The organism is Mesorhizobium sp. IMUNJ 23033 (assembly GCF_044778005.1).
Lineage (GTDB): Bacteria > Pseudomonadota > Alphaproteobacteria > Rhizobiales > Rhizobiaceae > Mesorhizobium > Mesorhizobium amorphae_A.
The window spans coordinates 218,766-330,862 of the sequence record NZ_JBJACT010000001.1; the positions used below are offsets into that span (position 1 = coordinate 218,766).

The following is a 112,097-nucleotide window of genomic DNA, read 5'->3' on the forward strand; positions in this document are numbered from 1 at the left end:
GGCCGGCTCGCGCGAGCGTCATGCCGAGACCATGCTGCAGGGCGCCGCCTTCCTGAAAGCGGCATCGGCCTGGCCGTCTCAGGTGCTGGATCGTCTGCCAGAAGACTGCGCCTATTGCGTCGCCGTCGGCGCCGTTGCCGGCGGCAATGGCATCGCCTTGCAGGATGCACTCTCTGCCTTTCTGCAGGCTTTCTTCTCCAACCTCGTCCAGGCAGCGATCAGGCTTGGCGTCGTCGGACAGAGCGACGCCACCGCGCTGCTCGCCGGCTTCGAACCACTGGCGCTGGCGACGGCTGCCCGCGCCGCCGGCTCGACGCCAGACGATCTCGGCGGCTGCGCCTTCGTCTCCGACGTCATGGCGATGAAGCACGAAACCCAATATTCGCGGCTGTTTCGTTCATGATCCTCATCGCCTTTACGCTGTCGCTCGTCCTGCTCGTGATCACCGCTCTGCATGTCTATTGGGGGATCGGCGGTGTCTGGCCGGGCAGGGACGCTTCGTCCTGCGCCCATGCTGTCGTCGGCTTTCGCGGCGTCAGTGAGATGCCCTCGCCCTTTGCCAGCTTTGCCGTTGCCGCCTGCCTTGGCCTGGCGACATTGTGGCCGATGGCGCTCGAAGGCGTCTTTGCCTCGCCCTTTCCCAAGCAAGGTCTTGCCGCCACATCGATGCTGATTGCGCTGGTCTTCCTCGGTCGCGGCATTGCCGGCTTCACGCCCTGGTGGCGGCGGCTCACGCCCGAGCAGCCTTTCGCGCGGCTCGATGTCCGGTATTATTCGCCGCTGTGCCTGCTGATCGGGCTCGGCTTCGCCGTCCTTGCCATCACGGAGTTCTCGACATGACCCAAGCCAATGGTCCCCTTCGCATCGGCATCGGCGGTCCTGTCGGTTCCGGCAAGACGACGCTCACCGAAAAGCTCTGTAAAGCGCTGCGCGACGACTTCTCCATCGCCGTCGTCACCAACGACATCTACACCAGGGAAGACGCCATGATGCTGGCCAGGCTGCAGGCGCTGCCCGAAGACCGCATCGTCGGCGTCGAGACAGGCGGCTGCCCGCACACCGCCATTCGCGAGGATGCCTCGATCAATCTGCAGGCGATCGCCGAGCTGAACAAAAAATTCCCGGATCTCGACGTCATCTTCATCGAATCCGGCGGCGACAATCTCGCCGCCACCTTCTCGCCCGATCTCGCCGACCTGACGCTCTATGTCATCTCCGTCTGCCAGGGCGAGGAAATTCCGCGCAAGGGTGGGCCGGCGATCACCCGCTCCGATTTCCTCGTCATCAACAAGAGCGATCTCGCGCCCTATGTGAACGTCAACCTCGATGTCATGGAGAGCGATGCCACCCGCATGCGCGGTAAACGCCCCTTCGGCTTCACCGACCTGTCGCGCGGCAAGGGGCTGCAGGAGGTGATCGATTTCATCGTCGAGCATGGCGGGCTCGGCGTCGGCGCCGCCAAAAGCACGGCCGCGTAAGGCGGGAGCCTCATCCGACCGAAGGCTGCACCAAACGAAACCGGTTGCACGCTTGTCAGGCGCGCGGCATCCTCGCCTCTTTTATGGAGTATTCTCGATGAGCATTGCCCGCCTGCAGAAAGAGCCGCTGACCAATCTACCCTTCTATGAGGAGCGCGTCGATCTCGCTTGCGCCTTCCGCTGGACGGCGCGGCTCAACATGCACGAGGCGGTGGCCAATCATTTCTCGCTGGCCGTCAACGAGGACGGCACCAAATTCCTGATGAATCCCAACCAGGTGCATTTCTCTCGGATCAAGGCTAGCGATCTTCTGCTGATCGACGCCAACGATCCCGAGACGCTCTCCGGCCCCAACGCGCCCGACCCGACGGCCTGGGGTCTGCACGGCGCCATCCACCGCAATGTGCCGCATGCGCGCTGCGTCATGCATGTGCATTCGGTCCACGCCACCGTGCTGGCATCGCTCGCCGACTCGACGCTGCCGCCGGTCGACCAGAACTCGGCCATGTTCTTCAACCGCCATGTCGTCGACGCCAACTATGGCGGACTGGCCTTCGAAGAGGAGGGCGAGCGCTGCTCGCAGCTTCTGACCGATCCGAAGGTCAAGGTCATGGTGATGGGCAATCACGGCGTGCTGGTCATCGGCGACAATGTTGCCGATGCCTTCAACCGCATGTTCTATTTCGAGCGCGCCGCCGAGACCTACATCAAGGCGCTGTGGACCGGCCGTCCGCTGCGTATGTTGTCCGATGCCATTGCCGAGAAGACGGCAAGCGAGATGGACGACTATCCCGGCCAAGCCGAACGGCATCTCAGCGAATTGAAGGCGATCCTCGACGAGCAGGAGCCGGTCTACCGGAACTGAGGGCTATTTTTAAAGCCCGAATTCCCGGCGCAGATCTTCGGCGCTGTTGATGACGACAGCACCAGGCGGCCCTTCCATCGGCGCTTCCGGCCAGAACATCGTGCGCATTCCCGCCGCCAGCCCGGCCATGGCGCCGGTGCGGCTGTCGTCGACCGCCGCCGCGTCAGCCGGCTCGACGCCGGCCAGGAAGGCGGCGCGCAGGAAGGGTTCTGGATGCGGCTTGCCTTCGTGCACATCGTTGCGGCTGATCGTCTTCATGCCTGGATAGACCAGGCCGACCGCGCGCAGATTGGCATCGACGATCAGCCGGTCGGAATTGGAGACCACCGCCTGCTGCACGCCGCGTTCGCGCAATTCGTTGAAGATCTCGATCGCGCCGGGGCGCGGCTTCAGCGTTTCGGCCATTGGCAGATAGTGATCGTATTTGCGCACGATCCAGTCGTCGAACGGCAGGTCGAGGCCGAACTCGCCGCACAGCATCTCGTAGACCGGCCATGCGGCGACGCCCAGCACCCGCTCATGCAGATTGGTCGGCGGCGCGATGCCGACGCTGCGCAGCGCCGCCACCAGGGCTGCCTCGTGCAGCGGCTCGCTGTCGACCAGCGTGCCGTCCATATCCCAGAAAACCGCTTTCGGCGTCATGCAAGGCTCCTTTTGTGACCCCCATAAAGCGTTTGTGTCCGGAGATAAACCGTCGAACCCGCGATCCCCGATATTCATGAGGCTGCAGCGTCTTCGCGGAGGTCCGGCTCACAGTGCCCGGTGCCCGGTCAGGGCATCAAACGGCGTAAGCAATTGCCCTTTGGATAGACAATTGCGCATGGCGCCATTCCTTGTAAGCTAAAGCACCCGCTTGCATACTGAGCGGGGCTTGGGAGGCAGGACGTGAATTCGCGGCAGGACGGTGGCAGCAACCGGTTGGACGACGCGGCGCGCGCCGGCTGGCTTTACTATGTCGCCGGCAACACGCAGGACCAGATCGCCGCCACGCTAGGCATCTCCAGGCAGACTGCACAACGGCTGGTGTCGCTGGCGGTGTCCGAAGGGCTGATCAAGGTGCGCGTCGACCACCCGATCGCCAATTGCCTCGACCTGGCGGCGCGGCTGAAATCGCGCTTCGCGCTCGATCTGGTCGAGGTCGTGCCGAGCGACCCGACCTCCTCTTCCACCATCGTCGGCGTTGCCGAGGCGGCCGCGGCCGAGATCGAAAGGCGGCTGAGATCGCCGGCGCCGATCGTCATGGCAATCGGCACAGGGCGTACGCTGAAGGCCGCGATCGAGCAGTTGCCGCCGATGGAGTGCCCGCAGCACAAGGTGGTGTCGCTGACCGGCAACATCTCGCCCGACGGTTCGGCCGCCTTCTACAACGTCATCTTCACCATGGCCGACAGGGTCAAGGCGCGCTCGTTCCCGATGCCGCTGCCGGTCATCGCCTCTTCGCCGGAGGAGCGCGAGATGCTGCTCGCCCAGCCGATGATCCAGCCGACCCTCGCGCTCGCGGCAGAGGCCGACGTCACCTTCGTCGGCATCGGCGATCTCGGTCCGAAGGCGCCGCTCTACGAGGACGGGTTCATTTCGGAGAGTGAGCTGAAGGCGCTGCAGAAAGCCGGTGGCATTGCCGAGATCGTCGGCTGGGTGTTCGACCGCGAAGGCCGCATGATCGAGGGCATCACCAACGACCGCGTGTCGTCGGCCGCGCTGCCGTCGCGTGAAAGGTCGCTGGTGATTGCGCTGGCCATGGGCGAGCGCAAGCTGCCGGGCATCCTGGCGGCGGTGAACCGGCGGCTGATCAACGGCCTGATCACCGACGAGCGAACCGCAACCGCGCTGCTGGCCGCCAGTTGACCTTCCATAAGACAGGCAAGCCTATTTATACGGTCCGTGAGGGTCGTTGCCGTCGAGGAGACCCATGTCGCGCTGCAGATGCGGCGACAGCTCCCTTATGTCGATGTAGGCCCGCCGCTTTGCCGTGTGCCGCGCAAATCCACGCGCCAGCCACGAAAACCAGCTGTAGCCTGGCGTGAAAGACAGCTTTTCCTGTACCGTGGTCATGATCGTCAGCCTCCGCTATGTCTAGACGAGAGTGATCGTCGACCCCAGATATCGGCCCGATTGGCCCTTGCTTCCAATCAAACGTCGATCATGGCCCATAAGGAGGGCTTATGCCGAATCTCGAGCCACGACAGATTTCCCAACTCCCGCCGCTGCAGGCGATCCGGGTGTTCGAGGCGGTGGCGCGGCATCTTTCCTTCACCAAGGCCGCGGAAGAGCTCGGCATGACGCAGGCAGCGGCGAGCTATCAGATCAAGCTGCTGGAAGAGCGCGTCGGCGGGCCTTTGTTCCTGCGCCGGCCAAAACAGATCGTCCTGACCGAAGCTGGCCAGCGCATGGCGCCTGCCGTCAGCGAGGCGTTCGCCCTGCTGAGCGGAGCCTATTCCGCCGCGCGCACCGGGGCCGATGGCCTGCTCTGTGTCTCGACGCTGCTGACCTTCGCCTCGAACTGGCTGGCGCAGCATCTCGGCTCGTTCCAGCTCGCGCATCCGTCGTTGGCCGTTCGCCTCGACACGTCGAACCGCCTCGTCGATTTCGCTCGCGAAGACATCGACATCGCCATCCGTTCGGGCGGCGGAAACTGGCCGGGTATGGAAGTGCACAAGCTTCTCGATGCCGACTTCACACCGATGCTGAGTCCGAAACTCGCAGCGAGCATCGGCGGCGTCAACGAGCCTGCCGATCTGTTGCGCCTGCCCATCCTCGATCCCAGCGATATCTGGTGGAGGGACTGGTTCGCGGCTGCCGGTGTGCAGTCCCACGATCTTGCCGCTCGTCCCGGCTCAAGCATGGGTGCGCAAGCCTACGAGGCCAATGCCGCCATCGCCGGGCAGGGCGTCGCCATCCTGACCAGAGCGCTGTTCAAGACCGAACTTGCCGATGGCCGCCTCATCCAGCCCTTTGACCTCGTCGGCGACGACGGCCATGCTTACTGGCTGGTCTATCCCGAGGCGCGCCGCAACGTGCCGAAGATCCGCGCCTTTCGCGACTGGGTTCTAGCCGAGATCGCTTGCCAGTAGGCAGCCAGTTTTCTCTGCGGCTCGTCGCCGGTATCCGCCGCTTCGCAGCCGCAACATCCATCATCCTACGTCCTCAAGCGCCCCGGCGCACGATGCCGCGCGGCATCGTCGTGCTGCAATGCAGCAACGAATCCGGCTTGACATAATTAACGCCAGGTGAGTAATTGCTCACAGCCAAGGCAAATGCTCATCTTGGTTTATGGGAGGAATTTGATGAAACTTCGCACGCTCACACTGGGCCTGTTGTCGGCCAGCGCTCTTGCGTTCGCCGCGCACGCCGAATCCATCACCATCGCCACCGTCAACAACGGCGATATGGTCCGCATGCAGAAGCTGACGGACGACTTCACCAGCAAGAATCCCGATATCCAGCTCAACTGGGTTACGCTCGAGGAAAACGTCCTGCGCGAGCGCGTCACCACCGACATCGCCACCAAGGGCGGCCAGTACGACGTCATGACCATCGGCACCTACGAGGTTCCGATCTGGGCCAAGCAGAGCTGGCTCCTGCCGCTCGACAAGCTCGGCGACGACTATGACACCAAGGACATCATCCCGGCCATCGCCGGCGGCCTTTCGGTCGACGGCAAGCTCTACGCCGCGCCTTTCTACGGCGAAAGCTCCTTCGTCATGTACCGCAAGGACCTGATGGAGAAGGCCGGGTTGACCATGCCCGACGCACCGACCTGGGACTTCATCAAGCAGGCCGCCGAGAAGATGACCGATCGCGCCAATGGCGTGAACGGCGTCTGCCTGCGCGGCAAGGCCGGCTGGGGCGAGAACATGGCTTTCCTGACCGCCATGTCGAACTCCTTCGGCGCCCGCTGGTTCGACGAAAACTGGAAGCCGCAATTCGACCAGCCGGAATGGAAGAACACGCTGCAGTTCTATGTCGACCTGATGAAGGCCGCTGGGCCGGAGGGCGCCTCGTCCAACGGCTTCAATGAAAACCTGGCGCTGTTCCAGCAGGGCAAGTGCGGCATGTGGATCGACGCCACCGTCGCTGCCTCCTTCGTCTCCGACCCGAAGGCATCCACCGTCGCCGACAAGGTCGGCTATGCGCTGGCGCCGGACAATGGCCTCGGCAAGCGCGGTAACTGGTTGTGGGCTTGGTCGCTGGCCATTCCTGCCGGCACGCAGAAGGCTGACGCGGCACAGAAGTTCGTGTCCTGGGCGACCAGCAAGGGCTATGCCGAGCTCGTCGCGTCGAAGGAAGGCTGGGCCAACGCTCCGCCCGGAACGCGCACCTCGCTCTATGCCAATCCCGAGTACCAGAAGGCGGCACCTTTCGCCAAGATGACACTGGACTCCATCAACGCCGCCGACCCGACGCATCCGACCGTCAAGCCGGTGCCCTATGTCGGCGTCCAGTTCGTCGCCATCCCTGAGTTCCAGGGCCTTGGCACCACCGTCGGCCAACTCTTCTCGGCGGCACTCGCCGGCCAGTCGAGCGTCGACGACGCCCTCAAACAGGCCCAGGACGCCGCCACCGCGGCGATGACCGAGGGCGGCTATATCCAGTAGGCTCCTCCCGGTGCCGAAGCCGGTCGCGCATCATGACCGGCAGGGGCCGCCCGAATCCCAGTTCGGGCGGCCACCTTCAAAACCCGGGAAATTCTGGCACAACTCTGAAATCTGGCTGACCTTTGGAGGGTGACCGTCATGGCTACTCAGCAGACCCGCTCGCTTGCCCGCTTCATGATGGCGCCATCCGTGGTGCTGCTGTTTGTCTGGATGATTGTCCCGCTGGTCATCACCATTTGGTTCTCCTTCCAGCAGTACAACCCGCTCAACCCGATCCGCGACGGGTTCGTCGGCTTCTCGAACTACGCGCTTTTCTATTCCAACCCGGCCTTCCTGCAGTCGATCCTCAACACGCTTGTCCTCGTCGGCAGCGTGCTGCTGATCACGGTGATTGGCGGCATCGCGCTGGCGCTGCTGATCGATCAGCCGATGTGGGGACAAGGCATCGTCCGTATCCTCGTCATCTCGCCCTTCTTCGTCATGCCGCCGGTGGCCGCACTGGTCTGGAAGAACATGATCATGCATCCGCAATACGGCGTCTTTGCCGACATTGCGCGTTTCTTCGGCATGCAGCCGATCGACTGGTTCGGGCAGCATCCGATGCTGGCGATCATCATCATCGTCGCCTGGCAGTGGTTGCCATTCGCGACGCTGATCCTGTTGACCGCTCTGCAGTCGCTTGACGGCGAGCAGAAGGAAGCCGCCGAGATGGATGGCGCCGGCTTCGTCAGCCGCTTCATCTATCTGACGCTGCCGCACATGTCGCGGGCGATCACCGTCGTCATCCTGATCCAGACCATCTTCCTGCTGTCGGTCTATGCCGAAATCCTGGTCACCACCAATGGCGGCCCGGGCTATGCCTCCACCAACCTGCCCTTCCTCGTCTACCAGAAGGCATTGCTGGAGTTCAAAATCGGCCAGGCATCCGCAGGCGGTGTGATCGCCGTCATTCTCGCCAACATCGTCGCCTTCTTCGCCATGCGCGCCGTCGGCAAGAACCTGGACAAGTAAGGGAGGCTAAGATGGCACGTGCAGTCACCACCCAGCACAAGACGATCGCGACCGCTGCCGCATGGATCGTCGCGCTGCTGATCTTCTTCCCGATCCTTTACACGATCATCACCTCGTTCAAGTCGGAGCAGGAGGCGATCCAGGGCTTCGCCCTGATCCCGTCCGGAACCATCGAGAGCTATTCCGAAGTCCAGGCGCAGAGCGGCTATTTCAAGTTCTTCTTGAATTCCGTGCTGCTGTCGGTCGGTTCGACAATCCTGGCCCTGCTCGTCGCCATACCGGCGGCGTGGTCGATGGCCTTCTCGCCGACCAAGCGGACCAAGGACATCCTGATGTGGATGCTCTCGACCAAGATGATGCCGGCGGTTGCCGTGCTGTTCCCGATCTACCTGATCTTCCGCGACTCGGGCCTGCTCGACAGCCGCGCCGGCCTGATGGTCATGCTGATGCTGATCAACCTGCCGATCGTGGTCTGGATGCTCTACACCTACTTCCGCGAGATCCCCGGCGAGATCCTCGAAGCAGCGCGCATGGACGGCGCCTCGCTGTGGAACGAGATCGTCTATGTGCTGACGCCGATGGCGGTGCCGGGCATCGCCTCGACCATGCTGCTCAACATCATCCTCGCCTGGAACGAGGCGTTCTGGACGATCCGGCTGACTACCACCGAAGCCGCACCCCTGACCGCCTTCATCAGCTCTTTCTCCAGCCCGCAAGGCCTGTTCTGGGCCAAGCTGTCGGCCGCCTCGACGCTGGCGATCGCGCCGATCCTGATCATGGGCTGGTTCAGCCAGAAGCAGCTGGTGCGCGGCCTGACCTTTGGCGCGGTTAAATAACAACGCCGCAGGCGGACGTCGGACACCAATCCCCGGGAGGAAACCATGGGAAACATCACGCTCAAGAACGTCTCCAAATCCTTTGGGTCGACGTCCATCATCCCCGGCCTCGACCTGGTCATCGAGAATGGCGAGTTCGTCGTCTTCGTCGGCCCGTCGGGCTGCGGCAAGTCCACGCTGCTGCGGCTGATCGCCGGGCTGGAGGACACCAGCGGCGGCACCATCAACATCGATGGCCGCGACGTCACCGGCGAAGCGCCGGCCAAGCGCAAGCTCGCCATGGTGTTCCAGTCCTACGCGCTCTACCCGCATATGACGGTGGCCAAGAACATCGCCTTCCCGCTGAAAATGGCGGGCGAGGACCAGGCGACCATCGACAAGAAGGTCAAGGACGCGGCGCGGGTGCTCAACCTCACCAACTATCTCGAGCGCCGCCCCGGCCAGCTCTCCGGCGGCCAGCGCCAGCGCGTCGCCATCGGCCGCGCCATCGTGCGCCAGCCGTCGGCCTTCCTGTTCGACGAGCCGCTGTCCAACCTCGACGCAGCGCTGCGCGGCACCATGCGCCTCGAGATCAGCGAACTGCACCACCAGCTCAAGACGACGATGATCTACGTCACCCATGACCAGGTCGAAGCCATGACCATGGCCGACAAGATCGTCGTCCTCAATGCCGGCAACATCGAGCAGGTCGGCTCGCCGATGGAGCTCTACAAGACGCCGAAGAACCTGTTTGTCGCCGGCTTCATCGGCTCGCCGAAGATGAACCTGATCGAGGGCGCGCCGACTGCCAAATATGGCGCCAAGACGATCGGCATCCGTCCCGAGCACATGGAGATTTCGACCACGGCCGGCGAGTGGAAAGCGACCGTCGGCGTTGCCGAGCATCTCGGCTCCGACACCTTCCTGCACGTCCAGGCCGATGGCGTCGGGCCGCTGACGGTGCGCGCCGATGGCGAGCTCGCCGTCCATCACGGCGACACCATCTACCTGACCCCGGACAAGGCCAAGCTGCATCGCTTCGGCCCCGACGGGAAGGCGCTGTAAGCATGCGCCTGGCCGGCAAATCGGCGCTGATCACCGGGTCGGCGCGCGGCATCGGCAAGGCCTTCGCCGAAGCCTATGCGCGCGAAGGCGCTATCGTGGCGATTGCCGACATCAACCTCGAAGCCGCCGAGAAGACGGCCTCGGAGATCGGCGGGAAAGCCTATGCGGTCAAGCTCGACGTCAGCGATCTCGCGTCGATCGAGGCGGCGGTGAAGACGGTCGAGACCAGGACAGGCGGTCTCGACATATTGGTCAACAATGCCGCTCTGTTCGACCTGGCGCCGATCGTCGAGATCACCAAGGCAAGTTACGAAAAGCTGTTTTCGGTCAATGTCGCCGGCACGCTGTTCATGCTGCAGGCAGCCGCCCGCTCGATGATCGCGCGCGGCAAAGGCGGCAAGATCATCAACATCGCAAGCCAGGCCGGCCGGCGCGGTGAGACGCTGGTCGCCGTCTACTGCGCCACCAAGGCCGCCGTCATCTCGCTCACCCAGTCGGCGGGGCTCGATTTGATCAAGCATCGCATCAACGTCAATGGCATCGCTCCCGGCGTCGTCGACAGCGATATGTGGGACGATGTCGATGCGCTGTTCGCCAAATACGAGAACCGGCCGAAGGGCGAGAAGAAGAGACTGGTCGGCGAGAGCGTGCCTTATGGCCGCATGGGCAGAGCGGAAGATTTGACCGGCATGGCCGTGTTCCTGGCCAGCGAGGACGCCGAATACATTGTCGCCCAGACCTACAATGTCGACGGCGGCCAGTGGATGAGTTGAGGGGCGAAGGCGCTCTTCTCCCCGTACCTCCGCGGGGAGAAGACGCCGGGATCGCGAAGGCCGGGTTGGGCCAAAGGGTAAAAGCAGATGACCGTGAAACTCTCGTCTTCCACTCTCGCCAAGCTTCCCCCGAAGGTCGCCGGCCCGAAATACGATCGCGCCGCCCTCAAGGCCGGCATCGTGCATTTCGGCGTCGGCAATTTCCATCGCTCGCACCAGGCCGTCTATCTCGACGACCTGTTCAATCAGGGCGTCGGCCATGACTGGGCGCTGGTCGGCGCCGGCGTCTTCGAGGGCGAGAAGGTCGGCCGCGGCAAGCTGCAGGAACAGGACTGGCTGACCACCGTGGTCGAGCAGGACTCAGGCCATATGAGTGCTCGCGTCACCGGCGTCATGATCGACTTCCTGACGCCAGGCGATGCGACGGCGATCATCGAGCAGCTTGCCGATCCGGCGATCAGGATCGTTTCGCTGACCATCACCGAAGGCGGTTATTTCATCGATCCGGCCTCCGGCGTGTTCAACCCGACCCACCCTGATATCGTTGCCGACGCGCAGCCAGGGGCGACGCCGAAGACCGTTTTTGGCCTGATCCTGGCCGGACTGATGCACCGCCGCAGCGACGGCGTCGTGCCGTTCACCGTCATGTCCTGCGACAACATCCCTCACAACGGCCATGTCACCTCCGACGGCGTCATCGGCCTCGCCCGCCTGATCGACGAGGACCTCGCCAATTGGGTGAGCGACAACGTCGCCTTTCCGAACGGCATGGTCGATCGCATCACGCCGGCCACCACCGACCGCGAGCGCGGCATTCTGGCCAGCGATTTCGGCCTCGAGGACAACTGGCCGGTGTTCTGCGAGCCTTTCAAGCAATGGGTGCTGGAGGATCATTTCACCGACGGCCGCCCGCCGCTGGAAAAGGTCGGCGTGCAGTTCGTCAAAGACGTGGCTCCCTACGAGCTGATGAAGATCCGCATCCTCAATGGCGGCCACGCGACGATCGCCTATCCGGCTGGGCTGATGGACATCCATTTCGTCCATGAAGCGATGCAGGAGCCGCTGGTGCGCGACTTCCTCGCCAAGCTGGAGCGCGACGAGATCATCCCGACCGTGCCGCCGGTTCCCGACACCGTGCTTGAAGACTATTACCAGCTCATCGAGCGCCGCTTCTCCAACCCGAAGATCGGCGACACCATTCGCCGGCTTTGTCTCGACGGTTCCAACCGCCAGCCGAAATTCATCATCCCGACGATTGCCGACCGGCTGAAGGCGGGAAAGAGCGTCGCCGGGCTGGCGCTGGAATCGGCGCTCTGGTGCCGCTACTGCTTCGGCACCACCGACAGCGGCGCCGTCATCGAACCCAACGATCCGAGCTGGGACCGGCTGCAGGCGGCGTCCAGGGCGGCAAAAGATGCGCCATCCGCCTGGCTTGCCATGGAGGACATCTATGGCGATGTCGGCCGCTCGCCGGTCTTCGCCGAAGCGTTCGCCCATGCGCTCAACATTTTGTGGGCGAACGGCGCGCGGCAGACGCTGACGCGCTATATCGCCGGCCAGCTCTGACGCCGACGGAAGCAGAGAATGACGCCCGAACTGGTCATCTTCGACTGTGACGGCGTCCTGGTCGACAGCGAGGCGCTCTCCGTCTCGGCCCTGCTCGGCATGATCGCGCTTGCCGGCGGCGTGGTCAGCGAAGACGACGCCTACGAGCATTTCCTCGGCAAAAGCATGAAGAGCGTCCGCGAGATCCTCGGCCGCGACTTCGGGCTCGACATCACCGACCAGCATCTGACCGCGATGCGCGTCGAATTGATGCGCAAATTCCGCGAGGAGTTGAAGCCGATCCCCGGCATCAAGGACGTGCTGCCGAAGCTCGGCGTGCCATCCTGCGTCGCCTCCTCGGGCACGCTCGAGCGCATCCGCTACGCGCTCGAGGTCACCGGATTGCTTGGCCATCTGGAGCCGCATCTGTTCAGCGCCACCATGGTGGCCAAAGGCAAGCCGTCGCCCGACCTTTTTCTCCACGCGGCCGCCAGCATGCGCGCCCATCCGCGCAAATGCCTGGTCATCGAGGACAGCCCGGCCGGCATCGCGGCCGCGCGCGCGGCGGGCATGCGCGTCTTTGCCTTCACCGGCGGCTCGCATGCCGGCAACCCGGCATTGAAAGCGCGGCTTGCGTCGAGTGAGCCGGACTTTATATTCGCTGACATGCTGCAATTGCCCGATCTGATTGCAGGCCTGGGAGCGAGAGAAAAAGCATCTTGACCAACAGTTTCGTTTGCGCGGTCGATGTCGGCACCGGGAGCGCCCGCGCGGGCATTCTCGACACCAAGGGCACCTTGCTTGGCCGCGCCGATCACCCGATCGCCATGCACCAGCCCAAGGCCGATCATGCCGAGCATGATTCGCAGGATATCTGGTCGGCGGTGTGCGTCGCCGTGCGCGCTGCCCGCGAGAAGGCCCGCGTGGCGGCAGACGACATTGTCGGCATCTCCTTCGATGCCACCTGCTCGCTGGTGGTGCGCGACAGGCAAGGCGGCCAGCTCAGCGTGTCGGTGACCGGGGAGCGGCGCTGGGACACCATCGTCTGGCTCGACCATCGCGCCATCGCCGAGGCCGACGAATGTACGGAAAGCGGCCATGCCGTGCTCGACTATATCGGCGGCGTCATGTCGCCGGAGATGGCGACGCCGAAGCTGATGTGGCTGAAGCGCAAATTGCCGGGAACATGGAATGAAGCCGGCTATCTATTCGACCTCACCGATTTCCTGACCTGGAAGGCGACCGGCTCGCTGGCGCGCTCGCAATGCACGCTGACCGCCAAATGGACCTATCTCGCGCATGAAGAGACCGGTTGGCGGCGAGACTTCTTCGAGACGGTCGGTCTTGGCGATCTTTTCGAGCACGGCAATCTGCCGGAGAAGGCAAGTCCGGTCGGGACCGATATCGGCCCGCTCAGTCCGGAAGCGGCGGCGGAGCTTGGTCTGACGGATAAATGCCGGGTCGGTGCCGGCGTCATCGATGCCTATGCCGGCGCGCTCGGTGTGCTTGGTGGTTTTGCCGGCGACGGCAGCAATATCAGCCGCCATCTGGCGCTGATCGCCGGCACCTCCTCCTGCGTCATGGCAATGTCGCCCGACCCGCAGCCTTTCGCCGGCGTCTGGGGGCCGTATTATGGCGCGGCACTGCCAAAACTCTGGCTGTCGGAAGGCGGCCAGTCGGCCACCGGCGCGCTGCTCGACCACATCATCCGCTGGCACGGCGCCGGCGGCGAGCCCGACGCCGCCATGCACGCCAGGATCGCCCGCCGTGTCGCCGAACTGCGCGCCGCCGAGGGCGAAGGTCTCGCGGCGAGGCTGCATGTGCTGCCGGATTTCCACGGCAACCGCTCGCCATTGGCCGATCCGCATGCGGTCGGCGTCGTCAGCGGGCTTACACTCGATGCCTCCTTCGACAGCCTGTGCAAGCTCTACTGGCGCACCGCCGTCGGCATCGCGCTCGGCGTGCGCCATGTGCTGGAGGCGCTGAACGAGAACGGCTATTTGATCGACACGCTGCATGTCACCGGCGGCCACACCAAGAACCCGCTTTTGATGGAGCTCTATGCCGATGCCACCGGCTGCGCGGTGGTCGAACCGCTGGCCGACGAGGCGGTGCTGCTCGGCACCGGCATGGTCGCGGCCACCGCCGCTGGGCTTTTCCCCGACCTCAACGCCGCCTGCGTCGCCATGCAGCAAGGCGGCAAAAAACGCGCCGCCAACCCGGCCGCCGGCACTCGCTTCGACCGCGACTACCGCATCTTTTTGGAGATGCACCGCCAGCGGCGGGCGCTGGATGAGATCCGCTAGAGCAATTCCAGGAAAAGTGTGAAACGGTTTTCCGTCCGGAATTGCGTCAAAACAAACAGATAGGGCGGTTCTGCGTTTCCGTGAAACGCTGAACCGCTCAAGCTCTGGCTCAATAGCTGCCCGCTCCTCCTCCCTTGCCTTCATGTCGCATTTCGTTCAATAGACGGCGCAAACGCCGCGAAACCGAGGGTTTTGCCGTTTGCAATGCGGCTTCCGGCTCCGATGCCGACGCGCCGCAATCGGAAAGAGCAGGACAATGTCTGCGATCGAAGCCGGCGCTCGCGCGCCGGAAAACCTTTGGCGTCAGGAAATCACGGCGACGCTGGCGCTCGCCTGGCCGATGGTGCTGACCAATCTCGGCCAGACGGCCATGACCGCCACCGACGTCATGATGATGGGCCGTCTCGGACCGGACACGCTGGCCAGCGGCGCGCTCGGCGCCAATCTCTATTTCATGCCGCTGATCTTCGGCCTCGGCCTGATGCTGGCGACCTCGCCGATGATGGCGACCGAACTCGGCCGCCGCCGCCATTCCGTGCGCGACCTGCGCCGCACCGTGCGCCAGGGCCTGTGGCTGGCGATCCTGATCTCAATTCCGATCTGGATCGCGCTCTGGCACGGCGAGGCAATCCTGTTGGCCATGGGCCAGGAGCCGAGACTCGCGCATCAGGCGGGCATTTATCTGCGCTGGCTGGAATGGGCGGTGCTGCCGTTTTACGGCTATATCGTGCTGCGCTCCTTCATCTCGGCGCTGGAACGGCCAGGCTGGGCGCTGATCATCGTCTTCGTCGCCGTCGCCTGCAACGCCTTCTTCAACTGGGTGTTCATGTTCGGCAATCTAGGGGTCACCTCGATGGGCATTGCCGGCTCCGGTCTCGCCACGACGCTCTCCAGCACGCTGATGTTTTGCGGCATGGCGGCGGTGGTGATGCTGGAGAAGAAGTTCCGCCGCTATCGTCTGTTCGGCCGCTTCTGGCGCGCCGACTGGCCGCGCTTCACTGGCCTGCTTCGGCTCGGCATGCCGATCGCCGGCCTCCTCGCCTTCGAGGTGACGATCTTCAACGCGGCAGCGCTTCTGATGGGCCTGATCGATGCGGATTCGCTGGCCGCTCATGCCATCGCCATCCAGATCGCCTCGATCTCGTTCATGGTGCCGCTCGGCCTCAACCAGGCGGTGACGGTGCGGGTCGGCCTTGCCCATGGTGCGGGCAATCCGGAAGGGGTTTCCCGCGCCGGCTGGACAGCCTTCGTCATCGGCGTCTCCTTCATGGCGCTGATGGGTCTGGTGATGATTCTCTGGCCGCATCTGTTGATCAGCGCCTTCATCGATCTCGCCAATCCGGCCAACGCCAGGGTGATCGCGCTTGCCGTGTCTTTTCTTGCGTTTGCGGCACTGTTCCAGATCTTCGACGGCGCGCAGGCGGTTGCCGCCGGCATGCTGCGCGGCCTGCACGACACCAAGGTGCCGATGATCTATGCCGCGATCGGCTATTGGGGCATCGGCCTGCCGCTCGGCGTGCTGCTCGCCTTCCATTTCGGTTTCAACGGCGTCGGCATCTGGATCGGCCTGTCGTCGGGCCTCGCCGTCGTGGCGGCAATGCTTCTGGCGCGCTGGCTACGGCGCGACCGGATCGCGCCGTCATTGGCATTCGTGCACTGAAACAGAAAGGCCGCCGGTTGCCCGACGGCCTTCTTCTTCGAGCGGATTGCTCAGTTACCGTCGGACGACATCGCGCCGAGCAGCCTGCGGATGTCGCCGAACCGCGCGATCGCGCCGAACACCAGCGCCGCCACCGCGACGAAGAACACCGACACCGAGGCCATGGTCGGCGTGTAGCCGTAGCGCAGCGCGTTGAAGATCTTGATCGGCAGCGTCTCGGTGGTGAAGCCGATCGTCATATAGGCAACGATATATTCGTTGAGCGACAGCACGAAGGCGAAGGCGTAGCCCGAGACGAGGTAGGGGAGAATCAGCGGCAACACCACGGTCTTCAAGACGGTGCGGTCGTCGGCGCCCATGGTGGCGGCGGCCTCGACCAGCGAGCGGTCGATCGAGGCAAAACCCAGCGACAGCGTCACCAGCGGCAGTGTCACGAAGAAGATGGCGTGGCTGATGATTGCGGTGAAGAACTGGCCGAACAGCCCGACCGTCGCCCAGAAGCTGAGGAAGCCGAGCGCCGTGATGACAGGCGGCAGGATGAAGGGCGCGAGCCCCAGCACCTGAAAAATGTTCGCCCATGGCGCGATGCGCCGCCACAGGAACCAGGCCAGCGGCAGTGCGATGGCCACCGCGATCGCCGCCGAGCAGACGGCGAGCGTCACCGAATGGATCAGCGCCAGCCGCCATTCCGGGTCGGTGAAGATCTGTGCGTACCACGCCAGCGAGAAGCCGACCGGCGGGAAAGCCAGGTCCTGCTTCTCGTTGACCGAGACGCCGGCAACGACGATGAGCGGCGCCGCCAGGAACAGGGCGACGAGGCCGAAATAGAAGCGGCGAAGCCAGGTCTCGGTCATAGCGCGTTCTCCTTGCGTCCAACGAGCAGCGTCATTCCAACCAGCGCCAGCGAGATCAGCACCAGGAACACCGCCATCGCCGCCCCGAAAGGCATGTTGGACTGATAGATCGCCTGGTCGGTGATCAGCACCGAAAGTGTCCAGTGTTGCGGCCGTCCGAGAATCTGCGGCAACAGATAGGAACCAAGCGCAAACACGAAGACCATGATCAGCGTTGCCACGATGGTGTTTCGGAGCGCCGGCGCCACGACGTTGAAGAAGGCCCGAACCGGCGAGGCGCCAAGCGTGCGCGCCGCCTCGAGCAGTGTCGGGTCGAGGCGCACGAGGGCGGGGTAGAGCACCAGGATCGTGTAGGGCAGCGCCTGGTAGACCATGCCGGTCAGCACCGCGCCGAAGCTCGGCAGCAGCGCCACCGGCTTGTCCATCAGCCCGATCGCCACGAACAGATTGGTGATGCCCGCGGTGCGCGAAAACAGTGTCGACCAGGCAAAGCCGATGATGACCTCCGACAGCGACAGCACCGACAACAGCCCGACCAGCCACAGCGTTTGCACGCGGCGCGGGCGCCGCGTCAAAAGATAGGTGAAGGGGAAGGCGATGGCGACGCAGCAGACGGCGACCAGCACCGCCAGCATCAGCGAAAAGCCGAGCACGCCGCCGAAGAACATCGACAGGAAGCGTGCGTAATTGTCGAACACGAAATCCGGCGTGTAGAAGCCGGAAGGGTTGCGCTTGAAGAAGCTCACCGCGATCATCGTCGAGAACGGCACGACGAAGAAGACGATCAGCATCAGCGCCGGAAAGAACAGCGGCGTGTAGTCGGCTACCGACTTTGGAGCTTCGCGTCTCATGAGCCGAGCACCACGCAGCTTGCGGGCGGCAGCGTGACGCCGACCTTGGCGCCGACCGGCACGTCATGCCGCTCGCGCGGCGTCGTCACGGCGATGATGCTGGTGCCGCCGACCTCGACGAAGGTCTCGATGGTGCCGCCGAGATCGCGCACGAAACTCACCTCGCCGGTGATTGCCGATCCGCCGGGAGCGCCGAGATGCACGTCCTCGGGACGGATCGACACCGAGGCCTTGCTTTGTCCCGCCGGCATGGCAAGGCCGGGAAAGGCGGTGCCGAGGATGGTGGTGCGCCCGGCGCTGTCGACTTCGGCCGGCAACAAATTGGTGATGCCGATGAAGTCGGCGACGAAAGCGTCGGCCGGTTTGCGGTAGATTTCGATCGGCGGCGCCGCCTGCAGGATCTTGCCGTGGCCCATGACGACGACAAGGTCGGCCATGGTCATTGCTTCGCGCTGGTCGTGGGTGACGACGATGGTGGTGATGCCGAGCCGCTGCTGCAGCTGGCGCAATTCCACCTGCATGGCCTCGCGCAATTTGGCGTCGAGCGCCGAGAGCGGCTCGTCGAGCAGGAACAGTTTCGGCGACAGCGCCAAGGCACGGGCGATCGCCACGCGCTGGCGCTGGCCGCCCGACAGTTTCGCCACCGGGCGATCGGCAAAGCCGGGCAGGTGGATCAGGCTCAGCAACTCGTCGACGCGTTTCTTCTGCTCTTCCTTCGAGGCGCCGCGAATGCGCAGCGCATAGGCGATGTTGTCTCCGACAGAAAGATGCGGAAACAGCGCCAACGACTGGAACACCATGCCGAGATTGCGCTTGTGCGTCGGCAGCGGCGTGATGTCCTCGCCGTCGAGCACGATGGCGCCGCTGGTCGGCTCCTCCAGCCCGGCAATCATGCGTAGCAGCGTGGTCTTGCCGCAACCCGATGGCCCGAGCAGGCACACGAAAGTGCCGTGCGGTACGTTGAGCTGGACATTGTCGACGGCGGCGAAGCTGCCGAATTTCTTGGTGATGGCGTTGATGTTCAATCCGGACATGACTCACCCCTCTCAGGCATTGCACTGCAAGGGCCGCCGGAGGCTATCCGGCGGCCGGTCAGGTTAATGCAGGTCGGCTTAGCCGACGATCAGCTCGGTCCACTTCTGGTTGATCCAGTCGGCCTTCGACGTATAGAGGTCGTAGCGCGGGATGATCGGCTCGATGTCCGACGACACCGCGGCGAACTCTTCTGGCTTGAGGTCGAGCACCTCTTTCTTGAGCGTCGGCGTCGTGCCGACCTTGCGCGACATGAGACCCTGCATCGAAGGTTGGCTCATATAGTCGATGAAGGCGTGCGCCTCGTCGACCTTGGTCGAGGCGCGCGACAGCACCCAATTGCCGGAATCCTGGATGCCGCCTTCCTTGGGGAAGGTCGAGCGGACATGGAAGCCGTCGGCGGCCGCGAGCCCGGTGACGTCGTGATAATATTGGCCCATCGGGATCTCGCCCGACTTCAAGGCCTGCTCGAACTGCGCCTCGTCGCGGTACCAGAGGCGGACGTTCGGCTTGACCTCGGCGAGCTTTTCGAACGCCTTGTTCAGCCCGTCCTCGCTGTCGAGCGCGTTGGTACCGCCCATGAAGGTCTTGGCAGTCACTTCGAGCAGGAACGAGTTGGAGGCAAGCGCCAGCAGGCCGAGCTTGTCTTCGTTGGCCTTGTCCCACAGTGCGGCCCACGATGTCGGCGCGTCCTTGTAGACATCGGTGTTGGTGACCAGCGTGATCCACCAGGCAACGGCACCGATGCCGGCAACGCGGCCGTCCGGATACTTGTTGACGAAGCGGGGCAACAGGTCGTTGTAGTGCTTGAATTTCGACGTATCGAGCGGCGTCCACAATTCGGTCGACTGGCCCTTTATCGTTGAGCCCTGCGACATCATCGAAAGGTCGGCCGGCGCCTGCCCGGCCTTGGCCGCCTGTTCGAGCTGCACCAGCCAGGCCTCGCCGGTCGGCTCGGCGACGGATTCGACCGCGATACCGGTTGCCTTGGTGAAATCCGGGAAGACATGCTCGTCGAAGGATTTCTTGAAGTAGCCGCCATAGACGCCGACCTTCAGCGACTTGTCCTGCGCCCGCAGGATCGAAGGCATGGCGAGCATGCCTGCCGTTGCGAGGCCGGCGCCAAGCACGCCGCGCCGTGTCAGGGATTTTCCGATCAGTCTGTTCATCTCGTTTCTCCTCAGTTGATGCCGGCTAACCGGCGGGTTCCCTTCACACACTGTTTCGCCGCCTGGCGTCAGTGGGCCGCCGCTCGTTGTTCGAGCGTGCGGGCGTATTGCGTCAGTGGAAAGCACATGACGAAGAAGATCAGCGCCACCAGCCCGTAGACCTTGAACGGCTCGAAGGTGGCGTTGTTGATGGCGTTGGATGTCCTGACCAGTTCCTCGAAGCCGATGATCGAGGTCAGCGCTGTCGATTTGATTAGCTGTACCAGGAAGCCGACGGTCGGCGCCCGGGTGATCGAGAACGCCTGCGGCAGGATGATCAGCCTCAGCTCCTGCAGATAGTGGAGGCCGAGGCTGGCGCCGGCATCCCACTGTCCCTGCGGCAACGCGGCGACGCCGCTGCGCCAGATCTCGGCCAGGTAGGCGCTGGCGAAGAAGGTGAGGCCGAGCACCGCCGCCGTCCACGGCTCGATGCGCAGGCCGAGCATCGGCAGGCCGAAGAACATCAGGAACAGCTGCATCAGGAGCGGCGTGCCCTGGAACAGCGCGATGTAGCCGGAAGCAATGCGCCGGCTCCACTTGTTTTTGGCGATCCTGAAGAACAGCACGACGAGGCCGACCAGCGCGCCGCCGACGAAAGCGGCAAGCGACAAAAGCACCGTCCAGCGCGCGGCGAGCAAGAGGTTGCGCAGAATATCCCAGAAGGTGAATTCGATCATGACACACCGGCTCCCAGAACGCGGCGTCCGCCTGACACCAGCAGCCGGCGCAGGCCCATCGACAGCGCCAGATAGACCATCGTCACCACGAAATAGGTTTCGAAGGCGCGGAAGGTGCGTGCCTGCAGCATGTCTGCCTCGTAGGTCAGTTCCCGCACGGCGATCTGCGACACGACGGCGGATTCCAGCATCATGATGACGACCTGGCTGGTCAGCGCCGGGTAGATCACCTTCAGCGCCTGCGGCAGCACGATCTTGACGAACACCTGGCGTGGCCTGAGCCCGAGCGCCAGTGCTGCTTCCGTCTGTCCGCGCGGTACCGCGTCGAGCCCGGCGCCGACGATCTCGATCGTGTAGGCCGCCATGTTGAGCGTCATCGCCAGCATGGCGGCCAGGATCGGATCGAGCCTGATGCCGAGGCTGGGCAGGCCGAAGAAGATGAAGAACAGCTGCACCAGGAACGGCGTGTTGCGCATCACCTCGACATAGACGCCAATCGCCCGCTTCAGCAGCAGCGGGCCGTTTCGCCGGCCGGCCGCGCCGAGGATGCTGAGCAGCGTTCCCACGAACGTGGTCACGACGATCAACAGCATCGTCGTGGCCGCGCCGCGCGCGATCGCGCCCACAGCACCCGCAAGCCAGCCGAAGTCGAGGCTGTAGCCCATGACGATAGGTCCCGTCCGGAATTTCGTAAAAACAAATACTTAGAGCGGGTCCGGCGGTTCATCAAAAGCTGAGCCGCTCTAAGTATCAACGACTCTGGCATCAATCCTTGAGGTTGTCGGGATTGAGCGGCGTCTTCAGCCAGGCCTTCGAGCTCTCATCCAGCTTGCCGTCGGCCAGCATCTTGGCGACCGCGTCGTTGACCGCCTGCTTCAGCCGGTCCTCGTTCTTGTTGAGGCCGATATGCGAAGGCGAAGTGAGCAACTGGAATTTCTGCTCCGGCTGCAGCGCGTCCTGCTTGGCCAGCACCTGGGCGCCGACATCGTTGCCGACCACCATCAACTGGGTCTGGCCGGAGATGAAGGCCTGGATGACGGCGTTGTAGTTGTCGAAGCGGCGGATGTCGGCCGAAGCCGGCGCTGCCTCGGTCAGCGAGGTGTCCTCCAGCGTGCCGCGGTTGACTGCGATCGACTTGTCGGCGAGGTCTTCCTTGCCTTTGACCGCAAGTGCGGCCGGGCCGATGACCGCGATGTAGTAAGGGGCGTAGGCGGCGGCGAAATCGATCACCTGCTCGCGCTCCTTGGAGTAGCCGACGCTCATCAAAATATCGACGCGCTTGTCGGTCAGATATGGGATGCGGTTCTGGCCGGTGACGCTGACCAGGTTGAGCTTGACCTTCAGGGAATCGGCGATGGCCTGCGCCACGTCGATGTCATAGCCCTTGATGCTCATGTCGGCGCTGGCCGAGGAGAAGGGGGGGAAATCGGAGAAGATGCCGACATTGATCGCGCCGGCCTTGGCGATGTCGTCGACCGCGTCGGCATTGGCCTGCGTGGTGAAACCAAAGCCGGTCGCGCCGAGCATCAGCACGGCGGCGATGGATGATTTGAGCTTCATGTGAAAAGTCATTGTCGTTCCCCTGCTGGAAGCTTGTTTGTTTGAGGCCGGCCGCCGGCTCCAGCGCGGCGGCCGCCTTCGATTTGTCTAGTGTCAGGATCCTTTGCTCGTGATCGCCGGGCTGAACACCATCAGGCTCAGGATCTCGAACAGAATCTGAGCGCCGACATGAGCGGTGTTGGTGGTCGCGTCATACTGCGGCGCCACCTCGACGACGTCGCCGCCGACGATGTTGAGGCCCTTGAGGCCGCGCAGCAGTTCGAGCACCTCCCGCGTCGTCAGTCCGCCGATCTCCGGCGTGCCGGTGCCCGGCGCGAAGGCCGGATCGACGCTGTCGACGTCGAAGGAGATGTAGGTCGGGCCGTCGCCGACAATCTTGCGCGCCTTCTCGATGATGGCGGGGATGCCGAGGCCGGTCACCTCCTCGGCATGCACCACGGTCATGCCGGATTCGTAGCTGAATTCCCACAGATACTCGGCCGCGCCGCGGATGCCGATCTGGATGGTGCGCGACGGGTCGAGCACGCCGTCCAGCACCGCGTTGCGGAACGGCCCGCCATGATGGAACTTGGTCAGGTCGAACAGGCCGCTGGTGTCGCAGTGGGCGTCGATATGGATCATGCCGACCGGCACCTTCTTGCCGACCGCCTTCAGGATCGGATGGCTGATCGAATGGTCGCCGCCGACTGAAAGCGGGATCACGCCGGCATCGACGATCTGGTTGGTACGGCGCTCGATGTCTTCATGGCTGGTCTCCAGCCGGTAGCGGCTCTGGAACGGCACGTCGCCGATGTCGGCGACCCGAAGCTCATGCGTTGGAGCACATTCCAGGACGTGGTTGTAAGGGCCGATGCGTTCGATGGCGCGCAGCGCCCGCGGCCCGAAGCGCGAACCCGGCCGGTTGGTGACGCCGAGATCCATCGGGACGCCGATGATCGCCACCTGCAGGTCGCCGAAGTCCGGATTGTCGGCGGCAATTTCGCGATAGGGTGCTGCAAGGAAGGTCGGGATGCCGGAATAGGGCGCCAGCCGCGTGCCGCTCTTTGAAAAGATCTTGTCGGCGACCTTGCGGAATTTCGGGTCGAACATCTCGCCGCCATGGCCTTCGCCATATTTGCGACGCAACGCTTCGAGCTTGCCGCGATCATAACCCATGTCGGTCTCCTCCTGTCTGAATGATGACTCGAAAGGCCTCGGCGACGCTTGGCGAACTGACCACCATCCGGCCGGACCGCTGTCCCGCTCTGGCTGCCTTCGAATTTCACGTCTTGATGCTGCTCTGGTTCAAAGTGTCCGGCAGCTGGATTGAAAAATCAATTGATATTGTTAGTGTAATTACTGTGAGAAAATCTCACAATCAATTTGGCGCGCGATCTTGTCCGAAAACCGGCCCCGGGATCATGCTTAGCGAGTGCCGATGGCCAAGCGTCTGCCCCCGTTGAATCCGCTGCGCGCCTTCGAGGCGACGGCACGCCACGCCTCGCTGACCAAGGCGGCGACCGAGCTCAATGTCACGCACGGCGCCATCAGCCACCAGATCAAGGCGCTCGAGCAATCGCTCGGCGTCAAGCTGTTCGAGCGCGCCGGACAGCGGGTGAAACTCACGCCGCACGGCGCCGAACTCTTGCCGGCGGTGTCGAGCGCCTTCGACGGCATCGCCGCCGCCACCCAGCGCATGACCAGGCCGGCCAGTGCCGGCACGCTCTCGGTCTCCTGCGTGCCGGCGCTGCTGCTTTTGTGGATGGCGCCCCGGCTCGGCAGCTTCATGTCGCAATATCCCGACATCAGGCTGACGCTTGTCCCGTCCAACGACGCCAGGGACATCCGCGCGCCGCACATCGATGTCTGCGTGCATTATGGCGACGGCAGCTGGAGCGACTGCTGGATGCGCAAATGGTCGGGCCTCGAATTGTTCCCGGTGGTCAGCCCGACGCTGATCAACAACCGCCCGATCCGCACCGTCCGCGATCTCGCGGACCATGTCTTCCTGCATGGCGACGACGGCCGCGAATGGCACACCTGGCTTGCCGCCGCCGACGGGCTGGATCTCGAGCGCGGCCGCCGCCACCATCTCGGCGACGCCCGCACGGCAACGGAGGCCGCGGTGCATGGCCATGGTGTGGCGCTTGGCGATTCCGTGACGGCAAGCACGCTGCTTGCCAGGGGCCTGCTGGTTGCGCCGTTCAGCCTGTCGGTGCCGGCGGTCGACGATTTTTACGTCGTCTGCCGCAACGAGATGCGTTCGGCGCCGATCGTGCAGCTGTTCATCGACTGGCTGTTTGCCGAGAAGGAACAGGCCGACGGCCGCGCCGACGCGCCGGTGGCCGGCCGCATCGGCATCCGCAGGAAGCGTCCGGCGCTGCGGGTGATCGGCACCAAGAGCGCTTCTTGAGGCCGTTTCAAGTAAACCCGGCGCTTGCGCAGCGGTCGCTTTTTGTCGGGCCAGGCCGCAAAGCGGGAGGCGCTTTCAAAAATTCAATGCTAAGAGGCATTTCGCGGGAAGCGAGCAGCGAAGGCGGCACGAGATATGGCAAAGACCGATATAGCGCGGCGCGTCTACAACCACACCTGGAAGCTCGACCCGATCGTCCGCAGCCTGCTCGACACCGATTTCTACAAGCTTTTGATGCTGCAGATGATCTGGGGCATGTATCCCAAGGTGGACGCCACCTTCTCGCTGATCAACCGCACCACTTCGGTGCGCCTCGCCGAGGAGATCGACGAGGCGGAGCTGCGCGACCAGCTCGACCACGCCCGCACCTTGCGCTTCTCCAAGAAGGAGATGATCTGGCTGGGCGGCAACAATTTCTATGGCCGCAAGCAGATCTTCGAACCGGAGTTCCTCGCCTGGCTCGAAGATTTCCAGCTGCCGGACTACGAGCTGTCCAAGCGCGACGGCCAGTATGAGCTCTCCTTCAGCGGCCCGTGGATGTACACGACGCTGTGGGAGATCCCGGCGCTGGCTATTATCAATGAACTCCGATCTCGCGCGGCCATGCGCGCCTTCGGCCCCTTTGCGCTCGATGTGCTTTATGCCCGCGCCAAGGCCAAGATGTGGGCCAAGACCGAGCGGCTGAAGGCCTTGCCCGGCATCCGCATCTCCGATTTCGGCACGCGCCGCCGCCATTCCTTCCTGTGGCAGCGCTGGTGTGTCGAGGCGCTCAAGGAAGGCATCGGCGAGGCCTTCACCGGCACCTCCAACGTGCTTCTGGCCATGGACAACGACCTCGAGGCGCTCGGCACCAACGCGCATGAACTGCCGATGGTGTTTGCAGCTCTCGCCAATTCCGAAAAGGAACTGAAACAGTCGCCCTACAAGGTGCTGCAGGACTGGCAGCGCTACTATGGTGGCAATCTCTTGATCGTGCTGCCCGACGCCTTCGGCACCGCGTCCTTCCTGCGCGACGCGCCGGACTGGGTCGCCGACTGGACCGGCTTCCGTCCCGACAGCGCGCCGCCGATCGAGGGCGGCGAGAAGATCATTTCCTGGTGGCGCGAGAGGGGCAAGGATCCCAGGCAGAAGCTGCTGATCTTCTCCGACGGGTTGGAGGTCGAGACCATCGAGGAGACCTACCGCCACTTCAAGGGCAAGGTGCGCATGTCCTTCGGCTGGGGTACCAACCTGACCAACGACTTTGAGGGCTGCGCGCCGACGGAGACCAACAGCCTCGACGCGATCTCGCTGGTCTGCAAGGTCACCGAGGCGAATGGCCGCCCGGCGGTCAAGCTGTCCGACAACCCGGCCAAGGCTACGGGGGACCTGAAGGAGATCGAGCGGTATCTCAGGATTTTCGGGGCGAAGGATCGCGTGGAGCAGCTGGTCAAGGTGTGAGGAGTCGGACGGCAGCCTGCGCCGACATCTGGTTTGATCCGGCGTCAGCGTCCGGGATGGCAAATTTGGATAGGCTGAGTTCCGTCGCGCCCCCCTCTGTCCTGCCGGACATCTCCCCCACAAGGGGGGAGATTGCGATCTCCTCTCCGCCTTCGCCAATTTTCGACGCTGCAAGGGAAGAGCCGGCGGCGAAACCGCCAATCTCCCCCCAAGTGGGGGAGATGTCCGGCAGGACAGAGGGGGGCGCCGTAGAGCGCTTTCGTCACTGGTTAGCCCTTCATACTGCTGCCCTGACACTCCTCCCCACTCCCGCCTTCGCCCACGCCTCCGATCTCGGCCACGTCCTCCTTCTCCCGACCGGCTACTACATCGCCGGCGGTGCCTTGGCTGTCGCCGCCAGCTTCCTCGTCCTGGCCCTGTTGCCGCCCGACGCCCTCGACCGCTTCTGGCGTCGGCGCCTGCCGCTTTTCGTCTTTAGCGACGGGCTCCGCACGATCACCAGCCTGATCTCTTTTGCCGGCTTCGCAATCCTCATCGCCGCCGGCCTGTTCGGCAGCCGCGATCCGCTCTCCAACCCGCTGCCCCTTGTCATATGGACGCTGCTGTGGGTGGGCTTGGCCATGTTGCAGGGGGTACTCGGCGATCTCTGGTCGTGGCTCAATCCCTGGTATGGACCATGGCGCATCATCAGTCGCCTGATCGGGCGCGAAGGCGAGGCGCAGGAAACGCGCCTGCCCGCATGGCTCGGCAGCTGGCCGGCGGTCATCCTGTTCTTCGCCTTCGCCTGGTTCGAGCTGATTGATCCGGCGCCCGACGATCCGGCGCGGCTGGCATTTGCTGCCGGCCTCTACTGGCTGCTGACCTTCATCGCCATGCTTGTCTTCGGCTATCGCGCCTGGAGCCGCCGCTGTGAGTTCCTGACGGTTTTCTTCGCCATGGTGGCGCGTTTCGCCCTCCTTGAGCGCAATAAAGTCGAGCGCGATGAAGACGGCCGGCTCAATCTCTGCTGGCCGGGCGCCAAGCTGCGCGCGACCGAGCCGCTGTCGGCAGGCGGCATCGCCTTTCTGCTGCTTGCCCTCTCATCGGTATCCTTCGACGGCCTGTCCAAAACCTTTTTCTGGCTCGACCTGTTCGGCATCAATCCGCTCGAATATCCGGGCCGCACCGCGGTGATCGGCGTCGGCAGTTTCGGCCTCGTGTTGACATTCGTGCTGCTGGCAGCGGCATTCATGCTTGCCGTCGTGCTCGGCCAGCGCCTTGCCGCCAGCCGGCACTCCTTCGGTCAAGCGACAGGTCTGCTGGTCTGGTCGATCGTGCCGATCGCGCTCGCCTATCATGTAGCGCACTATCTGACGGCGCTGCTGGTCGACGGCCAGTATGCGATTGCCGCCCTGTCCGACCCGTTTGCGCTCGGCTGGAACCTCTTTGGCACCTCTGCCATGCAGATCGAAGCTGGCGTCGTTGCCGGTGCCGACTCGGCCTGGTGGCTGTGGAATCTGCAGGCCGGAATCATCATCGCCGGCCATATGCTCGCAGTGCTCGTCGCCCACGATCTCGCCTGGCGGCTGCACCCAGTTCCGTCGCGTGCGGCACTCAGCCAATTGCCGCTCACCGTGCTGATGATCGCCTATACCGTCTTCGGCCTTTGGCTGCTTGCCACGCCGACAGCGGGATGACACAAGGCGACCACATCCCTTTGGGCAAAGCTCGCTTGCCACGTCGGGGCTTTGGTGATTTAGTTTGTACACATGCAATTTCGGTCCTCCTGCAAGGAGTGGCCCGCCTCGTTACAGCCATTGGTCAAAACTCAAAAAAGGGGAACTGCCGTGACTGACAAGAATGGGTTTTTCGATCTCTCCAAAAGCACTCTTAGCCGCCGCACCGCACTGAAGGGCCTCGCCGCCGGCGCCGGCCTCGCGGTCGCTCCGGGCTTCGTCCGCTACAGCCAGGCGCAGAGCTCGGCACCGGTCAAGATCGGCTTCCAGTCGCACCGCACCGGCATCGGCGCCGCCTATGGCCGCTGGTACGAGAAGACCACCGCTGCCGCCGTCAAGGCGATCAACGATGCCGGCGGCATCAACGGCCGCCCGGTCGAGGTGGTGATCGAGGACGACGGCACCGATCCCGCCCGCGGCGCCGAGGTGGTCGGCAAGTTCGCCACTCAGCACAAGACCGACATCGTCTTCGGCACGCTGTTCTCGCATGTCGTCATCGGCTCGGCGCCCGCTGCCGGCGAGGCCAAGATTCCCTATTTCGTCGTCAGCGAAGGCCATCACGTCGCTTCGACCAAGCTCAACCGCTACGTCTTCCAGCCCGGCATCACCGACGTGAAGAGCCAGATCCAGTCGATGGCGCCGTGGATCGCCGCCAATGCCGGCAAGAAGGTGACGCAGATATTCCCCGACTTCGCCTTCGGCTACGACCACCGCGATTACCTGCCGCCGGCACTGAAGGCTCAAGGCGCGGATGTCATCGCCCAGATCGCGATTCCGCCGACGGAGTCCTCCTTCACCAAATACTTCCCGCAGATTCCGGCAGAAACCGAGGTGATTTACCACGTCATGGTCGGTCCGGCGGTGCTCACCTTCGTCAAGGAGCTCGGCGAGTTCTACGGCTCCAACCGGCCGCAGCTGTTCGGCTTCATGGATTCGCTGGAAGCCACCGACATCAACAGCCCCGGGCTGGAATTCCTCGATGGCAGCCATTTCTGGGAAGGCTCGCCGCGCTATGCGCAGCCGGACGATTCCGCCGCGCAGAAGGCCTACCGCGCTGCCGTCGGCATCGACGACAATGGTGCGGCTGTAGGCGATCCCAAGGATGTCTCCACCGCGTCGCACATGTTCGGCTGCTGGGAAACGCTCTACATCGTCAAGAAGGCGATGGAAGATGCCGGCTACAAAGGTCCGGAAGATCGCGCCAAGCTGGTTGAGGCGACCGAGGCGCTGACCGAGTTCGCCGAGGGACCCGAGCACCCGCAGGGGCCGAAAACCTTCAACGGCAAGATCCACCAGTGTTTTGGTATCCAGAACATCTCCAAGGTCGAAGGCGGCAAGCTGAAGGTCGTCCACAAGACCAAGATCGAGGACGGTCTTTACGAGCCGGAGGGGGATTACACGACGCAGGCGCTGTAGGCTGCTCTAGCAAGCGTGAGCGCCAGGCCGCCCCCCTCTGTCCTGCCGGACATCTCCCCCTCAAGGGGGGAGATTGGCTGTCTTCATCACTTTCGCCAATCGCCAAGGCTGGTAGGTGGCCGCCTTCGCAGGAACTGCCAATCTCCCCCCTTGAGGGGGAGATGTCCGGCAGGACAGAGGGGGGTGCTTCGCGCATCCGCCGGTGCTTAGCCAATGCACTTCGGACCCCATCTCCTCCTTGCCGCCCTCGAAGGCCTCGTCACCTCCGCCGTGCTGGCGCTGACGGCGCTTGGCCTGTCGCTGGTGTTCGGCGTCATGCGCGTCGTCAACGTCGCCCATGGCGAGTTCTTCATGCTGGGCGCGGTGCTGGCCTGGGCGATCTCGACGGCGATTTCGGGCCACCCGGCGATCGGCTTCCTGGCCGCGCTGGTGCTGGCGCCATTGATCGTCGGCGCAATAGCGCTGGTCGCGGAACGACTGGTGCTGCGCCGGCTCAATTACAATCCCGAAGCCACCATCGTCGCCACCATCGGCATGCTCTACATCATCCAGCAACTGGCACTGACCTTCTACGGTCCGGAGGCGCGCCCCGTGGAGCCGCCTTTCACCTATCGCATCCTTCTGCCGTGGTTCGGCTACTCCGGCTACAAGCTGTCGGTCATCGTGGCCTCGGCACTTCTGCTCGTCGCGACATGGCTGGTGCTGACACGCACGAAGATCGGCCTTGTCATGCGCGCCACGCAGTATGACAGCGAGACGGCGCAGGCCTTCGGCATTCCGGTCGACCGCGTCTATGGCGGCGTCTTCGCGCTCGGCGCCATGCTGGCGGCCATCGCCGCGGTGCTGATCGTGCCGATCAGCCAGGCGCACTACCTGATGGGCCAGGACCCGCTGCTGCTATCCTTCATCGTCGTCATCATCGGCGGCCTCGGCTCGCTGCGCGGCACCGTCGTCGCCGCCGTGCTGATCGGCCTGTCGGACGGCATCATCTCGGTGTTCTTCTCGCCGACGCTGGCCAAGATCATCGCCACTTTCCTGGTCGCCATGGTGCTGGTGTTCCGGCCGCAGGGTCTGTTCGGGACGGCATCTCGATGACCGAAGCTTCGCCGGCAAAGCCCTATGCGCTGCATCTCGGCGTCATCGCCCTGCTCTTTGCGCTCAGCTTCGTTTTGCCGGACTATCACCACGGCCTGCTTGCCCGCATCATGGTGCTGGCGGTCTTCGCCATGGGCTACAACATGCTGTTCGGCTATGTCGGGCTGCTCAGCCTCGGCCACGCCATGTTCTTTTCCGCCGGGCTCTATGGCGCCGGGCTAACCGTCTATCATCTGGGATGGAACGTGCCTGCCGCCTTTGCCGCCGGCCTTGCCTGCGGCGCGCTTCTGGCGCTGGTGATCGGCCTGCTGGCGCTGCGCACCACGGGTGTCGCCTTCATGATCGTCACCATGATGTTCGCGCAGGTGTTTTACCTGGTCATCCTCTATTTCGCGTCATGGACCGGCGGCGACCAGGGTCTGGTCGTTCAGCAAGCGGCGCGCGTCCTTGTCCTCGGCTCAGCGTCGCTCGACCTGACCAACCCGACCGTGCGCTACATGAGCGCGCTGGCATTGTTTTCGATCGTGCTGCTGGTCACGCTTGCCATCGTTCGCTCCAGATATGGCCGCGTGCTGGTCGCCATCCGCGAGAACGAGGAGCGGACGAAGATGCTGGGCTACGACACCTTCTCCAACAAGCTCATCGCCGTTATCGTCTCCGGCACCATCTGCGCGGCCTCGGGCGCCGCCTATGTGCTGCTGTTCGGCTATGTCGGCTCGAGCTTCGCCTCGGTGCAATATTCCATCCTGCCGCTGCTCTGGGTGCTCTTGGGCGGTGCCGCCACCACGCTCGGTCCGTTGATCGGCACGCTGTTCATGTACTATGTCATCGACATCACCAGCGGCTTCACCTCCGCCTATCTGCTGATCGTCGGCATCGCGCTCATCTTGCTGGTGCTGTTCTTCCCGAAAGGCATTCTGGGCAGCATACGCCAGCGCTGGCTTGGGTGGCTGCCATGATGCCGCTGCTGACGACCAAGGGCCTGTCGCGCAGTTTCGGCGGTCTGCGTGCCGTCGACGGCGTCGACTTCGCGCTGATGCAGGGCGAGATCCGCGCCGTCATCGGTCCCAACGGCGCCGGCAAGACCACCTTCGTCAGCCTGGTCAGCGGCCGCATCCAGCCCTCGTCAGGCATGATCGTCTTCGATGGCGCCGACATCACCAACCTGCCGGCCTACGCCAGGGTTCGGCTCGGCATCGCCTACACCTTCCAGATCACCAGTGTCTTCGCCAACCTTTCTGCCTACGACAATGTCGCGCTGCCGGTCCAGCGCACGCTGACCGATGGCCGTTCGAAGGGTGCGGTCCGAACCGGCGTCATGGCGGCGCTCGAGCGCACCGGCCTCGCCGCCCGCGCCCACATGCCGGCCGGACAGCTCTCCTATGGCCATCAGCGCCTGCTCGAAGTGGCGATGGGTCTGGCGCTGAAGCCGCGCCTGCTGATCCTCGATGAGCCGACGCAAGGCCTGGCCGACAGCGAGATCGACAATTTTATTCAGCTGGTGCGCGAGATCGCCAAAAGCGCCACCGTGCTGCTGATCGAGCACAACATGCCGGTCGTCATGCAGCTTGCCGACCGCATCACCGTCTTCAACGCCGGCAGGATTCTCGCCGAGGGCACGCCCGAGGCGATCCGCGCCAACGCCGAGGTGCAGCAAGCCTATCTGGGGACGACCCCATGACCGAAACACCGCTTGAGGCGCTGACCATCTCCGGGCTCGACTGCTTCTACGGCGAGGTCCAGGTGCTCTACGGCCTCGACCTCGTGCTGAATAAGGGCGAGGTGCTTTGCCTGTTCGGCCGCAACGGCGCCGGCAAGACGACGACACTGAAGGCGATCATGGGCCTGGTTCCGGCAAGCGCCGGCTCGATCAGGCTCGACGGCAAGGAATTGACCGGCCTGCCGGCGCATGAGGTGCCGAAAGCCGGCGTCGCCTATGTGCCGCAAGGCAGACGGTTGTTTGCCGAGATGACGGTGGCCGAAAACATCGAGATCGGCCTGATGGCGCGCGCCAAGGGCAAGGCGACCCGCGAGAACGTGCTCGATCTCTTCCCGCTGCTGCGCCAGCGGTTGAGACAACGCTCAGGTACTTTGTCGGGCGGCGAGCAGCAGATGCTGGCCATGGCTCGTGCGCTATGTCTCGAACCGCAGGTGCTGCTGCTCGACGAGCCGACCGAAGGGTTGATGCCGTCGATGATCGCCAAGATCCGCGAGACGGTGGCCAAGCTGCGCGAGCTCGGCGTCTCGACCATCCTTGTCGAGCAGCGCGTCGATGCGGTGCTGTCGGTTGCCGACCGCGTCTGCTTCATCGAAAATGGCCGCAACCGCGAGACCGTCGATGTAGAAGAGCTGCGCGCCGATCCTTCTGCCGTCCGGCGCTATGTCGGCGTCGGCTGATCAGCCGAAGAACAGAAAGCCGGCGATCAAGAATGTTGGGATCAGGACAAGGCCCGACCACGCCATGTAGCCGAAGAAGCCCGGCATCTTGACGCCGCGATGCCTGGCGATGGCAAAGACCATGAAGTTCGGTGCGTTGCCGATATAGGTGTTGGCGCCCATGAAAACAGCGCCGGTCGAGATCGCCGCCAGCGTCGCGGCGGCTTCGGTCATCAGATGCTGTGCATCGCCGCCGGCGAGTTCGAAGAACACCAGATAGGTTGGCGCGTTGTCGAGGAACGACGACAGCGCCCCGGTCAGCCAGAAATAGGCGAGGTCGTTGGGCTGGCCCGTGGGCGAGGTGACGAGCGCGACCAGCGGTGCAAGCGCGCCCTCATGGCCGGCCCTGAGGATGGCGATGACCGGCACGATGCAGATGAAGATGCCGGCAAACAATTTTGCGACTTCGGCGATCGGGCCCCAGGTGAAGCCGTTTGCCTCGCGATGGCTCTTGTATGAGACGCGAAGCGACAGGAAGGCGAGCGCCAGGATGATGGCGTCGCGCACCAGGTTCTGCAGCTCGAGGCTGACGCCAAGGATGGAAAGGCTGATACCCGGCTTCCAGCTGGCGGAAAGCAGGATCGCGCCGATCACGCCGGCCAGCAGCGGCAGATTGGCCAGGCCACGAAGCCGCACTGTCGTATCCGGTGTCGGATCCTTGATCTTCGCCGCACCGGCTTCGCGGCGGTGCAGGACGGTGTCGATCGCCAGGAAGGCGATCAGCACCAGGCCGCCGACGAACAGCGTCACGCGCCAGAGATTGGTCGTCGTCCAGAAGAAATCGACGCCGCGCAGGAAGCCGACGAACAGTGGCGGGTCGCCAAGCGGCGTCAGCGAACCGCCAATGTTGGAAACCAGGAAGATGAAGAAGATGACGACATGGGCGTTGAACGGCCGGTTGTCGTTGGCGCGCAGGATCGGCCGGATCAGGATCATCGAGGCGCCGGTGGTGCCGATGACCGAGGCGAGGATGGCGCCAACCAAAAGGAGGCCGGCATTCACTGCTGGCGTGCCATGGATGTTGCCGGCAAGCAGGATGCCGCCCGAGATCGTGTAGAGCGCAAACAGCAAGATGATGAAGGACATGTATTCGGTGAGCAGCGTGTGCAGCACTGCTTCGCTCGCCGAAGGGATACCGAATGCGATCGCTAGCGGCACCACCACCAGCGCCGCCCACAGTGCGGTGATCTTGTCATAGTGGCGTTCCCAGATGTGATGGAAGAGCAGCGGCCCGGTGGCGATCGACAGCAGCAGGCCGGCAAAGGGCAGCGCCCACCACAGCGACATGGTCGCGCCGGGCAATTCGTGGGCTTCCGCCGCGAAGGTCAGTCCCGGAAACAGGAGGACGGCGACTGCCAAGGTGCCAGCCGCCAAAACCGTGGACAATCGTCTGAAGCCCCCCCGGTTCCCCACGGTCTAGTCCGAGGCCTGGTCTTCGAGCACCACGCCGGCCTCGCGCATCCGCTTCAGCATAGCCTCGACGGAGCCGTTGAGGTCGATGCCGCGGCAGGCGTCGAGCCGCACCGTCGTCTTGAAGCCTTGCTTGACCGCATCGAGCGCCGAAAAGGCTACGCAGAAATCGGTCGCCAGGCCCACCAGGGTCACGGTGTCGATGCCGCGCTCGCGCAGATAGCCGGCGAGACCCGTCGACGTCTTATGGTCGTTCTCGAAAAAGGCCGAGTAGCTGTCGATCGCCGGGCGGAAACCCTTGCGGATCACAAGCTCGGCCTTGGTCCAGGCCAGGCCCGAATGGAAATCGGACCCCAGGCTGCCCTGGATGCAATGATCCGGCCACAATGTCTGTGGCCCATAGGGCATATCGATCATCGTGAAGGGCTGCGAGCCCGGATGGCTGGAGGCAAAGCTCGAATGGCCGGCGGGGTGCCAGTCCTGGGTCAGCACGACATGCTCGGTTCGCCGGATCAGATCGTTGACTAAAGGCACGATCTCGTCGCCGCCGTTGACCGCCAGCGCGCCGCCCGGACAGAAGTCGTTTTGCAGGTCGATGACAACAAGCGCTTCGTCGGCCATGGGGCCTCCTTCTTCTCTGTCTCGGCTCAGGCTCCACCGCTGACGCGACCGGACGCAGAAACTTGACCAGATGGCTGGCGGCGTCAACCTCCAGCGCCATAACAATTGCGTGCCGGTCCGCACGACGCGGGCAGCAATGCAAACTCTGGCTTTGACAATTCCTGTCGGCTTGATATCATTTGCATACGAATGAATTTGACCGGTCCGGACGCCGGCAGGATCCGTCGGGAGGCTCTTTCGAGGCGGCCCTTTTCTGGGAAGGTCCCTTTTGTTTTGGAAGGTAGGGCGTGATCCGTTACGCGAAACCCACCACGGTCGACGAGGCGCTCGCTTTGCTTGGCGAGGATCGCTGGCGCATTCTTGCCGGCGGCACTGATTTCTATCCGGCGCAAGGCAGCAAACCTTTTCGCGACAATGTCCTCGACATTAACGGTCTGGCCGCGTTGCGCGGCATTGTCGAGACTGACACTCACTGGCTGATCGGCGCGCGCACCACCTGGACCGATCTTATCCGATATCCTCTGCCGGCCGCCTTCGATGCCTTGAAGCAGGCCGCGCGTGAAGTCGGCTCCGTGCAGATCCAGAACGTCGCCTCCATTGCCGGCAATCTTTGTAACGCCTCGCCGGCCGCCGACGGCGTGCCGGGACTGCTGGTGCTCGATGCCGAGGTCGAACTGCGCTCGGCACAAGCAACACGTTATTTGCCGCTGCAGGAATTCATCCTCGGCAATCGTCGCACGGTCTTGCTGCCGGGCGAGATGGTCACCGCCATTCGCATCCCGAAACCCGCTGCTACCGGCTCATCCACCTTCGTAAAGCTTGGCGCGCGGCGCTATCTCGTCATCTCCATCGCCATGGCGGCGGCGCGCCTCGTTGTCGAGAATGGCATCGTCAGTGAAGCCGCCGTCGCCGTTGGTTCCTGCTCGGCGGTCGCCAAACGTCTGACCGGCGTCGAAGCCGCCTTGCGTGCCCAGCCCGCGAACCATGCCCTCGCGGCCGCGGTGCAGTCCGCTCCAATGGACGAGCTTTCACCGATCGGTGATGTCCGCGGTAGCGCCGAATATCGGCAGGACGCGGCACGCGAGATCGTCGCCCGCGCCGTGCTTGGCGCCATCGACCATTCAGCCGGCGGCAAGGTGGCGGCATGAGCAAAGCTCAGCCCAACATGAATAAAGCTCAGCCTGGCATGAGCGAGGCTCAGCCCGGGATGGGGCGCGCCAACATCGACTTCGAGGTCAACGGCGCCGCCGTCAGCGTCTTTGTGCCACCAGTGCGCCGTCTCTCTTCGGTGCTGCGCGACGATTTGCGGCTGACCGGCACCAAGGTCGGTTGCGACGCCGGCGATTGCGGTGCCTGCACGGTGCTGGTCGACGGCGAACCGGTCTGCGCCTGCCTGATGCCGGCGGCCTCGGCAGCCGGCGCGGCGATAACCACGGTCGAAGGCCTGGCCAACGGAAAACTGTCGGCGCTGCAGGCCTCGTTCCTCGATCATGGCGCGGCGCAATGCGGCATCTGCACGCCCGGCCTGCTGGTCGCGGCAACCGCGCTTCTGGATCGGAGGTCGAACCCGACCGAAGTGGAAACGCAGGATGCGTTGGGAGGCGTGCTGTGCCGGTGCACCGGCTACCGAAAAATCATCGCGGCGGTGATGGATGCCTCGCGCCACGTTGAAAGCCTCGACCACCGCATGCCGCAATCCGGTTCTGCTGTTGGCGCATCGCCGATTCGCCTCGATGGCTTGCCCAAAGTCACCGGTGGCGAACAATTCGGCGGCGATTCCTTCCCGGCCGATGCGCTCGCCGTGTTGGTGATCCGCTCGCCGCACCATCACGCCCGGTTCACTTTCGGCGACCTGGATTCCTGGGCGAGGGCCCGTCCCGGCGTTGCCGGCGTCTTCACCGCCGCCGATATTCCCGGAAAAAACTGCTTCGGCGTCATCGGCCCCTTCGCTGACCAGCCGGCTCTCGCTGAAGGTTTTTCGCGCTTTCGCGGCGAGGCGGTGGCATTGGTCGCCGGCGAACGTGAGGCAATCCTTGATCTCGACTTGTCGGATTTCCCAATCGAATGGACCGAATTGCCGCATGTGCTGCAGCCATGCGAGGCACAGGCTAGCGGCGTAGAACTGATCCACCAGCACCGACCGGCAAACCTGCTGACCTCCGGTTTTGTCGAACGCGGCGATCCGGACGCGGCGTTCTCCGGCGCCGTCGTCACCGTGTCGGGCGCCATCGACACCTCCTACGTCGAGCACGCCTACATCGAGCCGGAAGCCGGCTATGCATACATGGATGGCGACACGCTGGTCGTCGTCGCCTGCACGCAGGCGCCCTACATGGACCGCGACGACACGGCAAAGGTGCTGGGTCTCGCCGTCGACAAGGTACGTATCGTGCCGACCGCCACCGGCGGCGGCTTTGGCTCAAAGCTCGACGTCTCGCTGCAGCCTCTCATCGGCCTGGTGGCGATGAAGACGGGACGGCCGGCCGCGCTTGCCTATACGCGCAACGAATCGATGATCTCGACCACCAAGCGCCATCCGGCCGAGATGCAGGCGACCATCGGCGCCGATGCCGAAGGCCATGTCACCGGCATGGTCTTTGCTGGCGATTTCAACACCGGCGCCTATGCCAGCTGGGGCCCGACCGTCGCCAATCGCGTCCCGGTGCATGCCTCCGGCCCCTATGCAACGCCGAACTATCGAGCCGAAGGCCGTGCCATCCACACCAATGGCCCTATCTCCGGCGCCTTCCGCGGCTTTGGTGTGCCGCAGGCGACGATCATGCAGGAGACGCTCTACGACGAGCTGGCCGGCAAGCTGGGGATCGACAGACTCGATTTTCGCTTGAAGAACTGCCTTCGGAACGGATCCGAAACGGTTACTGGACAAAAATTGGACTCCGGTGTCGGCATTGCCGAGTGTCTCGAGGCGCTGCGGCCGCATTGGACGCGCGCCCTGGCCGACACGGAGCTGTCCAACGCCGGCAGCAGCACAAAAAGGCGCGGCGTCGGCATCGCGTCCTGCTGGTATGGCTGCGGAAACACCTCGCTGCCCAATCCGTCGACGATCAAGGTCGGCATGTCGTCCCAGGGCGAAATCGTCCTGCATCAGGGCGCTGTCGATATCGGACAGGGATCGAACACGGTCATCAGCCAGATCTGCGCCGACGCGATCGGCCTGCCGCTCGAAAAATTCCGGCTGAAGAGTGCCGACACGGCGATTACGCCTGATGCCGGCAAAACATCAGCCTCGCGCCAGACCTTCGTCACCGGCAAGGCCGCCGAGAAGGCCGGCCGCGCCTTGCGCGAAGCGATCCTGCGCTTTGCCAACGTTTCGGATAAGGCGGCGATTGCGCTGGATGGAGCAAGCCTGACCATCCGCGAGGGCGAAGCGACACGGCGGATCGATCTTTCCCAACTGGCTGCTGATGCTGATGGGCTCGTCTTCGTCGCCTCGGAAACCTACGACCCGCCGACGCTGCCGCTCGACGCCAAGGGCCAGGGCAAGCCTTACGCCGTCTACGGTTATGGCGCGCAGATCGCCGAACTCGAGGTCGACCTCGAGCTGGGCACGGTGAAGCTGATCAAGATCACCGCCGCACATGATGTCGGCAAGGCAATCAATCCGTTGCTGGTCGAAGGCCAGATCGAGGGCGGCATCGCGCAAGGCATCGGCATGGCGCTGATGGAGGAATACATCCCCGGCCGGACCGAGAATCTGCACGACTATCTGATCCCGACGATCGGCGACGTGCCGCCGATCGAGACCATTCTCGTCGAAGTTCCGGACCCGGAAGGACCGTTCGGCGCCAAGGGGCTGGGCGAGCATGTGCTGATCCCGACGGCGCCGGCGATCCTCAACGCTATCAGACACGCCACCGGCGTGCTGGTCACCAAGGTGCCGGCGACGCCGAGCCGTATCCGCGCGGCGATCCGCGACAAGGAGGCACGCCAATGAGCGAGCTGGCCGAACGTTTCGAATCCCATGACCTCGGCGAGAAACAGGTGGCGGAAAAGATCCGCTGCGATGCCTGCCCGGTCATGTGCTACATCGCCGACGGTCGCACCGGCGCCTGCGACCGCTACGGCAATGTCGGCGGCCGCATCGTGCGTATGGATCCGCTGACCATCCTCGACCACGCGGCCGAAACCGGCGGCGCGGTCGTGCCTTTCGTTGCCGAGGGCGAGGCGTGGAACGGTGAACTGGTCAACACCGGCCGCCGCTTCGTCACCGCAATCGGCGCCGGCACCACCTATCCCGACTACAAGCCGGCCCCCTTTATCGTCAGTCAGGAGGTCGAGGGCGTCGATCTGGTCACCGTGGTGACGGAGGGCATCTTCTCCTATTGCGGCGTCAAGGTGAAGATCGACACCGACCGTCACATCGGCCCGGAGACGGCGACGGTGCGCGCCGAAGGCGAGGCGATCGGCCATGTCACGACCGGCGAGTACGGCTCGCAGATGCTGTCGCTGGGCGGCGTGCATCACCTGACCGGCGGCTCCAAGGCGGAAGGGCGCGCCACTTGCGATGCAATGCTCAACCTCTGCAACCGCAAGCCGGTCGAGCTCACCATCGACGGCGGCGCCACGGTGATTGTTGAAGCCGGCAAACCACCGGTCATCGACGGCAAGATCGAACACCGCATGCGTGTCGGCTGCGGCTCGGCCACCATCGGCATGTTCGCCACCCAGTGGCGTGGCCTGGTCGACGAAGTGGTGGTGGTCGACGACCACATCACCGGCGTCGTCTCCGAGCATCAGGCTGGCAAGGTGCTGGGCTGGCAGGACACTGGCATAAAAATCATCGGCCGCCGCTCGACGCCCGGCCGCTACTTCAAAGTGTCCGAACCCGGGCTCGGCTGGGGCGGCACCAGCATTTCCGACCCGCTGTCGATCCTCGGCGACTGGAACGCCAAGAAGGGCGCGCGTGCCGGCCTGTCGCTGCTGATGGTCTCGACCACCGGCGAGCAGTTCGCCTATTACGAGCTCGACGACGATCTGAAGCCGGTCGAAAAGCCGTTCCCGGAACGGTTGCAGAAGTCGGTCGGCCTGATCGAGGAGAATTGCGAGCCGGCCTTGTGCACCGTGTTGTTCATCGGCGGTGCCGGCGGCTCGTTGCGCGCCGGCGTCACCGAGAACCCGGTCAACCTCACCCGCTCGGTGCAGGGCCTGAAGACCTATGTGACGGTCGGCGGCGCGCCGGTCTATGTCTGGCCGGGTGGCGGCATCACTTTGATGGTCGATGTCACCCGCGTGCCGGAAGGTGCCTTCGGCTATGTGCCGACCCCGGCGCTGGTGGCGCCGATCGAGTTCACGCTGCGCCGCGACGACTATGTCAGGCTGGGCGGCTATGAGGCCGAGATACGCAGCGTCGAGGACATCCTTGCCAAGGGCGGCGAATACCTCAATCCGCGCCGCGGCACCGGTGCGCCGGTCAGCAATCCCTGGCCGCCGCTGGCACAGCTGCGGCGCGCGGCGAACGGGGTTGCCTGATGAACGGCCCGCGGGCGCATTGGCTCGACGACGGCAGGCGGCTTCATCTCAATCATGGGCCGATCGACCTGATCATTGGGGTATTTGGCCCTGCCGAAGAATGCCGGGCTGCCTATGGTCAGGCGGTAGCGCGATTCCAGACCGTCCTGACCGAACTGGTGGAAGAGCTTGCAGAATTGCGCCGTCCGGCCTCGACAAAGCCACGCCTATTCGCCGGACCAGTGGCTCGTCGGATGGAAGCGGCGGTCGCGCCGCTGGCAAAAAACTTCATCACGCCGATGGCCGCCGTCGCGGGCTCGGTAGCCGACGAAATGCTGGCCGCCCTGCTAGCCGGCCGAAAGCTCGACCGCGCCTATGTCAACAATGGCGGCGACAGCGCCATCCACCTCGGCACCGGCCAGTCGATGACCCTCGCCATTGCCGGCACGGGGCATGGGCTGCAGGACCGGATCGTCATTCGCGCGGGAGACGCGGTACGCGGTGTCGCCACCAGCGGATGGCGTGGCCGCTCCTTTTCGCTGGGCATCGCCGATGCCGTCACCGTGCTGGCGAGAACCGGCGCCGAGGCCGATGCCGCCGCGACGCTGATTGCCAACGCCGTCGATCTACCCGATCACCCCGCCATCAAGCGCGAGCCTGCGCGCGACCTGGCGCCCGACAGCGATCTGGGCGCCCGCCTGGTGACGACGGCGGTCGGCCCGCTTTCACCGGTAGAAATCGCCACTGCACTGGACAGCGGGCTCGCTGTCGCCGATGATTTTCGCCGAAATGGCCTGATATCAGCTTCGGCGATTTTCCTTGCCGGTCAAACCCGCATCAGTGGTTCCATGGCGCTTACAGCGCCCACGAAAATCCCAGGGAAGGAAGTTGCCCATGCCTGAGTTTCCGATCCGCAAGATCGCGGTTCTGACCGAGGAAATCTTTCATGACGGCGGACCGGCGGCGAAAGAGCCGCGCCGCCGCGCCGCGGCCCTGGCGCTGGTGAAGAACCCCTTTGCCGGTCGCTATGTCGAGGATCTGCAGAGCGCCATGGACGATCTGAAGCCGCTCGGGCTGATGCTCGCCGACCGGCTGATCGCAGCACTTGGCGGCGACGTGAAGCAGATCGATGGCTACGGCAAGGGCGCCATCGTCGGCTCCGCCGGTGAACTCGAGCATGGTGCTCTCTGGCACGTACCGGGCGGCTACGCCATGCGCGAGCGGCTCGGCGACGCCAAGGCGATCGTGCCGTCGGCAAAGAAGGTCGGCGCCTTCGGCGCGAAGCTCGACGTGCCGCTCGGCCACATCAACGCCGCCTATGTGCGCAGCCATTTCGACGCCATGGAAGTTGGTGTCAGCGACGGGCCGCGTCCCGACGAGATCCTGTTCTGCCTTGCCATGACCTGCGGCCCGCGCATCCACGATCGCATGGGCGGTCTGGCGGCCAAGGACATCAAGGCATGGGATGGGCTGCGGTGAGCGCCGGCGAGGAAGTCAGGCTCAAGCTGGTCGAGGCCGAGGAGCCCGAGGACAACGACTACCATCTGCAGGAGCAGGTCGGCTTCATCCTGCGCAAGGCACATCAGCGCCATGTTGCGATCTTCGCCGCCCATATCGCCGATCTGACGCCGCCGCAATTCGCGGCGCTGGCCAAATTGCACGACGTCGGCGAGACCTCGCAGAACCAGCTAGGCACGCTGATCGCCATGGATGCAGCGACGGTGAAGGGCGTCATCGACCGGCTGAAGGCGCGCGGCCTGGTCGAGCTTTCCAAGCACGAGGTCGACAAACGGCGCCTGCTGGTCAACCTGACCGCCGAAGGCCGCGATGCGATCGAGCGCCTGATTCCGCTCGCGCGTGGCATCACCGAGGAAACGCTGGCGCCGCTGTCGGCCAAGGAGGCTGCCACCTTCATGCGGCTACTGGCCAAGCTGGCGTGAAGGAATTCCGGCCCGCTTGACGGCCTACGAAAAAGCCCGGCGCGAGACCGGGCTTTTTGCTGCGTTCTTGAGGAAGCGGCCGATGGATCAGTGATCCATGGCTTTGACGATCTCTTCCGTCATCTTCTTGGCGTCGCCGAGCAGCATCATGGTGCCATCCTTGTAGAACAGCGTGTTGTCGATGCCGGCATAGCCGGAGCCAAGCGAGCGCTTGACGAACAGGCAGGTGCGGGCCTTGTCGACGTCGAGGATCGGCATGCCGTAGATAGGGCTGCTCTTGTCATCCCGCGCGGACGGGTTGGTGACGTCGTTGGCGCCGATGACATAGGCGACGTCGGCCTGCGCGAATTCGGAGTTGATGTCCTCGAGCTCGAACACCTCGTCATAGGGCACGTTGGCTTCGGCCAAGAGTACGTTCATGTGGCCGGGCATGCGGCCGGCGACCGGGTGGATCGCGTATTTGACGTCGACGCCATTGGCCTTGAGCTTGTCGGCCATCTCGCGCAGTGCATGCTGCGCCTGGGCGACCGCCATGCCGTAGCCGGGCACGATGATGACCTTCTGCGCGTTCATCATCAGATAGGCGGCATCGTCGGCCGATCCCTGCTTGACCGTGCGCTCGATGCCGTCGTCGGCCGCTGCCGCCGTCTCGCCGCCGAAGCCGCCGAGGATGACCGAGATGAACGAGCGGTTCATGCCCTTGCACATGATGTAGGACAGGATCGCGCCGGACGAGCCGACCAGTGCGCCGGTGATGATCAGCGCCAGGTTGCCGAGCGTGAAGCCGAGGGCCGCTGCCGCCCAGCCGGAATAGGAGTTCAGCATCGACACGACGACCGGCATGTCGGCGCCGCCGATCGGGATGATGAGCAGGACGCCCAGCACCAGCGAGGCCGCCACAATCAGCCAGAACACAAGCTTGGATTCGGTCGTGACCAAAAGCACGATCAGCACGACGAGGGCGATGCCGAGCGCGATGTTGATGAAATGGCGCCCGCCAATCATGATTGGCTTGCCCGACATGCGGCCGTCGAGCTTGAGGAAGGCGATGACCGAGCCGGTGAAGGTGATGGCGCCGATGGCAACGCCAAGGCTCATTTCGATCAGCGCCTGGGCGTGGATGTCGGCGACCGTGCCGATGCCGAAACTTTCCGGCGCATAGATCGCGGCGGCCGCCACCATGACGGCAGCAAGGCCGACGAGGCTGTGGAAGGCGGCGACCAGCTGCGGCATGGAGGTCATGGCGATGCGCCGTGCCGTGACGGCGCCGACCGAACCGCCGATCAGCAGCCCGAGCACGATCAGGCCGAAGCCGCCGGCCGACGGAACCGCCAGCGCCAGCGTCGTGGCAATGGCGATGCCCATGCCGATCATACCGTAGAGATTGCCCTGGCGGCTGGTGGTCGGATGCGACAGGCCGCGCAGCGCCAGGATGAACAGGATGCCGGAGACAAGGTAGAGGAACGAAGCGAAGTTGGCGTTCACGTCACTTGTCCTTTTTCTTGTACATCGCCAGCATGCGCTGGGTGACGAGGAAGCCGCCGAAGATGTTGACCGACACCAGCATCAGCGCAACGAAGCCGAAGCCGGTGGCAATGCCGGACGCCGAAATACCGACGGCAAGCAGCGCGCCGACGACGATCACCGAGGAGATGGCGTTGGTGACGGCCATCAGCGGCGTGTGAAGTGCCGGCGTGACGGACCACACGACGTAGTAGCCGACGAAGATCGCCAGGACAAAGATGGCGAAGCGGAAGACGAACGGATCGATGGCGCCGCCGGACAGCGCGTGCGCGGCGTCGCCAGCCGCCTCGGTGCCGGGCGCGGTGGCCAGGTTCTGCACCGCGAGCTTGACGGCGGCGGTCGCCTGGTCGAGCTGGTCGAGGGCTTTCTGCAAGGTCTGATCCATCACGCGATCCCCTTCGGCTTGGCAGCGGACTTGCCCGTGGCGGCCTTTTTGTCGGCTGTCTTTTTCGGCGCGGCTTTCTTGACCGACGCATCGGCGACCATGGTTTTCGCCGGGATCGCCGCCGGTTCGACATGCTGGCCCTTTGGCGGCTCTGCCGCCGCCTTGGCGAAGGCCGGGTGCACCACCTTGCCGGCATCGGTCAGCATGGTTGCCTTGACCAGTTCGTCGTCGCGCTTGATGGCCAGCGTCCTGGTGGTCTTGTCGACCAGCGTTTCGACGAAGGCGAACAGGTTGCGGGCATAAAGCAGCGAGGCGGATGCCGCGACGCGGCCCGGCACGTTGAGATGGCCGACGATCTTGACGCCGTTGGCGGTCGTCACGACCTTGCCAGGCACGGCGCCCTCGACATTGCCGCCGCGTTCGACCGCGAGGTCGACGAGCACCGAACCCGGCTTCATCGACACGACCATCGCCGCCGAGACCAGCTTCGGCGCCGGACGGCCGGGGATCAGCGCCGTGGTGATGACGATGTCCTGCTTGGCGATGTGTTCGGCAGTCAGTGCCGCTTGCTTGGTCTGATATTCCTTCGACATTTCCTTGGCGTAGCCGCCGGCGGTCTCGGCCGCCTTGAACTCCTCGTCCTCGACCGCAAGGAATTTGGCGCCGAGTGACTGCACCTGTTCCTTCACCGCCGGACGCACGTCGGTGGCGGTGACAACAGCGCCAAGCCGGCGCGCCGTGGCGATCGCCTGCAGGCCGGCGACGCCGACGCCCATGATGAAGGCCTTCGCCGCCGGCACGGTGCCAGCCGCCGTCATCATCATCGGCAGCGCCCGGTCATATTCGGCGGCCGCGTCGACCACCGCCTGGTAGCCGGCGAGATTGGCCTGCGAGGACAAGACGTCCATCGACTGCGCGCGGGTGATGCGCGGCATGAATTCCATCGAGAAGGCGGTGACGCCTGCCTTGGCAAGTGCGGCGACGGCGGCATCGTTGCCATAGGGGTCCATAATGGCGATGACGGCGGCGCCGGACTTGTAGCCCTTCAGCTCCGCATCCGTTGGCCGGCGCACTTTCAGCACCACATCGGCCTTGGCGACATCACCGGCCTTGCCGATCGCGGCGCCCGCCTTGGCGAACTCTTCGTCGGGAATGCGCGAGGCCGTGCCGGCGCCGGTCTCGACGACCACGTCGAGACCCAGCGCCGCCAGCCGTTTCACCGTGTCGGGTGAGGCCGCGACGCGCGGCTCGTTCTCGTCGAGTTCACGAGGGATGAAAACCGTCTGTCCCACCGCATGATCCTTTCGGCTGGAACCTGTTGCGCAAGACGCCGGCCGGACCTCCGGCAGCGTCCCTAGCGAAGGATTTCGGAAAGTCTATCGGAGAATGAAGGCGCCGGCAGCCAGGATCAGGGCGCAGAGGATGGTCGCCGAGAAGAAACCGCCAACGAAGAAGCCGAACGCCATCGCGATAACTATGGCGAGGCAAAAGAGCGAACCGTATTTGGCCAGCGCCAGGAAGCCCGCATAGGTGCGGTCGTGCTCGGAATAGTCCATCTTCGCGCCCAGTTCGACAGGACCGGACGGCGTGTGCTCAGCCATAGGAATACCCCTTCGAAGACATCTTTGAGGCACATAGCGAAAAGCCGGGCCAAGAGCAATGGCGCTATTGCCGCATCGCCGGAGACAACAGCCTCAAAGGAAAGTTGAAAGCCGTCTGTCGAGGCGCTTGCCCCTGGCTTTCGTGGGGAGTGACGGGTCCGCGGATATCAGCCCGCCAGGTGCGGGAACAGCCCGAGCAGGCCGGCGATGATCAGGTAGATCGCGACGATGTAGTTCAAAAGCCGCGGCATCACCAGGATCAGCACACCGGCAATCAGCGAGATCAGCGGGGTGAGCGCGATCGCGGAAATGGTCATGTTCTTTGTCCTTTCTCGAGTTGATGTCCGCCGTCCTCAGCCGATGCAGCGACGGTATCTGTCGCCGCGACAACGCCGGCACGGCCGGAAAGCTCCTAGCCGGCACCATCACAAAACCCGTGAAGGCTCAGGCGGCTTCGGGGAAATACTTGGCCGTCGGCAGGATGGTCAGTGGCGCAAGCTCGCCGGTCGGCGCTTTCGCGAACAGCATGCGCCGTTCCAGCGCCGTCGAGTGGAAGAACGGAAAGCGCCGCAGCGTCGGCGCCATGTTCTGCTCGCAGAGCGATTCATAGAAGAAGATCGGCATGGTGAAAGGCGGATAGATGCGCGGCTCACCAACCTGCACCGAACCGAAGATGCGATGATAGAAGGCCGTGTGCTCTTCCCGGATCATCGAGATACAACTCGTGGCGTTGAAGAACGTGTTGGCGATAACCGCAAGCCGCAGCGTGACATAGGGCAGGGCCCGGTGGGTCGACGACAGTTGCGGGTCGACCGCCAGCCGGCTGGGATCGATGAAGGTCTCGCCCCGCGCCAGGCGCAGCAGCAACCTGTCGCCGAACACCGTCATGATTGGCGCTTCCGGGGTCTCGCGGGTCAGGTGGTGGAGCCTGACGGTGCTGACAAGCTCGCCTTCCATGAAGACGCCGAAACAATAACAGTTTGGGACTTCGTCGAGATGATCGGCAAGCTTCTGCTCGACGATGGTATCAAGCAGGCCGTGCGAATGGAACGCCTTGTAGCGCAGCCGGGAGATCGCTTCGAAATCCTCGCCGCTTTCACAGCGCCGGTACTCGACGCGCTCCAGAAGGTCGAGCACGTTGCGCGCGAACAGCGAAGGAGGCTGAGATCTGGCAGCCGAAGCCGCCGCAGGCCGACCTGACTCACGCATGTCCATATTCTTCCCTCGTACCGCCGCAGGAGAACAATATCGGACGAGAGAGTGAACAAGAAGATAAAACTACAATCGTCTTCGTTTACCGAAGGTTAACCTTAACAATTGGTTAACGCGCGGAAAAATCAACTCCTCTTGAGCCGGCTTGTGAAACGTGATCGAGGATCAGGTGGTGGCGCGCTTTGCGACCGGCCGCAGTTCCGCGGCAAAAGGCCAGGTCACGTTGGACATGGTCTCGATGCCCGACGCACTGAGCGCGGCGCCGAAGAGGAAGCCCTGAACCAGGTCCGGCTTCACCGTATGCAGCAGGATCTTGAGCTGTTCGAAGGTCTCCACGCCTTCGACGGTGACAGTCAGGCCGAGAATCCGGGTCAGGTCGACGACGCCCTTCAACAGGTCGAGCGAGCGCGGGTTCTGGGTGACGTCCATCAGGAACGAACGGTCGATCTTGATCTTGTCGAGCGGCAGCTTGTGCAGGTAGCTCAGGCTCGAATAGCCGGTGCCGAAATCGTCGAGCGCGATGCGCACGCCAAGCTGCTTCAGCTCCTCGATGTACTGGCGCGTCAGCGACTTATCGTCGAGCAGCGCGGTTTCGGTGACTTCGATCTCCAGGCGGGCGGCCGCGAGCCCGGACGTGGCCAGCGCGTCGCGGACCTTCTGGATGACGTCACTGTTGCGGAAGTCCTTGGCGGAAAGGTTCACCGAAACGCTGGTCTGGTCGGGCCATTTGGCGCATTCCGCGCAGGCCGCCTGAAGCACGAAGGTGCTGATCTCGGAAATGATGCCCATTTCCTCGGCCAATGGAATGAAGATGCTTGGCGAAACAGGCCCGAGATCGGGATGGTCCCAGCGGCACAATGCCTCGCAGCTCGCAATGCGCATCGTGCTCATCGAGACGATCGGCTGATAGACGACGCGCAGGCCCTTGCTCTCGATCGCGCTGCGCAAGTCCGCCTTCATCAGCTGGCGATTGCGGAAGGCGGCGTCCATCGCGGCCTCGAACAGCCGCCAGTTGTTCTTGCCGAGCTCCTTGGCCTTGTAGAGCGCCAGGTCCGCCTTGACGATCATGGCGTCGACATCGGTGTCCTCGACCTTGGACAGCACCGCGCCGGCGCTTGCCTGGATGCGCAGCCCATGTCCGGCGACGTCGACTTCGCCCTGCAGGTCGCCGAAAATCTGGTCGAGCAGGCTGGTCAGGTGGCTTTCGTCCTCGATGCGGTCGAAGAAGACCATGAACTCGTCGCCGCCGAAGCGGCTGACGGTGATGCCCTGCCCGGCAACGGCCGCCAGCCGCTCCGCCACGGCGTAGATCAGGCCGTCGCCGACCGGGTGGCCCAGCGTGTCGTTGACGCTCTTGAAATCGTCGAGGTCGAGCACGGCCAGGCCGCAGAGACGGTCGCGGTCGCCGGAGGCCATCGATTCGCCGACCAGTTCGTGGAAATAGGCGCGGTTCGGCAGGCCGGTGAGGCTGTCGTAGCGCGCCATGAAGCGGATTTTTTCCTCGGCCTCGACGCGCGCCGTGACATCCTCGAAGGTGATGACGCCCAGGTCCTGGCTGCCTTCGCGTGCCGAAAACTCGTAGTGCTGGCCGGTGGAGAAGGAAACCAGCACCTTGCGGTCGCGCCCCTCGCGCAGCGCCCGCGTCAGCTGCGCCTCGACATAGCGGCAGTCCTTTGGCGACAGCATGCCGCCGGCAACGCCGCGCAGGAGCAGCGAGTGGATCGATCGGCCGAGCAATAGGTCAGGCGATTTCAGCGACATCAGATGCGCGGCCTCGGCGTTGCCGACCACCACCTTGCCGTCGGGACCAAGCATCACCAGGCCATGCGACATGGTGTTCAGCGCCCGGTTGAAGCGCTCTGCCAGCCTGGCCGCGGTCTTGCGCTCCGAAATGGCATCGAAAAGCACGGTGCGGACGTGTGCGGCCATTCGCGTGATGATGAAGATGAACGGCACGATATAGAGGCCGAGGATGAAGGTGGGCACGTCGCCCTTGAGCATCAGCCCGATCGCGATCGGCAGCACGACCGTGAAGGCCTGCACCGCAACCATGGTCTTGGAGCCGTAATTGCGGCCGACGATCGTCACCGTCGAGCCCATTATGACGGCGATCGCGGCACTTTCTCCGAACATGTCCGGGATGAGGTAGATGGTCGTGAGGCAGAAAAGCCCCATGAAGAAAGCCTGGATGGTGCCGCCGACCAGATAGTAGCGTTCCCAGGTCTTGGCCGCTTCATAGCTGTCGAAATTGCCTTCGCGCTGGCCTTTGCGGATGCCGTAATAGCGGTAAAGGCCGGCGGCAAGCATGATTGCCGCCAACGCCAGGTAGGCCGGATGCTTTGAGGTGAAATAGACTAGAACGCCGATGAGTCCGTGGCAAAAAGCGCCGATCAGCAGGATTCCGGGATCGTTGAACAACGATCGCACGAACCCAGCATAGACGTCCTCACCTATCTCTCCGGTTTTGTGTTCTTGCATGGCCCGCGGTGTCGCACGAACCGCAGTCATATGATATTCGCCTTAAGAAAGGTTTAGAGAGGCCGTTTCAGGCCCTGCCGTCAAGTATCCTCCCCGTGGGCAAAACTGGTCTTCAGGTAAACAAGGCGTGTCGGCTTACTCGGCGGCCTGAAGTTCGGGCCTTGCAGGGGCTTTTGCCAGGCGTTCGAGCAGCCGCGAGCGTTCTCCGGCGGCCTTTTCGGTGCTCGCCTGCCTGACATGGCCGTAGCCGCGAATAAGCGCCGGCACCGAGGCCAGCGCGGCGGCGGCCTCGATCCGGCCCGGCGCCAGCGCCGCGGTGACAAGCTCCAGATCAGCCTCGTATTGGGCAAGAAGCTGCCGCTCCATGCGCCTTTCCGCGCTGTAGCCGAACAGGTCGAAAGCGGTGCCGCGCAGGCCTTTCATCGCCGCCAGCAGGCGGAACCCCTTCATCATCCACGGGCCGAAGCTCGACTTGCGGGGCGTGCCGTCCTTGCCGCGCCGGCCCATGATCGGCGGCGCCAGGTGGAATTCGAGTTTTTCGTAGCTCTGGAACTGTTTTGAGAGTTCTGCGGCGAAGGAGCCGTCGGTGTAGAGCCGCGCCACCTCATACTCGTCCTTGATCGCCATCAGCTTGAACAGGCTTTTTGCGGCGGCCTCGGTCACCGCGGTCGAACCCGGCACCGCCTTGGCTTCGGCAGCGCGTAGCGCGCCGATCCTGGCAGCATAGCGCTTGCCATAGGCGGCGTTCTGATAGGCGCTCAGGAAGGCGACGCGGCGGGCAATGATGTCGTCCAGCGTCTCGGCGATCGCGTTTGCCGCCTTGCCCGGCTGAGCAATGAGACCACGCACGAAATCCGGCTGATGGGCGGCGCGGCGGCCCCAGCGGAAGGCGGCGATGTTCATCGCCACCGCTTGGCCGTTGAGTTCGATCGCCTTCTCGACTGCCTCGGCCGACAGCGGCAGCCCGCCATGCTGGAAGGCAAAGCCGAGCATGAACATGTTGGCGCCAAGCGAGTTGCCGAACAAAGCGGTTGCGGTGCGGGTGGCATCGAAGAAATGCGCCCTGTCGTCGCCGGCGGCGGAGCGAATGGCCTTTTTCAGCCGTTCGACGGGCAGCGAGAAGTCGGCCGAGCGTGCGAATTCGCCCGGCATGATCTCGGCGGTGTTGGCGAGGAAGATGGTGTGACCTTCACGCACCGCCGCCAGCACCTTCTGGGCGCCGGAGACGACGAGGTCGCAGCCGAGCACCAGATCGGCCTTTCCGGCCGAAACCCGGATGGCGTGGATATCGTCCGGTGTGCGCGCGATGCGCACATGGGTGAACACCGAGCCGCCCTTCTGGGCCAGCCCGGCCATGTCGATCATGCCGCAGCCCTTGTCCTCGAGATGGGCCGCCATGCCGAGCACCGCGCCGATGGTGACGACTCCGGTGCCGCCGACACCGTCGATGATCGCCGCCCAGCCTTGCTCGCCGAGCGGGAATTCGGCCGGCGCCGGCACGCCGTCGAGCGGATCGGACTTGCCGGCGGTGCCCTCGGCCTTCCTGATCTTGGCGCCATGCACGGTGACGAAGGACGGACAGAAGCCGTTGACGCAGGAGAAATCCTTGTTGCAGCTCGACTGGTCGATCCGGCGCTTGCGGCCGAATTCGGTCTCCACCGGCTGGATCGAGACGCAGTTCGACTGCACGCCGCAATCGCCGCAGCCCTCGCAGACCAGTTCGTTGATGAACACGCGCTTGTCGGGGTCGGGGAAGGTGCCGCGCTTGCGGCGGCGGCGCTTTTCGGCGGCGCAGGTCTGGTCGTAGAGCAGCACGGAGATGCCCTTGACCCCCCGCAATTCGCGCTGGACGAGGTCGAGATCGTCGCGGTGATGGATGGCGACTCCGGCCGGGAACTCGGCTTTCCCAGCATATTTTCCCGGCTCGTCGGTAACGACCGCGATCCGCTCGACGCCCTCGGCGCGCACCTGCCTGGCGATCATGTCGACGGTGAGGCCGCCTTCATGCGGCTGGCCGCCGGTCATGGCGACGGCGTCGTTGTAGAGGATCTTGTAGGTGATGTTGGCGTCGGTCGACAGCGCGAAGCGGATCGCCAGCGCACCGGAGTGGTTGTAGGTGCCGTCGCCGAGATTCTGGAAGATGTGGTCGCGTTTGGAGAACGGCGCCTGGCCGATCCATTGCGCGCCCTCGCCACCCATGGCGGTGAAGCCGACGGTGTTGCGGTCCATCCACAGCGCCATGAAGTGGCAGCCGATGCCGGCGGCGGCCAGCGAGCCGTCCGGCACCTTGGTCGAGGAATTGTGCGGGCAGCCGGAGCAGAAGAACGGCGTGCGCGAGGCGATGTCCGACGTGTCGGCGAGCATCGCCTGGAACTGGCGTAATTTCGCCACCCGTGCGGCGATCTCCTCCGACGGACCGATGGTGCGCAGGATCCGCTCGCCGAGCGCAATCGCAATCTCGTTGGGATCGAGCGCACCCTTGGCCGGGAACAGCCAGTCGCCGCGTTCGTCCTTCTTGCCGACGATGACCGGCTGCGTGGCGGTGCCGTAGAGGTTTTCGCGCAGCTGCACCTCGATCAGCGAACGCTTCTCCTCGACCACGACGATGGTGTCGAGGCCGCGGGCAAACTCGGCGATATGCTGGAGGTCGATCGGCCATGGGCAGCCGACCTTGAATAGCCTGATGCCGATGCGGTTGGCGGCAGCCTCGTCGATGCCGATATCCTCCAGCGCCTGGCGGACGTCGAGATAGCTCTTGCCGATGGTGATGACGCCGAGCTTCGGCTTGCGGCCGCCCGAATAGACGATCCGGTTCAGCCCGTTGGCGTGGATGAAGGCGGACGCGGCGGCGCGTTTATACTCATGCAGCCGCTCTTCTTGGCCGAGCATGTCGATCTCGTGGCGGATGTTGAGGCCGCCGGGCGGCATCTCGAACTCCGGCACGACGATGTTCAGCCGCTCGAGCGAGGCATCGACCGAAGCCGTCGATTCGATGTTGTCCTTGACGCATTTGATCGCCGCCCAGGTGCCGGCGAAGCGCGACATGGCAAAGCCGTAGAGCCCGTAATCGATGATCTCCTGGACGCCGGCCGGATTGAGGATCGGCACCATCGTGTCGACGAACAGGAACTCGGTGGCATGCGCGTTGGTCGAGGATTCGGCCATGTGGTCGTCGCCCATCAGGGCAAGCACGCCGCCATGCTTCGAGGAGCCGGCGAGATTGGCGTGGCGGAACACGTCGCCGGAACGGTCGACACCCGGACCTTTGCCGTACCAGACCGAAAAGACGCCGTCATGCGTGCCTTCGCCCAAAAGTTCGGCCTGCTGCGTGCCCCAGCAGGCGGTGGCGGCAAGCTCTTCGTTGAGGCCGGGCTGGAAGACGATGTCGGATTGGGCGAGTTGCTTCTTGGCCTTCCACAATTGCATGTCCAGACCGCCGAGCGGCGAGCCGCGATAGCCGGAAACGAAGCCGGCGGTGTTGAGGCCAGCGCGACGGTCGCGCTCGCGCTGCATCAACAGCATACGGATGACGGCCTGCGCGCCGGAGAGGAAGATGCGCTCCTTTCCAAGATCGAACTTGTCGTCGAGCGCGACGTCGTGCAGCGTCATCAGGCATTTCCTCTGCGGAGGCCGCGCTGGAGCGCGCAGCCAACGTAGGAGTCGGATGCCGCAGTCTTTCTCCCCTTTGCAGGGGAGGTCAAACAAAATCGAAGGTGCCAGGCAGCGCGCAACGAACGATCCGATACGCTTTCCACGGCGTACGAAAATTGCGCCGTGGCGGTCTGGAAAGAGAGTTCCAGCAGCTGCGCGGGCGTGTCAGGCCTTCGAGCAATCCGGCTTCGGCTCGCCCGGGAGCTTGCCGTCGACATGGCCGACCATGTCCTTGTTGAGCTCGTAGACCGGGCCGACCACCAGGGGACGGTCGGGCAGGATCGACTGATCGAGCGACGAGGTCAGCGTCGTCTCGAAGCTCTGCAACAGCGTGCCGCTGGAATCCTCGATGCGGATCGACACCGCATAGGGCTTGTCCTTGACCACACAGGTCAGCGGCGGGCTGGTCAGCGTTATGTGCGGCAGCTTCGGCCAGATCTTCTGGTTGACGATGATCGGGTCGCCGCCGGCCGGGTTCTGGAAACTGACCACGGCAACCTGTCCTTCGCCCATCGGCCGCAGCGGGTTGAGCGTGATGACATAGGTGGCGATGCCCAACCGGTAGTTGAACTCGAACAGCTTGCCGGAAATGGCGAACAGCTGCTCCTTGCCGGAGTCTCGGCAGGAGCCAAGCACTGCCGCCGCCAGCAAGGCGGCGCCGAGAACCATCGAACGCGAACATGTCCTAGACATTGCTGACCTCCCTGGCCGCCGTACGGCGGCGATAGTAGCGGTTTGCCTTCTGGCGATTGCCGCAGACCGCCATGTCGCACCAGAGGCGGCTGGAGTTGCGGCTGCGGTCGACGAACAACCAGCTGCAGTTGGGACAGATTCTCAACCTGGCGACCGTGTCGTCGCGCAGCAGCGACAGCGCCGAGACGGCAAGTGCCGCCTCGAAAGCGATCGGCGTCGCCGGGTCGCCGAATGGCTGTCCCGGCGCGCCGATTTCGGTCCGGCTGCCGGCCAGGCCTTGGGCGCAGGCTTGCAGGAACCCGGGCAGATCGCCGGTGGCCAGAGCGCCTTTCGACACCGCGTGGCGAAACAGGCGGTCAGTCGTCTCGCGGATCGACAGCACGACCGGCGCAATCTCCGCCGGGGACTGCGCCTCCAGCCGACGCCCGCCAAGCTCCGTGGCGCGAAAACCGCTGGCCGCGTCGGCAAAGCGGGCGATCTCGGCCGGATTGTCGAAGCGGTCGAAGGTCTTTTCCGGATCGAACCGCAAAACGACCGTGTTCGCCGCGTCGAGCGCGAGGATGCCGCCGGTGAAGCGATGCGGTGTCCAGGAGACTGTCATGTCAGAAATCTAACCGATAAATCGCATTTGACAAGTTAGATTCCGAATGCAAACGTTCCTTTGGGGATGTGGGTTCGCCTTCGCCACCGTCACCCAAGGGTGTTGCATGCTGTATTTCTTCCAGCAGGTTCTGAACGGGCTGCATTCGGGCGCGCTCTATGCCTTGCTCGCCTTCGGCTACGTGCTGACCAACGGGCTGCTGCACCGGACCAACCTCGCCTATGGCGCCATGTTCGCCTTTTGCGGGCACGCGATGATCCTCACGGCTGCCTTCGGCTACCAGGCGCTGTGGCTGACGCTCTACGCCGCGGTCGCGCTAGGCATCGTCGCCGCGCTCCTCTATGCGGCGCTGATCAGCCATGTCTTGTCGCGCAGCGTCTTCGAACCCCTGGCCGACCGCTCGCCCAACGCGATCGTGGTGACGACGCTGGGCATCTTGCTGGTGCTGTCGGAGGCCAGCCGCATCGCCGCCGACACCCATGATCTCTGGCTGCCGCCGATGCTGGCCCAGCCGGTGATCTTCGCGGAGAGCACCAGCTTCAAGGCGACGCTGACACTGATCCAGTTGCTCGACTGCGCTGCCGTGATAGGCGTGCTGGCGCTCACCGCCTGGGTGTTCGCCCGCTCGGGCTTCGGCCGCTCCTGGCGAGCGGTGTCGGACGATCCCAGGGCCGCCGCGATGTGCGGCGTCGACGTGCGCGCGGTGTTTCGGCTGGCGGTGCTGTTCGGCGGTCTGTGCGCTGCACTGGCCGGCATCCTTGCAGGCATCTACTACGGCAATATCAGCTTCGGCACAGGCTTGGTCTACGGGCTGAAGATCCTGTTCGTGACCGCTGTCGGCGGTTATCTCTCGCCGCTCAAGGCGGCGCTTGGCGCGGCCGCCTTCGGCATGGCCGAATCGCTCTGGGCCGGCTATTTCCCCCTCGAATGGCGCGATGCCTGGATGTACCTCTTCCTCGTCGCCATGCTGGTGTTGATCGGCGCCGGCCGAGACCAGCAGAAGATCGCCTGAGCCGCGTCTGCGACTTTGGTTGGATGCCGCGTGGTGAGTTGGTGGTTTTGCACCGTTCACCACCTCACAACAGCGTTTAGCCTGCCTATGCCGTGTTGACCCGCCGAGCCACGCACGGCATACCGTTGGGCCACAGTGGCGCGGCGGAAAGTAAGGGGAGCCGTCGCGCCTCCGACATCAGGGAGGAATGCATGGCAGGGCTTCTCGCTCTATCCAGAACGATTGACCGTGTGAACGAGTTCATCGGCAAATGGGTATCGTGGCTGATCCTGCTGGCAATCCTGGTGAGCGCCGCCAATGCCATCATCCGCAAGGTCTTCGACATATCGTCGAACGCCTGGCTGGAACTGCAATGGTACCTGTTCGGCGCCGCCTTCATGCTGGCAGCCGCCTATACGCTGAAGCAGAACGATCATATCCGCATCGACATCGTCTACGGCATGTTCTCGCGCCGCGTGCAGCATTGGATCGACCTGCTCGGCCACCTCTTCTTCCTGATGCCATTCGTGACGTTGATGGTGATCTATTTCGTGCCTTACGTGTCGCTGTCGTTCCGCAGCGGCGAAATGTCGAACAATTCCGGCGGCCTGATCATCTGGCCGGCAAAGGCTATCCTGCTGGTCGGCTTTTTCCTGCTGGCGCTGCAGGGCATCTCCGAGATCATCAAGAAGATCGCGATCATGCGCGGCGACATGGACGATCCCAATCCGTTCATATCGGCGCATGAGCAGGCTGAACTCGAGGCCAAGGCACTCGCCGAAGAAGCCAAGGCGCTTGCTCAGGAGGTGCGCTCATGATCGAGTTCATCGCCCAGAACATGGCGCCGATCATGTTCGCTTCGCTGATCATTTTCCTTTTGATCGGCTATCCCGTCGCTTTCTCGCTCGCCGCCAACGGCCTGATGTTCTTCTTCATCGGCGTCGTGCTGTCGCCCTATTCGGGCGGGTCGATCAACCTGGCCTGGCCGCTGCTGCACGCACTGCCCGAAAATTTTTACGGCAGCCGGGTGATGTCCAACGACACGCTGCTGGCGATCCCCTTCTTCACCTTCATGGGCATCGTGCTCGAACGATCCGGCATGGCCGAGGATCTGCTCGACACGATCGGCCAGCTGTTCGGGCCGATCCGCGGCGGCCTGGCCTATGCGGTGATCTTCGTCGGTGCGCTGCTGGCAGCCACGACGGGCGTGGTGGCGGCATCAGTCATCGCCATGGGTCTGATCTCGCTGCCGATCATGCTGCGCTACGGCTATGACCGGCGCCTGGCATCCGGTGTCATCGCTGCTTCTGGCACGCTCGCCCAGATCATCCCGCCGTCGCTGGTGCTGATCGTGCTGGCCGACCAGCTCGGCCGCTCCGTCGGCGACATGTATGCCGGCGCGCTGATCCCCGGCCTCGTGCTGACCGGCATCTACATGCTCTACATCCTGATCATGTCGATCGTCCGGCCGCAGTCGATGCCGGCGCTGCCGCTGGAGGCACGCACGCTCGGCCATGGCGTGTTGTCGCTGCTGGCGGCGCTGCTGGTGACAATAGCGGTTTCCTATGCGGCCTATCGCTATCTTGCGCCGGCACATGGCGACAATGCCGACATTCTCGGCGCCACGATCGGCGTGGTCCTGATCTACATCGTGGCGATCGCCGACCAGCGGCTGAACTTCAACATGATGTCCAGGCTGGCGCAGCAGGTGATCATCGTTCTGATCCCGCCGCTGGCGCTGATCTTCCTGGTGCTGGGCACCATCTTCCTCGGTATCGCCACCCCGACCGAAGGCGGCGCCATGGGCGCCGTCGGCGCGCTATTGATGGCGGCGATGAAGGGCCGGCTGTCGCTTGACGTGATCAAGCAGGCGCTGGCCTCGACGACCAGGCTGTCGTCCTTCGTGCTGTTCATCCTGATCGGCGCGCGCGTGTTCTCGCTGACCTTCTACGGCGTCAACGGCCACATCTGGGTCGAGCATCTGCTGACGTCGCTGCCGGGCGGCGAGGTCGGCTTCCTTATCGGCGTCAACATCCTGGTCTTCCTGCTCGCCTTCTTCCTCGATTTCTTCGAGCTCGCCTTCATCATCGTGCCGCTGCTGGCGCCGGCCGCCGACAAGCTCGGCATCGACCTGATCTGGTTCGGCGTGCTCCTCGGTGTCAACATGCAGACAAGCTTCATGCACCCGCCCTTCGGCTTCGCGCTGTTCTACCTGCGCTCGGTCGCCGCGCGCGTGCCCTATCTCGACCGCCTCACCGGCAAGCAGATCGCGCCGGTCACCACCGGCCAGATCTACTGGGGCGCGGTACCCTTCGTCTGCATCCAGGTGATCATGATCGGGCTGACCATCGCCTTCCCGCAAATGGTGATGCACTACAAGGGCGCGGCGGTCGATCCCGGCACGATCGACATTCAGCTGCCGGACATGCCTGGTCTGTCACCGCTCGGCACGCCGCCGGCGGATGGCGGCGCCCCGGCCAATGGCGGCGCCGCACCGGCGGCACCAACCAACGACCTGTCGCAACCACCGAACTTCGGCGACGCTCCGCCCGCCAAGCCGGCGCCGCCGGCAACTGACCTCTCGCAGCCACCGAATTTCAACTGATGCTGGAGTCCCGACAGCCATGAAAGCGGTCCGCCTGGAGGCGGTGGGCAGCATCGCGCTGCGCGAGGTCGGCAAGCCGTCAGCCGGGCCGGACGACTTGCTGGTGCGCATAGAGGCCTGCGGCGTCTGTGGCACCGACCGGCATCTGTTCCACGGCGAGTTCCCCTGCAAACCACCTGTGACGCCCGGGCATGAATTTTCCGGCATCGTCGAAGCGGTCGGGGCTGCCGTATTGGGCTTTTCCGTCGGCGACCGGGTCACCGGCGATCCCAACATCGCCTGTGGCCGCTGCAAGCATTGTCACGCCGGCCGGGTCAATCTCTGCAGCAATCTCAGCGCTATCGGCATCCACCGTGACGGCGGCTTTGCCGACTATGTCGTGCTGCCGCAAAAGCAGGCGTTTCTTCTGCCGGCTGATCTCAAGCCGACGCATGGTGCCTTCTGCGAACCGCTTGCCTGCTGCCTGCACGGCGTCGATCTGGCCGCAATCAAGCCTGGCGCTTCGGTCGCCGTTCTCGGCGGCGGTGTGATCGGTCTGCTCACCGTGCAACTGGCGAAGCTCGCCGGAGCGACCACCATCATCCTGTCGACGCGCCAGGCCTCGCGGCGCGCGCTTGCCGAGGATCTCGGCGCGACGGCAACGGTCGACCCAGGTGCTGCCGATGTCATCGATGCCGTTGCCGGACCGTCCGGACTGGTGCCCGGCGGCGTCGACGTGGTGTTCGAATGCGCCGGCGTGCGCGACACCGTCGAGCAATCGATGCGGCTGGCGAGAGCCGGCGGCACGGTCATCATCGTCGGCGTGGTGCCGCAAGGCATGAAGGTGGCGTTCGAGCCCTTCGACCTGTTGTTTCGCGAGCTGAAGGTACTGGGCTCCTTCCTCAATCCTTACACCCACGGCCGCGCGGCCCAGCTCATCGCCTCGGGCGCGATCGAGATCGACAGGCTGATCTCCAGGCAGGTGACGCTCGAAGAGGCGCCGGCGGTGATCGCCAATCCGCCTGCCCCCGGCGAGGTCAAGGTGCTGGTGGTGCCAGGCCAGGGCTGAGCCGCCTGCGCTTGGTGGCCAGGCTGCTTGCCGCCGGTCAATCGATCGGTTATTCAAATCGCGCCGAAAAAGACATGACCGGTTCGGTAGTCCGGTCTCTTCCGTTTCTCAAGCGGAGGCCCGTCCATCGCCTTGTGCGAGAGGACCCGCGGCCGGCAAGCGAGGCGAAAGCCCGCGAGCCGGTTGGGGCATGTCCGGATCTCCTGACATCACGGTCCCGCCGGTTTGTGGTTTGCGGCCAAGCCTGTCCGCATCTCAACCCGTGACAGGATACAGACCATGAAACTGAACCATGCAAATCTCGTAACGACGGACGTCGCCGGCCCTTGCGATTTCTTCGCCAGCCATTTCGGTTTCGAGCTTCTCGACATTCGCGGCAAGGATGCCTTCGCCGTGCTGCGCGGGAGCGATGGCTTCGCCCTCAACCTGATGAAGCCGGGCAAGGGCGAGGCCGCCACCTATCCCGGCGGCTTTCATATCGGCTTCCTCGTTGGCAAACCGGAGATCGTGCATGCAAAGCATGCCGAGCTTGCCAGTGCCGGCCGCGAGCCGGGCGATGTGCGGGAGTTGACGCGTGGCGGCGCTAGGTCGAGCACCTTCTATTGCCATGCGCCGGGCGGAATCCTGGTCGAAGTCAGCGCCTTCGACGCCTGACAAAAAGCCCCGGGCCTGTCCGCCCGGGGCTTCTCTCAATGAACAGCTGTGGGGCGCCTACAGCTTGCCGTTGCGCTGCTGGACCATCATGAAAGTATCGTAATTGTATTCGGCCACCTGGGCCCACAGATAGTGCTCCTTGCGGAAGCCCTTGATCGAGTCCCAAATCTTCTTGAACGGCGCGTTCGAGGCTTCCATTTCGGTATAGACCTCGTTCGCCTTCTCGAAGCAAGCGGCCATGATCTCCTGGCTGAAGGGCTTCAGCTTGGCGCCGCCGGCCACCAGCCGCCTCACCGCCGCAGGATTGAGAGAGTCGTATTTCTGCAGCATGTTGGCGTCTGCGGCTTGCGCGGCAGTGTGCACCAGCGACTTGTAGGCCGGCGAAAGCTCTTCATACTTCGCCTTGTTGAACATCAGATGGACCGTCGGTCCGCCTTCCCACCAGCCGGGATAGTAGTAGTAGGGCGCGACCTTGTAGAAGCCGAGCTTCTCGTCGTCATATGGGCCGACCCATTCGGCGGCGTCGATGGTGCCCTTTTCCAGCGCCGGATAGATGTCGCCGCCGGCGATCTGCTGTGGCACGACGCCAAGCTTGGCGACCACCTTGCCGGCAAAGCCGCCGATGCGCATCTTCAGGCCGGAGAGGTCGGCGACCGTGTTGATCTCCTTGCGGAACCAGCCGCCCATCTGCACGCCGGTGTTGCCGCCCGGCAGGCCGAACAGCCCTTGCGTGGCGAGGAACTCGTTGAACAGGTCGATGCCGCCGCCATGATAGTGCCAGGCATTGATACCGCGCGCGTTGAGCGAGAACGGCACCGCCGCGCCCAGCGCCCAGGTCGGGTCCTTGCCCCAGTAATAATATGCCACCGTGTGGCAGGCCTCGACGGTACCGGCGGTGGTGGCGTCGGCGGCCTGCAGACCGGGGACGAGCTCGCCGGCGGCGAAAACCTGGACCTGGAAGTTGCCGTCTGTCGCTTCCGACAGCATCTTGGAGAAGACCTCGGCGCCGCCATAGATCGTGTCGAGCGACTTCGGGAAGGACGACGCCAGCCGCCACGTCACTTTCGGATTGGATTGGGCGATAGCGGGCGCGGCAAGCGTCGCAGCCGCCGCCGCGGCCCCCACACCGGTTACGCCTGCCTTGCGGATGAATGAACGACGATCCATGCAGTTCCTCCCTTTTGGATCAGCAGACCGATTTTCGGGAACATCCTCGATATCCCGGCTTGGCCTGGGGCGAAACAATACACAGGCAAAAGGTCGAGTCCAGCGCGGCAGCCGGATTTGGCGGCAGCGCTTTCGCGGAATTCGCAGCGTCGGCGCACGGACTGCAACTATAGTCTAATGCCAAATCCCGGACGCGATTCCGTGGCTCATACGACGCGATGAAACTTGTCATGGAAAAGCGCCTTCGGATCGCCTATTTTGTAGGCAGAATAATTCCTTAGCTCCCAATGGATACCGGAACCAAAATGCAGCAGCCGCTCGTCGCCATCTCGACCGACGTCCGCCAATTCGACAACTACACCTGGCATGCCGCCCCGCAGCAATATCTGGAGGCGGCGATTTCGGGCGCCGGCGTGTTCCCGGTGCTGGTGCCGTCCTTCGGCGAGCGGCTCGATTTCGATGAACTCCTGTCGTCGGTCGACGGCGTCATGGTCACCGGTTCGAAGTCCAACGTGCATCCCTCGCTCTATGGCGGCGACGCCAGCGAAAAGAACGGTCCTTACGATCCGGCGCGCGACGCCACGACGCTGCCGCTGATCCGCCGGGCGGTGGAGCGCGGCGTGCCGCTGCTCGCCATCTGCCGCGGCATCCAGGAAATGAACGTGGCTCTGGGTGGCACGCTGGGCACCGAAATCCAGGAGCGCGAGGGCACGCTCGACCACCGCGCGCCGGTGAGCGACAATCAGGACGAGCGCTTCACCATCCACCAGAAAGTAACGATCAAGCCCGGCAGCTGCCTGGCAGGCGTGTTCGGCGCCGGCGAGATCATGGTCAACTCCGTGCATCGCCAGGCGGTCGATCAGCTCGGTCCGAAGCTGCAGATCGAGGCGGTCGCCGACGACGGCACGGTCGAGGCGGTCTCCGTGCGAGACTCACGCGCCTTCGCCGTCGGCGTGCAATGGCACCCCGAATACTGGGTGAAGTCGGACGATACTTCGGCAAAGATATTCCGTGCCTTCGGCGATGCCGTGCGCTTGCACGCGGCGGCAAAGTCGGGCGCGCGCGCCGCGGCTGAATAATCCCGATTATCAGTTGCCGGCAGCCGAATAATCTCGATTATCGGCTGCCGCCAGAGACAGCAGCGGCAAAGCCGGCGCGTAGGATTCATAGCCGTCGCCATCGGCAACGGCGAAGGTGACGATCGGATCGACGCCGTTGGCGCTGAAGGCAACCGTCCCGTCCTCCCGTTCGCGCCAGAATTTCGCGCGCTCGATGCCGGGCAAAAGCCGGCGGCAGGTCGAGGCGATCGTCAGCAGCGACAGACCTTCCGAGACTTCAGCACCGCGCTTCACCGGCGCAGGCCGCCTCGTCGCCATTGGCTGTCAGCCGGTAGGTGCTGGATGGCTGAGCTTCCCTGGCGACACTTGCGCCACTGCCGCCGTGAAAAAGCTGAACGCCGCCGGCCAGTGCGGCAACCCCAATCAATGCAGGAAGCACCTTCACCCTTCTTCTCCGCGCATTTGAAGTGCGTGGGGGCAACGCGCTTCAAGAATCTTGCCTAACGAAGTATGCAGAATGATTTCAAAGCGTTAAGCCGACGTTAATAAGTGTGGCGGCCTGCCGGTCAGCTGCGCGGCCTGACCTGCACCGTCTCCGGCACGGGGGTCAGCGGCCGACGCTCGGCGAACCAAGACACCAGATTGTCGACGCAGAGGTCCGCCATGGCGCGGCGGGTATGCTCCGAGGCCGAGCCGACATGTGGCAGCAGCGAAGTGTTGGGAGCGGCCAGCAGCGCCTGCGGCACATTTGGTTCGTCGGCAAAGACGTCGAGCCCGGCGGCGGCGATGGTGCCGCTGGCAAGCGCCGCGGCAAGGGCAGCCTCGTCGACCGTGCTGCCGCGGCCGATGTTGACGAAGACGCCGTTAGCTCCGAGCGCCGACAGGACCTCGGCATTGACGGCCTTCTCCGTCGAAGCGCCGCCCGGCGCCACCGAGATCAGCGTGTCGACCGCTTCGGCAAGCCCCTTCAGCGTCGGATGGTATTGATAGGCCAGGCCCTCGACCTGGCGGCGGTTGTGATATGCGACCGGCAGGCCGAACGCTTCCAGCCGCCGGGCGATGGCCAGCCCGATGCGGCCCATGCCGAAGATGCCGACGCTGCGGCCGCGCAAAGTAAGCCGGCTCAGGCGATAGGCGCCGTTCTTCACCCAGCTGCCGTCGCGTAGCCATTTCTCGGCGGCATACATTTCGCGCACGGTGTTGATCAAAAGGCCGATCGCCGTGTCGGCGACCTCCTCGGTCAGCACGTCGGGCGTATTGGTGACCATGATGCCGCTTTGCGCGGCGTGGCTGGCGTCGACCGAATCGTAGCCGACGCCGAAATTGGCGATGATCTCGAGATTGGGCAGGGCGTCCATCAAGGCGGCATTTATCCCGCCGAACGAAGCGATGCCGCGCACCGTGCGCCGCATCTCCTCGGTGACAAGAGCCGGGTCGGCCTGTTCGATCGTCACCCGCTGGAATGCCTGGTCGATGCGGCCGATGGCGTGCTCGTTGAAATGGCCGGGCACCAGAATGGCGACCGGCTCTCCAAGTTCAGGCTTTGTCATGCACGCTCCACCGGCTTGCCGGTCGACTGACGCACATGCAGTTCCGGCTTGATCAGTTCCTGCGACGGCCGCACCGTCTGTCCGTTCAGCTTGTCCAGCAAGGCGCTCGCGGCGCGACGGCCGACCTCGCGCTGGCCGTTCCAGACCGTGGTCAATGCCGGCGTTGCGATCGCAGCCTCTTCGAGATCGTCATAGCCGGTGACGGAAATGTCGACGCCCGGCACCAGGCCAGCGCGCGCGATGCCGTTCATCAGCCCGATGGCGACGAGATCATTCCAGCAGCACGCGGCGGTCGGCTTGTCTTTCAGCGCCAAAAACTGTCCGGCGGCCTCGAAGCCGGCCTGCTTGGTGCGAGGGCCGGCGATGCGCCAGGACGGCCTGACCTCCAGTCCGGCCGCCTCCATGGCGTTGACATAACCCTGGTAGCGGTCGCGGCCGGTCGAGGTCTGGTCGGTGCCGCCGATCATGGCGATGCGCTTGTGGCCGAGCGAGATCAGGTGGTTGGTGGCAAGGCCGGTGCCATAGGAATCGTCGCCGCGGAAGACCGGCACGTCGGCTCCGGCCACCGTGCGCGCAATCAGCACCGCCGGCAGGCCGTTTTCCTCGGCCATGATGATGTCTTCGGCCGGTGTGCCGATGGCCGGCGACATGATGACGCCGTCGGCGCCGAGCTGCAGCAGCGTGTCGATGAAGGTGCGCTGCTTTTCGAGCTGGTCGTAGTGGTTGGACAGGATGAAGGTCTGCCGGCTGCGGTCGAGCTCGCTTTCGATCGAACGCAGGATTTCGGCGAAGAACGGGTTCATGATGTCGTGCACGACGACGCCGACGATGCCCGAGCGCGAGGTGCGCAGGCTGGCGGCGCGGCGATTGTAGATATAGCCGATGGCGCGGGCATGTTCCTTGATGCGGTCGCGGGTGCTGCCGGCGACCAGCGGGCTGTCTCGCAGCGCAAGCGATACCGTGGCCGTGGACACGCCAAGGGCATCCGCGATCGTCGAAAGCTTGATCTTCTGTGCCAGCGCCTTGCGCTCCCCGAAGCGATTTAAACTGTTTAAAGGCGGCTCTTATGCCATCGATCGGGAGCAAATCAAAGTTTTTTTGCCAGCGTTTCCGCCTCCGCGTCCAGCGCCGCGTGATTGCGCAGGCGAAGCCGGTGTTCGCGATGGATGATGTAGAGGCCGCTGGCGACGATGATGGCCGCGCCCACAAGCGTCCAGCGGTCCGGAAACTGGTGGAAGATGATCCAGCCGGACAGGATCATCCACACCATCTGCGAATAGGGGTAGGGGGCGAGTGCCGTGGTCGTTGCCAGACGATAGGCCTGGACCAGCAGCCAATGGCCGGTCGCGCCGAACACGCCGAGCATCAAGAGGACGGACCAGTGCCAGGCGTCCTGCGGCAGTGACAGCGAGAACGGCAGTGTGGGCAGGAGCAGCACCGCCGGCGCCAGCGCCGAGAACAGGATGAGGCTTTCGGACGTCTCCGTCGCCGACATGCGGCGCGTCATGATGACATAGAAGGAGTTCGACAGCATCGAGCCGAGCGCAAACAGATGGCCTATGCCGAAAACGCCGACACCCGGCCGGGTGATGACCAGCACACCGACAAAGCCGGACAGGATCGCCATCCAGCGCCGCCAGCCCGCCCATTCGCCGAGCAGCGGACCGGCAAGTGCGGTGATCACCATCGGGCCGAAGAAGTAGATCGAAGTGGTCTCGGCCAGCTGCAAGGTGCGCAGCGCCATGATGTTGCACATGGTCGATCCGAATAGGAAGGCGCCGCGCAATATGTGTGCCGGTAAATTGTTGGCGCGGAAGCGCGATGGCTTGCGCCAGCCGCGCAGAAAGACGCCGACCAGCAGCACATGGACGACGAAGCGGGCCCAGGCGACGATCAGCGCCGAGATGCCGGCCAGCACCAGGTATTTGCTGCTGGTGTCGAGAAAGGTGAAGCAGACATAGGTGGAAAGCATCAGCAGCATCGCCGCCGGCGGCGTTGCGCTTTCGTCTGGTTTTCTGGGAACGCTCAATTTCAGGCCGAAGGAAGGTGGGCAGACACCAACCTTTGCGGCAATCGTCGCCGGCCGACAAGCCAATTGTCGGCTGTGGCCGGACCAAAAGAAGCCAGTGCAACAATGCCCAGGCGTTCAGGCGTGCATGCGGGCGCCCTTGGTGATCTTGTCGACCAGTTTCTTCTCGGCGCGCAGCGCGATGCCGACGACCTTGGCATCCTCGGGCGCGAATTCGGCGAAGACGGCGCGGTTGGCGGCGTCAAAGCCCGTCGAGAACATCTCCTCGACATAGAGCGACGTCGTCACGCTGCGCTCCAGCGCGCGCCGGTGGATCGCGCCAAGCGTTGCGCTGTCGGCTGCAAGCACGATGACCGGCTGGATCGACAGCGGGTTGTAGATGTTGCCGGTCCGATCGCGATAGGGCTCGCCGATGATATCGGCAAACTGCGCGACGATGCCGCTGGTCAGGAAGGCGGTGACGTTGAGCTTCTGCCAGACGGGAAGATCTTGCCTGAGCACGATTGCAAATTTCGTATCGAACATGAGACAGTCGCCAGTTCCAGAGTGTTGTTGAAGCGATGACGCACGATCTAGGCCGGGAGGCCCGTCAGGGTCTTGAACGTTTGTGCTGGGATGCGGCCGAGGATGGCATCGTCTCGGCGCCAGGCACGGCCGGCATTGAGCGCATCGAGGCGCGCTTCCATGGCATTGCCTTCGATCTCCACCGCCACGATACCTACGCGATCGGGGTGACGCTGCACGGCGTACAGAGCTTCCGCTATCGCGGCGCGGCGCATCATAGCCTGCCTGGCCAGATCATCGTTCTGCATCCCGACGAATTGCACGACGGCGGCGCCGGCACCGAGGAAGGCTTGCACTACCGGATTCTCTATCTGGAGCCGTCGCTGCTGCTCGACTGCCTGGGCGGCGCGCCATTGCCTTTCGTCGAGGATGCCGTGGTGAGCGATCCGGCTTTACGTGGCACACTGCTTTCCGCACTGGCGCCGCTCGATGAGGAACTGGACGAGCTGTTTGTCGCCGATTTCATTGCGCAGCTGGCGCAGAATCTGGGGCGCCATGCCGGGCAGCCGGCAAAGCCGATGGAAAAGACGGCGTGGCGCGCCGCAGCACTTGCGCGCGACTATCTGGAAGAGAATGTCGAGCGGGCGGTGCGGTCCGATGAACTGGAAGCAGGGACCGGCCTCGACCGCTATGCGCTTTCGCGCCATTTCCGCGCGACCTATTCCACGAGCCCGCACCGTTTCCTTTTGATGCGCCGGCTGCAGCGGGCACGGCGCATGATCGAGGCGGGAGAGGCGCTCGCCGAGATCGCCATTGCCGCCGGCTTCAGTGACCAGAGCCACTTCAACCGGCATTTCAAGAAGGCGTTCGGCCTGACGCCTGGACGCTGGTCGGCGCTGGTGCGCGGCTCATCGACGGCGGCAGCGTAGGGTCGGGTAGGCCGGACGCGGAATGCGTCGCCTCTTGGACGACGCGCAATGCGTCGCTCGGGCGAGACGACGCTGACGCGTCGCTCTTTAGTCGTCGAGATCGGCGTCGTCGTCGATCAGCACCAATTCCTCATTCGAGAGATTGGCTTCAATGCGGGCAAGCAATTTGAACAGCGCCTTCTGGTCTTTCTTGTCGAGGCCCTTCAGCGCCTGCTTCTCGGTCTTCTTCACCGATTTCTCGATGGCGTGGATGATCTCGCGGCCGGTGTCGGTGAGGAAGATGTGCGCCTGACGGGCATCGTTCACCGAAGCGCGCTTTTCCAGGAAACCCTGCGCCTGCAGCCGGTTGATGGTCTTGGTGATGGTCGGCGGGCGCACGCCAAGGCGACCGGCGAGGTTGCCCGGTGTCTGGCCGTCCTCGCGGTCGAGCGACAGCATGATCTGGTCCTGTCCGGCATAGAAGCCGTGCGCCAGAAGCCGCGCGGCAAGTGCCGTACGCGCCAGCCGCGCCGCCGAATGCAGCCGGCTCATTGTTGCAGTTTTGTCCGCCTTGGCCATGGTCATCCCTCTTCGGCCGAACCGGTGCCGGCAGCATAGAGCCTGCCCGCCGGTTGGCAATCGACGATCAAAAAGAATCCGGCTTGCGAAAACAGCTTTGCCGGCAAGCATTGATGTCCGCCGTGGTGAATGCCAGATGTTTATTTCAGTTAGATGACAAACGACTTTTTGGGCCGGGGGACTTTTCCCGTGGCCATGGGCGGGGCCCAAACGGAGCTCAGCCGGCCTTCACAGCGACGACCAGTAGGGCCCGATAGGCATCCGCCGCCTCGCGCAGGGCGGCCTGCGACAAGGGTCCGGCCCGTCGCGCTATGCCGTCCCGCGCATTCGAGGTGTCACGTTTGCCGGGACGGTCGTTGTAGGGCGAGACGGTCGCAAAGATCTGATCGCTCAGGCCGTCGGGGAAAAACAACTGGCCGGTCATCACCGATCGTTCGTCGGGGAAGACCTTGAAGTGGATGTGGGTGGTGCGGCCGCGATACCAGCCGGGATAGATGGTGGCGAAGGAGACGATGCCGCTTTCGTCCGTCTTCTGCCAGCCGCGCAGGAATGTCTGGCCGGAGGTGTCGACATCCTGGCCGTCGCCCTGTCCGGGATAGCCGGAATAGGCGCCTTGCGCATCGCAATGCCAGATATCGACGCGCGCACCGGCAAGCGGGCGACAGGCGGTATCGACCACCTGCAGCCGCACATTGAGACCGACGCCCTTCTTGCCTTCGGTAACATCGGCGCGTTGGAGTTTCGGGTTGAAATAGAACGGCCCTTCCGTCGCCTCCGGCGTGATGGTGCAGACGCCGGCACCGGCGTCGAACAGGGCAAGCCCGGCATAGGGTGAAGTCTGCGCCGTCGCGGCAGCCGGCAGGAAAGCGCCGCCGCCGGCGGTGACGGCGATGAGGCTCAGCGCCTGACGCCTGTTCAGTGACATGGTAGGCGGCTTGTCGGACATCTGGCTCCTCTCGCAGCGGCCAGTATGGCCCAGCGGTTTGCTACGTGCAAAAGCAAAGCGCACATCCTATATGGAGCCGACAATCTCCTTTTCGAGGCCTACACATGAGCGATGCACAGACGCAGATCCCCGTAACCGTCCTGACAGGCTATCTCGGCGCCGGTAAGACGACGCTGCTCAACCGCATCCTCTCGGAAAGCCACGGCAAGCGCTATGCCGTCATCGTCAACGAATTCGGCGAGATCGGCATCGACAATGATTTGATCGTGGAGTCCGACGAGGAAATCTACGAGATGAACAATGGCTGCGTCTGCTGCACGGTGCGCGGCGACCTGATCCGTGTCGTCGAGGGCCTGATGCGCCGGCCCGGCCGTTTCGACGCCATCGTCGTCGAGACCACCGGCCTTGCCGACCCGGTGCCGGTGGCGCAGACCTTCTTCATGGACGACGACGTGCGCTCCAAGACCAGGCTCGACGCGGTAGTGGCGCTCGTCGACGCCAAGCACCTGCCGCTCAGGCTGAAGGATTCCAAGGAGGCCGAGGACCAGATCGCCTTTGCCGACGTCGTCGTGCTCAACAAGACCGATCTCGTCACGCCCGACGAACTCGCCAAGGTCGAAGCGACGATCCGCGCCATCAACCCGGCGGCCAGGATCCATCGCACGACGCGCGCCGGCGTGGCGTTGGCCGAAGTGCTCGACCGCGGCGCCTTCGATCTTTCGCGGGCGCTGGAGAACGATCCGCATTTCCTCGAGGCGCATGATCATGATCACGACCATCATGACCATGACGGCCACGATCACCACCACCATGATCATGATCATGACCACGACCACCATCACCATCCCTCCGACATCCACGATGTGACGGTGCAGTCGGTGTCGCTGCGCGGCGGCGAGATGGATCCGAAGAAATTCTTCCCCTGGATCGAAAAGATCACCCAGATGGAAGGCCCGAACATCCTGCGGCTGAAGGGCATCATCGCGCTCAAGGGCGACGACGAGCGCTATGTCATCCAGGGCGTCCACATGATCATCGAAGGTGATCACCAGCGCGCCTGGAAGGACGGCGAAAAGCACGAGAGCCGGCTGGTCTTCATCGGCCGTGAACTCGATGCCGAACGGCTGAAGAAGAGCTTTGACGCCTGCCAGGCCGCTTGATTTCCAGGCCAGTTTAGGGTTAGCGCTGCCCCTTCTTGCTTCTCCCCTTGTGGGAGAAGGTGGCCGAGCGAAGCTCGGTCGGATGAGGGGTGTTCCAGCTTGGCGCCGACGGTAATCCGTCCAACACCCCTCATCCGTCTTGGCGCTGCGCGCCAATCCACCTTCTCCCACAAGGGGAGAAGGGCGAAGCCGCACCTAGCCGCGCTGGCGTAGACGACCAGCGACAATCTCGAATGGACCAGTCCGCATGCCCACCGTCGCCCCGCTTGATCTCGAAGGCCATTGCGTCGCCGCCGTCTTCCTCGGCGACGCGCCGCATTTCGCGCTGGCCGATGGCGTCGTCCACCGGCTCGACCATGGCCACAAGACCGTACAGGCCAATGACGGGCTGCTCGCCGCCTTCCACGATGCGGCCAACGACCGGCTGATCACCGGCGGCGAGGACGGCAAGGTGTTTGCCATTGGCGCCGGCGGCAATGCTGCGGAGCTGGCGAGCGCCGGCAAGAAATGGATCACCAGCGTCGCCGCCGGGCCGCAGGGGGCCATCGCCTTCGCCTCCGGCAAGACCGCCTATGTGCGCTTCGCCGACGGCAAGACAAAAGTGTTCACGCATCCGCGTTCGGTCGAGGGGCTGGCCTTTTCACCCAAGGGCATGCGCTTCGGCGTTGCCCGCTACAATGGCGCGACGCTGCATTTCCCGGCCGCCGAGGGCAAGCCGGTCGAGCTCGAATGGGCCGGCGCCCATACCGGCATCACCTTTTCGCCCGATGGCGCCTTCCTCGTCACCACCATGCAGGAAAACGCACTGCATGGCTGGAAGCTGGCCGACGGCAAGCACATGCGCATGAGCGGCTATCCCGGCAAGGTCAAAAGCCTGTCGTGGAGCGCCAAGGGCAAATGGCTGGCGAGTTCCGGCGCGCCGGCGGCAATCGTCTGGCCGTTTTCGGGCAAGGACGGGCCGATGGGCAAGGCGCCGCTGGAGCTCGGCACGCGTGGCAATGCCATGGTGACCACTGTCGCATGCCATCCGAGCCAAGATGTCGTCGCCGTCGGCTATGACGACGGCATGGTGATGGCGGTGCGCTTTGCCGATGCCAAGGAGGTGCTTCTGCGCCGCCCAGGCAAGGGCGCCATCAGCTCGATGATGTGGGACAAGGAAGAGCGCCGCGTCGCCTTCGGCAGCGCCACCGGCGACTGCGGCGTCATCGACATCACGGCTTGAACGCCCCTACTCGGCCCCGCACGATACTTTGCCGGTGACTTCAACCGGCTTGCCGTCCTGGTCCGTATCCGCCGCGGCGTCGTAGATGGCGAGCGTGTAGCGCCCGTCATAGACGCCTTCGTCGCTGGTCTTGGTCAGGATCGTCAGTTCGACCGAATTGTAAGTCGGCGCGGCCTCGTGCTCGCGATAGATGTTCAGCCGCAATTCCTTGCCGTCGAGCCAGTACTGCGTCAGGTTGGAATCCTCGAACACGGTCTTGCGCAGGCTGTCACCGGCAGGCCTGTTGAGAATTTCGAGATCGCCGCGAAAGTTGAAGGTCGGCCCGCCCATGCCCCTGGTGACGCCGGCTTCGACCTGGAATATCGCCGCCGCATCGTCGGCGGAGCACCAGATACCGCCGCTCGCAAAGGCTGCGCCAGCCGACAGAAGCAACGTCGCAGTGCAGATGATTGCCCGCATTTTTCTCCCCCAAAACCACAAGCCCGCCAGTATTGGCGCCGGATTTTGCCTCGAGGTCAAGCGCCAGCCGAGTGGCGCTGAGCCAATGCAGAGCAACCAGGCGGCCAATTGCGGGTTGAGACTGCGATTGTCTACAGTGGCCGGCAGAGGGCCCTCATGCATTCAATCGACCATTCAAGGACTTCGATCGGTGGCATCAGCAGTGACCGCATCGCCAGGCTGCGTGAGACGGAGGCGGAGGTTTTCCGCAAGGCGCGGCCGAAATCGGCCGCAAAAATCGGCAACGGACTGCCCGGCTTCTTCGGCGGTGTGCCGATGCATTGGATGAACGACTGGCCGACGCCGTTTCCGATCCTGGTCGACAGCGCCAAAGGCGCCACCATCACGGACATCGACGGCAACCGGCTCGACGATTTCTGCCTCGGCGACACCGGTTCGATGTTCGGCCATTCGCCGCCGCCGGTCGTGCGTGCCATCCGCCGCCAGGCCGGGCGCGGCCTGACCTACATGCTGCCCAGCGAGGATGCGCTCGCCATCGGCCCGCTGTTGCAGCAGCATTTCGGCTTGCCGTTCTGGCAGATTGCGACGACGGCGACCGATGCCAACCGCTTCGCGCTGCGCGTCGCCCGCGCCGTCACCGGCCGGGAAAAGATCCTGGTCTTCAACGGCTGCTATCATGGCTCGGTCGACGAGACGATGGTACGGCTGGTCGACGGCAGGCCGGTCAACCGGCCGGGGCTGGCTGGCGAATTCCGCGACCTCACCCAGAAAACCGGGGTTGTCGAGTTCAATGATTTGCCGGCGCTGGAAGCCGCGTTGCGCGGCAAGGATATTGCCTGCGTTATCACCGAACCGGTGCTGACCAACTCCTGCATGGTACTGCCTGACCCCGGCTTTCACGACGTGCTGCGCAAACTGACCCGCGCCGCCGGCACGCTGCTCTTGATCGACGAAACCCACACCATCTCGACGGGATCTGGCGGCTACACCAGGACATACGGGCTGGAGCCGGATCTGTTCGTGCTCGGCAAGCCGATCGCCGGCGGCGTGCCGGCGAGTGTCTGGGGCATGAGCGACGATGTCGCCACGCGCTATGCCGCCTATAACCTGACCAAGGAGCCGGGTTATTCCGGCATGGGCACGACGCTGTCGGGCAACCCGCTACAGTTCGCGACGATGCGCGCGACGCTGGAAGAGGTGATGACCGACGAGAACTATGTCCATATGGGCCGTTTGGCGCTGCGGCTCCACGCCGGACTTACCGGGGTCATCGACCGTTACCGTCTGCCCTGGCATGTCGCCCGTATCGGCGCCCGCGTCGAGTTCATCTGCGCGCCTGGCCCGCTGCGGAATGGCGGCGAGGCCGAGGCAGCGCATGCGCCGGAGCTCGAGGCCGCGATCCATGTCGCGCTCGTCAACCAGGGCGTGCTGATCGCGCCCTTCCACAACATGATGCTGATCTCGCCGGCAACCACGGCAGCCCAGGTCAACCGGCTGATCACCGCCTTCGGCGCGGTTGCGGCAAGGCTTGCGGCATGAGACAAGCGCGCATGCCGACCTCAACTGCCGTTGCGACTTCACCTTCGGGCTCGACGCCCAGCGAAGCGAAAGCTTTCCTCGACGCCCATCCCGAGATCGAGGCTTTCGATATCGTGCTGACCGACGCCAACGGCGTCGGCCGCGGCAAGATCGTGCGCCGGCACGAATTGATGAGCATCTTCGAGGGTGGCCGGCACATGCCGATCTCGATCCTCGGCCTCGACATCACCGGCGAGGACGTGCACGAGACCGGGCTGATCTGGACCACCGGAGACGGCGACCTCAGGGCATGGCCGATCCCCGGCACGCTGGTGCCGCTCTACGGCACAAGTCCGCCGCGCGGCCAGGTGCTGATGGCGATGTATCACCTCGACGGCCAACCGATGTCGTCCGACCCGCGGCTCGCGCTGGCCAGGCAAGTGGATATATTGGCGGCCAAAGGCCTGCATCCGGCCGGCGCCTTCGAACTCGAATTCTTCCTGCTTGCCAACGAGCGCGACGCGGAGGGCAAGGTGCAGGCGGCACGCGCCATGCTCGACGGCCGCAGTTCGGGCAAGACCGAGGTCTATTCCGTCGACCATCTGCACGGCATGGAGCCGCTGTTTTCCGACATCTATGCCGCGGCCAAGGCGCAAGGCATTCCCGCCGAAACGGTCATTTCCGAATATGCGCCGGGCCAGTACGAGCTGACGCTGAACTACCGCAAGGACGTGATGCGGGCAGCCGACGATCTCGTCATGCTGAAACGGCTGGTGCGGGCGCAGGCGCGCCGGCATGGCGTCACCGCCTGCTTCATGGCCAAGCCGATCGAGAAATATGCCGGCTCGGGCATGCATTTCCATGTCTCGCTGCTGGACAATGCCGGCAGGAACGTCTTTGCCGAAGCTGCCGGAGAGACTTGGTCGCTGCCGCTGCTGCGCGGTCTCGGCGGCCTCATCCAGACCATGGCGGAATCGATGCTGGTGTTTGCGCCGCACGCCAATTCGTGGCGGCGCTTCGTCTCGCAGTCCTATGCGCCGGTGGCCCCGACCTGGGGCGTCAACAACCGCTCAGTGGCGCTGCGCGTGCCGGCAGGCGATGCCAAGAACCGTCGCATCGAGCACCGGCCGTCGGGCGTCGACGCCAACCCCTATCTGGTGGCGGCAACGGTGCTGGCGGGTATCGTCAAAGGACTGGACGACGGCCTCGATCCTGGCCCGGAAACCACCGGCAACGGCTATGAGTCGGCTGTCACGCGAACGACGATGCCGGTCGACTGGCGCGCCGCGATCGAGGCCGCACGGGCTTCGACGTTCCTGAAAGGCGCGCTCGGCGAGGATTTGCATCGGACGTTCGTGGCGATCAAGCAATCGGAATATCTGCGTGTCGCCCGCACCGTCAGCGAGCTGGATTATCACCTCTATCTGCACGAGGTGTGAAAGGAACCATCGCCTGTCCCGTCCATTTCATCAGGGAATGGATGAGGCACAGGATGGCGACCCTAGGCTTGCAGCACAAGGCGAAAACACCCGTCAGACGTGCGCCGCGCGCCGAGTTGGCGCCGAATGAGGACGATGCCAACTCGATTGCGGAATTGCGCGAGGCAGCTACGGGCTGCCGCCGCTGTCCGTTGTGGCGCGACGCCACCCAGACAGTGTTCGGCGAGGGGCCGGAGGGCGCCGAAGTTATCTTCGTCGGCGAACAGCCGGGCGATCAGGAGGATTTGGCCGGCAAACCATTCGTCGGGCCGGCGGGCAAGATGTTCGATGCCATCCTGAACGATGCCGGTGTCGATCGCCAAAAGATCTATGTCACCAACGCGGTCAAGCATTTCAAGTTCGAGCCGCGCGGCAAGCGGCGCATTCATTCCAAGCCGAATGCCGGCGAGGTCCAGGCTTGCCGCTGGTGGCTGGACAGGGAGATCGGGCTGATCAAACCGGATGTCGTCGTGGCGCTGGGCGCGACGGCGGCGCAGTCGCTGCTCGGCAAAGCAGTACCAGTGACGAAGATGCGAGGTCAGGTGATAGAGCGTGACGACGGCCTGCGCGTCTTCATCACCATCCATCCGTCCTTCATCCTGCGCATCCGCGAAGCGGCGGACAAGGAGGCCGAACGCGGACGGTTCCTGCAGGATATGAAACAGGTGAAGCGGCTGATGGCCGCCTGATCCTATCGGATCAGGATTGCCCGCAGATCGTTGATATTCGTGCCGGTCGGACCGGGGACGAACAGATCGCCGACGGCGTTGAAGGCGGTCCAGGCGTTGTTGCCGGCCAGCATCGCCTTGGCGTCGACGCCCGCCGTGCGCATGCGCGAGACCGTCGAGCCATCGGCAAAGGCGCCGGCATTGTCCTCCGAACCGTCGATGCCGTCGGTGTCGGCGGCGAGCGCGTGGACACCCTCCATGCCGCTGATGCCGATGGCGAAGGCGAGCAGGAATTCCGAGTTGCGGCCGCCCTTGCCCTTGGCACGGAGCGTTACAGTGGTTTCGCCGCCCGACAGGATCAGTACGGGTTTCTGGAATGGCCGGTTGCGCGTCGCCACCGCGCGCGCGATTGCGGCATGGACGCCGCCGACCTCACGCGCCTCGCCCTCGATCGAGTCCGAAAGGATGACGGCCTCTATACCTTGCCGCCTGGCCTCGGCGCCTGCCGCTTCCAGTGATACGCCGGCCGAGGCGGTCAGGTGCACCTCATTACTGACAAAGCGCGGATCGTCCGGACGCGGCGCGTCGGCTGCGGGTGAATTGATATGCGCCATGACCGAAGCCGGCAGCTTCATGCCATAGGCGGCGATCGAGGCCAGTGCGTCCTCGCGGCTGCCTGTGTCGGGAACGGTGGGCCCGGAGGCGACCAGCGCCGGATTGTCGCCGGGAATGTCCGAGACGACCAGCGACACCACCTTGGCCGGATGGGCCGCAGCGGCCAGCCGGCCGCCCTTGATGGTCGAGAGATGCTTGCGGATGGTGTTCATCGCCGCGATCGGCGCGCCGGAGGCAAGCAGCGCCTCGTTTACGGCAATTTCATCGGCCAGCGTCAGGCCTCCGGCCGGCGCGGGCAGCAGCGCTGAGCCGCCGCCCGAAATCAGCGCCACCACCAGGTCATCAGCGGTCAGTCCCCGGACTTTCTCCAGCAATCGCCGTGAGGCCTCGAGCCCGGCCGCATCGGGCACCGGGTGCGCCGCTTCGATGATCTCGATGCGCTCGCATTTTGCGCCATAGCCGTAGCGCGTGACGACGAGCCCTTCGATCGGTCCGTCCCACACCTTCTCGAAGGCAGCCGCCATCTGCGCCGAGCCCTTGCCAGCGCCGACGACGATCGTGCGGCCCTTGGGCTTCGCCGGCAAATGATCCCGGATCGTCCGTTCCGGGTCAGCAGCGGCGACGGCGGCGTTGAAGATCGAGGTGAGGAAGGTCTTCGGATCGAATTCAGTCATTTTGCTTCCGGCGGCAATGCCAGTTCGGCTGCGTCGATGCGCAGATATTTGCAGATCGCATCGACCACGACGCCGTGATCCTCGCGCTCCGGCAGGCCCGAGACGGCGATCACGCCGATGACACCGGCGCCCTTGACCGTCACCGGAAAGCCGCCGCCGGCCAGCACGTAGTCTGATATGTCGAGCCCTTCGCCGACCTTGAAGGTGCGGTCCGGGCGCTGCTGCTCCAGCACCATGCGATAGGTGCTTTTCAGGAACCGCTTCACCACATTGATCTTGCGCCGCGCCCAGTCCGGATTGGAGGCGTTCGAGCCAGGCATCGCAGCGTAGAAGAGCGGCCGGTCGAAAGTCCTGATGTCGACGATGATGGGCATGGTCTCGGCCAGCGCCCGATCGCGGATTGCCGCGCCGATCTCGAAGGCGACGGCCTCGTCGAAGGTCGGGAAGACCAGCGTCGCTTCCTGTTTCTTGATCAGAGCGATGTCGTCGGCAACGGCCATGTCGTTCCCCTGTCAATGTCGCCGCACGCTTTGACCGATGGCTGCCGCCGGGTCAAGCGGGGAACGCACCAGGTCAGACCGCCATGTCGCGCTTGGCCGGCCGCCCCGCCACATAGACCTCGCGGACAGTGCGGTCGTCTCCCAGCGTCTGCAGCAGGAACAGTTCCTCGGCCAGCGACCCCACCGTTTCCATCCTCAGCCGCATGGCAGGCGTGGCGCGGGCGTCGAGCACGACGATATCGGCGTCCGTCCCCTCATCCAGCGTGCCGACCTTCTCCGCAACCGACAGCGCCTCGGCATTGCCGCGCGTCAGCTGCCAGAAAGACTGGAACGGGTTGAGCTTCTCGCCGTTCAGCGCGATGACCTTGTAGCCCTCATCCATGGTGCGCAGCATCGAATAGTTGGTGCCGCCGCCGACATCGGTGGCGGCCGCGATGCGAAGGGCTTTGTCACGCGTGCGGTAGCGCTGATAATTGAACAGGCCGGAGCCGAGGAACAGATTCGAGGTCGGGCAGAACACAGCCACCGACCCGTTGTCCGAAAGTGCATCCGCCTCGCGTTCCGACAGATGGATGCAATGGCCGAACAGGCTCTTTTTCCCCAGCAGCCCGTAGTGCTCGTAGACGTCGGTGTAGTCGCGCGACCAGGGGTAAAGCTCCTGGGTGAAGGCGATTTCGGCGTGGTTTTCCGATAGGTGCGTCTGCATGTGCAAATCGGAGTGTTCGCGGCAGAGTGCGCCGGCCATCTCCAGCTGCTCGGGTGACGAGGTGATGGCGAAGCGCGGCGTGATGGCGTAGTGCTGACGCCCCTTGCCGTGCCATTCCGCAATCAGCGCCTTTGTGTCGTCGTAGCCGGATTGCGGCGTGTCGAGCACACCATCCGGCGCGTTGCGGTCCATCATCACCTTGCCGGCGATGTTGAGCATGTTGCGGTCATGTGACTCGGCGAAGAACGCTTCGGCGGAAGCCTTGTGCACCGAGCAATAGGCGGCGACCGTAGTCGTGCCGTGCCGTACCATCTCGTCCAGAAACAGCCTGGCGATGCGGCGACCGTGCTGGGCGTTCTGAAACTTCGTCTCTTCCGGAAAGGTGTATTTGTTCAGCCAGTCGAGCAGCTCGGCGCCATAGGAGGCGATGACCTGCATCTGTGGGAAATGCACATGCGCGTCGATGAAACCCGGCAACAGCAGATGCGGCCGATGGTCGATTTTTGCGACGCCTTCGCCGGCCTGTTTCTCGACTTGCGCATAGGCGCCGGCCGCCACGATCCGGCCGTCGCGGATCAGCAGGCCGCCATCCTCCTCGTAGCGCCAGGCAGCATGGTCGTCGATGCTTTCAGGCCAGCGCAGGAAGGACAGCGTGCGGCCGCGCAGAAGGAGAGAGGTCATGCTTATTTCCCTGCGCCTTCGAACCAGGCGACCAGCAGCGCCCGCTCCTTGTCGCTGATCTGGGTGACGTTGGCGGGCGGCATGGCATGGCTGCGGCCGGCCTGCAGGTAGATTTCGCGGGCATGCTCGGCGATGCTGGCGTCGGTATCCAGCATCACGCCCTTCGGCGCGTGGTAGATGCCCTCATAGACCGGCTCCTGCGTATGGCACATCGAGCAGCGGCCAAGCACGGTATCGCGCACGGCCGGGAAATGCGCCGAGGCGATGTAGACTTCCGCCGCGGCGGAGGCTTTCGGCTCACCGGTCAGCACCTTGGGCGCCGTCGACAGCCAGATGATGATGACGAACGGCACGGCGGCGCCGAGCCAGGTCCAGGTCGGGTTGCCCTTGCGCGCATGGATGCTGTTGAAATAGTGCCGGATCAGCACACCGATGATGAACACCAGCGAGGCGATGACCCAGTTGAACTGGGTAGCAAAGGCCAGCGGATAGTGGTTCGACAGCATCAGGAACAGGACGGGCAGTGTCAGGTAGTTGTTGTGCAGCGAGCGCTGCTTGGCGATCTTGCCGTATTTCGGGTCGGGCTTGCGGCCGGCGATCAGGTCGGCGACGACGATCTTCTGGTTGGGGATGATGACCATGAAGACATTGGCCGACATGATCGTCGCGGTGATGGCGCCAAGATGCAGGAAAGCCGCACGGCCCGTGAACAGGTGCGTCAGCCCCCAGGCGATGAACACCAGCACGCCGTAGAGAACCAGCATCAGGCCGGTGTCGCTTTTGCCGAGCGGCGAGCGGCACAGAAGATCATAGACCACCCAGCCGACGCCAATGGTCGCCAGCGACAGCAGGATGCCGACTGGCACCGACATTGGCAGCACGTTCGGATCGATCAGGAACAGATCGGCGCCGGCATAGTAGACCACGCACAGCATGGCGAAGCCCGACAGCCAGGTGGCGTAGGACTCCCATTTGAACCAGGTCAGGTGCTCCGGCATTTCGGCCGGCGCCACCAGATATTTCTGGATATGGTAGAAGCCACCGCCATGCACCTGCCATTCCTCGCCGAAGGCGCCTGCGGGCAGGCCGGGGCGCTGGCGCAGACCAAGATCGAGCGCGACGAAATAGAAGGACGAGCCGATCCAGGCGATGCCGGTGATGACATGCAGCCAGCGGACGGCGAAACTCAGCCAGTCCCAGAAAATTGCGAAATCCATCATTGAAGTCGTCCCTGCCGATCGGCTGACTTTACGGTGTGGCGCGCAAACGGAAAGAGGCGAGGTGCGCGATGACTTTCAAAAAAAAATGGAAAATACTAGGGTCGACATACCCAGCCGCATGAGAGTCACGAAAGCCGCATGGCCTATCTCGACAACATCGCCGTTTTCGTCCGCGTCGTCGAACTCGGCAATCTGTCGGCGGCGGGCCGCGACATGCGCATTTCGCCGGCGGTAGCCTCCAATCGCATCAAGGAGCTGGAGAAGCACCTCGGCGTCCGCCTGTTCAACCGCACGACCCGACAGTTGATGCCGACCGAGCATGGCACCGTGTTCTACACCGGCGCCAAACAGGTGCTGGAAGCGATCACCGAGGCGGAGGCCGCCGTCTCGGCGCTCTCCGGCCAGCCGCGCGGCACCATTAGGGTGACGGCGCCGCTTGGCCTCGGCCGCCGGCTGGTGGCGTCGGGCATTCCCGATTTTCACGACAAATATCCCGATATCGAGGTGCGGCTTCGCCTCTCCGACCACAATGTCGACATCATGAAGGAAGGCATCGATGTCGCCTTCCGTTTGGGCATCATCGAGGATTCCAGCCTCAGGATGCGCGGCATCATGGAATGCGAGCGCGTTCTGGTGGCGGCGCCGAAATATCTGGAGGCGCGCGGCGAACCGACCGAGCCGCAGGAACTGATCGGCAAGAAGCACGACTGCCTGATGCTGCGCTATTCCGGCGCGCGCGAATATGTGTGGACGCTGCAGACGCCGACCGGCCCGCAGAAATTCGAGGTGCACGGCCCCTACGACACCGACGACGGCGATGTGCTGACCGGTTGGGCGCTGTCGGGGCGCGGCATCATCAACAAGCCACGCTTCGAAGTCGAGCCGTTCATCCGCGACCGGCGGCTGAAGGTGATCCTGGCCAGCACGCCGCCGACGCCGGTTCAGTTCGCCGCCGTCTATCCGCACAAGAAGCTGCAGGACCCGAAAGTGCGGCTGCTGCTCGACTTCATGGCCGAACGCTGCCAGCGGTTGATCAAGGATCTACTTGCTGGAAAATAAGGGCTGGCCGGCAAGTGATGGCCTGCTGGCCCGCTCGACGGGCTTGCCTTACACGGAGGCGAACTTAGGTTCGCGTCATGCATCTCGCTGTTTCGTTCAATATCGCTTCCGCCGCAGGGCAGGCCGCCGAACTGGATTTCAGTCGCATAGCCGCTTTCGTGCGGAAGGCGGAAGCGGCCGGGCTGGATATGGTCGTCATTTCCGACTCCGCGGCTGGCGGCCAGCAAGCAAGCAGCCCGTTCGAGGCGACCACGCTTCTGGCGGCACTGGCGACAGTGACCGAAAGGATCGGGCTCGTTGCGGGCGCTTCAACGCTTGCCCATCAGCCTTACAATCTGGCGCGCCGTTTTGCTTCCCTCGACATCATCAGCCATGGCCGAGTGGGCTGGAACGCGACCATGGTCCAGGATCCGCGCGAGGCGGCCAATTTCAGCCGGCCGGAAGGCATTTCCGAAGACGATTTTCGCCGCCGTGCGGAAGAATTCATCGGCATCGTGCAGGGCTTGTGGAAGGGCTGGGATACGGATGCGCTGCTGTTCGACAAGGTCGGCGGCCGCTTCCACGATCCGGAAAAGATGCACCTGCTCGACCACAAGGGCGAGTTCTTCTCGGTGCGCGGTCCGCTGAACATCGCCCGCTCGCCGCAGGACACTCCCGTGCTTGTCATGTCTGGCCTGTTGGATCGTGATTTCGCTGCCCGCGTGGCCGACGTCATCCTGATCGAGGAACAATCGCTTGAGAGTGCTAAAGCCGCCTATGACGATCTGAGACGGCGGACGCTTGCCGCCGGACGCAACCCGGACGCCGTGAAGGTGCTGATGTCAGTCGCCGCAGCCCCCGAGCTTGCCGTCGACAGCCTCGAAGCGCAGTTCGGGTCGAAAGGCTGCGACGGGTTCAACCTGGCTTTGCCGGCGGATGTTCCGGCGCTCGAGGATTTCGTAGATCGCGTCCTGCCGGAACTGCGCCGTCGCGGCCTGCTGCGGCCCGACTACACCGGCTCGACGCTGCGCGCGTATCTCGGACTTGGCGGAGGCAACAGGCCATGACCGTGCGCAAAAGACAGATGAAGCTCGGTCTCTTCCTGTGGGCGACGGGGCACCACATCGCCGCCTGGCGCCATCCCAAGGCGCATGTCACTGCGGGAATCGACATCGACCACTACATAAGGCTCGCGCGCACGGCGGAAGCAGCGAAGCTCGACATGATCTTCTGCGAGGATGCCGCCGGCCTGCGCGAGGCCAATGTCGGCATCGCCAGCCAGACCTCGCGCTCGATCGGCTTCGAGCCGATCAGCCTGCTGGCCGCACTCGCCGTCCAGACCGAGCGCATCGGCCTCGTCTCGACGGCCTCGACCAGCTACAACGAGCCCTATGGCTTGGCGCGGACCTTTGCCTCGCTCGACCAGCTGAGCAGTGGCCGCGCCGGCTGGAACCTGGTCACCTCGGCGAGCCATATCGAGGCCGCCAATTTCGGTTCGACGGGCCTTCGCCCGCATGCCGACCGCTACGAGCGGGCACGTGAATTCGCCGCCGTGGTCGCTGGCCTCTGGCGCGGTGCGGAAGCCCTCAACCATGACGGCCAGAGCTTCTCGGTCAAGGACGCGCTCGATCTGCCGCGCTCGCCGCAGGGAGCGCCGGTCATGGTCCAGGCGGGAGCATCGGAGGACGGCAAGGACCTTGCGGCCAGGACCGCCGATGTCGTGTTCAGCGCAGCACAGACATTCGAGGAAGCGAAAGCCTTTTACGACGATCTCAAGGGGCGGCTGGCTGCCTATGGACGCGAGCCGGACGACGTCAAGATCATGCCCGGCGTAGCGCCGGTGGTGTCCGAAACGGAAGCGGAAGCACGCGAGAAATATGAGCAATTGCAGGAGCTGATCCCCGACGATGTCGGCGTGGCGCTGCTGTCCAGCTATCTCAGCATCTCCGATCTCTGGCGCTATCCGATCGACGGACCGCTGCCGGAACTGCCGCCCAGCGAAGGCATGAAGAGCCGGCAGGCCCTGGTCATCGAGCAGTCGCGCCGCGACAATCTTTCTATCCGCGACCTTGCCCGCCACTTCGCCGGCGCGCGCGGCCACTGGCGCGTCGTCGGCACGCCGGCGCAGATTGCCGATGAATTGCAGGCGCGCTTCGAAGGCGGCGCCGCGGACGGCTTCAACGTCATGCCATCCTGGTTCCCCGGCGAGCTCGATGCCTTTGCCACGCTCGTCGTACCTGAACTGCAGCAGCGCGGGCTGTTCCGGGAGGAATACGAAGGCCGCACCTTGCGCGACCATCTCGGCCTGAAACGGCCGGTGTGAAACGCCTCAGCCCTCCATCATCCGGGCGGTTCCGGAGACCCTGATCGAACTGCCCGGCGTTGGCGGGATATCGGCATGGAGGCGCGAACGCATGCCCATGTCCTCGCCCTGCACGATATCGATGGCGCTGCCATGCGGCCAGCCAATGTCGCGCAGATAACCGGCGAAGGCAGCGGTCGCCGCACCCGTCGCCGGGTCCTCGTAGACGCCGCCCGACGCAAACGGATTGCGGGTATGGAAGAGGCGCGGCGCCTCGGCATAGGCGAGCAGGATCGTCACCAACCCTTCGCGCCTCATCAGTTCTTGTCCGGCTTTCAAATCATAAGCCATGGCAGCCAGTGCTTCGCGCGACTTCAGCGCCAGGACGAGATGGTCGGCGCCGCCATGGATCAATGCCGGCGCAATGACCGGGTCGATATCCTCAGCCGCGTAGCCGAACAGCGCCAGCGTCTCGGCGATAAGCTCGGGCGGAGCCGGCTTGCTGCGCGTCGGCGGAGACTGCAGCGCGGCGGCGATGTTTGTACCGTCGCGAAACCCTTCGACGGAGATTCTGGCCTGGTTCAGGATCAGTGCAAAAATCCCGTCCCCGAATTGCCGGACGAGGCCTGCGCCGAGTGCGATCGTGGCATGACCGCAAAAGGGAACCTCGGTTTCCGGCGAAAAATAACGGACCCGCCAGCCGTCGCCCTCGAGTTCCGATGTGGGTGGCTTTCGCGGAACGAAAGCCACCCAATGCCGTTTTGGGCTCTGGCGGCCGCGCGATGGCAAGCCCAGCCTGCGACCGCCATTCGAGATCATTTCGCCCAGCTTCCGCACACACGGACCTCACCCCCACAGGAGCCAGTCATGGACGCCATCGTCACCAAAAACGATCTGAAATCCGACGCCAAGAAGGAGTCGATCGATCTGCTCAACGCCCGCCTCGCCGACGCCATCGACCTGGCGCTGATCACCAAGCAGGCGCACTGGAACGTCAAGGGGCCGCAATTCATCGCCATCCATGAAATGCTGGATACGTTTCGCGAGGAGATCGACGGCCATGTCGACATTATCGCCGAGCGTGCCGCGCAGCTCGGCGGCACCGCGCATGGCACGTCGCAGGAGGTGGCGAGGGCCACCAAGCTGAAGCCCTATCCGACTGACATCCACAAGACCAAGGATCATCTGGCGGCGCTGATCGACCGCTATGCGGCGGCTGCCAAGCTGACCCGCGCGGCGATCGACGAGGCAGCGGATGCTGGCGACGCCGACACCGCCGACATCTTCACCGCCTATTCGCGTTCGCTCGACAAATTGCTGTGGTTCCTCGAAGCGCACACGCAGGAGAAGGAATAGGCTGCTTGACGGCGGGCCGGCATCAACCGGCCACGGCTTTCTCGGAATGGCTTGAAGCTGCCACCGGGGCGGCATGGGAAACCAGCGCCGTCATGATCTCGGCGGCCGCCAGCGCTGCGATCACTTGCGGTCGCTTGTCCTTCACCGCGTCACCGCCGAGCGGCGAGACGAGGCGGGCAAATTCCGCCTCGTTGCCGTCCGCCGACTTCAGGAACCAGTTTTTGAACGTCGCTTTCTTGGTCTTCGAGCCGATCATGCCGACATAGGCGGCATCGTCGCGCTTCAGCGCCTCGGCAACGATCAGGAAATCGAGCGCATGGTCGTGCGTGAGGATGGCGAAGGCCGATCCCGCCGGCGCTTCGCGCACCACGGCCTCGGGCATCGGCGTCAGCCGCGTCTCGACCGTTTCCGGCATGCCTTCCAGCGCCTCGGCGCGCGTCTCGACGACGATGGCATGAATGGGCAGAAGCGCGAGCGCCGATGCCAGCGCCTGGCCGACATGGCCACCGCCGAAGAGATAGACATGAGGCAGATGCGCCTCTTCCGCTTCCGCATTGCGGATCAGTTCGGCCTCAAGCGCCGCGTCGAGCAGCTTTATCGACACCTCGACCCTGCCGCCGCAGCACTGGCCGATCTCCGGCCCGAGCGGCACGTCGAGCGTGGCGCAGACCTCGTCGACCTCGATGCGGGCTTCAGCCGGCCGCGGCGACGGCCGTGTCCTCAGTAGCTGCCGCGCCTTGTCGATCGCCATATATTCGAGCTGGCCACCGCCGATCGTGCCAAAGATCGCTACGCGCGAGACGAGCATGAGGGCGCCCTTCTCGCGCGGCGTCGAGCCTTTTGTGCCCGCCACTTCGACCAGGGCAGCCTGGCCGGCGCTGGCTAAAAAGGCTTTCAGGCTTTGCACTTTCGAGTTCATTTTCGCGTTCCCGATTGGGAAATATAGGCGTTTTCTGCCGGATTTGCACGATTTGGCCGATTCAGACCCTGGTCTTGGCTTTCAGCCGCTCGATCGCCATAAGCACCCGCTCCGGCGTCGCCGGGGCGTCGAGGCGTGGACAGACCTTGTGGTCGGCAACGCTGGCCACCGCATCCGACAGCGCGTGGAGCACCGACATGCCGAGCGGGAAGGGCGGCTCGCCGACCGCCTTGGAGCGATGCACGGTCGGCTCGCTCGCCTCCGGCCAGTCGGCAAGCGTCACGTTGAAGATCTTCGGCCGGTCGGAGGCGAGCGGGATCTTGTAGGTCGACGGCGCATGCGTGCGCAGCCGGCCCTTGCCGTCCCACCAAAGTTCCTCGGTCGTCAGCCAGCCCATGCCCTGGATGAAGCCGCCCTCGACCTGGCCGAGATCGATGGCGCGGTTCAGCGAGCGGCCGGTCTCGTGCAATATGTCGGTGCGCTCGACCACATATTCGCCGGTCAGCGTGTCGACCGAGACTTCCGAGCACGACGCGCCATAGGCGAAGTAATAGAAGGGGCGGCCTTGGCCCTTGTCGCGGTTCCAGTGGATTTTCGGCGTCTTGTAGAAGCCCGCCGCCGAAAGCTGGATGCGCGCCATATAGGCCTGCTTGATCAGATCGGCGAAGGCGATCTCCTGGTTGCCGATGCGCACCCGGTTGGGCAGGAAGACAACCTGGTCGCGCGGCACCTGGTATTTTTCCGCGGCGAAGTCGGTCAGCCGGTCCTTGATCTGCCTGGCGCCGTTCTGCGCCGCCATGCCGTTCAGGTCGGAGCCGGACGACGCGGCGGTGGCCGAAGTGTTCGGCACCTTGCCGGTCGTCGTCGCGGTGATCTTCACCTGGTCGAGGTCGATCTGGAATTCTTCGGCCACCACTTGCGCGACTTTGAGATAGAGGCCTTGCCCCATCTCGGTGCCGCCATGGTTCAGGTGCACCGAACCATCGGTGTAGACATGCACCAGCGCGCCGGCCTGGTTGTAGTGGGTGGCGGTGAACGAGATGCCGAACTTGACCGGCGTCAGCGCCAGCCCGCGCTTGATGAAGCGGCTGTTGGCGTTGAAGGCCTCGATGACGCGGCGGCGCCTTGTGTAGTCCGAACTCGCCTCCAGTTCGGCGACGATGCGGTGGATGATGTTGTCTTCGACCGTCTGATGATACGGCGTGATGTTGCGATCCGAGGTGCCATAAAAGTTCTGCTTGCGGATTTCGAGCGGGTCCTTGCCGACGGCGAAGGCGACCTCGTCGATGACGCGCTCGGCGCCGACCATGCCCTGCGGGCCGCCGAAGCCACGGAAGGCAGTGTTCGACACGGTGTTGGTGTAGAGCGGCGCCGACTGCGCATGCACCGTTGGCCAGAAATAGGTGTTGTCGCAGTGGAACAGCGCGCGGTCGGTGACCGGGCCCGACAGGTCCGACGAGAAGCCGCAACGCGCCGCGAACATGAAGTCGACGCCCAAAATGTTGCCGTCATCGTCGAAGCCGACTTCGTAGTCGACCAGGAAATCATGGCGCTTGCCGGTGGCGATCATATCGTCGTCACGGTCGGGCCGGATTTTCACGGCGCGATGGTGTTTCTTCGCGGCAATCGCGGCCAATGCCGCAAACTGGTTGCCTTGCGTTTCCTTACCGCCGAAGCCGCCGCCCATGCGGCGGATTTCCACCGTGATGGCGTTGCTCGGCACGCCGAGTGCATGGCTGACCATATGCTGGACTTCGCTCGGATGCTGCGTCGAGGAGTAGATGGTGACGTCCTCGTCTTCGCCGGGAACGGCCATGGCGATATGGCCTTCGAGATAGAAATGCTCCTGTCCGCCGACACGCATCTGCCCCTTGAGCCGACGCGGCGCTGCCTTGATCGCGGCGGCTGCATCGCCGCGCTTCAAAGTCAGCGGCGGCGTGACCAGTCTGTCCTTGCGTGGATCGAGGTCGCCGATGTCGGTGACAAAAGGCAGTTCCTTGTATTCGACCTTGGCCAGTCTTGTGGCGCGGCGCGCCTGTTCGCGCGTCTCGGCGATGACGCAGAAAATCGGCTGGCCGTAGAACTGCACCTTACCGTCGGCGAGCACCGGCTCGTCGTGACGGCCGGTCGGCGAAATGTCGTTTTCGCCCGGCACGTCCTTCGCCGTCAGCACATCGACCACGCCGGGAGCGCTGCGCACCGCCGAAAGGTCCATTTTGCTGATAGTCGCATGCGTTGCGGCGCAAAGCCCGAGGCAGCCATGCAGCGTGCCTGCCGGTTCCGGCATATCGTCGATGTAGACGGCCGTGCCGCTGACATGCTTGTGCGCGGAATCATGGCGCTGGTCGGTGGCAACGCCGCCGGAAATCTTCTGCGCCTTGAGGTTGGGGGTGTGCTTGGTCATCACGCCGCCTCGTACCGGGTCACCTGGAATGGCGCTTTGGTTCCGGTGGTTTCGACAAAGAAGCGCAGCAGCAGGTTCTTCGCGGCCAGCGCCCGGTATTCGGCCGAGGCCCGCATATCGGTCAGCGGCGTGAAGTCGTTGGCGTATTCGGCCATCGCAGCCTCGACCGTGGCTTCCGTCCACGGCCTGCCAACTAAAGCCTTTTCGACGCCGAAGGCCCGTTTCGGCGTCGCCGCCATGCCGCCATAAGCGATCCGCACATCGGCCACGGTGCCATCCTTGGCTAAGGTCAGGTAGAACGCGCCAAGCGCGGCGGTGATGTCTTCGTCACGGCGCTTGGTGATCTTGTAGACGGCAAATTTTTTGCCCTTGGCCGGCACCGGCACATGCACGGCCTCGACGAATTCGCCTGGCTGCCGGTCCTGCTTGCCATAGGCGATGAAGAAATCTTCCAGCGGCATCGTGCGCCGCTTTTTGCCACGGCGCAGCGTCAGCTGTGCACCGAGCGCGATCAGCGGCGGCGGAGTGTCGCCGATCGGCGAGCCGTTGGCGATGTTGCCGCCGATGGTGCCCATGTTACGCACCTGCTCACCGCCGATACGGTCGAACAGCGGCCCGAGCGTCGGGATGCGTTTCGCCAATATCGAGAACGCGTCGCTGTAGGTGACGCCGGCGCCGATCGAGATCACGCCCTTGTCTTCGGAGATGGCGCAGAGGCCGTCGAGATTGCCGATGAAAACCACCGGCGAGATGTCGCGCATATGCTTGATCACCCACAGGCCGACATCGGTCGAGCCGGCAACGATGGTGACGCCCGGCTCCTTGTCGAGCACGCTGGCCAGATCATCGGCACTGGCCGGCACGACCAGCCGCGCCTTGCCAGCGCCGATCTCGACGCGCGAACCGTCCTTCATCGCCGCGAGCTTCTTAGTGATTGCTTTGCGCTCCGCCGCCAACGGGTCCTTTGCCGCCTTGCCGTAGCTGGAGATGGCGCGCGCCGCCCGCATGATCGCCTCGTAGCCGGTGCAGCGGCAGAGATTGCCCTGCAGCGCCTTTTCGATCGCAGCATCCGACGGCTCGGGCGAGCGCATCCACAGCGCGTAGAGCGACATGACGAAGCCCGGCGTGCAAAAGCCGCATTGCGAACCGTGGAAATCGACCATTGCCTGCTGCACGGGGTGCAGCTTTTCGCCGTCGCCGCGCAGGTGTTCGACCGTCACCACATGCGTGCTGTCGAGAGAGCCGAGGAAGCGGATGCAGGCATTGACGCTTTCATAGACCAGCCTGCCGGCGGACAGCCTGCCGACCAGCACGGTGCAGGCGCCGCAATCGCCTTCGGCGCAGCCTTCCTTGGTGCCGCGCAGCGAACGGTTGAGCCTCAGCCAATCGAGCAAGGTTTCTTCGGGCGCGACCGTGGTCAGCGCGATATCCTCGCCGTTGAGGATGAAGCGGATTTCGTTGCGCGTCTTGAGCTTGGCCATGCCTCAGCTCCCCCGATAGGTCGAATAGCCGTAGGGCGAGATCAGCAAAGGCACATGATAGTGCACCGGCTCCGCCATGCCGAAGCGGATTGGCACACTGTCGAGGAAGGCTGGCTCGGGCAGCTTGCCGTGCCGGCGCAGATAGTCGCCGGCCGCGAAGACCAGTTCGTACTCGCCGGTGCGGAAGTCCGCCCCGGCAAGCAGCGGCGAATCGCAGCGGCCGTCATCATTGGTGACCACCGTCTTCAGATGCGTGCGAGCCTGGCGCTCTATGCGGTAAAGCTCGATCGACAGGCCTTTCGCCGGCCTGCCGGTCGCGGTGTCGAGGACATGGGTCGTCAGACGCCCGCCATCGGCTTTCGACGTTTCTGCCACTGGCCGTCTCCCATTCCGGTACAGTCGAACGTTTCTGGTGAATTGTGCGCCCATTAAAGGCGATGCATAAGTCCCGGTCGAGCGGAGCGCGACAAAAAGCTCTTTCAAAAATTTTCGGGGGAATGCGCAAGCACTCCTTTCGATATCTTCATCTCAATATCCGGCAGGAGTGACAATGCGTTACGAACGGGACATGCGCGGCTACGGGGCCAACCCGCCGGATCCGAAATGGCCGGGCGGCGCGCATGTCGCGGTGCAGTTCGTCGTCAACTACGAAGAAGGCGGCGAGAACTGCGTGCTGCATGGCGACAAGGCATCGGAAGCCTTCCTGTCCGAGATCGTGGGTGCTGCTCCCTGGGTCGGCCAGCGTCACTGGAACATGGAATCGATCTACGAATATGGCGCCCGTGCCGGCTTCTGGCGGCTCCATCGCCTGTTTACCGAAGCGCAGGTGCCGGTCACCTGCTACGGCGTCGCCACGGCGCTGGCGCGCTCGCCCGACCAGGTCGCGGCGATGCAGGAGGCCGGCTGGGAGATCGCATCGCACGGACTGAAATGGATCGACTACCGCGACCATGCCGCCGAAGACGAACGCCGCGACCTCGAAGCGGCGATCAAGCTGCACTACGAGGTGACCGGCGCGCGCCCGACCGGCTGGTACACCGGCCGCACTTCGGTCAACACCGTGCGGCTGGTGGCCGAGGAGGGCGGCTTCGACTACGTCTCCGACACCTATGACGACGAATTGCCCTACTGGTTCGAGCGCGACGGTGCCGAAAAACCGCAGCTCGTCATTCCCTATACGCTCGACGCCAACGACATGCGCTTCGCCATGGCGCAAGGCTTCAACTCCGGCGACCAGTTCTTTGCCTATCTGAAGGACAGTTTCGACACGCTCTATGCCGAGGGCAGGGACGGGCGGCCGCGCATGATGAATATCGGCCTGCACTGCCGCCTCGTCGGCCGTCCCGGCCGCGTCGCGGCGCTGAAGCGCTTTGTCGACTACGTCAAGTCGCATGACAGAGTGTGGCTGGCGCGGCGCATCGACATCGCCAGGCACTGGCACGAAAACCATCCGTTCCGGCAGCCCTCGCTGCGCCCGTCGAAAATGGAATTCGAGGCCTTCGTGCATGCCTTCGGCGGCGTCTTCGAACATTCGCCATGGATCGCCGAGCGCGCCTATGGGCTGGAACTCGGCCCGGCGCATGACAGCGCCGGCGGCCTGCACAACGCGCTCTGCCGTGTCTTCCGCACCGCAACAGAGGCCGAGCGGCTTTCCGTGCTCAACGCCCATCCGGACCTTGCCGGCAAGCTGGCAAAGGCCAGGCGGCTGACGGCGGAATCGACGAAAGAACAGGCCTCGGCCGGGCTCGACGCTCTGACCGACAAGGAGCGCGAGCTGTTCTCCAAGCTTAATGCCGCCTACGTCACGACGTTCGGCTTCCCCTTCATCATAGCGGTGAAGGGCAAGACCAAGGAAGAAATCCTGGCGGAGTTCGAGGCGCGCATCGGCAACGGCCGCGGCGCCGAATTCGACACCGCCTGCAAACAGGTCGAGCGCATCGCGCTGCTTCGGCTGAGAGACATGCTGCCACTCTAAGTGTTTGTTTTTACGCAATTCCGGGCGGAAAACCGCTGCACACTTTTCCTGGAATTGCCTTAAGGGTTAGGACCACATGGATATGATCAAGACGCCCGAGCGAACCTACTACGCGCCGCATGGCGGCCACCCTGGCCAAAGCGAGCTGTTGACCGGCCGCGCCGTCTTCACCGAGGCCTATGCCGTCATCCCCAAGGGGGTGATGCAGGACATCGTCACCAGCGCGCTGCCGTTCTGGGACAAGACCAGGGCCTGGATCATCGCGCGGCCGCTGTCGGGCTTTGCCGAGACGTTTTCGCAATACATCGTCGAGGTCGGGCCGGGTGGCGGCAGCGACCGGCCGGAACCGGATGCTGCCGCCGAGGGCGTGTTGTTCGTGGTCGAGGGCGAGCTCAGCGTTTCGCTAGCCGGCAAGGCACATGTGCTGAAACCGGGCGGCTTTGCCTACCTGCCGCCGGCCAGCGGCTGGACCGTTCGCAACGAAAGCGGTGCGGCTGTTCGCTTCCACTGGGTCCGCAAGGCCTATGAAGCGGTCGAGGGCCTCGACGTGCCGGAAGCCTTCTTCACCAACGAGCAGCAAGTCGCGCCGAGCCCGATGCCCGGCACCGAGGGCCGCTGGGCAACGACGCGCTTCGTCGATCCGGCCGACATGCGCCACGACATGCATGTCACCATCGTCACTCTGGAGCCGGGCGCGGTCATCCCCTTCGCCGAGACCCATGTCATGGAGCACGGCCTCTATGTGCTGGAAGGCAAGGCCGTCTACCGTCTCAATCAGGACTGGGTCGAGGTCGAGGCCGGCGATTATATGTGGCTGCGCGCCTTCTGCCCGCAGGCCTGTTATGCCGGCGGTCCCGGCAAGTTCCGCTATTTGCTCTACAAGGACGTCAACCGGCACGCCAAGCTCGGCGGCGTGGGTGTCGGAGGCCACGCGCGGTGACCCGCATCGTCGCTAAACCGCTGACCCGCGAAAGCTTCGCCGAATTCGGCGACGTCATCGACATGGACGGCGACAACCACTACCCGATCAATGGCGGCAAGGCCGAACGCTTCCACGATCTCGCCACCGCCGAAGCCCAGGGGCCGAATGCGCGCCTGCTGATCTCCATGGTGCGCGGCACGCCTTACGAATTGCCGTTGAAGCTGACCATGGTCGAGCGCCATCCGTTCGGCAGCCAGGCTTTCATCCCGCTGTCGCCGCGCCCTTTTCTGGTCGTCGTCTGCCATGACGGCAAGGATGGTCCCGGCGAACCGCACGCCTTTATCACCGCGCCCGGGCAAGGCATCAACTATCCGCGCAACCTCTGGCACGGCGTGCTGACGCCGATCGGCGAGGTCCAGGACTTTGTCATCGTCGATCGTGGCGGCGACGGCTCCAACCTCGAAGAGTGCCACTTCTCCCACCCTTACGAAATTCATCTTCCCGACGGAAAGCAATGACGAATGACCGACATTTCGCTGATCGACCGCCTGCTCGACGTCATCGAGCACGACATCGTGCCGAAGACGGCCGACGGTGTGGCCCATGGCAACAAGCTGTTCGGCGCCGCGATCCTGCGCAAGGACGACCGCTCGCTGGTGCTGGCCGAAACCAACAATGAGATCGAAAACCCGCTCTGGCATGGCGAGGTGCACTGCCTGAAGCGCTTCTACGAAATGCCCAGGGCCGAGCGCGTCGACACGAACGATGCCATCTTCCTCGCCACGCACGAGCCCTGCTCGCTCTGCCTGTCGGCGATCACCTGGACCGGCTTCGATAATTTCTACTATCTGTTCAGCCACGAGGATTCGCGCGACAGCTTCGCCATCCCGCACGATTTGAAGATACTGAAGGAGGTTTTCACCCTCGATCCCGGCGGCTACAATGCCGAGAACGCTTATTGGAAGAGCTTCTCGATCCGCAGGCTGGTGCGGTCGCTGCCCGAGGCCGAACGGTCGCGCTTGGAAGGACGGATCGGCAGGATTTCCGCCCGCTACGACGACTTGTCCGGCGCCTATCAGGCGAGCAAGGCCGAAAACGACATTCCGCTGAACTGACGCGGATTGACCAGCCGAATTCGTTGGCTGGCCCACGACGCGACCCAGCGGGCTCCATCATCTGGCGTTCCTGGAGTCCTCGCATGAAAACCGTCACCGAATTCCCCCGCAAGGTCGTCGAATTCCTTGATATGGGCATCGTCATGCCGGACGGGTGCCGACTGTCGGCGCGGGTGTGGATGCCGGCAGATGCCGGCGACGACCCGGTGCCGGCAATCCTTGAGCATTTGCCCTACCGCAAGCGCGACGGCACCATCTTTCGCGATCAGCTGACGCATCCCTATTTCGCCGGCCACGGCTACGCGTCGATCCGCGTCGACATGCGCGGCAACGGCGATTCCGAAGGGCTGATGGACGACGAATATTCCGAGCAGGAATTGCAGGACGCCTGCGATGTCATCGCCTGGGCAGCCGCGCAGCCCTGGTGCAACGGCAAGGTCGGCATGATGGGCATTTCCTGGGGCGGCTTCAACTGCCTGCAGGTGGCGGCGATGCAGCCGCCGGCGCTGAAGGCGGTGATCAGCCTGTGCTCGACCGTCGACCGCTATGCCGACGACATCCACTATAAGGGCGGCTGCCTGCTGATCGAGAATTTCGGCTGGGCCTCGACCATGCTGTCCTATTCGTCGCGGCCGCCGGATCCGCTGATCGCCGGCGACAACCGCTGGCGCGATCTGTGGCTGACCCGGCTGGAGAACCAACCATTCCTGGCGCCGCTATGGTTGAAGCACCAGCACCGCGACGCCTACTGGAAACGCGGCTCGATCTGCGAGGACTATTCCGCCGTCCATGCCGCCGTGCTGTCGATCGGCGGCTGGCACGACGGCTATCGCAACACGATTTCCCACCTCGTCGGCAACATCGAGGCGCCGGTCAAGGGCATCGTCGGCCCTTGGATCCACAAATACCCGCACTACGCGGCACCCCGGCCCGCCATCGGCTTCCTGCAGGAGGCGTTGCGCTGGTGGGACCGCTGGCTGAAGGGCCTCGACACCGGCCTTGATGCAGATCCCGCCTATCGTGCCTATGTCATGGACAGCGTGCGCCCGGCGCGCTGGCATCCCGAGCGTCCGGGGCGCTGGATCGCCGAACAGTTTTGGCCATCGCCCGACATCAAGGCGCACACGATCGAACTCATCGCCGAGGGCGACAGGCCGGTCATCATCGCCTCGCCGCAGTCCTGCGGCCTTGCCGGCGGCGAGTATTTTCCCTTCACCTTCGGTCCGGAACTGCCCGGCGACCAGCGTCCGGACGATGCGCTGTCGGTCTGTTTCGACCGGCCGCCGCTCAGCGAAGCGATCGATATCGTCGGCGCGCCGGAGGTGCTGGTCTGGGTCTTGTCGGATCGGCCTCAGGCGAACATCGCCGTGCGGCTATGCGATGTGCATCCCGACGGCGCCTCGGAGCTGATCTCCTACGGGGTGCTCAACCTGACGCACCGCAACTCGCATGAATTCCCCGAGCCGCTGGTGCCGGGCGAGCCCGCCACCGCAAGGGTCGTGCTCGACCAATGCGCCTACCGCGTGCCGGCCGGCCACCGTTTGCGCATTGCCGTGTCGAACGCTTATTGGCCGATGATCTGGCCGTCGCCAGAACCGGTCCGGCTCGAGCTCAAGGCCGCGACGCTGACGCTGCCGCTGCGCCCTCTGGCGCAAGGCGACGAGATCACGTTCGCCGCTCCGGAAGGGGCCACGCCCTGGGCGACAGAGACGGTCCGGCCCGCCAATTCCGAACGCCATGTCGACCATGACGAGAAGACCGGCATGGTCACGCTGTCCATAACGGACGATTTCGGCGAGGTGCGCGATCTTCAGCATGGTCTGGCCAATGGCAGCGTCGCCAGGGAGACCTGGGCGATCCATCCTGACGATCCGCTGTCGGCGTCTGGAAAAACCCACTGGACGCAGACTTTGTCGCGAAATGGATGGTCGGTGCGCACCGAAACATCGGCAGAGATGCGGTCCGACGCCCAAAGCTTCACGGTTAGCGCCAGAATCGAAGCCTATGAAGGCGAAAAGCTGGTTTTCGAGCGCAACTTCGAGGAGAAAATCCCCCGCGCCCTGCTGTGAGCGCTCACCCGATTGGTCCAATTGCGACGTACGATTTACGCCACGGCATGTCGCATTCGGTCTTGCTTACTGCTTTCCCTTGCGGTCATTATTCTCCTCACAAGAAACGAGAAAACGACCATTCAGGTCGAACCAACAGAGTGAGGAACTCATCATGTCCAATGAACTGGAATATCTGAGCCGCCGCGTTGCGTCCGGCAAACTCAGCCGTCGTGATTTTCTCGGCCGCGCCGCCGCTCTCGGCATCACCGCGACCTTCGCCAACTCGCTGCTTTCGAGCGCGGCGCGCGCCGCCGGCCCGGTCAAGGGCGGCACGCTGAAGGCCGGCCTGGTCGGCGGTGAATCCACCAACAGCCTCGATCCGGCGCTGATGATGACGCAGGTGCCCTTCGCCTTCGGCAAGTGCTGGGGCGAAATGATCGTCGAGCTGTCCCCCGAAGGAAAGCTCGAGAACCGCATCGCCGAGGAGATCGGCTCTTCGGACGACGCCAAGGTCTGGACGCTGAAGATCCGCGACGGCGTCGAGTTCCACAACGGCAAGACGGTAACCGCTGAGGACGTGGCCGCCACGCTCGAGCGCCATTCCGACGAGAAGTCGAAGTCCGGCGCGCTTGGCTACATGAAGGGCATCGAGAGCATCAAGGCCAGCGGCAAGGAAGTGGTGCTGACGCTGAAGGAGGCCAATGCCGACCTTCCCTATCTGCTCAGTGACTATCACCTGATTGTCCAGCCCAACGGCGGCAAGGACAAGCCCGATGCCGGCATCTCGGCCGGTCCATACGTGGTCAAGACCAACGAACCCGGCGTGCGCCATGGCGCCGAACGCTTCGCCAATTACTGGCAGGGCGACAAGATGGGCCATGCCGACCAGGTCGAAGTCATCGTCATCAACGACGCGACGGCGCGCACGTCCGCCCTGCAGGGCGGCCAGGTCAACATGATCAACCGCGTCGAGCCGAAGATCGTCGACCTGATCAAGCGTCTACCCGGCGTCACCATCCGCAACCATGCCGGTCCCGGCCACTACGTGTTCATCATGCATTGCGACACGGCGCCGTTCGACAACAACGACCTGCGCACCGCGCTGAAGTTGGCGATCGATCGCGAGGAGATGCTCGACAAGATCCTTAGAGGTTATGGCTCGCTCGGCAACGACTTCCCGATAAACGCGTCCTATCCGCTGTTCACCGACATCGAGCAGCGCAAGTACGACCCCGACAAGGCCAAGTTCCATTACAAGAAATCGGGTCATGACGGCACGGTCCTGCTCAGGACCTCGGACGTTGCCTTCCCCGGCGCCGTCGACGCCGCGCAGCTCTACCAGCAGAGCGCGGCCAAGGCCGGCATCAAGCTCGAGCTCAAGCGCGAGCCCGGCGATGGCTACTGGAACGAGGTCTGGAACAAGCAGCCCTTCTGCGCCTCCTACTGGGGTGGCCGTTCGACCCAGGACCAGATGTACTCAACCGCCTATCTGTCATCAGCCGACTGGAACGACACGCGTTTCAAGCGTCCGGATTTCGACAAGATGGTGCTGGCGGCGCGCGCCGAGCTCGACGAGGCCAAGCGCAAGCAGATGTACCACGACATGGCCGTCATGGTGCGCGACGAAGGCGGCCTGATCCTGCCGATGTTCAACCAGTTCATCGACGCGACAGGCGCCAAGGTCGCCGGCTGGGTCGACGATCCGCATCAGGAACTGATGAACGGCTACGCTCTGGCGAAGTGCTGGCTCGAAGCCTGAGCCCGGCCTTGTCGAGATGTCCTCACCCATTGTGAAACTGGTGGCCCAGCGCGTTGCGCTGGGCGTCGTCCTGCTGTTGGCCATTTCGGTCCTGATCTTCGCCGGCACCCAGATCCTGCCCGGCGACGTCGCGCAAGCCATCCTCGGACAGTCGGCAACGCCGGAGTCGCTCGCCAATCTGCGCGAGCAGCTCGGGCTCAACGACCCGGCCTATATCCGCTATTTCCACTGGCTGGGTGGCGTCTTGACCGGCGATCTCGGCACGGCGATGTCGAGCGGCCAGGATATCGCGACCTCGATCAAGGGGCGGCTGTGGAACACGCTGTTCCTCGCCTTCTGGGCGGCGGTCGTCGCCGTGCCGCTGGCGATCATCCTCGGCCTGATCGCGGTGCGTTACCGCAATGGCTGGGTCGACAAGCTGATCTCCGGACTGGCGCTCGCCTCGACCTCGTTTCCCGAATTCTTCATCGGCTATGTGCTGGTCTATTTCTTCGCCGTGAAATGGCAGATATTCCCCGGCATCTCCACCGTCTATGACGGCATGCCGTTCGGCGAGCGCATGCAGGCGATCGCGCTGCCGGCCACCGCGCTGACGTTGGTTGTGCTCGCCCACATGATGCGCATGACGCGCGCCGCGATCCTCAACGTCATGCAGTCGGCCTATGTCGAGACGGCGGAGTTAAAGGGCCTGTCGGCCTTCAATGTCATTCGCAGACATGCCTTCCCCAATGCCATCGCCCCGATCATCAACGTCGTCATGCTCAACCTCGCCTACCTGATCGTCGGCGTCGTCGTGGTCGAAGTGATCTTCGTCTACCCCGGCATGGGGCAGTATCTCGTCGACCACGTCACCAAGCGCGACGTACCTGTCGTGCAGGCGGTCGGCCTGATCTTCGCCGCCGTCTACATCAGCCTGAACATCATTGCGGACATAGCGGCGATCGTCGCCAATCCGCGTCTCAGACATCCGAAGTAAGGGAGCGGGTATGCTCGATATCAAACGCATCCCCATCCCGGCATTGATCGGCATCGTGCTGACGACGCTGTTCGTGCTGGCGGCGATCTTCGCACCCTTGATCGCACCGCACGGCAATGGCGAGATCGTCGGCGACGTCTGGGAGCCGATGTCCGCGGCGCATTGGCTGGGCACCGACAATCTCGGCCGCGATCTGTTGTCGCGCATGATCTATGGCGCTCGCATTACGCTGTTCATCGCGGTGCTCGCCACCGCCCTGTCCTTCTCGCTCGGCGCCATCCTCGGTTTTTCGGCGGCGGTTTTCGGCGGCTGGTTCGACACGCTGCTGTCGCGCCTCGTCGACCTGCTGATGTCGATCCCGACGCTGATCATGGCTCTGGTGGTGCTCTCCGTGCTGCCCACCAATCTGGTGACGCTGATCCTGGTCATGGGCATTCTCGATTCGACACGCGTCTACCGCCTGTCGCGAGCCGTCGCCGTCGACATCAACGTCATGGACTACGTCGAGGCGGCCAAATTGCGCGGCGAAGGCGAGACCTGGATCATCTTCCGCGAGATCCTGCCCAACGCGCTGTCGCCGTTGGTCTCCGAACTCGGCCTGCGCTTCATCTATGCGGTGCTGTTCCTGTCGACGCTGTCCTTCCTCGGCCTCGGCGTGCAGCCGCCGGATGCCGACTGGGGCGGCATGGTGAAGGAAAACAAGGACGGCATCGTCTTCGGCATCGCGGCGGCGCTTATTCCCGCCGCGGCGATCGCAGCACTGGCGATCTCCGTCAACCTCGTGGCCGATTGGGTGCTCAACCGCACGACAAGCCTGAAGGGAGGGCGCGGGTGATGGCTGACAGCAAAGCGAAATCCGGCCTGCTGCTCGACATCCGCAATTTGCGCATCGAGGCCACGGTCTATCCGCCCGGCGAGGCGCCGAAGAACATTGTGCTTGTCCATGATGTCTCGCTGACGCTGGAAAAGGGCAAGGTGCTCGGCCTGATCGGCGAGTCGGGCGCCGGCAAATCGACCATCGGCCTGTCGTCGATGGGCTATGGCCGCGGCGGTGTGCGCATCACCGGCGGCGAGGTCATCCTCAACGGCCGCGACATCCTCAAGGGCGGCAAGGAAGGTTTCCGCAAGCTGCGCGGCCGCGAAGTTTGCTATGTCGCGCAGTCGGCAGCCGCCGCCTTCAACCCGGCGCACAGGCTGATGGACCAGGTGGTGGAAGCGACGCTGCTGCATGGCACGGCGACGCGCGCCGAGGCCGAGAAGCGTGCCGTCGCGCTGTTCAAAAAGCTCAGCCTGCCCAACCCCGAAACCATCGGCGAACGCTTTCCGCACCAGGTGTCGGGCGGCCAGTTGCAGCGCGTGATGACGGCGATGGCGCTGTGTTCGGAGCCTGACCTGATCGTCTTCGACGAGCCGACCACGGCGCTCGACGTGACGACGCAGATCGACGTGCTGGCGGCGATCAAGGACGCCATCCGCGACACCCATGTGGCGGCTTTGTACATCACCCACGATCTTGCCGTGGTTGCCCAGGTCTCGGACGAGATCATGGTGCTGCGCCACGGCAGGCTGGTCGAATGGGGCGGCACCCGCCAGATCATCAAGGAACCGCGCCAGGAATACACCAATGCGCTGGTCTCGGTGCACGAGATCGAACACCATGAGCAGAAGCCCGGCACGACGCCGTTCCTGTCGGTCAAGAACGTCACCGCCGCCTATGGCCGCAGCCACATCAAGGTATTGAAGAACGTCTCGGTCGACATCTATCCGGGCCAGACGCTGGCCGTCGTCGGCGAGTCGGGGTCCGGCAAGTCGACGCTGGCGCGCGCCATCACCGGGCTGTTGCCGCCTGAGGAAGGCACCGTCACCTTCGACGGCAGGCCGCTTGCCAACAAGCTCGCCGACCGGCCGAAGGAGGATCTGCGCCAGCTGCAGATGATCTACCAGATGGCCGACGTGGCGATGAACCCGCGCCAGACCGTCGGCACCATCATCGGTCGGCCGCTCGAGTTCTATTTCGGCATGCGCGGCCGCGAGCGCGACAAGCGCGTCGCCGAACTGCTCGACAAGATCGAGATGGGCAAGGGCTTTTCCGACCGCTATCCGGCCGAGCTTTCCGGCGGCCAGAAGCAGCGCGTCTGCATCGCTCGCTCGCTCGCCGCCAAACCGCAGCTGATCATCTGCGACGAGGTGACCTCGGCGCTCGATCCGCTGGTGGCCAACGGCATCCTGAAGCTGCTGCTCGAACTGCAGAAGGAGGAGAGCGTCGCCTATCTGTTCATCACCCACGATCTGGCGACGGTGAAGTCGATCGCCGATTCGATCGCGGTGATGTATCGCGGCGAGGTGGTCCGCTATGGGCCCAAGAGCAAGGTGCTGACGCCGCCCTTCGACGCCTACACCGATCTTTTGCTGTCATCGGTTCCCGAAATGGAGATCGGCTGGCTGGAAAAGGCGATCAAGGGACGGCGCATGGCGAGCGCCGGCAACTAGGGGCGAAATCCGGAAACACTGTTTCACGAGCAACGCGCCGCGTGTCCCACAGACCCGCGGCGTTTTGATTTCAACTGACAAGTCGCATGGAGCCACTCGTGGCGCTCGAGACCAAACTTCTGCTCATCATCCTCGACGGCGTGCCCTATCGGAACTGGCGCCGCCTGATGGGCAATCTCGAAGGCTGGGTGCAGTCGGGAGAGGCGCGCGTCTGGAAGATGCGCTCGGTGCTGCCCTCGACTTCGGCCTGCTGCTATGCCTCGATCCACACCGGGGTTTCGCCGCAGGTGCACGGCATCCTCTCCAATGAGAACCGGTTCCGGGTCAAGCAGCCGGATATTTTCTCCGAGATCAGCAGGGCCGGCGGCAAGACCGGCGCAGTCACCCATTCCTACTGGTCCGAATTCTTCCGCGCCCATCCCTTCGACCTGGTCGAGGACATGGAATTCGACGAGCCAGGCGGGCCGATCACGCATGGCCGCTTCCACACCATGACTGGCTACAACCTCAAGAACCAGATGACGCCGAGCGATGTCGACCTGTTCGCCACACTGACCATGCTGACCCGGCGCCACAGCATCGACTACGGCATCCTGCATACCTGCACGCTGGATTCGATGGGCCACCGCTTCGGCCATGACTGCCACGAGATGGACCATGCCTGCTATGCGATGGATGGGATGCTCGCCGCCTTCCTGCCCGGCTGGCGCGGAGCCGGCTATGAGGTGATCGTCACCGCCGATCATGGCCAGACGAACCGCGGCCATCACGGCGGCCATGACGATGAGATGCAGGATTTCGCGCTGTACTATTTCGGGCCGGGCAAAGGACCGCAGGCCGATACGCTGCTCGACCAGTTGCAACTCGCGCCGACGGTGCTGAAGCGCCTCGGCGTGCCGGTGCCGGCGACGATGAAGGCGAAGCCGTTTTTGGGGTGACGGAGGAGGCGACCACCAAAGTTCGCGGCCCCCTCTCCCCGTCATTATACGGGGAGAGGGTAAGGGTGAGGGGCAGCGCGAACGTTGAATATGAATAGCGAACGCGGGTGCCGCCCATCATCCGCCTGCCGGCACCTTCTCCCCGTATAGAGACGGGGAGAAGGCTACACTCTGGCAACACCCGCGCTCTTCGGTTAGCCTCCGAAAATTCCTTGGCGGAGGATGAACCTTTTTGGACCGATCGGCGACAGAGCAGACAGGAGCCAGGCGGCTCGACCGGCCATGACGGCGGCGACGGAGACCGATCGCGCGCTTGTCGACCGGGTCGCGAAGGGCGACAGGGCCGCCGTGCGGCTCCTGTTCATGCGCCACCACGCGCGGGTCTATCGCTTCGTGGTGCGCCAGACGGGATCGGAAATGATGGCCGACGATATCGCGAACGAGGTCTTTCTCGAGCTCTGGCGCCAGGCGCCGGGCTTCGAAGGACGCTCGGAAGTCTCGACATGGCTGCTCGGCATTGCCCGCTTCAAGGCGCTGTCCTTGCTGCGCAAGAAAAAGGAAGACTGGATCGACGACGATGACGCGGCGCAGGTCCCCGACAGCGCCGACACGCCGGAAGTCGTCACGATGAAGGACGACAAGGCAGCCGCCCTGCGGCGGTTCATCGATGCGCTGCCGGAAGAGCACCGCACGGTGATCGACCTTGCCTACTACCACGGACAGTCGGTGACCGAGATCGGCGAGGTGCTCGGCATTCCGGTCGCCACCGTCAAAACCCGGATGTTCTACGCCCGCAAGAAACTCGGCGAAGCCTTGAAGGCCGCCGGTTACGACAGGGGGTGGCCATGAGCGCCGCTGAAAAGATGTCGCGCCGCGACGAGATGGAAACGCTGTTGCCGTTCTATTTGAACGGCTCGCTGGAGGGCGCCGAACTGGAAGCCGTCGAGGAATGGCTGGCAACCGATCCGGCGGCACTTGCCGCGCTCGGCGAGGCGGAAGCCGAATTCTCCGGCATCGCCGCTGCCAACGAGGCGATCCGCCCGCCGGCCGATGCGCTCAGCCGTTTCGCCAAGGCGCTCGACGCCGAGGCCGGCCCAGCGCGCGCTCCGGCAGGTCAATCATGGCTGGCGCAGGCTTTCAACCGCTTCATGGCGGTGCCGGTCGGCGTCGCCTGGGCGGCGGCCGCGGTGCTGCTGGCGCTGGTCGGGGTGCAGTCCTTCGTGCAGCCGGGCGGCAAGGGCAATGATTTCGAAATTGCCGGCGCGCAGGACGATCTGGCAAAAATGCCGTTCGCTCTGGTCAAGTTCAAGCCGGAGGCGAAGATGTCGGACATCGCCGTCTTCCTTGGCGAGAACGGGCTGAAGATCGCTGGCGGGCCGACCGCCGATGGTGTCTTCCGCATCGCCATCGCGGCCGAGACCGCTGCCGACTACGAGAAGCTGGTCAGCCTTATTGCCGCCCAGCCTTTCGCGGAAGCTGTGATCGAGGGAAGGAAACCGGCGAGTGGCGGCTAGAACAGTCTTCGGATTTGCTGGATTTCTGCTGGCGGCGGCGACAATCGCCGCCACGCCCGTTTTTGCGCAGAGCACGAACCAGCCGCAGTCGAAACCCGACTGTCTCGACCGGACGAATGCTGCCGGCGCCGACTGCGCCAACGACGAAGGTGGCGGAACGCCCGGCGCGACGGGCGCCGTCTTTCTCCCGGCGCTGATCGTCGACCTGTTCCCCAATCCTACCGGAGGCGGCGGGACGCCGTTGCCGACGCCCGACCCGCGTCGTGACCCGGCCAGCGCTTTGCCTTCGCCGGCCGCGCCCGCCGATGCACCGGTGGTTCCGGCCGCCGTGCCTGGCGGTCCGGTCATTTCGCCGACCGATCTCGTCGCCACCGTGCCGCAGCGCGCCATCGTCGGTGACTACGTGCCCGACGAGGTGCTGGTCACGGTCGACGGCGATGCCGGCGTCGTGCAGCAGATCGCCGCTTCCTTCGGCCTCGAAGTGCGGTCGCAGCGCCAGTCGCGGCTGCTGGGCACCACACTGGCGCGCTTCGGCATTCTCGACGGCCGCCCGGTCGGCGTCGTGCTGGCGCAGTTGGCCGCCGACGGCCGCACAAGGCGGCGCGAGCCCAACCATGTCTATTCGCTGCAGCAGGCGGCCGCCATCGTCAACTATGCCTTCGATCGCATCGAACTCGACGAGAAGCAGGCCAGCGGTGAGAATGTGCGCATCGCCGTCATCGACACCGGCATCGACGACACCAATCCGGCGCTCTCCGGCGTCATCGCCGACCAGTTCGACGCCATGCCCGACGTGCCGATCGAAAAGCGCGACCACGGCACCTCGATCGATGGCTTGATCGCCGGCGTCGGTGCGCTGAAGGGCATGGCGCCCGGCGCGAAGATCTACCACGCCCGCGCCTTCGAGGGCGGCAAGTCGACCATGGATGTCATCCTTTCTGCGCTCGACTGGGCGGCCGAGCAGGATGTGCGCATCATCAATATGAGCTTCGTCGGCCCGAAGAACGACCTGCTCGGCATCGCCTGCCGCAATGCCCGCGCGCTCGGCATCGTGCTGGTGGCCGCCGCCGGCAACAACGGGCCGAAGGCGCCTTATGGCTACCCGGCAGCCTATGACGGTGTCATCGCCGTCACCGCCACCGATGCCAAGGACGGATTGATGCCGCAGGCCAATCGCGGCGCCTACGTCTTCATCTCCGCCCCCGGCGTCGAGATGGTGGCACCGAGCGGCGCAGGCTCCGAAGTGGTCACCGGCACCTCGTTCGCGGCGGCGATCGTGAGCGGGGCCGTCGCCAATCTGATCCACATCGCGCCCGACCGCTCGGCCGACGAGATCGAGAAGGCGCTGGCGGCAACGGCCAGGGATCTCGGCCCGAAGGGCCGCGACAATGATTTCGGCTATGGGCTGCTGGACACCAAGGCGGCAGAGGCGGCGAAGGAATAAGTTGCACCTACGGGCTGTGTGAGATTCAGGCCAGGCCGGCCCCACCTGAACATCACATAGCCTATGGCGCCCCAGCAACCGATCCCCGCACCACCAGGTCGACCGGCCAGACTTCGCCGCGGGCGCCCTCTTCCAGCCCGGAAATCCGCGCCGCCAGCCGTTCGGCGACGCGCGCGCCGGCGAGACGGATCGACGATCGCGTCGTCGATAGCGGCACGGAAAAATTCTCCGGCTTCAGCCATGGGAAGACGTCGTCATGGGCGATCAGCGACAGGTCGTCGGGGATCGTCAGGCCGAGGTCGCGTACCGCGCGCACGACGCCCAGCGCCATGATCAGGCTGGAGCAGGCGATTGCCGTCGGCGGCTCGCTCTGCTCGAGCAGGCGCCGGGCGGCGCGATAGCCGTTCTCCTCGGTCATCGTGACGGAGCAGATATGGCGCTCGCCGAGCGTCAGGCCGCTGGCGGTGAGTGCCCGGCGCATGCCGCGCTCACGATGGATGGCGAAGGTCTCGCGGTCGTCGCCATTGATCAGCGCCAGCCGCCGGTGGCCGAGCTGGATCAGCAGCCGCGCCGCCTCGTGGAAGGCGCCTTCATTGTCGATGTCGGTGAAGGGGTAGTCGAAGCCGAAGCCTTCGCTGCGGCCGTGGACGATGAAGGGGATGCCGAGCGTATTGAGCAACGCCACTCGCCGGTCAACTGGCCGCGGCGAGGAGATGTAGACGGCGTCGACCTGCCGGTTGGCGACGATGCGGCGGTAAGTGGTCTCCTGGTCGTCGGCGTCAGCCGGGGACAGCACCAGGTCGAGCTCGTGCGAACGGGCATAGTCGCCCAGACCGGAGAGGAATTCGATGAAATGCGGGTCGATCTCGACGGCAGCACCCGTCGGCAGCACATAGCCGATCATCCCGGTCTTGCCGGTGGCCAGCCGGCGCGCGCTCGGATTGGGGCGGTAGCCATGGCGCTTGGCTGCGTCCATCACGCGCCGCCGCGTTTCCTCGTTGACCTCCGGATAGCCGTTCAGCGCGCGGCTTACCGTCGTCTGCGAAAGCGCCAGCATATGCGAGAGCTGCTTCAGGTTCACCGGAGGCCTCCAAAGCCTCAAAGCGCTTTTAATTTTGAATCCGAGCGGTGCCAAGGCTGGCGCTGCCGAACAGAGCTAGCATACGCACTGGTCTGGCCAGTTTGAAGCAGAATTGCTGTTGCGCCGCCATAAAACTGTGCTGCAGTGCAGTTTAGTTGCCGCTTATTTGCCAAAACTAAATCGATTAGCTAGCCACCCTCTTGACTCCCGAGCGATTCAATGGCGAGATCAAGAAGACCAAAGCGCTTTGGAAGACTCTTCGAAAGGTTGCGGTTCCTTTCTGACTGAGTCACAGTCCTGCGGCGTCGGCGGGCGGAATGGAGGTTCCGTCCGGGTGTTCATGACCACTGGGAGGAATAGCGATGAAGAAAATGCTTCTGCTGGGCGCTGCGTTCGCAACGCTTGCCCTGAGCCTGCCGGCGCAAGCCGAACTGAAGTTCAAGCCGGGCGAGGACCCGCGCTTCAACTGGGCGAATTACGAAGAGCTGAAGAAGGTCGATCTCAAGGGTGAGACGCTGACCATTTTTGGGCCGTGGCGCGGCGAGGACGAGGGCCTTATCCGCACCGTTCTCGAATATTTCCAGGACGCCACCGGCGTCGAGATCAAATACTCCTCGTCCGAGAATTACGAACAGCAGATCGTCATCGACACCCAGGCCGGCAGCCCGCCCAACATCGCCGTGCTGCCGCAGCCCGGCCTGATCCAGGACCTGGCGTCCAAGGGCCTTCTGACGCCGCTCGGCGACGACACCGCCAAATGGGTCAAGGACAATTACGGCGCCGGCCAATCATGGGTCGACCTCGGCACATTCAAGGACAAGGACGGCAAGCCCGGCTTCTTCGCCTTCCCCTACAAGGCCGACGTGAAATCGCTGGTCTGGTACTCGCCGGACAATTTCGAGGAAGCCGGCTACAAGGTGCCGAAGACGCAGGAAGAACTGGCCGAGCTTGAGAAGAAGATCATCGCCGACGGCGGCACGCCCTGGTGCATCGGGCTCGGCTCCGGCGGCGCCACCGGCTGGCCGGCGACCGACTGGGTCGAGGACATCATGCTGCGTACCCAGCCCCCGGAGACCTACGACAAGTGGGTGAAGAACGAGATCCCGTTCAACGATCCGGCGGTCGTCAACGCCATCGACATTTTTGGCAAGATCGCGACCGACGACAAGATGGTCGACGGCGGCGCCAAGGCGGTTGCCGCGACCGACTTCCGCGACAGCCCGAAGGGCCTCTTCGCGGTGCCGCCGAAATGCTATTTGCACCACCAGGCATCGTTCATCCCGACCTTCTTCCCTGAGGGCACCAAGGTGGGACAGGACGCCGACTTCTTCTACTTCCCGCCCTATGCCTCCAAGCCTGAGCTCGGCACCCCGGTTCTCGGTGCCGGCACGCTGGCCATGATCACGAAAGATAGCAAGAGTGCCCGCGCGTTCATCGAATTCCTGAAGATGCCGCTGGCGCATGAGATCTGGATGGCCCAGGGCGGCTTTGTGACGCCGTTCAAGTCGGTCAACAAGGAAGCCTATGCCAGCGACGCACTGAGGAAGCAGGGCGAGATCCTGGCCAACGCCTCGACCTTCCGCTTCGACGGCTCCGACCTGATGCCGGGCAAGATCGGCGCCGGTTCCTTCTGGACCGGCATGATCGACCTGGTTGGCGGCAAGTCGGCCCAGGATGTCGCCACCGACATCCAGAAGAGCTGGGACGCCATCAAGTAAACCGCCGATCGCAGGCTTATCCGTCCTGACAGGATCCGGGCCGCGATGGCCCGGGTCCCACCGTCGGCCCGACTGCAGCGTTTTTCGTGAAGCATAGAGTTCCGGCATGAAGCGTGGCCTGCCGCGGCGACTACCCGCCTGGCACCTGCTCGCGCTTCACAACTGAATCGGCTCGTGATCCCGTCGCCAAGCTTTTTCTCGATTGGCGGATCATGCGCAGGGGAGAGGGACCCATGGCGGCTCAGATCTTTTCGGCCATATTCGTCATCATCGTCGGCGTCGGCGGCTGCGTCGCCTATTTCTGGGGCGCCAACAAGCTTGTGGACATTATTTTCCCGTCGCGCGGCGTCCAGGGTGCGGCAGCCATCGACAATCTGCGCCGGCAAGGAATGATCCGCCCCTGGCTGTTCGTCGGCCCGGCCATGATCATCCTCACCATCTATCTGATCTATCCGGTGGTCGAGACGCTGCGGCTCTCCTTCCTCGATCGCGGCGGCGGCAATTTCGTCGGCTTCGCCAACTACGAATGGGCGTTCGGCGACCGCGAGTTCCGCAACTCTATCCTCAACAATATCGTCTGGCTGGCGGTGGTGCCGGCCGCCTGCACCTTCCTCGGGCTGATCATTGCCGTGCTCACCGACAAGATCTGGTGGGGCACGATCGCCAAGAGCCTGATCTTCCTGCCGCTTGCGATCTCCTTCGTCGGCGCCAGCGTGATCTGGAAATTCATCTACGAGTATCGCGGCGAGGGCCAGACGCAGATCGGCCTGCTCAACGCCATCATCCAGTATTTCGGCGGTCAGCCGCAGGTCTGGATATCGCTGCCGTTCTGGAACAATTTTTTCCTGATGATCATCCTGATCTGGATCCAGACCGGCTTTGCCATGGTCATCCTGTCTTCCGCCCTGCGCGGCATTCCGGAGGAGACGCTGGAAGCCGCTGTCATCGACGGCGCCAACCCGTTCCAGATATTCTGGAAGATCATGGTGCCGCAGATCTGGGGCACCATCGCCGTTGTCTGGACCACGATCACCATCCTGGTGCTGAAGGTGTTCGACATCGTGCTGACGATGACCAACGGCCAGTGGAACAGCCAGGTTCTGGCCAATCTGATGTTCGACTGGATGTTCCGCGGCGGCGGTGACTTCGGCCGCGGCGCCACCATCGCCATCATCATCATGATCGCGGTCATTCCGATCATGGTCTGGAACATCCGCCAGGCCAACAAAGAGACGGGAGGGCACTGAGATGGCCGTCGCAACCGGAAAGTCGTTTGCCAGCCGCTTCGGCGTCCATATCGCGGTGCTCATCTTCGTGGCGATCTGGACCGTGCCGACGCTCGGCATTCTCGTCTCGTCGCTGCGCGACAAGGACCAGATCATCGCCTCCGGCTGGTGGAATTCATTCGCCAGTTCCAGTCAGACCGAAGCCGGCCGATTGCCGCCGGCCTCGGCGCAGGTCGAAAAGGACGGCAAGTTCGTCCTCCAAGGTAACATCTTCGGCGATGGCGCTGCCCGCAACATCAGCGCCTTCGGCGTCAAGTCGGCCGCGCCGACACAGTATCCGGCCGGCACGACTGCCGATCTCGGCGACGGCGTGACCTTGCAGCTCAACGCCGACGGGACGTTCGTCATGCAGTCGCCAAAAGCGTTCGAGGGCGATCGCGGCCAGCGCGTCTACTACGCCTCGTCGGCGCCGCCGAAATTCACCACCGACAACTACCAGACAGTGCTGTTCTCTGAAGGCATCGGCCGCTCCTTCATGAACTCGCTGACCGTCACCATTCCGGCGACTGTCATCCCGATCCTGATCGCGGCCTTCGCGGCTTACGCGCTCGCCTGGATGCGCTTTCCAGGCCGTGCGCTGCTGATCGCCGTCATCATCGGCCTGCTGGTCGTGCCGCTGCAGATGTCGCTGATCCCGCTCCTAAAACTCTACAACGGCGTCGGCACTTTCTTCGGCGTGCCTTCGAAAACCTATCTCGGCATCTGGCTGGCGCATACCGGCTTCGGCCTGCCCTTCGCCATCTATCTGCTCAGGAGCTACATTGCCGGCCTGCCGCGCGAGATCATGGAATCGGCGCGCATCGACGGCGCCAGCGATTTCGAGATCTTCGTCAAGATCGTGCTGCCGCTGTCGTTCCCGGTGCTCGCCTCGTTCGCCATCTTCCAATTCCTTTGGGTATGGAACGATCTCCTGGTGGCGATGGTTTTCCTCGGTACCGAGGGGGATCAGATCGTGCTGACCGCCAAGCTCAATGCGCTGCTCGGCTCGCGCGGCGGCGACTGGGAGATCCTGACGACATCGGCGTTCGTGACCATTATCGTGCCGCTGATCGTGTTCTTCTCGCTGCAGCGCTATTTCGTACGCGGGCTGCTTGCCGGCTCGGTGAAAGGAGGTTGAGAGTAATGCAATCGGCTTTGAAGGTGACATCCAGACCGGACCCCGCCGTCGATCGTGACTGGTGGCGGGGCGCGGTGATCTACCAGATCTATCCGCGTTCCTATCAGGACTCCAACAGCGACGGCATCGGCGACCTGAAAGGCATTGTCCAACGGCTGCCCTACATCGCATCGCTCGGCGTTGACGCCATCTGGATCTCGCCCTTCTTCAAGTCGCCGATGAAGGATTTCGGCTACGACGTGTCGGACTATTGCGACGTCGACCCGATGTTCGGCACGCTGGCCGATTTCGACGCCTTAACGGCGGAAGCGCACCGGCTGGGCCTCAAGGTGATGATCGACGAGGTTCTGTCGCACACCGCCGACATCCATCCGTGGTTCAAGGAAAGCCGCTCGAGCCGCGCCAATGCGAAGGCCGACTGGTATGTCTGGGCCGATGCAAAACCCGACGGCACGCCGCCCAACAACTGGCTGTCGATCTTCGGCGGTTCGGCCTGGCAGTGGGACACCAGCCGCCAGCAATATTACCTGCACAATTTCCTGGCCGAACAGCCCGATCTCAACTTCCACAACACGGAAGTCCAGGACGCGCTGCTCGACATCACCCGCTTCTGGCTGGAACGTGGCGTCGACGGTTTCCGCCTCGACACCATCAATTTCTACTTCCACAGTCAGGGGCTGGAAAACAACCCGCCGCTGCCGCCGGAAGAGCGCAACGACCAGACGGCGCCTGCCGTGAACCCCTACAATTACCAGGATCATCTCTACGACAAGAGCCGCCCCGAAAACCTCGGTTTTCTGGAACGCTTCCGCGCCCTGCTCGACGAGTATCCGGCACAGGCCGCGGTCGGCGAAGTCGGCGATTCGCAGCGAGGGCTGGAAGTGGTGGCGGCCTACACCGCCGGCGGCAAGCGCGTGCATATGTGCTATTCGTTCGACTTCCTGGCGCCGGAGAAGATCAGCGCCGCCAAGGTACGTTCGGTTCTGGAAGCCTTCGGCAAGGTCGCCAGCGATGGCTGGTCATGCTGGGCCTTCTCCAACCACGACGTGATGCGGCCGGCCTCGCGCTGGGCCGCCGGCGAAGCCGATCCGACCGCCTATCTCAAAGTCATCTCGGCGCTGCTGATGTCGCTGCGCGGCTCGGTCTGCATCTATCAGGGCGAGGAACTCGGCCTCGGCGAGGCGGAGCTTCAGTTCGAGGACCTGCAGGACCCGTACGGCATCCGCTTCTGGCCAGAGTTCAAGGGCCGCGATGGCTGCCGCACGCCGATGGTATGGGATGCCGCTGCCAGGAATGGCGGCTTCTCGACCGCAAAACCCTGGCTGCCGGTGCCCGACAAGCATCTGTCGCAAGCCGTCAACGTGCAGCAGGGCGACGCCAACTCGCTGCTCGAGCACTACCGGCGCTTTCTCGCTTTCCGCCGCCAGCATCCGGCGCTGGCCAAGGGTGACATTACCTTCATCGAAAGCGAGGGCGACACCGTCGCCTTCAACCGCCGCGAGGGCAACGAGCAGGTCGTCTGCGTCTTCAATTTGGGCAGCAAGCCGGCCGAGGTCGCCCTCGGCGGCCAGGCGCTGCAGCCCTTGCCGGGGCACGGCTTTTCAGGACAGTCTGGCACAGGCTCGGTCCGCCTCGGCGGTTACGGCGCCTGGTTCGGGCGTATCGATTAATTTGCAGGGAACCACTGGGAGGAAATCATGGCCGATGTCACGCTGAGACAGGTGAAGAAATCATACGGCAATCTGCACATTCTCCACGGCATCGACCTCGACATAAAGTCGGGCGAGTTCATCGTCTTCGTCGGCCCTTCGGGTTGCGGCAAGTCAACCTTGCTGAGGTCCATCGCCGGGCTCGAGGAGATTACCTCCGGTGAGCTCAAGATTGCCGGTGAGGTGGTGAACGACGTGCCGCCGTCGAAGCGCGGCATCGCCATGGTGTTCCAGTCCTATGCGCTCTACCCGCACATGACGGTCTACGACAACATGGCCTTCTCGATGAAGATCGGCAAGGAAAGCAAGGCTGAGATCGACAAGCGCGTGCGGCAGGCGGCCGAGATCCTGCAGCTGACCAAATATCTCGACCGTCTGCCCAAGGCGATGTCGGGCGGCCAGCGCCAGCGCGTCGCTATCGGCCGCGCCATCGTGCGCAATCCGAAAGTGTTCCTGTTCGACGAACCGCTGTCGAACCTCGATGCGGCACTGCGCGTCGCCACCCGCATCGAGATCGCCAAGCTGAAGGAATCGATGCCGAATACGACGATGATCTACGTCACCCACGACCAGGTCGAGGCGATGACGTTGGCGGACCGCATTGTCGTACTCAAGGAAGGCCATATCGAGCAGGTCGGCACGCCGATGGAGCTCTACAAGCGACCGGGCAATCTGTTCGTCGCCCAGTTCATCGGCTCACCGGCGATGAACATCCTGCCGGCGACGGTCGACAAGACCGGCACCCCGACCGTCGTCAGCCATGTCGGTGGCCGCAAGGCAACGGTGCCGATCGCCACGCCGGCGTCGGCGAAGGGTGCTGCGGTCAGCTTCGGCGTGCGGCCTGAGGATCTGGTGATTGCTACCGGCGCGGACTATCTGTTCGAGGGAACGGTGGACTATGTCGAGCAACTCGGCGAGGTCCAGCTCGTCTATGTCGATATCGGCCGCGCCGACCTGCCGCTGGTGACCAAGATGCCGGGCAATGTCGAGGTCAAGCGCGGGGCGACACTGCGGCTGAGCGCGGACGCCGGCGACCTGCATATCTTCGACGCGGACGGCCACTCCTTCTCGCTCCACGCGCCGGAAGTGAAGGCGGCCTAACGTCAGGCCATTCGGCATCGCATAAAAACAAGAGCGGCGGGCCAGGCCCGCCGCTCTTGTTTGCTAGCAACTTCGGCGGTTAGCGAT

At 64.1% G+C, this 112,097-nt stretch carries 104 protein-coding genes and 1 pseudogene (2 of these 105 cut by a window edge); 63 read left to right on the forward strand and 42 right to left on the reverse strand.

Annotated features, from left to right (window positions below):
- The 4 genes from ACFX5Q_RS01120 to ACFX5Q_RS01135 all read left to right on the forward strand — a co-directional run.
- Nucleotides 1-403, forward strand: the 3' portion of a protein-coding gene (locus tag ACFX5Q_RS01120) for an urease accessory protein UreF (RefSeq protein WP_404275344.1). 269 nt of this gene lie to the left of the window's left edge; 403 of the gene's 672 nt are visible here — the last part of the coding sequence; the start codon falls outside the window, past its left edge; the stop codon is at nucleotides 401-403.
- Nucleotides 400-840: a DUF3995 domain-containing protein gene (locus tag ACFX5Q_RS01125; RefSeq protein WP_404274713.1), complete on the forward strand. Its 441-nt coding sequence runs from the start codon at nucleotides 400-402 to the stop codon at nucleotides 838-840. The genes ACFX5Q_RS01120 and ACFX5Q_RS01125 overlap by 4 nt, the downstream gene beginning before the upstream one ends.
- Nucleotides 837-1,478: an urease accessory protein UreG gene (gene ureG, locus ACFX5Q_RS01130; protein WP_404274714.1), complete on the forward strand. Its 642-nt coding sequence runs from the start codon at nucleotides 837-839 to the stop codon at nucleotides 1,476-1,478. Before ACFX5Q_RS01125 ends, ureG begins: the two co-directional genes overlap by 4 nt.
- A 97-nt stretch (nucleotides 1,479-1,575) precedes the next feature.
- Entirely contained in the window at nucleotides 1,576-2,343 is a 768-nt protein-coding gene (locus ACFX5Q_RS01135; protein WP_404274715.1) for a class II aldolase and adducin N-terminal domain-containing protein, read from the forward strand.
- Nucleotides 2,344-2,352: 9 nt separating this feature from the next.
- On the opposite strand, the gene ACFX5Q_RS01140 is transcribed toward ACFX5Q_RS01135, so the two are convergent.
- Nucleotides 2,353-2,985, reverse strand: coding sequence for an HAD family hydrolase (locus tag ACFX5Q_RS01140; protein WP_404274717.1), 633 nt, complete (start codon nucleotides 2,983-2,985; stop codon nucleotides 2,353-2,355).
- Between the two features lie 243 nt (nucleotides 2,986-3,228).
- Here ACFX5Q_RS01140 and ACFX5Q_RS01145 point away from each other — a divergent pair, with 243 nt between their 5' ends.
- Nucleotides 3,229-4,188 (forward strand): sugar-binding transcriptional regulator, encoded by a 960-nt coding sequence (locus ACFX5Q_RS01145; RefSeq protein WP_404274718.1) that lies wholly within the window; start codon nucleotides 3,229-3,231, stop codon nucleotides 4,186-4,188.
- A gap of 21 nt (nucleotides 4,189-4,209) precedes the next feature.
- Here ACFX5Q_RS01145 and ACFX5Q_RS01150 read toward each other — a convergent pair whose 3' ends face one another.
- Entirely contained in the window at nucleotides 4,210-4,395 is a 186-nt protein-coding gene (locus tag ACFX5Q_RS01150; RefSeq protein ID WP_404274720.1) for a hypothetical protein, read from the reverse strand.
- Nucleotides 4,396-4,505: 110 nt separating this feature from the next.
- Between ACFX5Q_RS01150 and gcvA (ACFX5Q_RS01155) the strand changes: the two genes are divergently transcribed.
- The 10 genes from gcvA (ACFX5Q_RS01155) (at nucleotide 4,506) to ACFX5Q_RS01200 (ending at nucleotide 16,113) form a co-directional block, all read left to right on the forward strand.
- Nucleotides 4,506-5,414, forward strand: coding sequence for a transcriptional regulator GcvA (gene gcvA, locus ACFX5Q_RS01155; RefSeq protein WP_404274721.1), 909 nt, complete (start codon nucleotides 4,506-4,508; stop codon nucleotides 5,412-5,414).
- Between the two features lie 213 nt (nucleotides 5,415-5,627).
- On the forward strand, nucleotides 5,628-6,938 hold the full coding sequence (locus tag ACFX5Q_RS01160; protein WP_404274723.1) for an ABC transporter substrate-binding protein: 1,311 nt from the start codon (nucleotides 5,628-5,630) through the stop codon (nucleotides 6,936-6,938).
- Between the two features lie 138 nt (nucleotides 6,939-7,076).
- Nucleotides 7,077-7,949 carry a carbohydrate ABC transporter permease gene (locus ACFX5Q_RS01165; protein ID WP_006201819.1) on the forward strand — a complete coding sequence of 291 codons (873 nt, stop codon included), beginning with the start codon at nucleotides 7,077-7,079 and terminating at the stop codon, nucleotides 7,947-7,949.
- Between the two features lie 11 nt (nucleotides 7,950-7,960).
- On the forward strand, nucleotides 7,961-8,785 hold the full coding sequence (locus ACFX5Q_RS01170; RefSeq protein WP_120011784.1) for a carbohydrate ABC transporter permease: 825 nt from the start codon (nucleotides 7,961-7,963) through the stop codon (nucleotides 8,783-8,785).
- Nucleotides 8,786-8,830: 45 nt separating this feature from the next.
- A complete protein-coding gene (locus ACFX5Q_RS01175) occupies nucleotides 8,831-9,829 on the forward strand; it encodes an ABC transporter ATP-binding protein (RefSeq protein WP_192178251.1) in 999 nt (332 codons plus the stop codon).
- Between the two features lie 2 nt (nucleotides 9,830-9,831).
- Nucleotides 9,832-10,602 (forward strand): L-iditol 2-dehydrogenase, encoded by a 771-nt coding sequence (locus ACFX5Q_RS01180; protein WP_404274726.1) that lies wholly within the window; start codon nucleotides 9,832-9,834, stop codon nucleotides 10,600-10,602.
- A gap of 87 nt (nucleotides 10,603-10,689) precedes the next feature.
- On the forward strand, nucleotides 10,690-12,168 hold the full coding sequence (locus tag ACFX5Q_RS01185) for a mannitol dehydrogenase family protein (RefSeq protein WP_404274728.1): 1,479 nt from the start codon (nucleotides 10,690-10,692) through the stop codon (nucleotides 12,166-12,168).
- 18 nt (nucleotides 12,169-12,186) lie between these two features.
- The gene (locus tag ACFX5Q_RS01190; RefSeq protein WP_404274730.1) at nucleotides 12,187-12,870 is read left to right on the forward strand and encodes an HAD family hydrolase; all 684 of its coding nucleotides are present in this window, start codon (nucleotides 12,187-12,189) and stop codon (nucleotides 12,868-12,870) included.
- Nucleotides 12,867-14,453, forward strand: a complete 1,587-nt coding sequence (locus ACFX5Q_RS01195) for an FGGY-family carbohydrate kinase (protein ID WP_404274732.1) — start codon at nucleotides 12,867-12,869, stop codon at nucleotides 14,451-14,453. Before ACFX5Q_RS01190 ends, ACFX5Q_RS01195 begins: the two co-directional genes overlap by 4 nt.
- A gap of 256 nt (nucleotides 14,454-14,709) precedes the next feature.
- Nucleotides 14,710-16,113 (forward strand): MATE family efflux transporter, encoded by a 1,404-nt coding sequence (locus tag ACFX5Q_RS01200; protein WP_404274733.1) that lies wholly within the window; start codon nucleotides 14,710-14,712, stop codon nucleotides 16,111-16,113.
- A 50-nt stretch (nucleotides 16,114-16,163) separates the two neighbouring features.
- Here ACFX5Q_RS01200 and ACFX5Q_RS01205 read toward each other — a convergent pair whose 3' ends face one another.
- The 8 genes from ACFX5Q_RS01205 to speB form a co-directional block, all read right to left on the reverse strand.
- A complete protein-coding gene (locus ACFX5Q_RS01205) occupies nucleotides 16,164-16,967 on the reverse strand; it encodes an ABC transporter permease (protein WP_404274734.1) in 804 nt (267 codons plus the stop codon).
- Complete coding sequence (locus ACFX5Q_RS01210; RefSeq protein ID WP_404274736.1) at nucleotides 16,964-17,818, reverse strand: ABC transporter permease; 855 nt, start codon at nucleotides 17,816-17,818, stop codon at nucleotides 16,964-16,966. The genes ACFX5Q_RS01205 and ACFX5Q_RS01210 overlap by 4 nt, the downstream gene beginning before the upstream one ends.
- Nucleotides 17,815-18,852: an ABC transporter ATP-binding protein gene (locus ACFX5Q_RS01215; RefSeq protein WP_404274737.1), complete on the reverse strand. Its 1,038-nt coding sequence runs from the start codon at nucleotides 18,850-18,852 to the stop codon at nucleotides 17,815-17,817. The genes ACFX5Q_RS01210 and ACFX5Q_RS01215 overlap by 4 nt, the downstream gene beginning before the upstream one ends.
- Before the next feature lie 78 nt (nucleotides 18,853-18,930).
- Nucleotides 18,931-20,019, reverse strand: coding sequence for a PotD/PotF family extracellular solute-binding protein (locus ACFX5Q_RS01220; protein ID WP_404274739.1), 1,089 nt, complete (start codon nucleotides 20,017-20,019; stop codon nucleotides 18,931-18,933).
- Between the two features lie 68 nt (nucleotides 20,020-20,087).
- Nucleotides 20,088-20,735, reverse strand: a complete 648-nt coding sequence (locus tag ACFX5Q_RS01225) for an amino acid ABC transporter permease (protein WP_006201831.1) — start codon at nucleotides 20,733-20,735, stop codon at nucleotides 20,088-20,090.
- Complete coding sequence (locus ACFX5Q_RS01230) at nucleotides 20,732-21,400, reverse strand: amino acid ABC transporter permease (protein ID WP_404274741.1); 669 nt, start codon at nucleotides 21,398-21,400, stop codon at nucleotides 20,732-20,734. Before ACFX5Q_RS01230 ends, ACFX5Q_RS01225 begins: the two co-directional genes overlap by 4 nt.
- Nucleotides 21,401-21,500: 100 nt before the next feature.
- Nucleotides 21,501-22,307, reverse strand: coding sequence for a transporter substrate-binding domain-containing protein (locus ACFX5Q_RS01235; RefSeq protein WP_404274742.1), 807 nt, complete (start codon nucleotides 22,305-22,307; stop codon nucleotides 21,501-21,503).
- A gap of 81 nt (nucleotides 22,308-22,388) precedes the next feature.
- Nucleotides 22,389-23,450, reverse strand: coding sequence for an agmatinase (gene speB, locus ACFX5Q_RS01240; protein WP_404274743.1), 1,062 nt, complete (start codon nucleotides 23,448-23,450; stop codon nucleotides 22,389-22,391).
- 262 nt (nucleotides 23,451-23,712) lie between these two features.
- Between speB and gcvA (ACFX5Q_RS01245) the strand changes: the two genes are divergently transcribed.
- From gcvA (ACFX5Q_RS01245) to ACFX5Q_RS01280, 8 genes are all read left to right on the forward strand, one after another.
- A complete protein-coding gene (gene gcvA, locus ACFX5Q_RS01245) occupies nucleotides 23,713-24,687 on the forward strand; it encodes a transcriptional regulator GcvA (protein WP_404274745.1) in 975 nt (324 codons plus the stop codon).
- Nucleotides 24,688-24,822: 135 nt separating this feature from the next.
- Nucleotides 24,823-26,127 (forward strand): nicotinate phosphoribosyltransferase, encoded by a 1,305-nt coding sequence (gene pncB / locus ACFX5Q_RS01250; protein WP_404274746.1) that lies wholly within the window; start codon nucleotides 24,823-24,825, stop codon nucleotides 26,125-26,127.
- Nucleotides 26,128-26,348: 221 nt separating this feature from the next.
- A complete protein-coding gene (locus ACFX5Q_RS01255) occupies nucleotides 26,349-27,803 on the forward strand; it encodes a hypothetical protein (protein WP_404274747.1) in 1,455 nt (484 codons plus the stop codon).
- A 150-nt stretch (nucleotides 27,804-27,953) separates the two neighbouring features.
- Nucleotides 27,954-29,258, forward strand: a complete 1,305-nt coding sequence (locus tag ACFX5Q_RS01260) for an ABC transporter substrate-binding protein (protein WP_404274748.1) — start codon at nucleotides 27,954-27,956, stop codon at nucleotides 29,256-29,258.
- A gap of 213 nt (nucleotides 29,259-29,471) precedes the next feature.
- The gene (locus ACFX5Q_RS01265) at nucleotides 29,472-30,353 is read left to right on the forward strand and encodes a branched-chain amino acid ABC transporter permease (RefSeq protein WP_404274750.1); all 882 of its coding nucleotides are present in this window, start codon (nucleotides 29,472-29,474) and stop codon (nucleotides 30,351-30,353) included.
- A complete protein-coding gene (locus ACFX5Q_RS01270; RefSeq protein ID WP_404274752.1) occupies nucleotides 30,350-31,312 on the forward strand; it encodes a branched-chain amino acid ABC transporter permease in 963 nt (320 codons plus the stop codon). The genes ACFX5Q_RS01265 and ACFX5Q_RS01270 overlap by 4 nt, the downstream gene beginning before the upstream one ends.
- Nucleotides 31,309-32,034 carry an ABC transporter ATP-binding protein gene (locus tag ACFX5Q_RS01275; RefSeq protein ID WP_404274753.1) on the forward strand — a complete coding sequence of 242 codons (726 nt, stop codon included), beginning with the start codon at nucleotides 31,309-31,311 and terminating at the stop codon, nucleotides 32,032-32,034. Before ACFX5Q_RS01270 ends, ACFX5Q_RS01275 begins: the two co-directional genes overlap by 4 nt.
- Entirely contained in the window at nucleotides 32,031-32,750 is a 720-nt protein-coding gene (locus ACFX5Q_RS01280) for an ABC transporter ATP-binding protein (RefSeq protein WP_404274755.1), read from the forward strand. The genes ACFX5Q_RS01275 and ACFX5Q_RS01280 overlap by 4 nt, the downstream gene beginning before the upstream one ends.
- On the opposite strand, the gene ACFX5Q_RS01285 is transcribed toward ACFX5Q_RS01280, so the two are convergent.
- Entirely contained in the window at nucleotides 32,751-34,076 is a 1,326-nt protein-coding gene (locus ACFX5Q_RS01285) for a sodium:proton antiporter (protein ID WP_404275346.1), read from the reverse strand. It lies immediately after the preceding gene.
- A 129-nt stretch (nucleotides 34,077-34,205) separates the two neighbouring features.
- Nucleotides 34,206-34,820, reverse strand: a complete 615-nt coding sequence (pncA, locus tag ACFX5Q_RS01290) for a bifunctional nicotinamidase/pyrazinamidase (RefSeq protein WP_404274756.1) — start codon at nucleotides 34,818-34,820, stop codon at nucleotides 34,206-34,208.
- A gap of 287 nt (nucleotides 34,821-35,107) precedes the next feature.
- Between pncA and ACFX5Q_RS01295 the strand changes: the two genes are divergently transcribed.
- The 6 genes from ACFX5Q_RS01295 to ACFX5Q_RS01320 are packed head-to-tail and all read left to right on the forward strand — an operon-like array spanning nucleotide 35,108 to nucleotide 42,229.
- The gene (locus tag ACFX5Q_RS01295; protein ID WP_404274757.1) at nucleotides 35,108-35,968 is read left to right on the forward strand and encodes an FAD binding domain-containing protein; all 861 of its coding nucleotides are present in this window, start codon (nucleotides 35,108-35,110) and stop codon (nucleotides 35,966-35,968) included.
- Between the two features lie 38 nt (nucleotides 35,969-36,006).
- Nucleotides 36,007-38,775: a molybdopterin-dependent oxidoreductase gene (locus ACFX5Q_RS01300; protein WP_404275348.1), complete on the forward strand. Its 2,769-nt coding sequence runs from the start codon at nucleotides 36,007-36,009 to the stop codon at nucleotides 38,773-38,775.
- Nucleotides 38,772-40,310, forward strand: a complete 1,539-nt coding sequence (locus ACFX5Q_RS01305; RefSeq protein ID WP_404274758.1) for a 6-hydroxynicotinate reductase — start codon at nucleotides 38,772-38,774, stop codon at nucleotides 40,308-40,310. Before ACFX5Q_RS01300 ends, ACFX5Q_RS01305 begins: the two co-directional genes overlap by 4 nt.
- Nucleotides 40,310-41,191: a UPF0280 family protein gene (locus ACFX5Q_RS01310; protein WP_404274759.1), complete on the forward strand. Its 882-nt coding sequence runs from the start codon at nucleotides 40,310-40,312 to the stop codon at nucleotides 41,189-41,191. Before ACFX5Q_RS01305 ends, ACFX5Q_RS01310 begins: the two co-directional genes overlap by 1 nt.
- A complete protein-coding gene (locus ACFX5Q_RS01315) occupies nucleotides 41,184-41,768 on the forward strand; it encodes an amino acid synthesis family protein (protein ID WP_192178228.1) in 585 nt (194 codons plus the stop codon). Before ACFX5Q_RS01310 ends, ACFX5Q_RS01315 begins: the two co-directional genes overlap by 8 nt.
- Complete coding sequence (locus ACFX5Q_RS01320) at nucleotides 41,750-42,229, forward strand: MarR family winged helix-turn-helix transcriptional regulator (protein ID WP_192178227.1); 480 nt, start codon at nucleotides 41,750-41,752, stop codon at nucleotides 42,227-42,229. The genes ACFX5Q_RS01315 and ACFX5Q_RS01320 overlap by 19 nt, the downstream gene beginning before the upstream one ends.
- Nucleotides 42,230-42,316: 87 nt before the next feature.
- Here the strand turns inward: ACFX5Q_RS01320 and ACFX5Q_RS01325 are convergent, their stop codons facing one another.
- From ACFX5Q_RS01325 to ACFX5Q_RS01370, 10 genes are all read right to left on the reverse strand, one after another.
- Nucleotides 42,317-43,714 carry an NAD(P)(+) transhydrogenase (Re/Si-specific) subunit beta gene (locus ACFX5Q_RS01325; RefSeq protein ID WP_404274761.1) on the reverse strand — a complete coding sequence of 466 codons (1,398 nt, stop codon included), beginning with the start codon at nucleotides 43,712-43,714 and terminating at the stop codon, nucleotides 42,317-42,319.
- A 1-nt stretch (nucleotide 43,715) separates the two neighbouring features.
- On the reverse strand, nucleotides 43,716-44,138 hold the full coding sequence (locus ACFX5Q_RS01330; RefSeq protein WP_404274762.1) for an NAD(P) transhydrogenase subunit alpha: 423 nt from the start codon (nucleotides 44,136-44,138) through the stop codon (nucleotides 43,716-43,718).
- On the reverse strand, nucleotides 44,138-45,430 hold the full coding sequence (locus tag ACFX5Q_RS01335; RefSeq protein ID WP_404274764.1) for a Re/Si-specific NAD(P)(+) transhydrogenase subunit alpha: 1,293 nt from the start codon (nucleotides 45,428-45,430) through the stop codon (nucleotides 44,138-44,140). Before ACFX5Q_RS01335 ends, ACFX5Q_RS01330 begins: the two co-directional genes overlap by 1 nt.
- An 84-nt stretch (nucleotides 45,431-45,514) precedes the next feature.
- Nucleotides 45,515-45,739, reverse strand: coding sequence for an aa3-type cytochrome c oxidase subunit IV (locus ACFX5Q_RS01340; RefSeq protein ID WP_192179223.1), 225 nt, complete (start codon nucleotides 45,737-45,739; stop codon nucleotides 45,515-45,517).
- 167 nt (nucleotides 45,740-45,906) lie between these two features.
- Nucleotides 45,907-46,056: a DUF3096 domain-containing protein gene (locus ACFX5Q_RS01345; protein ID WP_006202401.1), complete on the reverse strand. Its 150-nt coding sequence runs from the start codon at nucleotides 46,054-46,056 to the stop codon at nucleotides 45,907-45,909.
- Nucleotides 46,057-46,183: 127 nt separating this feature from the next.
- Entirely contained in the window at nucleotides 46,184-46,948 is a 765-nt protein-coding gene (locus ACFX5Q_RS01350; RefSeq protein WP_404274766.1) for an N-acyl amino acid synthase FeeM domain-containing protein, read from the reverse strand.
- 168 nt (nucleotides 46,949-47,116) lie between these two features.
- The gene (locus ACFX5Q_RS01355) at nucleotides 47,117-49,429 is read right to left on the reverse strand and encodes a putative bifunctional diguanylate cyclase/phosphodiesterase (RefSeq protein ID WP_404274768.1); all 2,313 of its coding nucleotides are present in this window, start codon (nucleotides 49,427-49,429) and stop codon (nucleotides 47,117-47,119) included.
- Nucleotides 49,430-49,564: 135 nt separating this feature from the next.
- Nucleotides 49,565-53,038, reverse strand: a complete 3,474-nt coding sequence (locus ACFX5Q_RS01360) for an indolepyruvate ferredoxin oxidoreductase family protein (RefSeq protein WP_404274769.1) — start codon at nucleotides 53,036-53,038, stop codon at nucleotides 49,565-49,567.
- A gap of 207 nt (nucleotides 53,039-53,245) precedes the next feature.
- Nucleotides 53,246-53,773 carry a hypothetical protein gene (locus ACFX5Q_RS01365; protein WP_404274771.1) on the reverse strand — a complete coding sequence of 176 codons (528 nt, stop codon included), beginning with the start codon at nucleotides 53,771-53,773 and terminating at the stop codon, nucleotides 53,246-53,248.
- Complete coding sequence (locus ACFX5Q_RS01370; protein WP_404274773.1) at nucleotides 53,766-54,374, reverse strand: CGNR zinc finger domain-containing protein; 609 nt, start codon at nucleotides 54,372-54,374, stop codon at nucleotides 53,766-53,768. The genes ACFX5Q_RS01365 and ACFX5Q_RS01370 overlap by 8 nt, the downstream gene beginning before the upstream one ends.
- Nucleotides 54,375-54,480: 106 nt before the next feature.
- Here ACFX5Q_RS01370 and ACFX5Q_RS01375 point away from each other — a divergent pair, with 106 nt between their 5' ends.
- The 5 genes from ACFX5Q_RS01375 to ACFX5Q_RS01395 all read left to right on the forward strand — a co-directional run bounded on the left by ACFX5Q_RS01375 (nucleotide 54,481) and on the right by ACFX5Q_RS01395 (nucleotide 59,672).
- A complete protein-coding gene (locus ACFX5Q_RS01375) occupies nucleotides 54,481-55,386 on the forward strand; it encodes a branched-chain amino acid ABC transporter permease (RefSeq protein WP_404274774.1) in 906 nt (301 codons plus the stop codon).
- A gap of 191 nt (nucleotides 55,387-55,577) precedes the next feature.
- Nucleotides 55,578-56,183 carry a TRAP transporter small permease subunit gene (locus tag ACFX5Q_RS01380; RefSeq protein ID WP_404274775.1) on the forward strand — a complete coding sequence of 202 codons (606 nt, stop codon included), beginning with the start codon at nucleotides 55,578-55,580 and terminating at the stop codon, nucleotides 56,181-56,183.
- On the forward strand, nucleotides 56,180-57,970 hold the full coding sequence (locus ACFX5Q_RS01385; protein WP_404274777.1) for a TRAP transporter large permease subunit: 1,791 nt from the start codon (nucleotides 56,180-56,182) through the stop codon (nucleotides 57,968-57,970). The genes ACFX5Q_RS01380 and ACFX5Q_RS01385 overlap by 4 nt, the downstream gene beginning before the upstream one ends.
- A 19-nt stretch (nucleotides 57,971-57,989) precedes the next feature.
- A complete protein-coding gene (locus ACFX5Q_RS01390) occupies nucleotides 57,990-59,018 on the forward strand; it encodes a zinc-dependent alcohol dehydrogenase family protein (protein ID WP_404274778.1) in 1,029 nt (342 codons plus the stop codon).
- Between the two features lie 279 nt (nucleotides 59,019-59,297).
- A complete protein-coding gene (locus ACFX5Q_RS01395) occupies nucleotides 59,298-59,672 on the forward strand; it encodes a VOC family protein (protein ID WP_404274780.1) in 375 nt (124 codons plus the stop codon).
- A gap of 57 nt (nucleotides 59,673-59,729) precedes the next feature.
- On the opposite strand, the gene ACFX5Q_RS01400 is transcribed toward ACFX5Q_RS01395, so the two are convergent.
- On the reverse strand, nucleotides 59,730-60,839 hold the full coding sequence (locus ACFX5Q_RS01400; protein WP_192179234.1) for a TRAP transporter substrate-binding protein: 1,110 nt from the start codon (nucleotides 60,837-60,839) through the stop codon (nucleotides 59,730-59,732).
- Between the two features lie 305 nt (nucleotides 60,840-61,144).
- On the opposite strand from ACFX5Q_RS01400, the gene ACFX5Q_RS01405 reads away from it, so the two are divergent.
- Complete coding sequence (locus tag ACFX5Q_RS01405) at nucleotides 61,145-61,918, forward strand: gamma-glutamyl-gamma-aminobutyrate hydrolase family protein (RefSeq protein ID WP_404274782.1); 774 nt, start codon at nucleotides 61,145-61,147, stop codon at nucleotides 61,916-61,918.
- A gap of 9 nt (nucleotides 61,919-61,927) precedes the next feature.
- Here the strand turns inward: ACFX5Q_RS01405 and ACFX5Q_RS01410 are convergent.
- The 5 genes and pseudogenes from ACFX5Q_RS01410 to ACFX5Q_RS01430 form a co-directional block, all read right to left on the reverse strand.
- Nucleotides 61,928-62,342 (reverse strand): annotated as a pseudogene (locus tag ACFX5Q_RS01410) (hypothetical protein).
- A 121-nt stretch (nucleotides 62,343-62,463) separates the two neighbouring features.
- Nucleotides 62,464-63,447, reverse strand: a complete 984-nt coding sequence (locus ACFX5Q_RS01415; RefSeq protein WP_404274784.1) for a 2-hydroxyacid dehydrogenase — start codon at nucleotides 63,445-63,447, stop codon at nucleotides 62,464-62,466.
- Nucleotides 63,444-64,466, reverse strand: coding sequence for a LacI family DNA-binding transcriptional regulator (locus ACFX5Q_RS01420; protein ID WP_081482146.1), 1,023 nt, complete (start codon nucleotides 64,464-64,466; stop codon nucleotides 63,444-63,446). The genes ACFX5Q_RS01415 and ACFX5Q_RS01420 overlap by 4 nt, the downstream gene beginning before the upstream one ends.
- A gap of 68 nt (nucleotides 64,467-64,534) precedes the next feature.
- Nucleotides 64,535-65,419, reverse strand: coding sequence for a DMT family transporter (locus ACFX5Q_RS01425; protein ID WP_404274785.1), 885 nt, complete (start codon nucleotides 65,417-65,419; stop codon nucleotides 64,535-64,537).
- A 174-nt stretch (nucleotides 65,420-65,593) separates the two neighbouring features.
- A complete protein-coding gene (locus ACFX5Q_RS01430; RefSeq protein ID WP_404274787.1) occupies nucleotides 65,594-66,001 on the reverse strand; it encodes a DUF2000 family protein in 408 nt (135 codons plus the stop codon).
- Nucleotides 66,002-66,036: 35 nt separating this feature from the next.
- Between ACFX5Q_RS01430 and ACFX5Q_RS01435 the strand changes: the two genes are divergently transcribed.
- Entirely contained in the window at nucleotides 66,037-66,909 is an 873-nt protein-coding gene (locus ACFX5Q_RS01435) for an AraC family transcriptional regulator (protein ID WP_404274788.1), read from the forward strand.
- A gap of 87 nt (nucleotides 66,910-66,996) precedes the next feature.
- Here the strand turns inward: ACFX5Q_RS01435 and ACFX5Q_RS01440 are convergent, their stop codons facing one another.
- The gene (locus ACFX5Q_RS01440) at nucleotides 66,997-67,467 is read right to left on the reverse strand and encodes a MarR family winged helix-turn-helix transcriptional regulator (protein ID WP_192179240.1); all 471 of its coding nucleotides are present in this window, start codon (nucleotides 67,465-67,467) and stop codon (nucleotides 66,997-66,999) included.
- A gap of 217 nt (nucleotides 67,468-67,684) precedes the next feature.
- Entirely contained in the window at nucleotides 67,685-68,413 is a 729-nt protein-coding gene (locus tag ACFX5Q_RS01445) for an intradiol ring-cleavage dioxygenase (protein WP_404274791.1), read from the reverse strand.
- A gap of 104 nt (nucleotides 68,414-68,517) precedes the next feature.
- Here ACFX5Q_RS01445 and ACFX5Q_RS01450 point away from each other — a divergent pair, with 104 nt between their 5' ends.
- Both ACFX5Q_RS01450 and ACFX5Q_RS01455 read left to right on the forward strand, forming a co-directional pair.
- The gene (locus ACFX5Q_RS01450) at nucleotides 68,518-69,573 is read left to right on the forward strand and encodes a CobW family GTP-binding protein (RefSeq protein ID WP_404274792.1); all 1,056 of its coding nucleotides are present in this window, start codon (nucleotides 68,518-68,520) and stop codon (nucleotides 69,571-69,573) included.
- A 247-nt stretch (nucleotides 69,574-69,820) separates the two neighbouring features.
- Complete coding sequence (locus tag ACFX5Q_RS01455; protein ID WP_404274794.1) at nucleotides 69,821-70,795, forward strand: WD40 repeat domain-containing protein; 975 nt, start codon at nucleotides 69,821-69,823, stop codon at nucleotides 70,793-70,795.
- A 6-nt stretch (nucleotides 70,796-70,801) separates the two neighbouring features.
- On the opposite strand, the gene ACFX5Q_RS01460 is transcribed toward ACFX5Q_RS01455, so the two are convergent.
- Nucleotides 70,802-71,254 carry a hypothetical protein gene (locus tag ACFX5Q_RS01460; protein WP_404274795.1) on the reverse strand — a complete coding sequence of 151 codons (453 nt, stop codon included), beginning with the start codon at nucleotides 71,252-71,254 and terminating at the stop codon, nucleotides 70,802-70,804.
- A gap of 156 nt (nucleotides 71,255-71,410) precedes the next feature.
- Here ACFX5Q_RS01460 and ACFX5Q_RS01465 point away from each other — a divergent pair, with 156 nt between their 5' ends.
- Genes ACFX5Q_RS01465 through ACFX5Q_RS01475 form a run of 3 tightly spaced genes read left to right on the forward strand, consistent with a single transcriptional unit; the run spans nucleotide 71,411 to nucleotide 74,939 of the window.
- Nucleotides 71,411-72,793: an aspartate aminotransferase family protein gene (locus ACFX5Q_RS01465; protein WP_404274796.1), complete on the forward strand. Its 1,383-nt coding sequence runs from the start codon at nucleotides 71,411-71,413 to the stop codon at nucleotides 72,791-72,793.
- Nucleotides 72,790-74,211: a glutamine synthetase family protein gene (locus ACFX5Q_RS01470; protein ID WP_404274798.1), complete on the forward strand. Its 1,422-nt coding sequence runs from the start codon at nucleotides 72,790-72,792 to the stop codon at nucleotides 74,209-74,211. Before ACFX5Q_RS01465 ends, ACFX5Q_RS01470 begins: the two co-directional genes overlap by 4 nt.
- A 53-nt stretch (nucleotides 74,212-74,264) precedes the next feature.
- Nucleotides 74,265-74,939 carry a UdgX family uracil-DNA binding protein gene (locus ACFX5Q_RS01475; RefSeq protein WP_404274799.1) on the forward strand — a complete coding sequence of 225 codons (675 nt, stop codon included), beginning with the start codon at nucleotides 74,265-74,267 and terminating at the stop codon, nucleotides 74,937-74,939.
- A gap of 2 nt (nucleotides 74,940-74,941) precedes the next feature.
- Here the strand turns inward: ACFX5Q_RS01475 and ACFX5Q_RS01480 are convergent, their stop codons facing one another.
- From ACFX5Q_RS01480 to ACFX5Q_RS01495, 4 genes are all read right to left on the reverse strand, one after another.
- Complete coding sequence (locus ACFX5Q_RS01480; protein ID WP_404274801.1) at nucleotides 74,942-76,207, reverse strand: glycerate kinase; 1,266 nt, start codon at nucleotides 76,205-76,207, stop codon at nucleotides 74,942-74,944.
- Complete coding sequence (locus tag ACFX5Q_RS01485; RefSeq protein ID WP_404274803.1) at nucleotides 76,204-76,707, reverse strand: heme-degrading domain-containing protein; 504 nt, start codon at nucleotides 76,705-76,707, stop codon at nucleotides 76,204-76,206. The genes ACFX5Q_RS01480 and ACFX5Q_RS01485 overlap by 4 nt, the downstream gene beginning before the upstream one ends.
- Nucleotides 76,708-76,780: 73 nt before the next feature.
- Entirely contained in the window at nucleotides 76,781-78,094 is a 1,314-nt protein-coding gene (gene guaD, locus ACFX5Q_RS01490; RefSeq protein ID WP_404274805.1) for a guanine deaminase, read from the reverse strand.
- Nucleotides 78,095-78,096: 2 nt separating this feature from the next.
- A complete protein-coding gene (locus tag ACFX5Q_RS01495; RefSeq protein WP_404274806.1) occupies nucleotides 78,097-79,314 on the reverse strand; it encodes a urate hydroxylase PuuD in 1,218 nt (405 codons plus the stop codon).
- Nucleotides 79,315-79,452: 138 nt separating this feature from the next.
- On the opposite strand from ACFX5Q_RS01495, the gene ACFX5Q_RS01500 reads away from it, so the two are divergent.
- From ACFX5Q_RS01500 to ACFX5Q_RS01510, 3 genes are all read left to right on the forward strand, one after another.
- On the forward strand, nucleotides 79,453-80,373 hold the full coding sequence (locus tag ACFX5Q_RS01500; protein WP_404274807.1) for a LysR family transcriptional regulator: 921 nt from the start codon (nucleotides 79,453-79,455) through the stop codon (nucleotides 80,371-80,373).
- A gap of 77 nt (nucleotides 80,374-80,450) precedes the next feature.
- Nucleotides 80,451-81,419 (forward strand): LLM class flavin-dependent oxidoreductase, encoded by a 969-nt coding sequence (locus ACFX5Q_RS01505; RefSeq protein WP_404274809.1) that lies wholly within the window; start codon nucleotides 80,451-80,453, stop codon nucleotides 81,417-81,419.
- Nucleotides 81,416-82,675, forward strand: a complete 1,260-nt coding sequence (locus ACFX5Q_RS01510; protein WP_404274811.1) for an LLM class flavin-dependent oxidoreductase — start codon at nucleotides 81,416-81,418, stop codon at nucleotides 82,673-82,675. The genes ACFX5Q_RS01505 and ACFX5Q_RS01510 overlap by 4 nt, the downstream gene beginning before the upstream one ends.
- A gap of 6 nt (nucleotides 82,676-82,681) precedes the next feature.
- Here the strand turns inward: ACFX5Q_RS01510 and ACFX5Q_RS01515 are convergent, their stop codons facing one another.
- Nucleotides 82,682-83,473, reverse strand: a complete 792-nt coding sequence (locus tag ACFX5Q_RS01515) for a PhzF family phenazine biosynthesis protein (protein WP_404274812.1) — start codon at nucleotides 83,471-83,473, stop codon at nucleotides 82,682-82,684.
- A gap of 48 nt (nucleotides 83,474-83,521) precedes the next feature.
- On the opposite strand from ACFX5Q_RS01515, the gene dps reads away from it, so the two are divergent.
- A complete protein-coding gene (dps, locus tag ACFX5Q_RS01520; protein WP_006202364.1) occupies nucleotides 83,522-84,010 on the forward strand; it encodes a DNA starvation/stationary phase protection protein Dps in 489 nt (162 codons plus the stop codon).
- Between the two features lie 22 nt (nucleotides 84,011-84,032).
- On the opposite strand, the gene xdhC is transcribed toward dps, so the two are convergent.
- From xdhC to uraH, 4 genes are all read right to left on the reverse strand, one after another.
- Nucleotides 84,033-84,929 (reverse strand): xanthine dehydrogenase accessory protein XdhC, encoded by an 897-nt coding sequence (gene xdhC, locus ACFX5Q_RS01525; protein ID WP_404274815.1) that lies wholly within the window; start codon nucleotides 84,927-84,929, stop codon nucleotides 84,033-84,035.
- Between the two features lie 61 nt (nucleotides 84,930-84,990).
- On the reverse strand, nucleotides 84,991-87,333 hold the full coding sequence (gene xdhB / locus ACFX5Q_RS01530) for a xanthine dehydrogenase molybdopterin binding subunit (RefSeq protein WP_404274817.1): 2,343 nt from the start codon (nucleotides 87,331-87,333) through the stop codon (nucleotides 84,991-84,993).
- Nucleotides 87,333-88,814, reverse strand: coding sequence for a xanthine dehydrogenase small subunit (gene xdhA, locus ACFX5Q_RS01535; protein WP_404274819.1), 1,482 nt, complete (start codon nucleotides 88,812-88,814; stop codon nucleotides 87,333-87,335). The genes xdhB and xdhA overlap by 1 nt, the downstream gene beginning before the upstream one ends.
- Nucleotides 88,815-88,817: 3 nt before the next feature.
- Entirely contained in the window at nucleotides 88,818-89,189 is a 372-nt protein-coding gene (gene uraH, locus ACFX5Q_RS01540) for a hydroxyisourate hydrolase (RefSeq protein ID WP_404274820.1), read from the reverse strand.
- Between the two features lie 175 nt (nucleotides 89,190-89,364).
- Between uraH and puuE the strand changes: the two genes are divergently transcribed.
- The 13 genes from puuE (at nucleotide 89,365) to ACFX5Q_RS01605 (ending at nucleotide 103,998) form a co-directional block, all read left to right on the forward strand.
- Complete coding sequence (gene puuE / locus ACFX5Q_RS01545; RefSeq protein WP_404274822.1) at nucleotides 89,365-90,789, forward strand: allantoinase PuuE; 1,425 nt, start codon at nucleotides 89,365-89,367, stop codon at nucleotides 90,787-90,789.
- 76 nt (nucleotides 90,790-90,865) lie between these two features.
- Complete coding sequence (locus ACFX5Q_RS01550) at nucleotides 90,866-91,729, forward strand: bifunctional allantoicase/(S)-ureidoglycine aminohydrolase (protein WP_404274824.1); 864 nt, start codon at nucleotides 90,866-90,868, stop codon at nucleotides 91,727-91,729.
- The gene (locus ACFX5Q_RS01555) at nucleotides 91,726-92,229 is read left to right on the forward strand and encodes an ureidoglycolate lyase (protein ID WP_404274826.1); all 504 of its coding nucleotides are present in this window, start codon (nucleotides 91,726-91,728) and stop codon (nucleotides 92,227-92,229) included. The genes ACFX5Q_RS01550 and ACFX5Q_RS01555 overlap by 4 nt, the downstream gene beginning before the upstream one ends.
- Before the next feature lie 3 nt (nucleotides 92,230-92,232).
- Nucleotides 92,233-92,826, forward strand: coding sequence for a nucleoside deaminase (locus tag ACFX5Q_RS01560; RefSeq protein WP_192179263.1), 594 nt, complete (start codon nucleotides 92,233-92,235; stop codon nucleotides 92,824-92,826).
- Nucleotides 92,827-92,909: 83 nt separating this feature from the next.
- Nucleotides 92,910-94,895, forward strand: coding sequence for a CocE/NonD family hydrolase (locus tag ACFX5Q_RS01565; protein WP_404274827.1), 1,986 nt, complete (start codon nucleotides 92,910-92,912; stop codon nucleotides 94,893-94,895).
- Nucleotides 94,896-95,049: 154 nt separating this feature from the next.
- Nucleotides 95,050-96,636, forward strand: coding sequence for an ABC transporter substrate-binding protein (locus tag ACFX5Q_RS01570; RefSeq protein WP_404274829.1), 1,587 nt, complete (start codon nucleotides 95,050-95,052; stop codon nucleotides 96,634-96,636).
- A 16-nt stretch (nucleotides 96,637-96,652) separates the two neighbouring features.
- Nucleotides 96,653-97,612, forward strand: a complete 960-nt coding sequence (locus ACFX5Q_RS01575) for an ABC transporter permease (RefSeq protein ID WP_404274831.1) — start codon at nucleotides 96,653-96,655, stop codon at nucleotides 97,610-97,612.
- A gap of 10 nt (nucleotides 97,613-97,622) precedes the next feature.
- Nucleotides 97,623-98,447, forward strand: coding sequence for an ABC transporter permease (locus ACFX5Q_RS01580; RefSeq protein ID WP_404274833.1), 825 nt, complete (start codon nucleotides 97,623-97,625; stop codon nucleotides 98,445-98,447).
- A complete protein-coding gene (locus tag ACFX5Q_RS01585; RefSeq protein WP_404274835.1) occupies nucleotides 98,447-100,102 on the forward strand; it encodes an ABC transporter ATP-binding protein in 1,656 nt (551 codons plus the stop codon). Before ACFX5Q_RS01580 ends, ACFX5Q_RS01585 begins: the two co-directional genes overlap by 1 nt.
- Nucleotides 100,103-100,200: 98 nt before the next feature.
- Complete coding sequence (locus ACFX5Q_RS01590; RefSeq protein WP_404274837.1) at nucleotides 100,201-101,040, forward strand: alkaline phosphatase family protein; 840 nt, start codon at nucleotides 100,201-100,203, stop codon at nucleotides 101,038-101,040.
- 282 nt (nucleotides 101,041-101,322) lie between these two features.
- On the forward strand, nucleotides 101,323-101,889 hold the full coding sequence (locus ACFX5Q_RS01595; RefSeq protein WP_192179270.1) for a sigma-70 family RNA polymerase sigma factor: 567 nt from the start codon (nucleotides 101,323-101,325) through the stop codon (nucleotides 101,887-101,889).
- Nucleotides 101,886-102,554, forward strand: coding sequence for an anti-sigma factor (locus ACFX5Q_RS01600; protein WP_404274839.1), 669 nt, complete (start codon nucleotides 101,886-101,888; stop codon nucleotides 102,552-102,554). Before ACFX5Q_RS01595 ends, ACFX5Q_RS01600 begins: the two co-directional genes overlap by 4 nt.
- Nucleotides 102,544-103,998: a S8 family serine peptidase gene (locus ACFX5Q_RS01605; RefSeq protein WP_404274841.1), complete on the forward strand. Its 1,455-nt coding sequence runs from the start codon at nucleotides 102,544-102,546 to the stop codon at nucleotides 103,996-103,998. The genes ACFX5Q_RS01600 and ACFX5Q_RS01605 overlap by 11 nt, the downstream gene beginning before the upstream one ends.
- Before the next feature lie 61 nt (nucleotides 103,999-104,059).
- On the opposite strand, the gene ACFX5Q_RS01610 is transcribed toward ACFX5Q_RS01605, so the two are convergent.
- Nucleotides 104,060-105,079: a substrate-binding domain-containing protein gene (locus tag ACFX5Q_RS01610; RefSeq protein WP_404274843.1), complete on the reverse strand. Its 1,020-nt coding sequence runs from the start codon at nucleotides 105,077-105,079 to the stop codon at nucleotides 104,060-104,062.
- Nucleotides 105,080-105,441: 362 nt separating this feature from the next.
- Here ACFX5Q_RS01610 and ACFX5Q_RS01615 point away from each other — a divergent pair, with 362 nt between their 5' ends.
- The 5 genes from ACFX5Q_RS01615 to ACFX5Q_RS01635 all read left to right on the forward strand — a co-directional run bounded on the left by ACFX5Q_RS01615 (nucleotide 105,442) and on the right by ACFX5Q_RS01635 (nucleotide 112,010).
- Entirely contained in the window at nucleotides 105,442-106,797 is a 1,356-nt protein-coding gene (locus ACFX5Q_RS01615; protein ID WP_404274844.1) for an ABC transporter substrate-binding protein, read from the forward strand.
- 233 nt (nucleotides 106,798-107,030) lie between these two features.
- Nucleotides 107,031-108,044: a carbohydrate ABC transporter permease gene (locus tag ACFX5Q_RS01620; RefSeq protein WP_120011867.1), complete on the forward strand. Its 1,014-nt coding sequence runs from the start codon at nucleotides 107,031-107,033 to the stop codon at nucleotides 108,042-108,044.
- A 1-nt stretch (nucleotide 108,045) separates the two neighbouring features.
- Nucleotides 108,046-109,200: a carbohydrate ABC transporter permease gene (locus ACFX5Q_RS01625; RefSeq protein ID WP_404274845.1), complete on the forward strand. Its 1,155-nt coding sequence runs from the start codon at nucleotides 108,046-108,048 to the stop codon at nucleotides 109,198-109,200.
- Nucleotides 109,201-109,205: 5 nt separating this feature from the next.
- Nucleotides 109,206-110,870 (forward strand): alpha-glucosidase, encoded by a 1,665-nt coding sequence (locus tag ACFX5Q_RS01630; protein WP_404274847.1) that lies wholly within the window; start codon nucleotides 109,206-109,208, stop codon nucleotides 110,868-110,870.
- Between the two features lie 27 nt (nucleotides 110,871-110,897).
- Nucleotides 110,898-112,010, forward strand: a complete 1,113-nt coding sequence (locus tag ACFX5Q_RS01635; RefSeq protein ID WP_404274848.1) for an ABC transporter ATP-binding protein — start codon at nucleotides 110,898-110,900, stop codon at nucleotides 112,008-112,010.
- A 79-nt stretch (nucleotides 112,011-112,089) separates the two neighbouring features.
- Here ACFX5Q_RS01635 and ACFX5Q_RS01640 read toward each other — a convergent pair whose 3' ends face one another.
- Nucleotides 112,090-112,097, reverse strand: partial view of a DUF680 domain-containing protein gene (locus ACFX5Q_RS01640; protein WP_404274850.1) — the final stretch only. 232 nt of this gene lie beyond the right edge of the window; only the last 8 of its 240 coding nucleotides appear in the window; the start codon falls outside the window, past its right edge — the gene reads right to left on this strand; its stop codon occupies nucleotides 112,090-112,092.

Excerpts from the sequence above, each read along its gene's own strand:
- ACFX5Q_RS01340 (WP_192179223.1), bottom strand. The coding sequence starts at position 45,739 with ATGGCTGAGCACACGCCGTCCGGTCCTGTCGAACTGGGCGCGAAGATG.
- ACFX5Q_RS01630 (WP_404274847.1), top strand. The coding sequence starts at position 109,206 with ATGCAATCGGCTTTGAAGGTGACATCCAGACCGGACCCCGCCGTCGAT.
- ACFX5Q_RS01575 (WP_404274831.1), top strand. The coding sequence starts at position 96,653 with ATGTCCTCACCCATTGTGAAACTGGTGGCCCAGCGCGTTGCGCTGGGC.
- ACFX5Q_RS01385 (WP_404274777.1), top strand. The coding sequence starts at position 56,180 with ATGATCGAGTTCATCGCCCAGAACATGGCGCCGATCATGTTCGCTTCG.
- ACFX5Q_RS01140 (WP_404274717.1), bottom strand. The coding sequence starts at position 2,985 with ATGACGCCGAAAGCGGTTTTCTGGGATATGGACGGCACGCTGGTCGAC.
- xdhA (WP_404274819.1), bottom strand. The coding sequence starts at position 88,814 with ATGGCCAAGCTCAAGACGCGCAACGAAATCCGCTTCATCCTCAACGGC.
- ACFX5Q_RS01235 (WP_404274742.1), bottom strand. The coding sequence starts at position 22,307 with ATGACTTTTCACATGAAGCTCAAATCATCCATCGCCGCCGTGCTGATG.
- pncA (WP_404274756.1), bottom strand. The coding sequence starts at position 34,820 with ATGGCCGACGAAGCGCTTGTTGTCATCGACCTGCAAAACGACTTCTGT.
- ACFX5Q_RS01570 (WP_404274829.1), top strand. The coding sequence starts at position 95,050 with ATGTCCAATGAACTGGAATATCTGAGCCGCCGCGTTGCGTCCGGCAAA.
- ACFX5Q_RS01225 (WP_006201831.1), bottom strand. The coding sequence starts at position 20,735 with ATGATCGAATTCACCTTCTGGGATATTCTGCGCAACCTCTTGCTCGCC.
- xdhB (WP_404274817.1), bottom strand. The coding sequence starts at position 87,333 with ATGACCAAGCACACCCCCAACCTCAAGGCGCAGAAGATTTCCGGCGGC.
- ACFX5Q_RS01365 (WP_404274771.1), bottom strand. The coding sequence starts at position 53,773 with ATGTCTAGGACATGTTCGCGTTCGATGGTTCTCGGCGCCGCCTTGCTG.
- ACFX5Q_RS01175 (WP_192178251.1), top strand. The coding sequence starts at position 8,831 with ATGGGAAACATCACGCTCAAGAACGTCTCCAAATCCTTTGGGTCGACG.
- ACFX5Q_RS01315 (WP_192178228.1), top strand. The coding sequence starts at position 41,184 with ATGCCTGAGTTTCCGATCCGCAAGATCGCGGTTCTGACCGAGGAAATC.
- ACFX5Q_RS01230 (WP_404274741.1), bottom strand. The coding sequence starts at position 21,400 with ATGGGCTACAGCCTCGACTTCGGCTGGCTTGCGGGTGCTGTGGGCGCG.
- ACFX5Q_RS01400 (WP_192179234.1), bottom strand. The coding sequence starts at position 60,839 with ATGGATCGTCGTTCATTCATCCGCAAGGCAGGCGTAACCGGTGTGGGG.
- ACFX5Q_RS01445 (WP_404274791.1), bottom strand. The coding sequence starts at position 68,413 with ATGTCCGACAAGCCGCCTACCATGTCACTGAACAGGCGTCAGGCGCTG.
- ACFX5Q_RS01395 (WP_404274780.1), top strand. The coding sequence starts at position 59,298 with ATGAAACTGAACCATGCAAATCTCGTAACGACGGACGTCGCCGGCCCT.
- ACFX5Q_RS01430 (WP_404274787.1), bottom strand. The coding sequence starts at position 66,001 with ATGTTCGATACGAAATTTGCAATCGTGCTCAGGCAAGATCTTCCCGTC.
- ACFX5Q_RS01305 (WP_404274758.1), top strand. The coding sequence starts at position 38,772 with ATGAGCGAGCTGGCCGAACGTTTCGAATCCCATGACCTCGGCGAGAAA.
- ACFX5Q_RS01285 (WP_404275346.1), bottom strand. The coding sequence starts at position 34,076 with ATGTCGCTGTGGTGGGCGCTGCCCTTTGCCGGCCTGCTGCTGTCGATC.
- ACFX5Q_RS01370 (WP_404274773.1), bottom strand. The coding sequence starts at position 54,374 with ATGACAGTCTCCTGGACACCGCATCGCTTCACCGGCGGCATCCTCGCG.
- ACFX5Q_RS01360 (WP_404274769.1), bottom strand. The coding sequence starts at position 53,038 with ATGACGCTGCACGACGTCGCGCTCGACGACAAGTTCGATCTTGGAAAG.
- ACFX5Q_RS01600 (WP_404274839.1), top strand. The coding sequence starts at position 101,886 with ATGAGCGCCGCTGAAAAGATGTCGCGCCGCGACGAGATGGAAACGCTG.
- ACFX5Q_RS01485 (WP_404274803.1), bottom strand. The coding sequence starts at position 76,707 with ATGGCCGTTGCCGACGACATCGCTCTGATCAAGAAACAGGAAGCGACG.
- ACFX5Q_RS01160 (WP_404274723.1), top strand. The coding sequence starts at position 5,628 with ATGAAACTTCGCACGCTCACACTGGGCCTGTTGTCGGCCAGCGCTCTT.
- puuE (WP_404274822.1), top strand. The coding sequence starts at position 89,365 with ATGCGTTACGAACGGGACATGCGCGGCTACGGGGCCAACCCGCCGGAT.
- ACFX5Q_RS01265 (WP_404274750.1), top strand. The coding sequence starts at position 29,472 with ATGCACTTCGGACCCCATCTCCTCCTTGCCGCCCTCGAAGGCCTCGTC.
- ACFX5Q_RS01515 (WP_404274812.1), bottom strand. The coding sequence starts at position 83,473 with ATGATCTCGAATGGCGGTCGCAGGCTGGGCTTGCCATCGCGCGGCCGC.
- ACFX5Q_RS01200 (WP_404274733.1), top strand. The coding sequence starts at position 14,710 with ATGTCTGCGATCGAAGCCGGCGCTCGCGCGCCGGAAAACCTTTGGCGT.
- ACFX5Q_RS01455 (WP_404274794.1), top strand. The coding sequence starts at position 69,821 with ATGCCCACCGTCGCCCCGCTTGATCTCGAAGGCCATTGCGTCGCCGCC.
- xdhC (WP_404274815.1), bottom strand. The coding sequence starts at position 84,929 with ATGAACTCGAAAGTGCAAAGCCTGAAAGCCTTTTTAGCCAGCGCCGGC.
- ACFX5Q_RS01460 (WP_404274795.1), bottom strand. The coding sequence starts at position 71,254 with ATGCGGGCAATCATCTGCACTGCGACGTTGCTTCTGTCGGCTGGCGCA.
- ACFX5Q_RS01560 (WP_192179263.1), top strand. The coding sequence starts at position 92,233 with ATGACCGACATTTCGCTGATCGACCGCCTGCTCGACGTCATCGAGCAC.
- ACFX5Q_RS01470 (WP_404274798.1), top strand. The coding sequence starts at position 72,790 with ATGAGACAAGCGCGCATGCCGACCTCAACTGCCGTTGCGACTTCACCT.
- ACFX5Q_RS01495 (WP_404274806.1), bottom strand. The coding sequence starts at position 79,314 with ATGATGGATTTCGCAATTTTCTGGGACTGGCTGAGTTTCGCCGTCCGC.
- ACFX5Q_RS01565 (WP_404274827.1), top strand. The coding sequence starts at position 92,910 with ATGAAAACCGTCACCGAATTCCCCCGCAAGGTCGTCGAATTCCTTGAT.
- ACFX5Q_RS01270 (WP_404274752.1), top strand. The coding sequence starts at position 30,350 with ATGACCGAAGCTTCGCCGGCAAAGCCCTATGCGCTGCATCTCGGCGTC.
- ACFX5Q_RS01480 (WP_404274801.1), bottom strand. The coding sequence starts at position 76,207 with ATGACTGAATTCGATCCGAAGACCTTCCTCACCTCGATCTTCAACGCC.
- dps (WP_006202364.1), top strand. The coding sequence starts at position 83,522 with ATGGACGCCATCGTCACCAAAAACGATCTGAAATCCGACGCCAAGAAG.
- ACFX5Q_RS01275 (WP_404274753.1), top strand. The coding sequence starts at position 31,309 with ATGATGCCGCTGCTGACGACCAAGGGCCTGTCGCGCAGTTTCGGCGGT.
- ACFX5Q_RS01150 (WP_404274720.1), bottom strand. The coding sequence starts at position 4,395 with ATGACCACGGTACAGGAAAAGCTGTCTTTCACGCCAGGCTACAGCTGG.
- ureG (WP_404274714.1), top strand. The coding sequence starts at position 837 with ATGACCCAAGCCAATGGTCCCCTTCGCATCGGCATCGGCGGTCCTGTC.
- ACFX5Q_RS01310 (WP_404274759.1), top strand. The coding sequence starts at position 40,310 with ATGAACGGCCCGCGGGCGCATTGGCTCGACGACGGCAGGCGGCTTCAT.
- ACFX5Q_RS01620 (WP_120011867.1), top strand. The coding sequence starts at position 107,031 with ATGGCGGCTCAGATCTTTTCGGCCATATTCGTCATCATCGTCGGCGTC.
- ACFX5Q_RS01625 (WP_404274845.1), top strand. The coding sequence starts at position 108,046 with ATGGCCGTCGCAACCGGAAAGTCGTTTGCCAGCCGCTTCGGCGTCCAT.
- ACFX5Q_RS01330 (WP_404274762.1), bottom strand. The coding sequence starts at position 44,138 with ATGGATCAGACCTTGCAGAAAGCCCTCGACCAGCTCGACCAGGCGACC.
- ACFX5Q_RS01320 (WP_192178227.1), top strand. The coding sequence starts at position 41,750 with ATGGGATGGGCTGCGGTGAGCGCCGGCGAGGAAGTCAGGCTCAAGCTG.
- ACFX5Q_RS01595 (WP_192179270.1), top strand. The coding sequence starts at position 101,323 with ATGACGGCGGCGACGGAGACCGATCGCGCGCTTGTCGACCGGGTCGCG.
- ACFX5Q_RS01580 (WP_404274833.1), top strand. The coding sequence starts at position 97,623 with ATGCTCGATATCAAACGCATCCCCATCCCGGCATTGATCGGCATCGTG.
- ACFX5Q_RS01190 (WP_404274730.1), top strand. The coding sequence starts at position 12,187 with ATGACGCCCGAACTGGTCATCTTCGACTGTGACGGCGTCCTGGTCGAC.
- ACFX5Q_RS01135 (WP_404274715.1), top strand. The coding sequence starts at position 1,576 with ATGAGCATTGCCCGCCTGCAGAAAGAGCCGCTGACCAATCTACCCTTC.
- ACFX5Q_RS01255 (WP_404274747.1), top strand. The coding sequence starts at position 26,349 with ATGTCCGGCAGGACAGAGGGGGGCGCCGTAGAGCGCTTTCGTCACTGG.
- ACFX5Q_RS01180 (WP_404274726.1), top strand. The coding sequence starts at position 9,832 with ATGCGCCTGGCCGGCAAATCGGCGCTGATCACCGGGTCGGCGCGCGGC.
- ACFX5Q_RS01550 (WP_404274824.1), top strand. The coding sequence starts at position 90,866 with ATGGATATGATCAAGACGCCCGAGCGAACCTACTACGCGCCGCATGGC.
- ACFX5Q_RS01425 (WP_404274785.1), bottom strand. The coding sequence starts at position 65,419 with ATGCTTTCCACCTATGTCTGCTTCACCTTTCTCGACACCAGCAGCAAA.
- ACFX5Q_RS01350 (WP_404274766.1), bottom strand. The coding sequence starts at position 46,948 with ATGCGTGAGTCAGGTCGGCCTGCGGCGGCTTCGGCTGCCAGATCTCAG.
- gcvA (WP_404274721.1), top strand. The coding sequence starts at position 4,506 with ATGCCGAATCTCGAGCCACGACAGATTTCCCAACTCCCGCCGCTGCAG.
- ACFX5Q_RS01170 (WP_120011784.1), top strand. The coding sequence starts at position 7,961 with ATGGCACGTGCAGTCACCACCCAGCACAAGACGATCGCGACCGCTGCC.
- ACFX5Q_RS01375 (WP_404274774.1), top strand. The coding sequence starts at position 54,481 with ATGCTGTATTTCTTCCAGCAGGTTCTGAACGGGCTGCATTCGGGCGCG.
- ACFX5Q_RS01205 (WP_404274734.1), bottom strand. The coding sequence starts at position 16,967 with ATGACCGAGACCTGGCTTCGCCGCTTCTATTTCGGCCTCGTCGCCCTG.
- ACFX5Q_RS01465 (WP_404274796.1), top strand. The coding sequence starts at position 71,411 with ATGCATTCAATCGACCATTCAAGGACTTCGATCGGTGGCATCAGCAGT.
- ACFX5Q_RS01165 (WP_006201819.1), top strand. The coding sequence starts at position 7,077 with ATGGCTACTCAGCAGACCCGCTCGCTTGCCCGCTTCATGATGGCGCCA.
- ACFX5Q_RS01215 (WP_404274737.1), bottom strand. The coding sequence starts at position 18,852 with ATGTCCGGATTGAACATCAACGCCATCACCAAGAAATTCGGCAGCTTC.
- ACFX5Q_RS01475 (WP_404274799.1), top strand. The coding sequence starts at position 74,265 with ATGGCGACCCTAGGCTTGCAGCACAAGGCGAAAACACCCGTCAGACGT.
- ACFX5Q_RS01450 (WP_404274792.1), top strand. The coding sequence starts at position 68,518 with ATGAGCGATGCACAGACGCAGATCCCCGTAACCGTCCTGACAGGCTAT.
- ACFX5Q_RS01210 (WP_404274736.1), bottom strand. The coding sequence starts at position 17,818 with ATGAGACGCGAAGCTCCAAAGTCGGTAGCCGACTACACGCCGCTGTTC.
- ACFX5Q_RS01435 (WP_404274788.1), top strand. The coding sequence starts at position 66,037 with ATGACGCACGATCTAGGCCGGGAGGCCCGTCAGGGTCTTGAACGTTTG.
- ACFX5Q_RS01125 (WP_404274713.1), top strand. The coding sequence starts at position 400 with ATGATCCTCATCGCCTTTACGCTGTCGCTCGTCCTGCTCGTGATCACC.
- ACFX5Q_RS01510 (WP_404274811.1), top strand. The coding sequence starts at position 81,416 with ATGACCGTGCGCAAAAGACAGATGAAGCTCGGTCTCTTCCTGTGGGCG.
- pncB (WP_404274746.1), top strand. The coding sequence starts at position 24,823 with ATGGCAAAGACCGATATAGCGCGGCGCGTCTACAACCACACCTGGAAG.
- ACFX5Q_RS01440 (WP_192179240.1), bottom strand. The coding sequence starts at position 67,467 with ATGGCCAAGGCGGACAAAACTGCAACAATGAGCCGGCTGCATTCGGCG.
- ACFX5Q_RS01355 (WP_404274768.1), bottom strand. The coding sequence starts at position 49,429 with ATGCAAGAACACAAAACCGGAGAGATAGGTGAGGACGTCTATGCTGGG.
- guaD (WP_404274805.1), bottom strand. The coding sequence starts at position 78,094 with ATGACCTCTCTCCTTCTGCGCGGCCGCACGCTGTCCTTCCTGCGCTGG.
- ACFX5Q_RS01500 (WP_404274807.1), top strand. The coding sequence starts at position 79,453 with ATGGCCTATCTCGACAACATCGCCGTTTTCGTCCGCGTCGTCGAACTC.
- ACFX5Q_RS01185 (WP_404274728.1), top strand. The coding sequence starts at position 10,690 with ATGACCGTGAAACTCTCGTCTTCCACTCTCGCCAAGCTTCCCCCGAAG.
- ACFX5Q_RS01300 (WP_404275348.1), top strand. The coding sequence starts at position 36,007 with ATGAGCGAGGCTCAGCCCGGGATGGGGCGCGCCAACATCGACTTCGAG.
- ACFX5Q_RS01415 (WP_404274784.1), bottom strand. The coding sequence starts at position 63,447 with ATGACAAAGCCTGAACTTGGAGAGCCGGTCGCCATTCTGGTGCCCGGC.
- gcvA (WP_404274745.1), top strand. The coding sequence starts at position 23,713 with ATGGCCAAGCGTCTGCCCCCGTTGAATCCGCTGCGCGCCTTCGAGGCG.
- ACFX5Q_RS01615 (WP_404274844.1), top strand. The coding sequence starts at position 105,442 with ATGAAGAAAATGCTTCTGCTGGGCGCTGCGTTCGCAACGCTTGCCCTG.
- ACFX5Q_RS01280 (WP_404274755.1), top strand. The coding sequence starts at position 32,031 with ATGACCGAAACACCGCTTGAGGCGCTGACCATCTCCGGGCTCGACTGC.
- ACFX5Q_RS01345 (WP_006202401.1), bottom strand. The coding sequence starts at position 46,056 with ATGACCATTTCCGCGATCGCGCTCACCCCGCTGATCTCGCTGATTGCC.
- ACFX5Q_RS01635 (WP_404274848.1), top strand. The coding sequence starts at position 110,898 with ATGGCCGATGTCACGCTGAGACAGGTGAAGAAATCATACGGCAATCTG.
- ACFX5Q_RS01380 (WP_404274775.1), top strand. The coding sequence starts at position 55,578 with ATGGCAGGGCTTCTCGCTCTATCCAGAACGATTGACCGTGTGAACGAG.
- ACFX5Q_RS01505 (WP_404274809.1), top strand. The coding sequence starts at position 80,451 with ATGCATCTCGCTGTTTCGTTCAATATCGCTTCCGCCGCAGGGCAGGCC.
- ACFX5Q_RS01405 (WP_404274782.1), top strand. The coding sequence starts at position 61,145 with ATGCAGCAGCCGCTCGTCGCCATCTCGACCGACGTCCGCCAATTCGAC.
- speB (WP_404274743.1), bottom strand. The coding sequence starts at position 23,450 with ATGGGTTATGATCGCGGCAAGCTCGAAGCGTTGCGTCGCAAATATGGC.
- ACFX5Q_RS01220 (WP_404274739.1), bottom strand. The coding sequence starts at position 20,019 with ATGAACAGACTGATCGGAAAATCCCTGACACGGCGCGGCGTGCTTGGC.
- ACFX5Q_RS01585 (WP_404274835.1), top strand. The coding sequence starts at position 98,447 with ATGGCTGACAGCAAAGCGAAATCCGGCCTGCTGCTCGACATCCGCAAT.
- ACFX5Q_RS01390 (WP_404274778.1), top strand. The coding sequence starts at position 57,990 with ATGAAAGCGGTCCGCCTGGAGGCGGTGGGCAGCATCGCGCTGCGCGAG.